Here is a 113,584-nt window from a genome sequence, read left to right as displayed (position 1 = left end):
GCCGTACCAGGACACCATCTCGAAACCGGGCAAGCCGGACTCCGCCACGGTCGGCACCTCGGGCATGGAGGGCAGGCGTTGCCGCGTCGTTACCGCCAGCGGCCGCAACTTGCCGCTCGCGATGTTCGGCGCCGACGATGGAATCGCATCGATCAATGCGCTGATCTGGCCGCCCAGCACATCGGTCAACGCTGCGGCCGTCCCCTTGTAGATGATGATGGGCACGTCGAGCTTGGCGCCGCGCTTGATCGCTTCTTGTGCGAGGTGCATCGGGGAACCGGTCGCCGAGGTGCCGAAGGCAAACTTCTCGGGATTGGCGCGCGCCGCGTCGAGAAATTCCCGTAGATTCGTCCCCGGGGTGCCGGGATAGGCGACCACAACCATCGGAACGGACCCCAGCAGCGAGATTGCAGTGAAGTCTTTCTTCACGTCATAGGGCGTCTTCTTCATGATGAGCGGGCTCGCAACGAGCGTTGGAGATTGCAGCAGGAGCGTGTAGCCGTCCGGCGGCGCCTTTGTCACCGCTTCGCTGCCAATCAATCCGCTCGCGCCCGGTCTGTTCTCGACCACGAAAGGCTGCCCCATCTGTTCGCTGAGCTTCTGCGCCAGCACGCGTGCGACGAGATCCACCGTTCCGCCGGCCACATACGGAACGACGATCTTGACCGGGCGCGCGGGGTACGTCTCGGCTCTGGCGAACGTTGGCGCGGCCAGGATAGGCGCCAGGGCCAGCGCTTGAACCAACCGTCTTTTCTTCATGGCTTGTCTCCTTGTTGTTGCTTACCTCAATGCATGACATGGTCAACAGCACTTCATCTTGAGCAGCCGCAATGCGTTGCCGAAATAGATGCCGTCCTGTACCTCCTGCGGCAGGTTGAGTTCATCGATGGCCTGTGGGATCGTGCGTAGGAACATGGGGCCGCCTTCCGGGTCGAAGGGACAGTCGGTAGCGAATAGCACCTGCCTAGCATCGAAGAAGTCAAGGCCGCAACGAATGCCCGACTTGCCGCCCGCGAGCGCAGTGTCTACATAGAAACGCTTGAAATAGTCAATGGGACGATGCGGCATGCTGGCAAGCAGCCCTTCGTAGTCCTCGTCCGATGTGCGCGAGCCGAACTGATCGAGTCCGGGGCCCACTCGCCCATCGAAATAAGGAATCATGGCGCCCATGTGATGGGTGATGACCTTCAGGTCGGGCAGCCGGTCAAAAAAGCGCGAGAACACCATGCGTGCCATGGCTGCGCTGGTCTCATAGGGCCATCCGAAGGTCCACCAGATCTCGAATTTCGACTTCGTCTCGCTGCTGTAGTCGGCCATGCCGGCACCGCGTGCGGGGTGCATCCACACGGGCACGTCGTGCTTCTCGGAGGCGGCCTCGAAGAGGGGCCAGAACTCGGGGTCGTCCAGCGGTCGGCCGTTAACGTTCGTGAAGACCTGGATGCCGCGCGCGCCGAGTTCGGTGATCGCCCTGTCCATCTCGGCCAGCGCCGCGGGCACGTTGTTCATCGGCAGCGAGGCGACGAAGGCGGGGAACTTGTCCGGATGTGCATCGCGGATCTTTGTCATCTCGTCGTTGGCGAGCCGTGCCAGTTCAGGCGAATCCTCCGGGCCGGCAATCATCTCGATCGGCGGGTTCGACAGCGTGAGGATTTGCTGATAACCCGGAAAGCCTTCCATCATGCGCAGACGTGCATCCAGGTCATAAAGCACCGGGATGGTGAGCCAGCGCTTGATGGCTCCTTTGTCCTTGGCAATGGTGGCCATCCGGTCGAAGTAGGCCTTCGGCAGGATGTGGGCGTAGCTGTCGATTTTTCGCATGGTTTCCTAGATGCGTGTGTAGGAGCGCTGACCAAGGTTCGCACACTCGAATCGCTCTTTGTTCACTAATAGTGAATTATTGGCAAAAAAATCGCCTGATGACAAGCAGGCAGTGACTGTGTTTACCCTAGCGAAGCACGTAGGCCGTCACCACTTCTATGATGTGCGTCATCCGCTGGGTCAGCATTTTTTCGCTGGCGAGTTGGGCATTGAATCCCACCGAGAGCGTGTGGATGTTGGAGAGGTAGAAGTAGGCGCAGCCTGCAATGGTGATGTAGAGCTGCATGGGATCGATGCCCGCCCGGAACAGCCCCGCCTGCTGCCCGCGTTCGACGATGTCGGACAGCGTTTTCAGCAGCGGCGAATTCAGCTCGGCGATCCGGGGCATTGCCGCGAGGTGCCGCGCCCGATGCAGGTTTTCGCTGTTGAGGAAGGTGATGAATTCCGGGTGCGCAATGTAGTAGTCCCAAGTGAATTCGACCAGCCGGCGCAGTGCGGCAAGCGGTGGCATGTCCTTGAGGTCGAGGTAAAGCTGCGCGTCTCGAATCTCTTCGTAGACCGATTCCAGAACGGCCGAGAACAGCGTGTCCCGGTCCTTGAAGTAGTAGTAGACGAGACGCTTGTGTACCTCAGCCGTGTCCGCGATGCGCTCGAGCCGCGCGCCGCCCAGGCCGTGCACGGAAAACTCCTTCTTGGCGGCAGCCAGGATGGCCTTGCGCGAACGCTCCGCATCACGCGTCTTGGCCTCCGGTTCGGCTGGCGTTTGCGGGGTCGTCGTGCGCTTGCTCATGGTCTGGACTTCTGCCTTGCTTCATCGGGTAAGTACGGAATTCTGCGCTTTCTAGCCTGTGAATAATTCACTATTGGTGAGTTATAACAATCTGGAGATCCCATGAAAAAACATTCAGTGGCTGCCTGTGCGCTGGCCGCGGTCGGCGGTGCATCCATGGCGCAATCGTCCGTCACGCTCTTCGGTGTCCTGGATACCACCGTTCAGCACGCCAGCCAGGCCGGTGCCAGCGTCAATCGGTTGCTCGGCACGGGTGGCAACCAGATCAGCCGGCTCGGATTCCGAGGCACCGAAGACCTGGGTGGTGGGCTGGCGGCCGGCTTTGTTCTCGACATGGGGCTTAATGTCGACACGGGCGCGGGCTTGCCCACCAGCGAGAACAACCAAGTCAACGCGCCAGTGGCAGGCACGACGTTCAATCGCCGCTCGACGCTCAGCCTTAGCAGCCGACAACTCGGTGAGGTCCGCGTCGGCCGGGATTTCGTTCCGACCTACTGGAACATCACTGTGTTCGATCCGTTTGGCACGGCCGGAGCAGGCTCCGCCGCCAATCTCGCGCAAGGCAGCCTCACGCGCCTTTCGACCGTGGTGACCGGGTTGCGTGCATCGAATTCCGTTGGCTACTTCCTGCCTGCCATGCACGGGTTCTATGGCCAGGCGATGTACGCGGTGGGCGAGAACGTGTCGCCCGCGGCCGCGGGCACGAGGAACGATGGCAACTATGCTGGCGCACGCCTGGGCTATGCGGCCGGGCCGCTCAACGTGGCTGCAGCGTACGGCACGACGTCGCTCGCTTCGGGCGACGTGTCGACCGGGAATCTGGGTGCCAGTTTCACCGCCGGCGCGTTCAAGCTCATGGCGCAGTTCTATCGAGACGCGAAGGAGCAGGTCGCCGCGCCTTCGCGTTCCCGCGGATGGCTCGTGGGCGCGCAGATCGAATGGGGGCAGGGCTATTTCCCCGTGTCCTATTCACAGGTACAGGACAACAGCCCCGGCGAACGAAAAGCCGTGCAGATCGCCCTGGGCTACGTGCACAACTTGTCGAAGCGCACGGCGGTATACACCACCTACTCGCGCATCCAGAACAGGAAGGGCGCGGCTGTGAGCGGTGGCGGTGTGCCAAGCGTGGCCAACGCCACCTGGACCGGCCTGGATCTGGGTATCCGCCATATTTTCTGATGGGGCACGCACGGCGACACTTTGGCAACCGCTCACGCATGCGCGATGGGACGGCTCAGGTCGTTCCCCCATGACGCCATCAGCTCCTCGATGAGGCCTGCAACGCATCGACACGCCGGTGAGAGCTTTCCTTGCTTGGGGAACGACAGCGTCACGTTGCGGGACAGATCGGGCTTCACCAGCTTGCTGGCCTGGAGGCGCCCACTTCGGACGTCGTCCGCGATCGAATAAGGTCCGAGGATCGAATAGAGCCCCGGCGTGTGCGCGACGAGCTCTTTCTGCATCGTGAGCGAGTCAACCTCGATCACCGGCGAGAGCCGAAAGCCCAGGCTGCGTGCGGCCTCGTCCAGTGCGTTGCGCCAGTGGCTGGGGCGGCGGGGTAGCACCAGCCGCCGCTCTGCCAGCCGAGAGAACATGACCGTCGCATCGGCGGTGAGTTCGTCGCCCGGACCGGAGATGAGGTAAGTGTGCGCCACGCCCAGCAGCTTTTCGTCGTTGCCGCCTGGCCGGGTGAAGCGAAAGAGGATCGCCATGTCGACCGTGGCGCTGTCCAGCATGGCATTGAGCTCGGTGCCCTGCGCTTCGGTGACGTTGAGGCGGATGCCGGGCTGCTCGGCCTGCAGCCTGGCGAAGACATGGGTCATCAGCGGATGGGCGGCCGACGGAATGATGCCCACGCGCACCTCGCCGAGCAGCGTTCCTGACTCCTCGCGCAGTTCTTCGGTCAGGCGCTCCGTTTCCTGGACCCACAGTCGAAGTCTGGCGGCCGAGCGCTGCCCCAGTTCGGTCGGCACCACGCCTCGGCCGGTGCGCCGCAACAGCGGGCCGCCGAAGCCCGACTCGAACTCGCTGATCTGACGGCTGATGTGCGACTGCACCGTCTGCCGACGGGCCGCGACTTTGCTGATGCTGCCGGCTTCGAGCACCTCGAGAAACAGCCGGACCGCGGCGATGTTCATAGGGATTTCCCGCATTCGTCATGCCATTGTTGGCATGCCTGAAAGCTCTGAATTCTATCTAGGCAGTGAGCTCGCGGATTTCTAAAGTTCACCGATTCGCTTGCCGTACGCCTCATGTCGAGACCCTGCGCCAGCGACGCATTCCAAGGAGAACACCGTGAAAATCGCCAGCTTCATTCATGCAGGCCAGCCCACCTACGGCGTCGTGCAGGACACGCGCTATCTGCTGCCCACGCCGGATTTCCTCGCCCGCCATCCCGACCTCGTCTCGGTGCTGCGCGCCGACGCGTTGCCAGAGCTCGAGCGCAGCGCTGCAGCCAGCGGCATCGCCGTGGCCGCCAGCGATGTCCGTGCACTGCCGGTGATTCCGAATCCAACCAAGCTGATCTGCGTGGGCCTCAACTACAAGAGCCACGTTGCCGAGACCAAGCGCGCGGACAGCGACTATCCCTCGCTCTTCCTGCGCTTCAACGACACGCTGGCGGCGAACGGGGATACGGTACTGCGCCCTGCCTTCTCCGAGCGCTTCGACTGGGAAGGTGAACTGGCCTTCGTGATCGGCAAGGGCGGACGCCACATTTCTAAGGCGCAGGCCTTCGAGCACATCGCCGGCTATGCCTGCCTGAACGACATCAGCGTGCGCGACTGGCAGCGCCACACGCACCAGTTCACGCCGGGCAAGAACTTTCCCGGGACCGCTCCATTCGGCCCGTATCTGGCAACGCGCGACGAGGTGCCCGATGTCCGCCAGTTGACCGTGGAGACCCGCGTCAACGGCGAGGTCATGCAGCACGCGAGCGTCGGCGACCTGATCTTCGACATCCCCACGATCATCGAATACATCTCGCGCTTCACGCCGCTGTCGCCCGGCGACGTGATCGCCACCGGCACGCCCGGCGGCGTTGGCGACCGCCGGGAGCCGCCGCGCTACATGAAGGACGGCGACGTGGTCGAGGTCGAGGTCACCGGCCTGGGCATTCTGCGCAACCGCATCGGAACGGACGCCTGAGGCGACGCGACACCATGACCACACGATCCTCCCCCAACCTGCGTATCGCCGTCGACATCGGCGGTACCTTCACCGACATGGCCGCCTTCGACGAGGCGACCGGCGAACTGCTGTTCGGCAAGGCGCTGTCAACCCACGGCCAGTTGGTCAACGGCATTCAGGCCACGCTCGACAGCGCCGACATCGACCTGCGCGACGGACAGCTCTTCCTGCATGGCTCGACCATCGCCATCAATACACTGCTCGAGCGCAACGGTGCACGCACGGCACTGCTGATCACCGAAGGCTTCCGCGACATCTACGAGATCGGTCGCGTCAACCGCCCGGACGCCTACAACCTCTTCTTCAACAAGCACCAGCCGCTTGTCAAGCGCTCGCTGCGCTTCGAGGTCGCGGAGCGTCTTCGCGCCGACGGCAGCACGCATAAGCCGTTGGACGAGGCGGCGGTGCGCGAACTGGCGCGCGAGCTGCGCGGCCATGACGTGGAAGCGGTGGCCGTGCTGCTGCTGCATTCCTACCGCAATCCGGCGCACGAGCAGCGCGTCAAGCAGATCCTGCAGGAAGAACTGCCTGGCGCCTTCGTTTGCGCCTCGCACGAGCTGTCGCAGGAGTACCGCGAATTCGAGCGCGTCTCGACTGCGGTAGCGAATGCCTATGTGGGCCCGCGCGTGTCGGCCTATCTCGGCGAACTGGAAACGCACCTGGCCAAGAAAGGCTTTGGCGGAGACTTCTATGTCGTGCAGTCCACCGGCGGCCTGTTCCCGAGCGAGCACGCGCGGCGCGACTGCGTGCGCATGCTGGAGTCCGGCCCCGCCGCAGGCGTGATCGGCGCACAGGCGATCTGCGCCCAGCTTGGCATGGGCGACGCGATCGCCTTCGACATGGGCGGCACCACCGCCAAGGCCGGCGTGATCAGCGAAGGCCGGCCGCTGACCACCGGCTCGGCGCTCATCGGCGGCTACGAGCGCGCGCTGCCGATCCAGATCCCGATGATGGACATCCACGAGGTCGGCACCGGCGGCGGCTCGATCGCCCGCATCGAGACCGGCAACGCGCTGCGTGTCGGCCCGCAGAGCGCGGGCTCCATCCCGGGCCCGGTGGCCTACGGGCGCGGCGGCACGGAGCCGACGGTGACCGACGCCAACCTGCTGCTCGGGCGGCTCGACGCCGAGCACTTCCTCGGCGGCGAACTCAAACTCGATCTTCCGGCCTGCGAACGACAGATGCGCGTACGCGTGGCCGACTCGCTGGGGCTCGATCCGACCGCGGCTGCCGACGGCATCCTGCGCATCGCGGTGACGCAGATGTCGCATGCGGTGAAGGCCGTGACCACCGAGCGCGGCCTGGACGCCGGCAGCTTCACGATGGTGGTGTACGGCGGCGCCGGGCCGCTGCATGCGTCAGCCATCGCCCGCGAGATCGGTGTGCGCAAGGTGCTGATCCCGTTCGCGCCGGGCTACTTCTCGGCCTACGGCATGCTCTTCTCGGACCTGCGCTACGACTACGTGCGCTCGGTGTTCCGCAAACTCAACGACCTGTCCTTCGAGGAAATCGAGGCGGCCTACCAGGCGATGGAAGAAGAGGGCCGCGCCTCGTTGGCGCAGTCGGGCGTCAAGGCCGACGGCGTGGTCATCGAACGCGCGGCCGACATGCGTTACGTCGGCCAAGAGCACGCCGTCACGGTCGACCTGCCGATGGCCTTCTTCGAGGGGCGTGACCGCGCGGCGATCAAGCAACAGTTCGACGACCTGCACAAGGTGCGCTACGGCACCTCGGCGCCCACGGAACCCGCCGACCTCGTGAGTCTGCGCGTGACGGTGCTGGGCACCATGAAGAAGCCGCCGAAGCACCATGTGGAGGCCGGCTCGGCGCAGCCCGAGAAGGCATCGCTTCGCACGGTCAAGCCGGTGTACTTCCGCCAGGGCGGATGGGCCGACACCCCCGTCTACACACGCGACCTGCTGCGCGCGGGCAACACGATCGACGGCCCTGCGCTGATCGAGGAGCACGCGTCGACCACCGTCGTCCAGCCTGGCGATGCGCTGCGCGTCGACGAGCTCGGCAACCTGCAAATCACCATCGGGAGCGACCGCTCATGAACACCCCCACCCTCAACGCCAGCGCTGCGGCGATCGATCCGGTCACCGTCGAGATCATCCGCAACGGTCTCTACGCCGTCACGGAAGAGATGAAGACCAACCTGACGCGCACGGCCTACAACCTCATCATCTACGAGGCGCTGGACTTCACCGTCGGCCTGTTCACGAAGGAAGGCGACACCGTCTCCATCGGCCTGGGCCTGCCGATGTTCATCCGCGGCATGTCTGAGACCGTCAAGGCCAAGATCCGGCACTTCGGCTACGAGAACATCCTGCCCGGCGACATCCTGGTGACCAACGACGCTTACACCACCGGCAGCCACCTGAACCACTTCACGTTCACCATGCCGGTGTTCCATGAGGGCAAGCTCGAAGGCTTCACCTGCTGCATGGCGCACTGGCTGGACGTGGGCGGCACGCTGGGCAATGTCACCACCGACATCTTCAGCGAGGGGATCCAGATCCCCATCATCAAGTACCAGCGCGAAGGCGTGGTCAACCAGGACCTGATCGACATCATCGCGATGAACGTGCGCCTGGCCGAACGGGCGCTGGGCGACCTGCGCGCGCAGATCACGGCCATCACCACCGGCGAGCGACGCTATGTCGAGCTGCTGCAGCGCTACGGCGCCGATGCGGTCAACGGCTCGATACGCCAGATCATGGATTCGTCCGAGGCGGTGGCGCGCAAGAACACGCTGTCGATCCCCGACGGTGTGTACGAGGCCGAGTCCTTCATGGACGACGACGGCCTGGAGATCGGCAAGCGCATCCCGATCCGGGTCAAGGTGACGGTGACCGGCGACGAAATGACGGTGGACCTGTCGGACGTCAGCAAGCAGGTGCGCGGCTTCTACAACTCGGGCTTCACGACCGGCATCGCCTGCGCGCAGGTGGCCTACAAGTGCCTGACCACGCCGACCGACTACCCGGTCAACGACGGCAGCTTCCGGCCGCTGAAGGTGATCATGCCCATGGGCACGGTGATCAGCGCCGAGCGGCCGTACCCGATGCGGGTGTGGATGACCTTCCCGATGACCGTGATCGACACCATCTTCAAGGCGCTGGCACCGGCCATCCCCGACCGCTCCATCGCCGGCCACCATGCCGACCTCGTGTTCCCGAACATCCACGGCATCTCGCCCGAGGACGGGCGGCTGTTCATCGTCGGCATCGGCCCACTGGGCGGCGGCTGGGGTGCGAAGTCGACCGAGGATGGCGTGTCGGTGACCGTCTGCATCAACGACGGCGACACCCACAACAGCCCCACCGAGCAGCTCGAGGCCAAGTACCCGGTGCTGGTCGAGAAGTATGAGATCCGTCAGGACTCCGCCGGTGCCGGCAAGTACCGCGGCGGCCTTGGTGCCGAGATGGTGGTGCAGGCGCTGTCGCCCTTCACCGTGACCACCCGCATCGACCGCGTGCACTGCAAGCCGTGGGGCCTCGAGGGTGGCGGCGACGCCATGGGCAACGGCATCGCGGTGCGCCACAAGGGCGAGTGGAAGACCGATCACCTCAACGCGAAGATCTTCAACGTGCGCCTTGAGCGCGGCGACGCATACAAGATGCTTTCGGGCGGCGGCGGCGGTTTCGGCAGTCCGCTGGAGCGCGAGCTCGACCTGGTCGCCGAGGACGTGCGCGAAGGCTATGTCAGCGCGGAGGTAGCGCGCGAGGTCTACCGCGTGGCGCTCGATGCCCGCGGCCAGGTCGACCATGCTGGCACGCAGACCCTGCGCAAGGCGCCGGCCAAGGGCAGCGCCAGCACGTCGTCGACGGTGGCCTGGGACGGCCAGTGACCATCGCCATGGCCAACGAGTCCGCGCTGCGCGCCGACCGCCTGCTGGCGCTGTGGAGCGACCTGTCGATGCGGCACGTCGCCCTGAGCGGCGCCTGCGCCTGCGGCACCGGTGGCATCAGCCTGCGGCTGGACGACTTCGAGCTCGACATCGTCGGCTACCTCGAAGACGGCGCGCTGCGTTCGGGCGTGCCGGCGTTGGTGGCATTCTTCAGCGACCTCCAGCAGGCCGAAGCGCGGCCGCAGCCCTTGCGGCAGATATTGGAGGACGCCAGCGACGGCCGCCTTCCCGATGCGGTCGCCGACTGGCTGCTGCCGAAAGTCGAGAAGACGCTGCGCTCCTTCGCGGAACTGCACGGGCCGCGAGGTGGCGAATGACGAACCCCGGTGGCCATTTCTCCTCGCTGGTCGCGCAGCCTGCCCTCGCGGGCAGGCGCGTGCCGGTCACGGTGCTCACCGGCTTTCTCGGCAGCGGCAAGACCACGCTGCTCAACCAGCTGCTGTGCGAGCCGTCGCTCGACGGCGTCGCCGTCATCGTCAACGAATTCGGCGCGGTGGGCATCGACCATGACCTGATCGCCGAGACGCACGACGACACCGTGCTGCTGGCCAACGGCTGCCTATGCTGTGCGGTGCGGGGCGACCTGGTCGAGGCGCTCAACCGCCTGGCGGCCCGGCAGGACCGGCCGCTGCGGCATGTGCTGATCGAGACGAGCGGCCTGGCCGACCCGGGGCCGATCGTGCGCACGCTGATGGGCGATGCCGCGGTGCGCGCGCAGTTCGTGCTCGCCGGCGTGCTTTGCACCGCCGACGCCGTGCTGGCCATGGGCACGCTCGACCGGCATCCGGAAGCGGTTCGGCAGTTGGCCTTCGCCGACCACCTGCTGCTGACCAAGACCGACCTGCTCGACGGCGCACCGCCGTCGCCGGCCCTGCTGCAGCGGTTGCGGGATATCAACGCTACCGCGCCGCTGCATGACGACCGTGGCGACCAGTTGCGGCTGCTCTCGACGCTGGTGCGCCGCGCCGCGGATACCGGCGCGGACGCAGGCGTCGTCGAGGCACCGTTCTACCGCGGGCCGGCCGCGTCGGATACAGGCTCGGGCATGGGCACGGCAGATGAAGCATCGCACCGCGACGGCATCCGATCCTTCGTCATCGTGCGCGACACGCCGCTGCCGCGCGACGCCTTCGCCGCCTGGCTCGACATGGTGATCGCGATGCGCGGCGAAGACCTGCTGCGCGTCAAAGGCCTGGTGCAGCTGGCCGATGCGCCCGACCGCCCCATGGTCATCCACGGCGTGCAGCACCTGTTTGCGCCGCCGACCTTGCTGCCCGCCTGGCCAGGGCCGGACCGGCGCACGCGCATCGTGTTCATCACGCGCGGCGTCGATGCCCAAGCGCTGGAGGACACGCTCGACGTGCTCTTGCGCCGGCACATGCGTCGCCCCGCGGCCACTGCGGCACCTCCAACGGAAGCTGCGCCCTGAACGCCATCCACCAGTCCATCGCCCCAGACGGCTCGGAGACAAGACAAGAATGACAGCCAACCCATCCCTCGCCAGTCCGTTACCTTCCAGCCCACCGCAGGCTGCCTTCCAGCGCGCAGCGGGACTGCTCTTCCGTATCGAGAACGTCCCCTTCAGCCGCTGGCACACCAAGGCCCGCATCGTCATGGGCAGCGCGACCTTCTTCGATGCCTTCGATGCGCTGGCGCTGGCCTTTGTGCTGCCGGTGCTGATCGCGCTCTGGCATCTGTCGCCCTTGCAGATCGGCGCGCTGATCGCATCGGGCTACGCAGGCCAGGTCATCGGTGCGCTGCTGTTCGGCTGGCTGGCCGAGCGCTACGGCCGCGTGCCGAGCGTGACCGCGGCGGTGGCGCTCATGTCGGTGATGAGCATCGCCTGTGCCTTCGCCGGCAGCTTCCATGCGCTGTTTGCGCTGCGCTTCGTGCAGGGCATCGGCGTCGGGGGCGAGGTGCCGATCGCCGCGGCCTACATCAACGAGCTGTCGCAGGCCAAGGGCCGGGGACGTTTCTTCCTGCTCTACGAACTCATTTTTCCGCTCGGCCTGCTTGCTGCCGCACAGGTAGGTGCCTTCGTGGTGCCGCGCTTCGGTTGGGAGTTCATGTTCCTGGTGGGGGGCATTCCGGGCCTGGTGATCCTGTTCTTCATGGTGCGTCTGCCGGAGTCGCCGCGCTGGTTGACGTCCAAGCGGCGCTTCGACCAGGCGGAGCGGGTGATCGCGCAGCTCGAAGCCAGCACGCCGGCACGCAGCTTGGACCCGGTTCAGGACAAGGCGCGCATCGCGATGCGGGTCAACACCCTGGCGACCGGCCTTGCCACCACCCGGCCGGCCTCGTGGCGCGAACTGTTCTCGCCGATGTACCGGCCGCGCACGCTGGCGGTGTGGGTGCTCTGGGCGTCGTCGTACTTCGTCGCCAACGGCATCAACAACTGGCTGCCCACGCTCTATCGCACCGTCTACCACCTGCCGCTGCAACAGGCCCTTCGGATGGCGTCGCTGACCAACGTCCTCAGCACCTGCGCGGTGCTCGCCTGCGCGCTGCTGGTGGACCGCGTGGGCCGCCGACGCTGGGCCACAGCGAGCTTCGTGGTCAGCGGCGCCTTGCTGGGCCTGCTGGCCGCGTTCGGCACCGGCAGCGCGTGGTCGGTAGTGGCGCTGGCATCCACAGCCTATGCGGTGATGGGCACGACCACCGTGCTGCTCTACCTCTACACGCCCGAGATCTACCCGACGCGCATGCGTGCGATCGGCACCGGGCTGGCGACCTCCTGGCTGCGCATGGCCTCGGCGGCGGCGCCCGCGCTGGTCGGCGTCGTGCTGTCCGCGCACGGTATCGCAGCGGTGTTCCTGATGTTCGCGCTGGCCAACGTCGTCGGCTTCATCGCGGCACGAAGGATGGTCGAGACGGCCAACCGCGCACTCGAAGAGATCTCGCCCTGATTCACCGGAAAGCCATTGGAGACACCATGAAAAAGACATTCCTGAGTCTGGTCGCCGCGACCACGGTCGTGGTCGGACCGGCGTGGGCGCAGGCACCCGCGTTCCCGGATCGGCTGATCCGCATCGTCGTGCCGTTCGCTGCCGGCGGCGGTGTCGATGCCACGGCGCGGCTGCTGGCCCAGCAACTCGGCACGCGACTGAGCGTGCCTGTGATCGTGGAGAACCGCGCAGGCGCCAACGGGGTGCTCGGCGGCAAGGCGGTGCAGACCGCGCCTGGCGACGGCTACACCTTGCTCTTCTCCGCGGCGACCCATGTGCTGGCCAAGCAGGTGATGAACAACGCGCCCTACGACCCGCAGGCGGACTTCGCGCCGGTGGCGCGTGTGGCCGAAGCGCCGCTGATGCTGGTGATCGCGCCCAAACACGAAGCGACCAAGCTCTCGGAACTGCTCGCGGCGATGAAGCAGACCCCATGGACCGCTGCCATTCCCGCGGCCGGGGCGCCGAGTCACCTCGCCACGCTGCTTCTGGCCCAGCAGGGCAAGGTCTCGTTCAGCTTCGTGCCCTACAAGGGCACGCAGCCCGCGCTGGTGGATGTCGCTGGCGGCCACGTCGACCTGCTGCTGGATTCGATGATCTCCGTGCTGCCGCTGGCCAAGGCCGGCCGGGTGAAGCCGATCGCGATCACCTCGGCGCGCCGCAGCCCGCTCGCGCCGGACGTGCCGACCGCCCAGGAGAGCGGGCTGCCGAACCTGAGTTACGCCTCCTGGTACGGCGTGTGGGCGCCCAAGGGCACGCCGCCAGAGCGGGTGCAGCGCCTCAACTTGGCCATCAACGACGCGGTGCGCGAGCTCGGCAAGTCGGGCGCCTTCTCGGGCCTGGGCATCGAGCCAGTGACGCAGGACGTCGTGCAGTTCTCCCGCTACATCGACGGCTACGTGACGCAGAGCGCCACGTTGCTCAAGGACGCCGGCTTCAAGCCCGAGTGATCCGGCGCATCGCTTTCCATCCCACCAGAAAAACGGAGACATCCCATGAAAAATTTGATCGCAGCGGCCGCGCTGCTGTGCGGCAGTGCGGCCGCCACTGCGCAGAGTTCTGTCACGGTGTTCGGCGTGCTCGATGCCGGCGTGAGCTACTACACGGCCAAGAGCAGCTTCTACAACAACACCAGCCAGCCAGTCTCACTACCGCAGACGCCCCCTGCGGGCGTGAGTCGCAGCCAGACGGTGATGTCTAACAGCGGCACGTCCAACAGCCGGCTCGGCTTTCGCGGCGTCGAGGATCTGGGCGGCGGCTGGGCCGCCGGTTTCTGGCTCGAGGCGGCGTTGGCCAATGACACCGGTGGCGCGACGCTCTTTTCGCGTCGCTCCACGGTCAGCCTGTCGGGTCCGATCGGCGAGATTCGGGTCGGCCGCGACTTCACGCCGACCTTCTGGAATGACTCCGTGTTCAGCCCGTTCAGCACGATCGGCGTGGGCGCCAATGTGATCTCCACGGTGAGCACCAACCTCGCCGTGGCCAGGGGCCCCGGGTCGGCCACGGCCGCTTCGGACAACTACCTGCGCACCAATAACAGCATCGGCTACTTCCTGCCGCCGAACCTCGGTGGCATCTACGGCCAGTTGCAGTACGCGCTGCACGAGAACGTCTCGCAGAGCGGGCAGGCAGGCAGCCCATCACACAGGGGCCAGTTCGCCGGCGGCCGGCTTGGCTATGCGGCTGGTGCGTTCGACATCGCGCTGGCCTACGGCGAGAGCGTCGCGGCGGACACCACGGGGCTCGGCGCCACCGGGCAGCCGAACGGCGTCAATCTCGACGAGAAGCTCAAGACGCTCAACCTCGGTGCTTCGTACAACCTCGGATTCATGAAGCTGTTCGGTGAGCTCTCGCGCGTGAAGGACCAGCGCACCTCCACCGCGCCCGGAGCGACGGGCCTGCTGCTCACGCGAGACGACGACACGTACAACGGCGCACTGTTGGGCGTGACGGTGCCAGTGGGTGCCGGCTTGATCAAGGCGGCGTACTCGAGGGTGAAGTTCGACAACGACCTGGGCTCTGCAGCGGGCCCGTCACGCGATGCCTCGGTCGACAAGATCGCCATCGGCTATGAGCACAATCTGTCGAAGCGCACCGCGCTGTACGTGACCGCCGCACGCATCCGCGCCAGGAATGCGCAGAACAATCCGGCCGTGATGGGCGCCGCCGTCGGAACCGCGACCTACCTGTCGACGGGCACCGGCACGACAGGCTACGCGCCGGCGCGCTCGACCGGCTACGACGTCGGGATTCGCCACGCGTTCTAGACGGGGCCCATCGTCGTATCAACGCTTCTCGGATTCCTGTCTGCGCGCGTGGCTTGGCATGGGTCGTGTCATTCTTCGATGTAGCAGTTCAAGCGGGTGAGGGTCGCGTCGACCCACGAGCGGTCGAAGGTGCCGGCCTGGATGTCGGCCACCATCTTGTTCTCGATCACCTGCTTTTGATGCGCTGCGGCCAGCAGGCGCTCCGCGTCGTCGAAGGGCACGCACAGGAGGCCGTCTTCGTCGCCGATGACCAGGTCGCCCGGTTCGATGACCATGCCGTCGATCGAGATCGGCACGTTGATTTCACCGGGGCCGTCCTTGTAAGGGCCGCGGTGCGTGACGCCTGCGGCAAAGACGGGAAACGAGCCCTCGCGGATCGCGCCTGCATCGCGGATGGCACCGTTCATCACGAAGCCGCCCAGCTTCTGGTTGACGGCGTCACCGACCATGATTTCACCGATGAGGGCGTTGGTCAGATCGCCTCCGGCGTCCACCACGATGACATCGCCAGGCTTGGCCAACTGGAGCGCCTTGTGGATCATCAGGTTGTCACCGGGGCGCGCCTTGATCGTCAGCGCCGGGCCGGCCATGCGTCCGCCCGCGTGCATGGGGCGAAGGCGCGCGCCGCCGGCCGTCATGCGTGCCATGCAGTCGCTGACGTTCGCGACCGGCACGTCGAGGTATTGGCGCGCCAGTGCGAGATCGACAGCGCGGCGCCGTTTGAGAATGCGTAGTCCGTTGTTCATGGGATGGCTTGAGCTGGGAGTGGTAGAAACGGTCAATCGAGCTTGATGCCCGCGTCGTGAACAACAGGCGCGAGGCGCGCGCGCTCCGCCGCATTCATGTCCGCGAGCGCTTTCGGCGAGCCGCCAATCAGGTCGGCCCCTGTCGCAATGATCTTGTCGTGCACGTCCGGTTGCTTGAGCACCGCGTTGACCTCGGTGTTCCAGCGATCCACGATCGCCTTCGGCGTGCCCGCCGGTGCCAACAGACCCCAGACGCTGGCGAGTTCGACGCCCCTGATGCCCGATTCGCTGTACGTGGGCACGTTGGGCAGTACGGGCGAGCGCTTGGCCATCGTCACGCCGAGCGGACGCACCTTGCCGCCTTCGATCTGGGCGAGAAGCGTGGGGATCGAGCCCATGTACATGTCGACCTGGCCGCCGATCAGGTCGGGGATGGCTTGCGCCATGCCGCGGTAGGGCACATGCGTGAACTTGACCCCTGAGGCGTTCTGCCAGATCTGATTGACCAGGTGCGCGATGGTCCCGGTGCCGGGCGTCGCGATCGTCAGCTGTCCTGGCTTGGCCTTGGCTGCGGCCACCACGTCCGCGAGGGTCTTGTAGGGGGAGTCGGCGCGAACCACCAGCACTGCCGCACCGCTCGCGACGGGCACGACCGCTTCGAGGTCCTTGACCGGGTCGTAGGACAGCTTGGCGTAGAGCAGGGGGTTGAGCACCACGTTGTCCGTCTGCGCCATGACGAAGGTGTAGCCATCGGGCTTGGCCTTCGCGACGTTGTCGAGGGCGAGGTTGCCGCCGGCGCCGGGCTTGTTGTCGACGGTGACGACCCAGTTGAGCTTGCTCGTCAGCGCCGTCGCCAGTTGCCGCGTCAGCGCGTCGGTGCCGCCGCCGGCAGGAAACGGCACGACGATCTTGATGGGGCGGTCGGGGTAGGTCTCGGCGTGGGCCGTTGCAAGGCCCACAAGGGCGAGGGCGATGGCAGAAATTCGAACGAGGGTGCGCAAGGGATGTCTCCTGGGTGTGGAAGGGGAAAAAGCGGTGGAGCGTGCCTCTGGCGGGCTTTGTCAGGCTCAGCGGCCGTTGGCCAAGAGCCAATCGAGCGCCTGATGGATGTCCGGCTCGGGAAGCGACAGCGGATGTGCCTCCAGCGCGCGGGCCGTCTTGTGGAAGCGTTCTTCGACGCCCGGGAGGACCGTGGAGGGCATGCCCTGCGCCGTCAGTTCCCCCTGCGCGTCGTTCACCTCATGGGCCCGGCGCCTGGCGTGGACCACATGCGTGCGCACCAGCATCTCGATGAAGTCGCGCAGCGGCGTCTGGTCGATGTCGAGAAGCTGCTCGTACAGCTTTTCACGCACGCCCTGCTTCTGCGCGCTCATGAGCAGTTCGACGGCGAGCGCTTCCATGCCCTTGGTGAAGACGCTGCGCAGGATCTTCAGGGACATGGCATCGCCTGCGGCGCCGCCCTCGATCGTCTTTACGCGACCGCCGGCTTTTTCCATGACAGCTTTGAAATCGTCGATGCCCTCACCGGCGACCAGGAGGGGCGTGCGTTCGCGGTTGATGAGGATGCCGCCCATGATCGCGACGTCGACGTAGCGAACGAAACTCTTGGCAGCAACCTCGGCACCTTCGCGCTTGACGGCGGGGCTCGCCGTTGTGAAGTCCGCAATGGCGGCGCCTTTGCGCATGTACCCGGCCACCTGCTTCGTCACGGCCAGTGAGACTGCTCCGGTCACGCAACTGAACACCCAGTTCGCCTCCCTGAGCCAATCGCCAGCGCCGGAATGGATCGGGAGGTCGAGCTTCGCGGCCAGATCGAGGGCGGCAGGCGATGGCTTCGCCTCGCAAAGGCTGACCTGGTAGCCGGCGCGCAGAAGAGGCTCGACGAAGCAACGACCGACTTCGCCCAGACCTATGAGAGCAACATTCATTCTGAATCCTTGGTAGGCCATCAGAATACAAAAAAAGAACAAAAATGGGAATGCGACGAAGGGTATTCACCTATAAATACCCTTTGAGGACGATGGATGTGAACGTTTTACGAACAAATACTGAGAAGACACTTCTCCCACATCGTTGAATCAGCAGCAAATGCCCGCGCGCAGCGCCCCCTACAATGAAAAGTCACAGACGCAGCGAACAGATGCAAAACGGACGCGATCGGGCCTACGAGGTCCTCAGACAGCGGTTGGTGGGAGGGCACTACGGGCCCGGAACCCAGCTGAAGGAAGAGCCGATAGCGCGCGAGCTGGGCCTGAGCCGCACGCCGGTGCGCACAGCACTGCGTCGCCTGGTCGAAGACGGCCTGGCCACCGACGGGCTGGGCCAAGGGATTCACGTCTCACCGTGGACGGAGGTCGACGTCGAGGAGACGTTTCAGCTGCGCATGCTCCTTGAGCCTTACGCCTCATTCCTGGCGGCCCGCCGAGCCGGCCCGGACTTGGTCGACGTGTTGTTGGCCAGCAATGACGACATGCGCAGGGGCATCGACGCCGGTCCGGAGGGCATCGCCGACGTCCAGAAGGCCAACAGCACTTTTCATCGTGCATTGCTCGACGCGGCCGGGTCCCCTCGGCTGCGTTCGATGCTTGGCACGATCATCGACATGCCGATCATCGTGCGGTCCTTTTTCCTGTACTCGCGCGATGAGCTCGAGCAGAGCCTCCATCATCACAAGGACCTGACACTCGCTGCGCAAGCACGCGATGGCGAATTGGCTCGGCAAGTGATGCAGCTGCACTTGCGGATGTCCTATCACCGCTTCATGAAACACCGCAGCCTGGTTGCGGCTAAGACGTCATCAGCCCCTCCCGCTTCGACGTGAAAGTGTTCGGGGATGCTTTCCCGGGGCGCCGTCTGCAGCAGCCTTGCGACTGCAGTCCGGCGCCAGCTCTACCGGATGCTGGGAGCGCTTGCCACCGGCTGCCTCAGGGTGAGGGAAGAAAACGCAGCAGCGTTCTATAGAACGCTGCTTCATCCTCAATGAACTGGGCAAAGACCGTGCTGGGCGCAGGTGGCTCCAGGATGTCACCTGCCTCGAGCCGTGCGGCTCCGAACTTGGGGTCGGCCAAGACGTCACCGATGACCTTGTTGATTTGGGTCACCACGGCAGGCGGCAGCTTGGGTGGGCCCGCCATGCCCACCCAGACGAGCATCGATATGCCCCCGATGGTGTAACTTTCAGACAGCGTGGGAACTTCGGGGGCCATGGCCACCCGGTTCGGTGTCATCAGGCCGATGATGCGAATCTTGCCAGTCCGTGCCTGACGCAGGACGCTGGGCAACGTGAGCACCGCGAGGTCGAGGCGGCCCTGCGACAGGTCTTCCAGAATGGGGGCACCACCCCGGTAGCGAACCAGCGCCATTTCAACCTTGGCGGTGCGCATGAACGCCGAGGCAGCGAGGGATTGCACCGAACGCTCGTAGGTTGTGCCCATGCTCAGCTTTTGCGGATGGCCTCGTGCAACCTCAATGATCTCATGCACGGTTCGGCTGGACAGATTAGGCCGGGCGACCAGCACCATCGGTGAACTGCTGATCTTCGCGATCGCCGTGAAGTCGCTCGGCTGATAGCCTGCCTGGCGGGTGGTCAATGGCAGCACCACCAGGTCGCTGGTGCTGCCGAAGAGAAGGGTCTGACCATCGGGCTCGGCCGCCAAGACCTTTTGTGCAGCCTGGGCACCATGCGCGCCACTGACGTTTTCCACGATCACGGGATGGTCCAGTTTCCGGCTCATCTCCAGTGCCAGCGCGCGCGCCAGATTGTCAGAGGCGCCCCCTGGCGCATTGCCAACCAAAATCTTGACGGCGGTGTTGCCCGGCCATTTCGTCTGCGCGCAGGTCGGGCCGCAAAGCGCCAATGCAATCAGGCCAAGACCCAGTGGCCGAAAATTCCATGCTGTCCGCTTTAATGAATTCGTATGCATGTGGCCTTTGCGCTCGATTGTCGATACAGGGATTCTGTGCGTGCAGGGTGGCTTTCGCAATGTGGGTCATTGTTCCAGATCAACTCAATCCAAAATTATGACGACTTGCATGCGAAAGTATGCGTTGCCGCTTGGTCAGGCGATAGTGAGAGGTTCAGCAGCGGACGTCTGGTGCTCGGTCGGCGGCCCTAATGTATTCGTTTGTTTCAAATGACAATAAGAGACCAATCTTGGTGTCAATCATCCACTGGGCAGGCGAAGGTGAAAGCCATCTTGTTGATCAATATTTTGAAATAATTCACGAGTTGGTAACACCATTCCTGTGCATCGCAACTATTCTCTATCGATGGCGGTGTATTTAGGGGAGAATTATGACTCCGATATCGGAGGGTAGACAATTAAAATTTATAAAGTGACCACCTCGACTGAAAAATATGTCTGATCGAAGCACATCGAATGGTCTCGGACAATAAAGAAAGTTCTCTGAAATCCGTGTCAATAATTAAATTGCACGGTATAAATTGAGCGCCAAGCGCACCCTCGGTTAAAATCAAAGCTGACCTATAGTCAGTGTGACGACCTGTTCGCACTCACAACGAGACTTCCTCCATGCAGTCAGCCGTCCTTCGCGAAGATGAACACTCCAGCCTCTTGGCGCTGCATTCACTGGAGGTTCTCGACAGTGAGCCAGAAGCTGAATTCGACGCACTCGTCCACGCTGCGTCTGTCATCTGCGATGTGCCTATTTCGCTGATCACGCTCATCGACCAGGACCGACAGTGGTTCAAGGCCAATCTGGGTTTGTCGGGAGTGACCGAAACACCGCGTGATGCGGCCTTCTGCGCGCACGCCGTGCTCGGTGACGACTTTATGGAGGTGCCCGACGCCAAGCTCGACATGCGCTTTGTCGACAACCCGCTGGTGATCTCGAGCCCGCACATTCGCTTCTATGCCGGTGCGCCCATCAAGCTGCACAGCGGTGTCCGTGTGGGGACGCTGTGCGTGATCGACCGTGAACCACGCAGCCGGCTCAAGGAAAACCAGGTCATGGCGTTGCGCAGCCTGGCGTCGGCTGCGGCTGCGGGGCTGGAGCGGCGCGCCGCCATTCGCCGGGCGCGCAGGGAATTGCATCAGGCGGAGCGCGCAAGCATGATGCTCTTTCGCCATGCGGAGGCGGTGATTGGCGTCACCCCTGCAGGCAACATCGAATCCTGGAACCTGGCGGCGCAGGCCATGCTGGGTTATTGCGCCGACGATGTGATCGGCAAACCCTTGCAGCACATCGTGCCGCTGGAATGCGTGGCGCAGGAGATGCTGTCTTTTTCAGCACTTTCCACGGGGCGGGCGCGGTGCTATGAGTCCATCCGATTGAGCCTGGCCCAATCTTTGGTGCAGGTGGCGGTGACTTTTGTGCCGGTGATCGACAGTGCGGGCAGGCTGATTTCGGCGACCCAGTTTCTGCGTGCGTTGAATGGGCACAAAAGCTAATTTCGCCTGACCCACCTGACGTTCCCCGCGTCGTTCCCGCATTCACCATGCCGACGCCTGCAAGCTCGCTCGACGTCTGGGGCGCTGGCGCGTGCGCTACGGCAGCACCGACAGGGCGCGCAGCGCGTCCACGTCGAGCAGCGTGACGCCGCCGTACTCGGTGCGCACCAGCGACCGCGCCTTGAACTGACTCAGCGCCTGGTTGCAGCGCTGGCGCGACAGGCCCACGAGGTTGGCCAGTTCCTCCTGGGAAATCTGCAGATGCCGGTCGCCGCCCGGATGCAGCCACGGGTGCAGAAGCCCGACCAGGGCGCGCGCCAACTGCGCTTCCACGCCGAGCACACGGTGCGCCACGAAATCGCCCATGAACCAATGCAGGCGCTCGTTGATCTGCTGCAGCAGGAAGCGTCCGAACGAGGGCTCGGTGGCGTGGAGCCACTCGAAGGTCTCCTTCGGCAGCAGCGCGACCCGGCTGAAGCGCAGGGCCACGATGTCGGCCTCGACCGGCTTCTCGCGCAGCAGGCTGCCTTCGCCGAACCAACTGCCGACAGTGAGGCCGCCCAGGGTCACGGCGCGACCGTCGCTGGTGCCGGTGCACCACTTCATCACGCCTTCGAGCATACCGGTCCACCACAGCGCCGTCTGGCCATGGCGGATCAGCGCATCGCCAGCGGCCACGCTCTGCTCGACCACGTCGGCCAGTACCTGGTCTCTGGCTCGCGGCGTGAGCTGCGCAAACCAGTGCGAGCCTTCCAGCAATTGGCGAATGGACAGTCCGGTGGAACTCATGTCTTAGAGATGGGCGCAGGACGCGGTGAAAGAAGCTGTGGTTTTCCCAGGGGTCGATTGTCATTCAGACGACTGTGGCGTCGCCTGGCACGCTGAACAATCCAGTCGCTGCCTGCGCAACCCGACGTGCCCGCAGGCGGCTCGCCGATCTTGCTACCGGGAACCTCATGACCTCACCCACCCTTCAACGTGTCGCCATCGTGGCCACCGGCGTCATCGGCGCGAGCTGGGCCGCGCACTTCCTGGCCCACGGCCTGGAGGTGACAGCCACCGACCCGTCCCCAGACGCCGAAGCGCGGTTGCGCGCAAGCGTGACGAAACAGTGGCCGACACTCGAACGACTGGGCTTGTCACCCGGCGCCTCGCCGGACCGCCTGCATTTCTGTGCAGATCTGGAGCAGGCCCTGGAAGGCGCCGAGTTCGTTCAGGAGAACGGGCCCGAGCGCCTGGACTTCAAGATCGATCTCTTCCGCCGTATGGACGCCATCGCCCCGCCCGAGGTGATCCTCGCCTCGAGCTCGTCCGGTCTGTCGACCTCGGCGATCCAGACCGAATGCCGTCATGCAGCGCGCGTCGTGCTGGGCCATCCGTTCAACCCGCCCCATCTCATTCCGCTGGTGGAGGTCATCGGCGGCGAGCGCACCTCGGCGCGAATCATCGAGCGGGCCATGGCCTTCTACGCGTCGGTCGGCAAACGGCCGATCCATGGCCGGCGGGAGATCAAGGGGCACATCGCCAACCGCCTGCAGGCAGCGCTCTGGCGCGAGGCCTTTCACCTGGTCGAGCAGGGAGTCGCGTCCGTCGAGGACATCGACACGGCGATCGCCTTCGGGCCCGGCCTGCGGTGGGGCGTGCTGGGTCCCTTCCTCAACCTGCATCTCTCCGGCGGCGCCGGAGGCATCACCCACGTCCTCAACCATCTGGGCGGGCCCATCGAGGAATGGTGGAACGACCTGGGAACGCCGGCCATGACGCCGGCACTCCAGGCCCTCATCGCGCAGGGTGTCGCGCACTCGCTGGAAGGCCGGCAGCTGTCGGCCATCGAGGCGATGCGCGACGACCTGCTCATCGCGCTGATCAAGGCGAAGGGCTCGCAAGGCGCGGCACGCCCATGATGGCCTTCCACGAGAACCCCGCGTTCGTCGCGCCCGCACGGACCGAACGGCATCTGCAGCCGGACGGCAGCATCGTCCTGCGCTCGCCCGAGGCGCTTGGCCCCTATGCGCGTTGCATCGGCGAGTGGATCGAGCGTTGGTCCGCGGAGACACCCGACGCTCTGGCGCTGGCCGAACGCGTCGGAGCCGAGCGGTGGCGGCGCGTGCGCTGGGGCGAACTGCGCCACGCCGTCGGCGCCATCGGCCAGCGGCTGATCGACCTGGGATTGCCGCGCGACCAGCCGATCGTGATCCTCTCCGACAACGCAATCGACAATGCGATGCTGATGTTCGCTGCCATGCATGTCGGACTGCCGGTCTGCACGGTCTCGAGCGCGTATTGTCGGCTCACGCAGGACCACACGAAAGTGCGCGGCATCCTGGACACGCTCCGTCCGTCGCTCGTCTACGCATCGAACGCGAAGGTCTACGGCGCAGCGATGACCGCCAGCGCCGGCATGGCGATCAAGGTGCTGAGCGAAGGCGCCGCCGAGCTGCCGGGAGCGCTCGACTTTGCATCCTTCCTCGCGACCCGCGAAACCGCTGCGGTGGCCGATGCCTTTGAACGCATCGCTGCTGACGACGTCGCCAAGTATTTGCTGACCTCCGGATCGACGGGGCAGCCCAAGGTGGTGATCAACACGCACCGCATGCTGTGCGCCAACCAGCAGTCGCTTGCGCAGACCTGGCCGTTCCTCGAAAAAATGAAGCCGGTGCTGCTCGATTGGCTACCGTGGAGCCACACCTTCGGCGGGAACCACAACCTGAACCTCGTCCTGCGCAACGGGGGCGCGCTGTACATCGATGACGGGCGTCCTGTGCCAGGCCTGATCGAATCGACGGTGCGCAATCTGCGGGACGTCCGGCCCAACCTTCACTTCAACGTGCCACGCGGCCTGGAGATGCTGCTGCCTTTTCTGGAGGTGGATGCGGAACTCGCCCGCGAGATTCTGTCGCCGTTGCTGCTGGTCTTCTACGCAGCCGCCGCGCTGCCGTCAGCGACCTGGGAACGCCTGCAGCGGCTCGCCACGCAGGTGCGCAGCGAGCCGCTCTGGTTGACCACCTCCTGGGGGTCCACCGAGACCTCGCCCCTGGTGACGAGTGCGCACTTCGGCCTCGACGGCCCTGGATGCATCGGCGTTCCCGTGCCCGGGCTGGAACTCAAGCTGGTGAAGGTCGGCGAAAAGCAGGAGATGCGGGTGCGCGGCGTTTCGGTTTTCCCTGGCTACCGCAACGCACCCGCGCTGACCGAAGCGGCGTTCGACGAGGAAGGTTTCTACAAGATCGGCGACGCTGGCTACCTGGTCGACCCCGACGATCCCGCGCGCGGCGTGGTCTTCGATGGCCGCGTGGCCGAAGACTTCAAGCTCACGACCGGCACCTGGGTGTCCGTCGGGCCGTTGCGGCTGGCGGTGGTTTCAGCGCTGTCGCCCTTCGCGCAAGACGTGGTCATCACCGGGCACGACCGCAACGAGATCGGTCTGCTGATCTTTCCCAGTGCCGCGGCGGTGAAGGCGCCGCCGGATGTGGTGGGCGAGAAGATCCGGCAGGCGCTGGGGGTTTTCCAGCAGCGCGGCGCGGGCTCGTCCCAGGCGCCGCGCCGCGCCATGCTCCTGATGGAGCCTCCGAATGCGGACGCCGGAGAAATCACCGACAAGGGCTACCTGAACCAGCGCGCGGTGCTTGCCCGCCGGGCCGACCTGGTGTCGTGCCTGTATGCCGATGACGACGACGCACTCGTGATTCGTGTCTGATCGGCGAAGAGAGCAATGCCCAAGACCAATGGGTGCGTGCCTTTCTCGACAAGAAGACCGGCAAGGTCGGCAAGCCGTAGTGCCCGGCCGTCTTCGTGAACGTGCCACACGTCGCGCCACGTAAACCCTGACGCCAAATGTCGTTGCGACGACTGACCGCCCCGGCGGCAGCTTCAACAATCCGTCTCTTCCGATCCTCCCGGCAAAGACATCACCGTCGAGCGTCGGGATCCACCGACAAGGCGACCTTCATGTCCAAGCGCAAAGTGATCCTGACCATCGCTCCCACCGGGGGGATGGCGCATAAATCCCAGAACCCGCACCTGCCCACCCAGCCCGGCGAGATCGCCGATGACGTGATCCGCTGCTGGAATGCCGGCGCGAGCGTCGTCGCGATCCATGCCCGCCGCCCCGACGACGGCGCGACCTGCAACCCGGACATCTACCGCGACATCAATGCGCGCATCCGCAAGCACAGCGACATCGTCATCAACAACTCGACCGGCGGTGGTGTTCATGGCGACATGGTCCATCCCCTGGCCGGTGACCGCTGGGAGATCCTCTGGGAAGAACGGCTCAAGGGCATGGATGCCGGGGCGGAGATGTGCACGCTCGATGCGACCACGCTGAACCTGAGCTTCGAGGGCAAGGAGATCCTGATGGACACGTCCCTGACGCGTGGCCGCGCGCTGGCTGCAGGCATGAAGGCCCGGGGCATCAAGCCGGAATGGGAGGTCTTCAGCCCGACGCACATCCTGCAGGACACCACCACGCTGATCAACGAAGGGCTGGACGACGCGCCCCACTTCGTCAATCTGGTGATGAACGTGCATCGCAACTTCCAGAACGCGATGCCGTACTCGCCGCGCTTCCTGCAGATGATGGTCGACACGCTGCCGAAAAACAGCATCTTCTGCGTCAGCGGCATCGGCCCTTCGCAGCTGGAAGCCAATGTGGCGTCGTTGCTGCTGGGCGGTCATGCGCGCGTGGGGCTCGAAGACAACCTCTACCTTCGTCAAGGCGAACTCGCCACCAACATCCAGTTGACCGAACGCATCGTGCGGATCATCCGGGAGCTCGACATGGAACCGGCGACGCCGGCCGAGGCCCGCGAGATGATGGGACTGCCCCGTGCGGGCGCCGCACGGCCCGAGTTCGCCATCTGACCTGCTGACCAACGAGAAAAAGAGACAAGCATGAACAAGGTCTGGTCGGTCTGCGCGCTCGGGGCGATGGCATTATCGGGAGCGGCTTGGTCGCAGGTGTCGGAGGACGTGATCCGCATCGGCTTCATCAGCGACATGTCGGGCATCTATCGCGACTACGACGGCCCGGCCGGTGCCGATGCCATCCGCATGGCCATCGCCGATGTCGGCGGCGCGGTCAACGGCAAGAAGATCGAGCTGCTCATCATGGACCACCAGAACAAGCCCGACATCGCCGCAGCCAAGGCGCGCGAGTGGTTCGACGTGAACAAGGTGGACATGCTCATTGGCGGTGTGAATTCCGGCGCCGCCATCGCGATGGCCGGCGTCGCCGCGGAAAAGAAGAAGCCGTATTTCGTCGTCGGCTCGGGGGCTTCGAGCCTCACGAACGAGTTCTGCTCTCCCTACACCGTGCACTATGCCTACGACACGGTCGCGTTGGCGCGCGGCACGGCGGGCGCGGTCGTGAAGGGCGGGGGAAATCCTGGTACTTCGTGTCGGCCGACTACGCCTTCGGTGCCGCGCTGCAGAACGATGCGACCAAGGTCATCCTGGCCAACGGCGGCACCGTCGCCGGTGCGGTCAAGCATCCACTGGGTGCCAGCGACTTCTCGTCCTTCATGCTGCAGGCCCAGAGCTCGAAGGCGCAGGTGCTCGCGCTGGCCAATGCGGGCGGCGACACCGTGAACGCCTTGAAGTCCGCAGCGGAATTCGGCATCAGCAGGAACATGAAGCTCGCGGGCATGATCATCACGATCAACGACGTCCATGCGCTGGGCCTGAAGACCGCGCAGAACATGTACCTGACCGACAGCTGGTACTGGGACCAGTCGCCGGAAGCCCGGGACTGGGCTCGGCGTTTCTTCGAGAAGCACAAGCGCATGCCCTCATCCTTTCACGCAGGCGACTACTCCGCGACGCTCCAGTACCTGAAAGCCGTGAAGGCAGCCGGCACCGACGACGGCGATCAGGTGATGGCGCAGCTGCGGCGAACGAAGTTCGACGACATGTTCGTCAAGGGTGGCTGGTTGCGCCCCGACGGCCTCATGGTTCACGACATGCAACTGCTCCGGGTCAAAACCCCTGCCGAATCGAAGGAGCCTTGGGACTATTACAAAGTCGTCGAATCCATCCGCGGCGAGGAGCCATGGACGACGAAGGCCGAGAGCCGCTGCGCGCGCTGGAAGGCGAGCTAGATGTGAAGTGTCAACACGTTCTGCAGCGCGCGCCGCTTGAAGCCCTGCGGCTCTCGCCGATGCGAAACACGCCCGCTGAGCGTCGCCCCGTCAGCCCCAGCGTGCGGCCAATCGAGGCACCGCTGAAACGAGCAGGGTGACGCCTGACAAGGTCAGCAGTCCCAGCACGATCTGTCGGAATCTTGCTTCACTGAGACCGGTGTAGAGCCTGGCTCCCAGCCAGGTAGGCACGAGCATGGCGAGCGCCACGATGGCGAACAGCGGCAGCATCGGTGCTGTGACGAGGCCGGTGGCGAGGTAGCCGCCCATCGTTACCGTCAGCATCGCCAGGTTGAAATTCTGGACGACCGCGCGCTGCGCGTCCTTCTCGAAGCCCCGCAACGTGCACCACAAGGTGGGCACCGTGCCGGTAAAGCCGCCGATACCGCCCATGACACCGCCGGCGAAGCCGACCGTCCCATCGGCCAGCCGGCCACCCCATGCAATGCGCGGAAGGTTCCGAGCTGACAGCATGGCCGGGCACCACAGCACCAGAAGCGTTCCGAGCACAGTTTTGAATCCGTCGGCATCCAGGTGCGGGAGCAACAGGACGCCCAGGGGGACCCCCGCCAGGCCGCCGAACACGAAAGGGAGCAGTTGCCTGGCATTGAAGCCACGCCGCACCGAGACCACCGCGATGATCTGTCCGGTGAGTGCGCCGAACACCGCGAGCACCGCGGCCACGCGCGGTTCCAGGGCCCAGGCCCAAAAGGACATGGCCACCATGCCGAAGGCAAAGCCAGAGAGTCCTTGCACAAAGCCGGCCACCACCGCGCCGAGCGCCACGACGAAAACGATCGAATGCATGCCTGTACCCCTTCACTGCGGATTGTCGTGAGGAGGCATAACGCAATGATTTGGAATTAATATGGAAGCATCATGCTTTTCTTATGGTGGCCGTGACTGCGTTGAATGTGATTCAAGGCCGGCTCGCATCCCGGCTGAAGATGCGCCACCTGACGCTGCTGCGGCTGATTCAGGCGCATGGCTCGCTCACGCGCGTGGCCGAACGCATGGCCACCAGCCAGCCCGCAGTGACGCAAGCACTGGCCGAACTGGAGGCCATGTTCGGTGCGCCGCTGTTCCAGCGAACAGCGCGCGGCATGATCCCCACGGCCGTGGGCGAGGTGGCACTCCAGCGTGCCCAGGCGATGCTGCAGGATCTCGGCCATTGGGTGCGCGACATGGAGGCGGCGACGCTTGGTCGTGCGGCCCATCTGCACGTGGGTGTGATCCCCTTCATTCCAGGGCGGCTGCTTGCGGCCGCCATCGTGCGCACGCGCCAGCAAGTGGGTGGCATCACCGTAACGATTCACGAAAGCACCACCAATCTCTTGCTCGAGCGCTTGCGCGCGCATGAGTTGGACTGCGTGATCGGGCGGACCTCAGCCATCCTGTCGATGGATGGACTGGTGCACGAAGTGCTCTACGAGCAGGAGCCTCGACTGGTCGCACACCGCCGCCTGGCAACGCGGCTGGGCCGCAAGCCCTTGTCATGGGAGGAACTGGCGCAGCTCGATTGGGTGCTCGGACAGCGCCATACACCCATGCGCGAACAGATCATTGATTTCTTCCTCCGCGCAGGCGTGGCACCGCCATCGCCCGTGGTGGAAAGCCTCGCGGCCAAGGTGATCGGTGAGCTGTTGGCGGCGAATGATCGGGCTGTGTCGATCGTGCCGGCAGACATTGCCGAAGAACTCACCCGCATTGCCGGTGTGGGCGTGGTGGCCCACCGCTTTGGCTGGACGCTGCCGCCGGTCACGCTGTTCAGGCGGGCAGAGGAATCGCTGCGTGCGCCCGATGGGCTGTTCGTTCAGGCCTTGCGCGAGGTTTGCCAGCAGGGCGTCTGATGGCGGTCAGGAAGATGGGCTTCCAAACTGACGTCACCTGCGAGAGGTGACGCCGATCCTGTTTACTTGCCGCTGTCCAGGCGCTTTTGCATGTTGGCAGCGCGATCGGTCGACGGCGGATGCGAACTCAGCAGGGAACCGCCGGACGACGTGCCCTCGCTCAACTTGGCGAGCTTCTGGAAGCTGGTGACCAGGCCCTTGCGTTCGAGCTTGCGTTCGGTGAGCAGATCGAACGAATAATTGTCGGCGGCGCTTTCCTGCGATTGCGAGAATTGAGCGTTCAGGAACTTCTCTGCAAGGTCACCGGCCTGCGACTGGGACAGCTGACCCACCACCCCACCCGCTGCACTGGCCAGACCCCGTGCCGCCGATGCGGCGTACGCCGTCTGCATGCGCGACTTGGAATGGCCCAATGCCACGTGGCCGATTTCGTGACCGATCACGCCGCGCAACTCGTCGTCGTTCATCAGGTCCATCAGGCCGCTGTAGACGCGGATGCAGCCATTGGCCATGGCCCAGGCATTCACGTCCGGCGTCATATAAACCTTGTAATTGGCCGTCTTGCCGTTGACCGTGGTGGGCATCTGCCGAACGACCTGGTTCAGACGCACGGTGTACTTGCTGTTGGCCGGTGCAATCTTGTTCTTTTGGTCCATGGCTGCACACGACTGGTCCGACATCGTGGCGATGTCGGCGTCGCTCAACGACATGGCTTTCATGGCGGTGCCGCCGACATCCGTGAGCTTCGTGACGTCCATCGTCTTCATGGTTTCACAGCCGACAAGCGAAAGGGTGACGGCAATGGCTGCCAATGGGAAAAATGAACGCATTGTGAGATTGGGAGTAAGGTGAATTGAACGAAATGAACCAAGGTGAATCGACGGGCGACCGTGTGCCAATCTACCAGCCCGAAGTGAGTCACCTCGTAGGACTTCACCCGATCATGCAACCGAGCTGAAAGGCCGCAGGCTTGCGCGAATGCAATCCAATAGCCTTACTCACGCGAGTCAAAAGCAGTGCATGCACGGCGATGTCCGATCGCAAATCCTACGCAAAAGAAGTCTGTATTCTCAGCTCGCGCGGGGCAAAAGAAGTCCTATCCATGCCTTGGATCACGGCAAGGCAGACTGAAGGATCGGCGCCGTCGGCGCGCACTTGCTTGTGCTCAGACGACGTCCTCTGGGGTTGCAATCAATCGCGCGTACCGGCCCATGGCTTCGGGCTCGATGCCCAGCCAGCGGGCGACCTGTTCGGGCGATGTGCCGCGCCGCAGCTGGCGCAACACGAAGGTGTGGCGCAACCGGTAGGAGCCGCCGTCGCGGCTGTCGACGCCCGCCTCTTCAAGCACACCCTTGGCCGCAAGATACTGCGCGTTCTTGCTCCATGGCTTGCCTGTGCGCGTCGACGGGAACAGGTGCGGCCCCGGAATCTTCACATCGCTGCGCACCTGCAGCCAGTGATGCAGCAGTTCCCCCGCCCAGGGCGCGATCGGTGTCTCCCGCCCTGGTGAATTGCCGTTGCCCGGCACATCGAGTTTCCAGGGCCGATCGCGCACCCGGCCGCCATGGACCGTGGGCGAAGACAAGGTCAGCGCGCGCACATCGGCAGGCGTGAGACCGCCACCCAACTGGAGCGCCACCGACGCCCGATTGCGCAGCATCTGCCAACTCAACGATGCACCTGCATCCCGCGGCACACCGGACGCCGACGGACGCGGGCGCGCTTGCGACACAAAAGCAATGAGCTGGCGCGCTTCGGACACTGAAAGGAAATCGGGCATGGGGTCGGCATCGGCCGCCTCGGCGAATCGCACCTCCGGCTGCGCGGCAATGCAGTCCGCTGCGGCGGTGTTGGGCGGCTCGCCCTGTTGCGCCGCCATGTGGTTGAGCACCCGGTCGATCAGCCGCAACAGGCGCAGTGCGTGTCGCGGCGACAGCGAAAGGTCGGCGCTCTTTTTCCCCATGCGCGCAGCCTGAAAGGCCTGGAGATCGTTGACCGTGAGATCGGTCAGCCTGACAACGGGCGACTGCCCGAGGCACCATGCCGTGAACCCACCCCACATGTCGCGATAGACCTGGATGGAGCCGGTGCGTTGCAGAAGGCCCATCGCGCGCTGGTCTTCGAGCCAGGCCTCGAAGGCGGCGCCATGGGCATCGGGTCGGGGGGCGTCAAAGAGAGGCAGCGTGTGCATGAGAAGATGCTAACGCCAATCGAATTCAAGCGAATACCTTCATCGACGGACGCCCCCCATGGATCTGAACTTTCTGCCACTGAACTTCAGGCACCGCATCAGCGCAATGGTCTATGCCCGCTGGGGCGTGATGCCGCTGTCGCTGTGGGCGACCTATGTGATCGCCAACGCATGGCAGCCGCTGGCTTCCGAGATCGGGCTGTGGACGGCGGTCGGACTGTTGCTTGCCGCGCTGGTCATGGCCTGGATGCTCGCATTCGTGCTCAAGATCGTCGAGGTGAGCTTGCGGCGCCAGTTCATCCGAGAGGCGCGTTTGCCGCCCTTTCTCATCGGCAAGCTGCGCGCCGCTCATCCGCAGCTGACCCACAAAGATGCCGATCTGGTCTTGCACGGCCTGCGTCAGTTCTTCATGGGGCACCTGCGCAGCGGCAGGAATTTTGTCGCGATGCCGTCGCGCGTGGTCGACACGGCGTGGCACGAATTCATCCTCGACACCCATGGTTACCAGGCGTGGTGCCACGCGGCTTTCGGCGGCATGCTCCATCACACGCCAGCGGAAGTGCTCGGGCGCAATGCCAAGCGCAACGATGGGCTGCGGCGCAGTTGGTACTACGCCTGCCGGGACGAAGGCATCGACCCGCGCTCACCGGTGCGACTGCCGCTGCTGTTCGCGCTGGACACGAAGTTCTCCATTGAGGACGGCTTTCACTACATTCCGGACTGCAGGGCCGTTGAGCGGCACACCGGTTCCGATGCCCACTGCGGCACCAGCTTCAGCGACTCTGGCTCGGGCAGCGCAAGTCCAGGCGATGCGGACAGCTTCGGCGGCTGTGAGTCGAGCGACAGCGGTGGCAGCAGTGATTCGGGCGACAGCAGCTCCAGTTCATCGGGCTGCGGCGGTGGTTGCGGCGGGGGCAGCAGCGACTGAGGGGGCGCGTCCTCAGCGTTCTGCGATGTAGTGCTGCGGGCTTGCGGTTTCTCCGTCGCGCAGGAAGTCGCGCACGCGCTTCTCGATGGCCTCGTCGGCTACCGTGGTCCGGGAACGCTGATGGAGGAACTCGGCCCAGGACGCGACGATGAAGCGCTCGACGTAGCGGGTGGGATCCTGCAGGTCGCGGTACACCCGCCAGAAACTCGCGCCGTCGCGGCGACGCATCGCGCGCAGCAAGCTGACGGCGTCCAGGAAGTCCTTCGATTCGCCCTCCCTAATCCGGTAGCTGATCTCGACGGCGATGGGTCCTTCTCCGGGGAGCGGCTGGTCCTTGAGAAGAAGCTCCCCCCACAGGGTGCCCGGCGTCACCTCTGGCAGCGCACCTACGCGCAGGGGAAGCCATCGGCCCAGAAACATGCCCGAGGCCATCACGATGGCTGCCGCACTCAACGCCGCCGGCAGCCCGGCGATGCCCGACACAGCACCCCAGAAGGCGGAGCCGATGGCAAATGACCCGAGGGCGCTGACGGTGTGCAGCGCCACGGCGCGGGAGCGCACCCAAGGCGGCGCGCTGGTCTGGGTCGCCGTGTTGAACGTGGCCATCACCGCCATCCATGCGGCGCCGCCGACCGCCAACCCCAGAAAGACGATCGCCGGATGGCGCACATGCGCCGCGACGAGCATGACGGCGGCAAAGATCACGCAGCCTGCGCCGACCAACCGCTCCAGGCCCAGCCTGGCACGCAGCCCGCCCAGCACCAGGCCGATGGCGACCGCGCCGGCGCCCAGGCAGCCCATCAGGTTGCCGAAACCCGTGGCACCCAGTTGGAGCTGCTGGGCCGCGATGGCGGGCAGCAGCGCCCACAGCGCCGACCCCGAGCCGCTGTAGGCGACGGTCCGCAAAAGCTGCGCCAGGATGAGCGGCGAGTGCCGTGCATAGCGAAGACCGGCCACGGTGCCGCTCCACAGCCGCTCCGGCGGAAGCGGGGACGCTGCCGGCGCCGAAGGCGGCCAGCGCCGTACCACGTACATCAACGCGACCGCGCTCAAGACCGCCGTGGCGAACACGCTGCCGGCGCCCAGCCAGGCGAACAGCAGCCCGGCCAGGGCCGGCCCCAAGGCCCGCGCACTGTTCCAGGCGATCGACATGGCGGTGATCGCCTGCGGCATGTCCTCGCGTGGCACCGCGTCGGCCACGCTCGTGTTCCATGCGGGCGAGAGCAGGGCCGTGCAGCAGCCCGCTGCGAAGGTGAAAGTGAGCAGTGCCACCGGCCCCGCCCACCCGGCCATTGCCAGCAAGGACAGGATCACGACGATGCCGACCTGCACGGCGAGTGCAACGAGGATCAACCGCCGCCGGTCCGTCGTGTCGGCCAGCACCCCCGCCGGCAGCGCGAGCAGGAACATCGGCAGGAAGACGGCGGTCTGGACCAGCGCCGCGAGAAACGAAGAGCCGGTCAACTCCACCATCAGCCACGATGCGGCCATGACCTGCATGGCATTGCCGATGAAGTAGATCGCGCTGCCCAGCCACCGGGCCCGGAAGACCGGCAGGCGCAGGGGCGACCAAAGGGAGTGGGACGCTGAAGACATGGGACTTGAGGCTCTCGATCGTTCTCAGCTGGTAGAAGGATGCAGTGGCAAGCAGGGATTCTGACGGGGTCTGTCACGCCCCCCGGTCGCCAACGTGCGCTCGCTGCCAAGGTGGGGCGATTGTTCCCGCCTTCGAAACGCAGTGGTGCGGCGACACGCCCAGCCGTGGTGCCGAAAGCTCGATAATTTGGAATACCTTTGTTTCGGAACCTACCATGTCCAGCACGACCACCTCGCCCAACGCCCCCGCTTCCGCAGATTCGCAAGCGCCGGGGCACGAGACCAACGCACAAGGCCTCCTGGCGCGCCTGAAATGGCGCTATGCGACCAAGAAGATGGACGCCACGCGCAAGGTCGCAGCCGACAAGGTGCAACGCATCGTCGAAGCAGCGCGTCTGGCGCCTACATCGAGCGGGTTGCAGCCCTTCGAGATCTTTGTCGTCACCAACGACGCGGTGCGCGAGAAGATCAAGGCCATCGCCTGGAACCAGGCGCAGGTGACTGACGGCTCGCATCTGCTGGTCTTTGCCGCCTGGGACAACTACACGGCCGACCGCATCAACGCGATGTTCGACCTGACCAACAAGGTCCGCGGTTTCAAGAACGAAGGTTGGGAAAACTACCGCGCCATGTTGCTCAACAGCTATCCGCAGCGTGACGCCGAGGTCAATTTTGCGCACGCGGCCAGGCAGGCGTACATCGGCTTGGGCGCCGCCCTGGTCGCCGCAGCGTACGAAGAGGTCGACAGCGTGCCCATGGAAGGCTTCGATCCGGCCGCGCTCGACCAGATCCTCGACCTGCGGGCGCGTGGCCTGCGCAGCGTGGCCATCCTGCCGCTGGGCTACCGGGACGCCAGCGGCGATTGGCTGGTTCACCTGGAGAAGGTCCGCCGTCCGATCGATCAGTTCGTCACTGAAGTCTGAGGGGGCAACAGGGCGGGCCTGGCCCCTCGCTAGCTGGCACGCAGCTTCAGCACCTCCATCAGCAGCATCAATGCCGGGCTTTTCGGCGCGCCCTTTCTCATCACCAGCTCGTAAGGCTCGCTGCGTGACTTGAGCGTGAGGGCAAGGATTCCGACGAGGCCATTGCGTGAAAAGTAGTTGGCCACGTCATCGGAGACCAATGCCACCAAATTGGTGTTGCGTCTGAGCATGGCGAGCGTGGTCAGTGCCGACGTCGTTTCGATGAGGTGCTGCGGAAAGCGGAGTTGCGCTTCGTGGAACTCGCGCTCCAGCAGCCTGCGCATCGGCATCTGTGCGCGGTAGACCACCCAGCGGCTGTCCTGCAGCGCCCGAAGTTCCACCGCCTTGGCGGACATGGCCGGGTGACCCACGTTGGCGATCGCCGCAAGCGTCTCGTCCTTTACGAACAGGGATTCATAGACGCCCGGGTTGCGGCCCACGGACGAGCGGCAGATCGCCGCGTCGAGCCTTCCGCGCTCAATCAGGCCGAGCAGCGTTTCGCTCGTGTCTTCCACGATTTCCACCGACATGTGCGGTTGCCGCTCGAGCAGACTGGACACCGCATCGGACAGCAGCGGCGCGGCGCCCATGATGGTGCCGAGCGCCAGATGTCCACCCGCGCCGCTGGCAATGGCTTCGAGCTCGAAGCGCAGGTTGTCGATGTCCGACTGGATGAGCCGGGCAAACCGCAATGCGCAGTAGCCGGCCTCGGTCGGGATCAACCCGCGGTTGGTGCGCTTGAACAGCGCCACCTTCAAGGTCACCTCGAGTTCGCGCAGCGCCTTGCTGGCGCCCGGCTGCGTCAAGCCCACCTTGTCGGCGGCACCCAGCAGGGAGCCGCTCTCTTCGATCGCGATGAGCAATCGAAGCTGCTTGGCGTGCAGGCGCGACATCACGGAATTCAGACTGAGAGTGTCGCTCACTATGAATAAAGGCTATATCAGTATGGAAAGCCGTCAGTGTACACAGGCGCCTTCCGTTCCTAGACTTGCGGCCTGCTCACGCAAGTGAGGTGCTCGCAAAAAAGGCAAAAATGGCATTGATCAATTACGTGACCGAGATCCGCTTCGGCGCGGGCTCGCTGAGGGAGCTGAAAGAAGTTTGCGGCAATCTGGGTATTACAAAACCTTTGATCGTGACCGACAAGGGTGTGAGAGCCGTCGGCATCATCGATCAGGTGGTGACGGCGCTCGAACGCCCAGGATTGGATGTGTTCGACGGAACGCCACCCAATCCGTCCGAATCGGCAGTGCGCGCCGGCGTCCAAACCCTGCAGGCCGCAGGCTGCGATGGCATTGTGGCCGTCGGCGGCGGTTCGTCGCTGGACCTTGCCAAGGCCGTGGCCGTGGCTGCGCGCCACGAAGGCCCGCTGCGTCAGTTCGCCCTGATCGAAGGCGGCGCACTCAAGATCACCGCCGCGACGCTTCCCATCATCGCCGTCCCGACCACGGCTGGCACGGGCAGCGAAGTCGGGCGAGGCGCGATCATCATCCTCGACGATGGGCGCAAGGTCGGCATCATCTCGCCGCATGTGATCCCCAAGGTCGCCATCTGTGACCCGGAGCTCACGCTGGGTCTTCCGGCCGGGTTGACTGCCGCCACGGGCATGGATGCAGTCGCGCATTGCATCGAGACCTTCCTGGCACCGGCGTTCAATCCGCCCGCGGACGGCATCGCGCTCGATGGTTTGTGGCGCGCATGGCGTCACATCGAAGTGGCCGTCGCCCACCCGTCCGATATGGAAGCGCGCCTGAACATGATGAGCGCGTCACTGCAGGGCGCATTGGCATTCCAGAAGGGGTTGGGTTGCGTGCACAGCCTGAGCCATTCGCTGGGCGGCATCAATCCCAGGCTGCATCACGGCACGCTGAACGCGATCCTGCTGCCGGCGGTGATCCGCTTCAACCGCGGCGCGGCGTCCGTCGCGGGCGAAAACAAGATTGCACGCTTGTCCCAGGCAATGGGGCTGGCCGAAGACGTCTCGCTGGAGGAGGCGCTGGTTGCCAAATCGCGTGCCCTCAACCTGCCGACGGGCCTGCGCGAATTGGGCGTGTCCGAGGACATGTCCGAGCGCGTCGTCCAAGGCGCACTGGCCGATCACAGCCACCGCACCAACCCGCGTGAAGCCAGCGCCGCAGACTACATGGAGATGTTGCGGCAGTCCATGTGACCGAGACCGCGATCCACACGGGTGACAGCACCTGCGTGCCCACCGATGCATTCGGCGGGCTTTTTTTCGACTGATGAACAGCAGCAACCCAAAACAACGGCGGAGACATGAGCAGTACTTTTCTCAACCATCCAGGCGCAGCAGCCGACAAGGACATCCTGGTCCCCGACGCCGAGCGCAGGCGTGCGCTGATCGGCAGTGCCGTCGGTAGCACCATCGAGTGGTATGACTATTTCCTCTATGGGACGATGTCATCCATCATCTTTGCGAAACAGTTCTTCCCCAGCGGCAACGCGCTGATGAGTCAGATGATGGCCTTGGCCACGTTTGCGCTGGCATTCCTGATCCGGCCGATCGGCGGCGTCATCTTCTCGCACATCGGAGACCGCATCGGGCGCAAGAAGACGCTGGCCATGACGCTTTCGATGATGGGCGTGTCGACTGTGCTGATGGGGCTGCTGCCCAACTATGCGCAGATCGGTATGTTCGCCCCCCTCCTGCTGATCGGGCTGCGCCTGATGCAGGGTCTGGCACTGGGTGGCGAATGGGGCGGCGGCGTGCTGCTGGCGGTGGAGTACTCGCCGCGCCACAAGCGCGGCTTCTACGGCGCCGTACCGCAGACTGGGGCCGTGCTGGGCCTTGCGCTGGGCAACATCATCACCTCGCTGCTGAGCGCGAGCATGAGCGAGGAAGTGTTCCTCTCGTGGGGATGGCGCATCCCGTTCGTGGGTTCGATTGTGCTGGTCATGGTCGGCATGTGGATCCGCAATGCCGTGGGCGAGACGCCTTCGTTCAAGAAGATCCAGGCCACGCGCAGCAGTGCCCCCATTCCGCTCAAGGAAACGCTGCAGCATCACTGGCGCGAAGTGCTGATCGCCATCGGCGCCAAGGCCGTCGAGACCTCGACCTTCTTCCTCTATGCCACATTTACCGTCTCCTACATGATGGACCACGGATTCGCGCGCTCGACGATTCTCAACATCGTGCTTGCGTGTGCGCTCCTCGCCTTCCCGTGCATGCTGTTCTTCGGGTATTTATCGGACCGGATCGGGCGCAAGAACGTGTTCATCGGCGGCAGCGTGGCCTTCCTGCTGTGGATCTTCCCGTATTTCTGGCTGCTGGATCAGAAGTCCGTCTGGGCCGCGGCACTGGCGGTGGGTGTGGGCCTGGGCGTCATCTGGGCCAGCTACGGCGCCATGATCGGCACGCTGCTGGCCGAGGCATTCCCGCCGGCCATCCGCTACACCGGCATGTCGCTGGGCTACCAGATCGGCGCGGCGCTGGTCGGCGGCCCGATGCCATTGATCGCCACGGCGCTGATCGCCTACTTCAGCGGCAGCTATGTGCCCGTGGTGATCTTCCTCGGTGCGTGCGCGCTGGTGTCCATCGTGGCCGTCGGCGTGGCGAAGGATCGCAGCGGCCTGCCGCTGGACGATTGATACGCCGCTGCACCGAATGCGCGGTCTCGCTTATCCCTGACATCGCGATCCGCTGCCCGCCATGCCCATGCGGCGCGGATTGTGTTTCCCAACTTGTTTTCATCCAACGGAGCTTCCCATGCAGATCACCGGAGAAATGCTCATCGGTCAGGCCGCCGTGCGTGGCCTTGCCGGCGCGCAGCAAGCCTTCAACCCGGCGTCGAACGCCGACATCGCCGAACCGACATTCGGCTTCGGCAGCCGCGCGGATGTCGATCGCGCAGCCGCCTTGGCGGCCAGCGCGTTCGACACCTATCGGGGGCTGCCGCTGGAACGTCGTGCAGCCTTCCTCGAAGCGATTGCCGACGAGATCATGGCGCTGGGCGATGCGTTGCTGGAACGCGCCCATGCAGAAAGCGGCCTGCCCATCGCGCGGCTGACGGGCGAGCGTGGCCGCACCACGGGACAATTGCGCCTGTTTGCGCAGGTCGTTCGCGACGGTCATTTCCTGCGCGCCACCATCGACCCGGCGCAGCCCCAACGCCAGCCACTGCCGCGTTCCGACCTGCGCCTGGCCAAGATTCCGCTTGGGCCGGTCGCGGTGTTCGGTGCGAGCAACTTTCCTCTGGCCTTCTCCGTGGCTGGAGGCGATACGGCGGCGGCGCTTGCGGCGGGTGCGCCGGTCATCGTCAAGGCGCACAGCGCGCATCTGGGCACTTCCGAGATGGTGGGGCGCGCCATTCAGAAGGCCGCTAAGCAGCAGGGCATGCCCGAAGGTGTGTTCTCGCTTCTGATCGGCGCCGGCCGCGATATCGGCGAAGCACTGGTGGCGCACCCCGAGATCAAGGCGGTGGGTTTCACCGGCTCGCGCCAGGGCGGCCTTGCACTGCTGCGTATCGCCAACGCCCGCCGCGAGCCGATACCGGTCTACGCAGAGATGAGCAGCATCAATCCGGTGTTCGTGTTGCCGCATGCGCTCGCATCGCGCGCGCCAGCGCTGGCGCAAGGCTTCGTCGATTCACTGGCGCTGGGTGCTGGACAGTTCTGCACGAACCCCGGGCTGGTGCTCGCCATCGACGGCCCGGACCTGGAGCGCTTCGTGAGCGCTGCGGCCAAGGCCTTGAGCGCCAAGCCCGCACAGACGATGCTGACCGCCGGCATCCATGCAGCCTATGAGAGTGCGCGTGCACGGGTGCATGCTGAAGCGGGGCCGCCCGTGGGCCTGGGAGAGGAAGCGGGCGATCAGGTCAATGCCGCGCAGGCCGCGCTCTACGTCACCGACGCGCAGCATCTGCTACAGAGTGAGGCACTGCAGTCGGAGATGTTCGGCCCTGCATCCGTCGTCGTGAAGGCGCGCAGCATCGACGAACTGGCAGAGGTTGCCAATATGCTCGAAGGCCAGCTTACCGCGACCCTGTTGCTGGACGAAGCGGATCACGACGCGGCACGTGCGCTGCTGCCCGTGCTTGAGCGCAAATGCGGACGTATCCTCGCCAACGGATTTCCGACCGGCGTCGAGGTGTGCCATGCCATGGTGCATGGCGGCCCCTTTCCTGCGACCTCGAACGCCATGTACACCTCGGTGGGCGCCAGCGCCATCGACCGCTTCTTGCGTCCGGTCTGCTATCAGGACATTCCTGATGCGCTGCGTCCCGAGGCCGTGCAGAGCGCCAACCCGCTGAAGCTATGGCGACTGATCGACGGTGCGCTGAGCCAGGCCGCCGTGACTTGATGTGCAGGCGATGGGCGTCGCTGTCGTCCATGCACTGACTGTCTCATATCCATTGGTCGATGGTCGATGGTTCAAGCCCATCACAGCCTACCTCTTTAAGCCCCGTCAATCACTATTTGTTTGCTATAAAAATAGCAGCGTAAGATTTTCAGTTTCTGACCGTTGCCAGATGGTTGCCAGAATCTCGTCTCGTGACCAGATTGACCGGTATGAGGATGTGTTTGAAACTCCTTCAGGGCACAGGGCAACTTCGAAAGTTTTTCAATACTGCCGCTTTTGGACTACTTGCATGGGGTGCAACGGGTCGAAGGTTCGAATCCTTTCACACGCCGTGGCCGAACTCGCCGAGCAGGGCTCACCGGCGTTCGAAGCCGCACAGCCAATGCTCTGGCAGTTGCTCAAGGCCGAGACGGCTGAACGCGAGGTGCGCTCGGTGGCGTACCAGTTGAAGCTCGCACGCTTCCCGGTCTACCGGGACCTCACAGGCTTCGACTTCGCGCACAGCGAGGTCAACGAAGCCTTGGTGCGGCAGCTGCACCGATGCGGGTTCATGGAGGACGCCCAGAACGTGGTGTTCGTCGGTGGCCCGGGTACGGGCAAGACCCACATCGCCACGGCACTGGGTGTGCAGGCCATCGAGCATCACCACCGGCGTGTGAGGTTCTTCTCCACGGTCGAACTGGTCGGCGCCGTCGAGCAGGAGAAGGCCAGCGGCAACCAGGGGCACATCGCGCATCGGCTGATGTACGCGGACATGGTGATCCTCGACGAGCTCGTCTACCACAGGCACGACCGCGCGCGAGAATGCCATCGTGCGGTTCTCGGCCGAACTCACGCTTCGGCCCGATTCGCTGTCGCCCGAGCATGTGCAGGCGCTCAAGGCGGTCGGCCTGACGGACATCGAGGTGCTCGACCTGGCCCATTTCGTCGAGCTGTTCGCCTGGGCGTATTACCTGGGCTCAATCTCGGTGAAACGATCTTCTCCGCACCCGCCGCTGCGTAAGGGGCCGTCGATGCGACTGCCCGGCGGCCGGTAGCATCGGCGCATGCACTTCCTTCGACACCGCCGAGCAGCAGCCACTCCGTTCGGATTCTTCGCGTGGCTGCTGTGCCTGTCTTTCTGCCTGGGATCGAGCGCCTCCGCTGCACCCGCGTCGACATCGAGCCCGCTGATCGCCGTGCCCCCGATGCGCTCGCTGGTGACCGATACCAGCGGCGCCCTGACGCCCGCGCAACAGGCGGCACTGCGTGAAAAGCTCGACGACCTGCAGGCGCGCTTGGGGCCACAAGTGGCCGTGCTGGTCGTTCCCACCACGAGTGGCGAGGACATCGCGGGCTATGCCACGCGCGCGTTCGCGCAGTGGCAACTGGGCACGAAGAAGGACAACGACGGCCTGCTGATCCTGGTCGCGCTGAAAGACCGGCGCATGCGCATCGAAGTCGGCCAGGGCCTCGAAAGCCGCGTGCCCGACATCGTTGCTGGCCGCATCATCGACGAGCAGATGGCGCCGCGCTTCCGGCAGTCGGATGTCTACGGAGGCATCGACGCAGCGGTCGATGCGCTGATCGGCCGGCTGGGTGGCAGCACGGTGGTGGGCGGAGCCGAGGTCGGTGACGAATCGCCTGTCATCTCCACCGGAACGCCGACGCAGGATGCGCCGCAGGAACGGCACTTGACACCGTTCGGTTGGGCTGTCCTGGCCGCGTTGGTCGCCGTGCTCGGCTGCAGCAGCTACCGCTGGCGAGCCATGCGCTTCGTGACGGCCGGCCTGGCGGTCATCGTCGCGGCGATCTGGGGCGTGTCGCGCCTCGTTGGCGACGGCGAAAGCGCATTCCTGATTGTGATTGGCGGTAGCTTTGCTGCTGTCTTGGGTTCGTTGATCCTGGGTGTCACCGGCGTCGGCATGCGCGCGGCCTATCGCCGAAGCCGGATCGGCTTCATGGTGCAGTGGCTGATCGTGCTCGGCATCACGGGCTATGTCGCTTACGCCACCGGAGGCGAATTGATACCGATCGCCATTGCGGGGGCGATGTCGATGCTGTTCGTTTTCGCCGCCTCGCTGGGTGGCAATGGCGGTGGCGACAGCAGCGACGACGACGATGACTCGTCGAGCAGTTCATCGAGCAGCAGTTCGTCGTCCAGCAGCAGCGACTCGTCCGGCGGTGGTGGGTCGAGCAGCGGCGGCGGTGCATCGGGAAGCTGGTAGAGCGGTTGCGAAGACGCTCGCGCCGAGCGCTAGATCAGCGCCAGATCCTTGGGCGCGACACCGCATAAGACATGGTCCAGCTGCGCCGGCGACAGCCCGTACATCCGCGTGAACAGGCCGCCGAGCACTGCTGCCAGCTCGCCGGGGCATCGGCTCGATGGGCTGAGTTCTGGTAGGTCCAGCCGTAGGCCCATTCGCGCAACGCCGACTGGATGAATCTCTCGGCCTTGCCGTTGGTCTGCGGTTGACAGGGCCGCATGAAGCTCCCGTGCGCGGCTGCGGCTTGCACGGCATCCAAGCCTTCCAGAATCATCTGCTTGACCATTTCGAGTCGGCGGGCAAAGGTAAGTCGGGCATGCTTGTGGATGCTCATCCCGTTGGGCGTCCTGAGTGGATTGGGTGTTTGGCAACTTCCAGGCTCTCAAACCCAATCCGGATGAACACCGGATACAACCTATTGGAGCTTCACAGCTGGCACTGCGACCGCATCGAACTGCACGATCGCCCGCAATGCAGGATCGATTCGCTCGATGCTTTCGACGAAGTACCTTCACGTCAACGGCACCGCACGGTGCGTGCTCCGACCTGCGTGGCCGGGTGTCGCACGGTCCAGCCACACAGCGGTTCGTCGTTCAGGCTGGCCGCGCGAACAAGGCGGCCAGCGCCGGAGACACGCCATGCACCACCCGGCCGCCCGTGGCGCCCAAGCTGCCGCGGCGTGCGCGCGGCAACTGCAGCGAGGCCATGGCCTGCGCCAGCACAATGGCACAGCCGATGCCGTCGAGCAGCGGCACCGGGACCTGCGGTTGCAGCAGGTCGGCCATCGACGCCATCGCCGCGCCGGCCAGCAGCACGGCCTCGGCTCCGTCGCGTTCGACCAGGCGATGCACGCCGGCCAGCACGGCTGCCCGGACCTGTTCAGGCGTCTCGAAGGTTTGCTGCGGTGTCACGTCCAGCGCTTCGACGCCGGCCAGGCGCGTGCCCAGCCCGTGTGACTCGATCAGTTCGCGGTACAGCGGCCCCATGCGCGCGCCGTAGGTGAGCACGCCAATGCGCGTGGCCACTGTCGCTCCGCACAGCAGGCCCGCCTCGGTCATGCCGACCACTGGCATTGCGAGCAGTTCTCGGCAGGCCCAGAGTGCGGTGTCGAGCGAAACACCGAGCACGACCGCATCGCAGCCGTCGGCGTGGCGCGCCACCAGCTCCAGCACGCCGTGCTGTGCCAGCGCATTCTCCGCGCGCGAACCGATCACCTGCGGGCCGAAGTCGCCGGTGACAGCGACCAGCTCGGTACCCGGTCGCGCCCGCATGCGCGCAGCGGCCAGGACGGCATCGGTCACGGCCTGCGTCATGTTCGGATTGACAAGCAGGAGTTTCATGCGCGGGTCTGCGTGGGTACGTGGGCGATCCAGTGCCGCGCGATCTGCTCCCGCGTCGCGCACCACGCACCCTGCCGCTGCGCGATGTGCGCCAGCAACTGGGCCAGGCCGTTGATGCGGCCGGGCCGACCGATGATGCGCGTGTGCAGGCCGATGGACATCATCCTCGGCGCGTGGCGCGACTCTGCCAGCAGGCATTCGAAGGCGTCGATCGCGTAATCGGCGAACTCGCTGCCGCGCACGTAGGCAAAGCTGTCAAAGAAGCGCATGTCGTTGGTGTCGAAGGCATAGGGCAGTACCAGGCGCGGTGCGCCGCCGACATCGACGTAGTAGGGAAGGTCGTCGTTGTAGGCGTCGCTGTCATAGAGAAAGCCGCCGTGCTCGGCCAGCAGCCTCCGCGTGTTCACCGAGGCCGACGATTTGGTGTGCCAGCCGACTGGCGCGCGGCCGTGCAGGCGGCGGATGGTGTTGACGCTGCGGGCGATGACTGCGCGCTCTTCGTCCTCTGTCATCCCCGCATGCGATTCCCAGCGCCAGCCGTGGCAGCAGACCTCGAAGCCCTGTGCGGCCGCGTCCTCGGCGATCCACGGCGTGGCCTCCAGCGCACGGGCGCAGGCGTTGAGCGTGAGCGGCACGCCGGCGTCCATCAGCATGCGGGTGATGCGCCAATAGCCGACGCGCGCGCCGTACTCGAAGTTGCTTTCCATGCAAAGGTCGGGCGCGCCGACCACCTCGTGGTTGACCTCGTGCCGGCTTTCGTTGCGGGCGTCGCCGGCGCTCAGCGCGAGCTCGGCGCCTTCCTCCACGTTCAGAACGAAGGACACAGCCAGGCCGGCATCACCGGGCCAGCGCAGGGCAGGGTACTTCCAGCGGTAGCCGGAGAAGTCGCGAGCGTACGGGTTCGTCATGGGAGTCGAGATGCGTAAGTGTCAGGCGCCACCAACGTCGCCAGGCCTTCGCGGTGGATCTTCTCCACCGCATCCAGCATCGGGCCCATCTCGGCCTCGGCCGCTGCATAGAGCGGGCGAAGCTCGGTGAAGTCGTGCTCGATCTCGCGAAGCAACGCCGCCTCGTCGATGCGCGTGAGCGCGCCGCCCTCGATCACGACCTTCCCGGCCACCATCGACAAACTCAACCCCGCACCGCGCTCGGCATACACGAGCTGGCGCACGGGATCGTTGAACGGCGTGAAGGTCACGGTGCCGGTGCGGTAGGCCACCAGATCGGCGATGGCGCCGACGCGCACCGAACCGAGTTGTTCGCCAAAGCCCAGCGCGCGCCCGCCGGCCAGCGTGCCCGCGTGCAGCGCCTCGTGCGCGGAGAGCCACCGTGTGTGTTCATCGCCGCGCAGTTTCGACACGGCAGCCGCGCTGCCCAGCACGTTGAGCATGTTGACGGTCACGGTCGAGCAGGTGCCGTCGGAGCCCAGGCTCACGTTGACGCCCGCGTCGAGCAACTCGCGCACGGGCTGCACGCCGGAGCCCAGCAGCAGGTTGCTCCACGGGTTGTGCTGCGCGGTGGCGCCGGTGCGCGCCAGCGCGTCGATCTCGCGCGGGTTGAGCCACACGGCGTGGATCAGGCTGGTGGCCGGCTTCAGGAAGCCGATGCGGTCAAGGTACTCGACCATCGGGCAGCCGAAGAAGAGCTGCCCGGTCACGACCTGCAGCCGTGTCTCCTGCACATGCGTGATCACCGGCAGCGCCAGGTCGTCGGCCAGCCCGCGCACAGCCTGCAGGAAGGGCTCAGTGCAGCGCTGCGGCGCCGAGGCCGACACCAGCACGCCGACGCGGTTGGACTGCGGGTGGCGTTCGCGCGCCAGGTCGCGCACCAGGGCCAGCTGGGCCTCGGGTGCCGGTCGGGACGCGGCGCGCAGTTCGACCGCCAGTGCGGCTGGCACATGCTTTTCGACGAAGGGAAAGTTGTCGACGATGGGCTTGTCCATCATCGCGAAGCCGACCAGCGCGCGGATGCCCACGTCATCGTAGGCCTGCAAGGCCGCGTCGATGCGCTCGCGGTCGATGGCCGCACCCAGGGCGGTGTCGTCGACCAGCGTGGTGCAGCCGGTGCGCAGCGACTCGATGGCGCCGATCATCGTGCGCAGGTAGACCTGGCGCGGCGTCAGCTTCACCGGCGTGCGGGTGCGCACCAGGTGCATCCACAGTTCGAGCGGCAGGTTTTCCGTACGCCCGCGCTGGAAATGCTCGTGCGAATGCTGGTGCCCGTTCACGAGGCCGGGAACCAGCAGGTGGTCGCGCAGGTCGATCACCTGGTCCGCCGCGCCCAGCGTGCCGACGGCCTCGATGGCAGCGATGCGGTCGCCTTCGATTAGCACGTCGCGCAGTTGCCCGTCGAAAGTCAATGTGTCGCCGAGCAGCGCGCGTGCGTTGCGCAGCAGGGTTCGCTTCTTGCTGTTCTTGTTCATCTCATTGCTCCTGAATCCACGAAAGGACGACCCCCATGACCTGCTCCGATGGCCCCGAAGACGATGCGCGCTGGATGCAGCTCGCACTGGCCGAGGCGCGCGACGCCCACGCCCGCGGCGACTGGCCGACCGGTGCGGTGCTGGTGAAGAATGGGCAATTGCTCGGCCGAGGGCAGAACCGCCAGGTCACGCGCGGCGATGTCACGGCGCATGCCGAACCGGAGGCGTTGCGCGATGCCTTCGCGCAGCACGGGCCCGATGCGGCCCGCGGCGCCACGCTCTATTGCACGATGGAACCATGCCCGATGTGCGCCGGTGCGCTCAAGCTCGGCGGCATCCGCAGCCTGGTGCTGGGCCTGCGCCATGCGCGGCTGCGGCGCACCGACCTCGGCGACTACAGCATCGAGGCCTTCTGCCACATGACCGGCTTCGACCTCGAACTGCGCGACGGCGTGCGCGAGGACGAGTACCTCGCGCTGCGCCTGCGCTGGGGCGGCGACGCCGTGCGACCGGCCTGACGCCATCGCGTGCATCAGCGGAAGTGGCGCGAGATGCCGGCCACGCGCTCCATCACCACCATCAGCACCAGCGTCGCGGCGATCAGCACGCCCGACACCGCCGCGGCGCGCACGTCGAGGTTGGATTCGATGATGTGCCACATGCGGATCGGCAGCACTTCGCTGCGTGCGTCCGACAGGAAGAGCGACACCGCCACGTTGTCGAAGGAATACATGAAGCCGATGAAGGCGCCGGCCGCGATGCCGCGCGCGATCAGCGGCAGCGTGATGGTGCGGAACACGTAGAAGGGCCGGGCGCCGAGCGAGCGTGCGCTCTCCAGCAGGCTGCCGTCCATCTGCAGCAGGCTCGCCGCAGTGGTGCGCAAAACGTAAGGGGTGGTGATGGCCACGTGGCCGATTACCAGCGTGCCGAAGGACAGGCCCGTGCCCGCCAGGTTGAACAGCATCAGCAGCGACAGGCCGATGGCCAGCGCAGGCAGCATCAGCGGCGACAGCAGCACCGATTCGGCGACACGTGCCCAGGCCTCGCGCCGCCGCGCCAGTGCCAGCGCGGCGGCCACGGCCAGCACGATCGAGATGCCAGTCGCGATGGCGGCCAGCTGGATCGACAGCACGAAGGCATCGATGAGCTCGGGCGACTCGTGCCACAGCGCCTGGTACCAGCGGCTCGAATAACCGGGCGGCGGGAACTTCAGCGAATAGCCGCTGGTGAAGGAGGTGATGATCACGACAACCGTGGGCGCCAGCAGCAGCACGCCGGCGAACAGGCCGAGCAGGCCGAACACCCACCAGAACGATCGGCGCTCGATGACGCCGCGCAGCGACTCCGCCGCGCGCGGGTGGTTGCCAATGCGATCGCGCAGCGACCCCGAGACGAATTCTTCAGGCATGCACAAACCCCTTGCTGCGGCGCCCCAGCGCGTTGATGGCCACGACCACGGCCAGCACGCACACCAGCAGCAGCATCGCGATGGCGGCGGCGAAGGGGTAGTTGTTGGCCTGGATGGCCTGCTGGTACATGTAGAAGGGCATGAACATCTGCTGCCCGCCGCCCACCAGCGTCTGCGTGACGAAGGCGCTCACGCTGGACGCGAAGACCAGCAGCGAACCCGCCAGCAGGCCCGGCATCGACAGCGGCAGCGTCACTTGCCAGAAGGTGCGCCAGTGGCCCGCGCCGAGCGCGAGCGAGGCCTGGCGCAGGTTGGGGTCGAGGTTCATCAGCGCGGTAATGAGCGGCAGCACCATCAGCGGCAGCTCGATCTGCGCGAGCGCGATGGCCACCGCACCGGGCGTGTAGAGCAGCTTGATCGGCTCCGCGATCAGTCCGAGGTCGAGCAGGGCGGTGTTGATGATCCCCTGGCGGCCGAGGATCACCACCCACGCGAAGGTGCGAACCACCGAACTGGTGAGCAGCGGCAGGATGATCAGCAGCATGAGCGGCCCCTGCCAGCGGCCCGGCGCCTGCGTGTACAGGTAGGCCAGCGGAAAGCCGATCAGGATCGTCAGCACCGTGACCTTCAGCCCGAGCCACAGCGTGTTGCCGAGCACGGCCAGGTTGAAGCCGTCGGTGAGGAACTTGGCGTACTGGCCGACGCCGGCCTGCGTCATGCCCGCGTCGTCGTGCAGGCTGACCCACGCCAGCAGCAGCATCGGCGCCAGCACGAAGGCAACGAAGAAGAGACCGAGCGGCAGCGCCAGCGGCAGGGCAGAGCCGTTGCGCGACGAGGCGGTGGAGGGGGCCATGGCGCTCATGTGTCAGCCCGCGAAGACACCGGCCGGCGAACCCGGGCGCAGGCGTACGCCGACCCGGTCGCCGGCCGCGTAGCGGTGCAGTTCGGCATTGCGCGGCTGCGTCACCTTGACCGTGCTGCCGTTGGCCATCGACAGCTCGTACACCAGCGACGGCCCGAGCGGCAGCACCATCTCGACGGTGGCGGGCAGGGCATCGTCCGCGGGGGCGCCGAGTGCGAGGTGTTCGGGCCGCGCCGCGACCACGACGTTGCCCACCCGCGAACAGGGCGCGGGGCGTGCCAGGGCGAGCGAGCCGCCGCCATCGCAGGCCACCGCGAAGCCGCGCTCGCCGATGAGCGAGAGCCGGCCGTTCAGCATGTTGGCGGTCCCGATGAAGGTGGCGACGAAGAGGGTCGCCGGGCGGTCGTAGATGGCTTCGGGCGTGTCGAACTGCTCCACGCGTCCGGCATTCATCACGGCGATGCGGTCGGCCATCGACATGGCCTCGTCCTGGTCGTGCGTGACGAGCAGGGTGGTGATGCCCAGCTCGCGCTGGATGCGCTTGATCTCGATCTGCATGTCCAGACGCAGGTTCTTGTCGAGCGCGGCGAAGGGTTCGTCGAGCAGCAGCACGCGCGGCCGAACGGCCAGCGTGCGGGCCAGCGCCACGCGCTGCTGCTGGCCGCCAGAGAGCTCGCGCGGGTAGCGCTTGCCGAAGGCGTCCATGCGGACCATCGCCAGCATCTCGGCGGCCGTGCGGCGCACCTCGCCTGCCGCCACGCCGCGTGCGCGCAGGCCGTAGCCCACGTTGGCCTCGACCGTCATGTGGGGAAAGAGCGCGTAGTTCTGGAACACGATGCCCGCGCCGCGCTCGTTGGTGGGCAGCGCATCGACCACTTCGGCGCCGATGCGCACGGCGCCGCCGGTCTGGCGCAGCAGGCCGGCCACGATGCGCAGCAGCGTGGTTTTGCCGCAGCCGCTGGGGCCGAGCAAGGCGACCAGTTCGCCGGCCGGGATGTCGAGCGACACCGACTCGACCGCGGTGGCGCCGGCATAGCGGTGATGGATCTCGTCGAGAACGACGTCGACGCCGGGCGCGCGAACGGGAGCTTGCATGCGTGAACAACCTGCTGGCGCAGCGCCGGGATGGGCCGCGATGCCTTCCACAACTCAAGAAGCGTGCCACACAGGGATCGATCTGGTTGCAGCTCTCCGTGGGCACAAACCGCCATCAAATTGGACACAATCACACGATGGGTTGTGCACAAATGGTGCGAGCCGTGTCAAATTAGCGCATGGGTGCGCACCGTCGTGGTGGTCGTTCTCCCGTCGAACAGGGCCTCACGGGCGAGCGCTTCCGTGGCACGAAGATTGCGCACAGCCGACGTGCCTGGACCCCAGGTTTTGTTGCACAAAGGATTTCCATGAGCACGTCACTGTCCCGCCGCCAACTGCTGCAGAGGGCCGCCGGCATCGGCGCCGCCCACTTGGCGCTGCACGCCGGCCTCTCGCATGCGCAGGCCAAGTCGATCTCCGCGACCACCTACCCGGGCGCCTGGGAATCGGCGCACCGCGCCATCCTGCTGCCGGCCTTCGCCAAAGCCACCGGCGCATCGACCAACCTCGTGTCTTCGCTGGCGGTTGACACCGTGTCGAAGGTGGTGGCGTCCAAGGCCAATCCGCCCTTCGACGTCATCATCCTGGACGAAGGCCCCTACCTGGCTGCACTGTCGCAGGACATCTTCGAGAAGATCCCGGCCGACAAGATGCCCTACCTGAAGGACGTGCCGAGCAAGCTGGTCGACCCGCGCGGCCTCGGCGTCTTCGTCTCGGGCCAGATCATCGGCATCGCCTACAACACCGAGAAGATCAAGAACCCGCCGCGCTCCTGGAACGACCTGCTCAAGCCCGAGTACAAGGGCCGCGTCGGCTTGGCGGGCATGGGCTCGACGCTGATGTCAGCGTGGATGGTCGAGATCGCGCGCCTCAACGGCGGCAGCGAGGAAAACCTCGAGCCGGCCTTCGCCTTCGTGAAGAAGCTGATGCCCAACGTGAGCGCAGTGGCCAGCAACCCGGGCTCGCTGGCCACGCTGTTCCAGCAGGGGCAGATCGACATCTCGGTCCACTACAACAACAACGTGGGCGACCTGCAGGGCAAGGGCGTGCCTGTCGCGCTGGCCAAGCCGGACACCGGCTGGATCCACATCAAGAGCGTGATGCACATCGTGAAGAACACGAAGAACCCCGACCTCGCCGCGGCCTACATCAACGCGGCGCTCAGCCCCGAGGTGCAGACGCAGATGGCCGCCGCGCCGTACTTCGTCGCGCCGGTGAGCACCAAGGCGGTCTTCAGCCCCGGTCTGCAGGCCTATGCCAAGAACATGGCCGACATCGAGGCCATGAACGGCGTCGACTGGGCCAAGCTCAACCCGCGCCGCGCGGAATACATCGACCGCTTCAACCGGGAAGTCAAAGTCTGAGGGTGAGCGGAGAGTCCACGTGCTGCGCCAGGTGCTGACGCGCGCGTCGGCCTTTTGAGACGCGTTGTGTAGAGTGGGGTGCACCGGATCATTCGATCCGTTCTCGAGAGGAAACCCATGCACCTCGAAGGCTCCTGCCATTGCCGCGCCGTCCGCTTCTCGCTCGACGCCGACAGCCCGGTCCCGTTCATGCACTGCCATTGCTCGATCTGCCGCAAGACGGCCGGCGGTGGCGGCTATGCGATCAACCTGGGCGGCGACGCCCGCACCCTGAAGGTCAAGGGGGAAAAGCACCTGGGCACCTACCACGCGGTGATGCGCGAGGAGGGAAAGCGTGCCACCCGCTCGAAGGCCGAGCGCCGCTTCTGCCTGAAATGCGGCAGCGCGCTGTGGCTGTGGGACCCGCGCTGGCCCGAGCTGATCCATCCACATGCCTCGGCCATCGACACGCCGCTGCCCAAGCCGCCCGAGGTGGTCGAGGCGGCGCTCGACTTTGCCGCCGATTGGGAGGACGTGCCCAAGGGCCGGGGCCACAAGCACTTCGCACGCTTTCCATCCGAATCGCTGGCGGAGTGGCACCAGCGGCACGGGCTGGAGGGCCAGGGGTGAAGCGGCAAGAGGTTGTTTCTTGACGAGTTGAGTCTGGACATGGCGCGATGCCGCTGTGCGGGCGATCCACAGGCGCAGGCCGCGAGGCACATGCACAGCCCGCTTGGCATTTCGAACCAGGGGCGGCGTCAGAACCTGCCCTGGCCGTCGCCTGTGCGGTCGTGCACCCACCGTACCGCCTGTTGTTCAGCATGGCGAAGGGCCTCGTCAGCGGAAAGGTAGGGCGCGGTATCCACAGGCAGGGCCATCTGCTCGAGCCCCGGCAGGCCATGCTCGTAACGGACATGGGGGGTGAAAAGGTTGGTTGCGGTCTGGACTGCGCTGCAGGTGAATGTGCAACCGTGGTAGAGGAAGGGGCGGTCGGTAGAGGTCATGGACGTGCCTCTGCGGGCGGAGCGCCCAGATGAATGCCGATCTTTTCTGCAGAGACGCCCACGTCGGCCACCGCCGAGCGAAGTTCCGCTTCCGTCACTCCCCACTTGGCGGTCCAGTAGGCGACCTCGTGCGCTTCGTTGATGTTCACCCGGCTCCTGTCCTGCGGTCCGGCGTTCTTCAAATCATCGGTCATGGCATACCTTTTCATGGAGAAGCACCCAGCGTGGCAGCTTTCCCTCGCCGATCCACCAGAGAACGGAGCGTGGGAGTGAAGGACGTGACGCATCCGGAATAACCGGCGTGCGTGGACAAAGCCCGGGAACGGTCCGGCGCTGCGGCGAGTAAGCTGCGCCGATGGACAGCCTGATCTCCGTGCTTGCGATCTTGTTGATGGCGGTGGCCGTCGGCCCGCTGTTGCTGCTCGGGCTCTACATGCTGGCGGATTTGCTGGGACTGAAGATCGCCGATCGGATCCTGGAGGGGGTCCTGGCACTTCTGACGTTGCAGTGGCGCACCGGCAGCGTTCTGAACCTGCTGGGTGGGCTTGCCATTGCAGCACTGGGCGCCTGGATGGCCTGGCGCTTGGGCACGCCTGCGACCCGGTTCGCTGGTGCGCTTCTGGTGCCTTTCGGGCTGTGGCGGGCCTACAGAGGGGGCGGGATGTTGACCCGTCCGTGCGCACGCAGCGAGTCTTTTCGGTCCAAGCAAGAAGGGCGCTGATTTCCACGCAGTCCTGCTCCTGCGGGTGGCGCAGGCCTCAGGCTCCGAAAGCGCCGTCGATCGTGTGCATGGCGCCGGTGACGAAGCTGGCTTCCGAACCGGCCAGCCAAGCCACCATTCCCGCCACCTCTTCGGCACGGCCATGGCGCTTGATGGCCATGAAACTGTGCATCAGGTCCTTCATGGGCCCGTTCTCCGGATTCGCATCGGTATCGATGGGCCCCGGCTGCACGATGTTGATCGTGATACCGCGCGGCCCGAAATCCCGCGCGAGGCCTCGCGCCATTCCTTGCAGCGCGGATTTGCTCAGCGCATAGGACGCCATGCCGGGGATGGGCATGCGGTCACCGTTGACCGATCCGATCACGATGATCCTGCCTCCTGTCGGCATCTGCCGGGCCGCCTCCACCGAGGCGTGGTACGGCGCATGGACGTTGATGCGAAACAGACGATCGACCGCGTCGGGGTCCTGGTCCAGGGCATCGCCGAAGAGGGCGACGCCGGAATTCACGACCAGCACGTCCAGGGGGCCGCTGTCGCGGACCCGGGCGATGACAGCGTCCCGATCGGCACTGTCCGTCGAGAATGCGGTGCTGCCCGTCTCGCTGGCCAGGCGCTTTGCCGCTTCCGGCGAGCCAGCGTAGGTGAACGCCACCTGGGCGCCGTCCGCCACGAAGCGCCTTACGATGGCTGCCCCGATTCCCCGGCTACCGCCGATCACTAAAACCGACTTGTCCTTGAACGCTTTCATGATCACTCCTTCATATTAATGTAGTGAATGATACATAATTCAGTCTGTCCGTTGTCAAGAGTTTTGTAATCATGGCTACAGATATTTTGCGCACCCGCGGCCGGCCCCGCGGATTCGACCCGGACGAAGCGGTCGCGACCGCTCAGCGCCTCTTCCACGAGCGCGGTTACGACGCGGTCAGCGTTGCGGACCTCACCAAAGCGCTCGGCATCAATCCACCCAGCTTTTATGCGGCGTTCGGCAGCAAGGCCGGCCTGTATGCGCGAATCCTCGATCGTTATGCCGAGACCGGCGCCATTCCGCTTTTGGAGATCCTGGGTGCCGATCGGCCACTCGCAGAGTCGCTTGCGGAGGTCTTGACGCAGGCTGCGCGTTGCTATGCCGCTGACGCCACTGCGACGGGTTGTCTGGTGCTCGAGGGCACACGCTGCAATGACCCCCAGGCGCGTGACGCGGCCTGCGGTTTCCATGTTGCTGCACAGGACGTGATTCGCCGCCGCATCGCCGAGCAGTACCCGCAGCAAGCGGATCGGCTGGCGGATTTCGTCGGCACCACCATGGCCGGGCTCTCGGCCAGCGCCCGCCACGGACAAGGCCTGGACCGCCTGCTGGCCACCGCGCAGCTTGCGGGCCTTGCGCTCAGGCAGGCTCTTGCGGGTTGAAACCCGCTTGCAATGGCGGCATACATATTGCATTGGTGACGCGACCCGGAAAGTCCCGGGGCCGTCATCATGCAAACCTGGACCACTGACCATCTGGCCGAAAAGGACAAGTTCAGCTACTGGCGCGACGTCCTGTGCCAAGCCTATGTAGCGCTTGATCCTCGTACCGCAGACGACCACAACTTCGGTGGTCGGGTGTCCGCGCATCTGCTGTCGACCATCAATGTGACGACCATCGCGTCATCGCGTCAGGAGATCTATCGCGGTGCGGCCGAGATCCGGAAGATGCCGGTCGAGGTCTACTTCCTGAACCTGCAGGTGCGAGGGCAGTGCCGGATGAACCAAGGTGGGCGCTCCGTGCTGCTGCAGCCCGGCGAGTTCTCTCTCGTCGATTCGACGCAACCCTACCTGAACGATTACTGCAGCGATGACTGGGAGCAGTATTCCTTTCGGATCCCGCACCATCTGCTGCGCCCGCTCCTGCAGGACCCTGAACAGAAGACGGCGCAGCGGGTCCATGACGATGGCGGGCTGGGGACGATCGCGATCGACTTCCTCAAGTCGATCGCTCAACGTGCTTCCGTGTTTCCGGAAGCGGCCGCCGCGAAGCTCGGCGAGAGCCTGATCGACCTGGTCGCGCTCTCGCTCGGCGGCACGGCCGCGGCGCAGGAGTCCGGTCAGCAGAACGTGAAGCGCAACTTCTGCGTGACCTTGGCCAAGCACATTGAACTGAACGCCGCGGACGCGACCTTGTCGCCCGCCAAGGTCGCGCAACACTTCCATATCTCACCGCGGTATCTCCACAAGATCCTGGAAGAGGGCGGCCGATCCTTCGGCCGAATCCTGCTCGAGAGTCGCCTGGAGCATTGCGCCAAGGACCTGCGCCAGAGCGGCGCGACAGGCTCGATCTCGCAGATCGCCTACCGCTGGGGTTTCAACGACCTGTCCCATTTCAGCCGGACCTTCCGCGCGCGGTTCGGTCACAGCCCGCGAGAGTTTCGCCTCTGCGCCATCGGCTGATCGTTGAGTCTGCCGGATGCCGGTCCGCAGGGTCGGCAGCTCAGTGAGTCGAGCGCGGCCGTGGGCGCTCGCCATGCTGGCCACGCACTGTCTTCGCGCTTGCCCCATCGCGGGGCCGCGCTCGCTGCGCCGGCTTGCCTCCCTTCTCGCCACCGTTCCCGCAGAGAACAAAAGTCGTGCGCCTGAAGACGAGACCGGAATGTCCCGCATTCCTAGACTGGACGCTCCAAACGCCACTCCCTTCCATCTCGTCTCACTTCCCTGAAAGGCACACCATGCGTCAACGTCTGATCTTCAATTGCTTCTCGATGAACGTCGTGTCCCACATCTATCACGGCACGTGGCGCCACCCCGACACGACCCAGATGAACTTCGACAGTCTGGACACCTGGAAAGAACTGGCCATGCTGCTCGAGAAAGGCAAGTTCGATGCGCTGTTCCTCGCCGATGTGCTGGGCATCGACCCTGCCTACAACGGGTCGTGGGACACCTACATCAAGGAAGGGATGCAGATCCCGTGCAACGACACCGGTGCGTTGTGCGCTGCGCTCATCGGCGTCACGGAAAATCTCGGGCTGACCTTCACCAGCTCCATCATGTCGGAGCATCCGTTCAGCTTCGCGCGACGGATCTCGACGCTCGATCACCTGAGCAAGGGCCGCATCGGCTGGAACATCGTGACGAGCGCCACGCACAACGCGGCGCAGAACTTTGGCTTCGACCAGATCGTCGAACACGACGAGCGCTATCGCTGGGCCGAGGAGTACATGCACGTCGTCTACAAGCTGTGGGAGGGCTCCTGGGACGAAGGCGCGGTGCTCGCCGACCGGAAGAACGGCGTCTATGCCGATGCCGACAAGATCCACCGCATCTATCACAACAGCGAGCGCTACCGCGTGCTGGGGCCGCACATGTGTTCGCCGTCGGCGCAGCGCGTACCCGTTCTGTACCAGGCCGGCTCGTCGAAGGTCGGACGCGAATTTGCGGCGAAGCACGCCGAAGGCACCTTCGTTCTCTACCCGACGATCGAAGGCGCACGCAAGGCGATCGCCGAGCAACGCGAGCTTGCCGTGTCGGTGGGTCGCAGGGCCGATGACATCAAGTTCATCCAGGGCTTTTCCTTCGTGGTCGGCAGCACGATGGAAGAGGCCTGGCGCAAGTCCGAAGAGATCGACAAGTGGGTCAGCTACGACGGCATGGCCGCGCACATCAGCCGCGACATGGGCATCGACCTCGGCGGCATGGATCCCGACATGACGCTGGAGCAGTCGAACATGTCCGGCGTGCAGGGCTATGCGCGGATGTACGAGGACTCGCACAACGGCAAGAAGGCCAAGGTGTCCGATCTGGTGAAAGCGCTGTCGTACAGCGGCCGCATGGTCGGCACGCCCGAGAGCATTGCCGACGAACTCGAGAAGTGGCAAGACGCCGGGATCGATGGCGTCAACATGATCGCGCAGTTCTTCCCGGGCTCGTACCGCGACTTCATCGAACACGTGATTCCGGTCCTGCAGGAGCGAGGGCTGGCGCAGCGCGAATACGCGCCCGGGTCGCTTCGCCAGAAGATGTTCCCTGAATCGGGCGGGCGCCTGCCGGATCGCCATGCAGCAGCGGCTTACCGCGGCGCCTTCAAGGGGCACGCAGCGGCAGAGAAGACCGCCGGCGGCACCAGTGTCCGCTGGGAGAAGGACAAGCAAAAGGAAAAGGCAGCAGCCTGAGCGTTGCGGACGACCCATGAGCACAGCAGAACTACAGGTTTCGAACGCCTACAAAGCGGGGATGCGCCGTTTGGCTGCCGGCGTGTCGATCGTCACGAGCCGTCTCGGCGACCAACGCGCTGGCTTGATCGCCACGGCGGTGAGCTCGGTGATCGCAGACCCTCCCACCTTGCTCGTCTGCGTCAACCGGAGCGCGTCGGCCCACGACACCATCGACGCCGCCGGGATCCTGGCCGTCAACGTCCTGGCGATCGACGACCATGATCTCGCCCGGTCCTTCAGCGATCCCTCCCGTCGCCATGAGCGATTCCTGGCGGGCGAGTGGGACAGCGCGGCCACGGGGTCGCCCGTGCTGAAGTCGGCCGTGGTCGCCTTCGACTGCGCGATCGTCCAGCGGATTCCCTACAACACGCACACGATTTTCCTGGGCGAGGTTCGGGCCGTGCGAGTGGGGGAGGCCGGGTGTCACCCCCTGGTCTACCTCGATCAGCAGTTCCAGCGCCTCGGCGCTCTGTAGAGGACACGCGCGTGGGTGCGCGACATCATCGGGCGTCGGCCCGACGGCCAGGGCGCGCACGCCAAGGGCTTGTGCTCCTACAACGACAGTGGGGCGCGCGACCTAAGTTGCCTTTCTTCGCCTGCTCACACCCCAAGCACGTTGCACCATGAAAGCCCTTACCTACCAGTCTTCCAGGAACGTCAGCGTCGAGACCGTGCCTGATCCCGTGCTGCAGCAGGAAGACGATGTGCTGCTGCGCGTGACCGCCACGGCCATCTGCGGCTCGGACCTGCACATCTTCCGCGGCAAGATTCCGGACATGGAGTCCGGCGACATTCTGGGCCACGAATTCATGGGCATCGTGGAGGAGACCGGCAAGGGCGTGACTCGGCTCAAGAAGGGCGACCGTGTGGTCGTGCCTTTCACGATTGCCTGCGGCCAGTGCTTCTTTTGCAACAAGACCTTGTTCGCCGCCTGCGAGACCACCAACCCGGGGCGCGGCGCCATCATGAACAAGAAAAACGTGCGTTCCGGCGCGGGACTCTTCGGCTACTCGCATCTGTATGGCGGCTATCCCGGAGGACAGGCCGAGTTCGTGCGCGTACCCAAGGCGAACGTGGGCCCGCTCGTGATTCCGCCGGGGCTGGCCGACGAGCAGGTGCTGTTCCTGTCGGACATCCTGCCCACGGGCTACCAAGCTGCCGTGAACGGCGAGGTGGGGCCGGGCTCGACGGTGGCCATCTTCGGCGCGGGGCCGGTGGGTCTGATGGCCGCGGCTTCAGCCCGACTGCTGGGTGCAGAGCGCATCTTCATGGTCGACGAGCACGCCTATCGCCTGGATTTCGCTCAGGCGACCTACGGCGTGGAGCCGATCAACTTCAAGGACATCGACGACCCGGCCGGCGCCATCATCGAGCGCACCGATTTCCGGGGCGTCGATGCCTCCATCGACGCGGTGGGCTTCGAAGCCAAGGGCAGCACGTTGGAGACAGTCCTGACCGATCTGAAGCTCGAAGGGTCCAGCGGCAAGGCGCTGCGCCAGGCCATTGCGGCCACGCGGCGCGGCGGCGTGGTGAGCGTGCCCGGCGTGTACGCGGGCTTCATCCACGGCTTTCTGTTCGGCGACGCCTTTGAGAAGGGACTGACCTTCAAGATGGGCCAGACGCATGCGCAGCAGCACATGCCCAAGCTGCTCAAACACATTCAGGCGGGCGACCTCAAGCCCGAGGTGATCATCACGCACCACATGGCGCTGGAAGACGCTGCGCGCGGCTACGACATCTTCGAGAAGGCCGAGGAGGCCTGTCGCAAGGTCGTGTTGACGCCTTCCAGACCGCCGCCCGTGGCGCCTGTCGCCCTGGAAGCGGATCGCACGTTGCCGCTCTGAACCGAACTCTTTCAACCCATCAGCGACAGGAGAACGCATGACGAACCCCAGCAATTCAACCATTCCCCGTATCGACGAGAGCGATGCGGCGCAGGTCACGCGCTGGACGCGCGAATTCGATGTCACCGATGAACAGCTGTCTCAGGCCATCGCCAAGGTCGGCGACAAGGCAGCGGATGTGGAGATGTACCTCAAGGGCAGCCGCAGCTCGACCAACGCAGACGCCGCGCAAGACGCCGAGAAGGCGAAATAGCGCGCAGGTGCCGCCGCGAGGCGATCCGCCCTTGAATGTGATCGCGTCGTTCCAGAGGGAATGTCGCCAATGGAGGCGTCGATGCGGATTCACGCGCAAGGCCGCGGGGGAACGGTTGGGCTGCCAACCCTGGATGCGCCACTTGCACGACCCGTCAGTCGCCGCTCGTCAGCAACGTCTTGAACGTCAACCAGCCTTTGATCGTCGTTGCGGCGATCAGCCACTCCGGGGCCCACTTTCTTGGCGGCCGTTGGCGCCATTCCGAACTGGACGCTGCGCAAGGGTCTCTGCCCCTCTGGATCGACGATTCCATTGCGCGAGGAAATCCGTCGCAGCGAGTTGCCTTCGACACCCGTGCGAGACCCACGAATTTCGCGTTTCTCGCGCCATGCCCCAGCCATGGCAAGCACGACGCCTGAAATTTGTCGCAACAACTCCGGCTTCGCGTTGCTTTGCACACGGAATTCAATGCGGATGTACTTGCATTCTTCCAGCGCCACCTCACGCGGCCAGCGTGGGAAGACCGGCTTGGCGCAAGGCGTCTCCCGGCAAGAACAGCTACGCGACCTCGGGCGTCGGAACGGTGCTGCATTTGGCGATGGAACTGCTCAAGCAGCGAAGCGGCATCTTCGCGCCTGCAGTCCGCGCCAAGCTGCAGGATCAAGGTAGGCTGCGAGGCAACGGTTCGGCCGAAGACTTGGGGCGTTTTGCGCAGGCCGAGTACGCACGCAACCAGAAGATCGTCCAGGGCGTCCACTTCAAGGAATAGTGGCAGCGTTGCCGGGCAACGCGGTCAACCGCGCGTTGCCGCAGTGGCCATACCGTCCCAGCATGGGGCGAGGCCAGCAGGTAATATGCTTTCATGCGAGTCGTCCGAGCCGTTGAATTGCCCTTGGAAAGCCGCGTCGCCGGACTGTTCGAGAGCTCTCATTTCGCCGATGCTTTCGCGGTGCCCCTGCCGACTGGCACCCAGTTGACGATTGAGTTGTTGGCGCAAGCGGTCTTTGGTGACCCGTCCTGGTGGTTTCGTTTGCTGCTGAAGTTCCGCGACGTACTGGTGGCGCCCTTTGGGGTCAAGTCGTCGGATACGCTCCGCGCCGAAATGCAGACGAGCGGCAAAGCGCACATCGATTTCTTCCCTGTCCTGTCGAGGTCTGAAAATGAGCTCGTCCTGGGGGAAAACGACCGGCATCTCAACTTCAAGGCCTCGGTTCTTGTGCGAGCTTTGGCCAACGGAAAGGGACGCGAGCTTGTCGCAACGACGGTCGTCCACTGCAACAACAGCTTCGGACACTTCTATCTCTTCGTGATTGGCCCCTTCCACAGGCTTGTGGTGCGTTCCAACTTGGCTCGGGCCGTGCGCAAATTGGGAAGCCTCGTGCGCTGAGTCGACCAGCGGCTTCGGACGCTGTGGCCGCGTGATCTGCATTCACCTTTAAGACGAGATCGTGAGGGTGAGCCCCGATCTTGTTTGAGATGCGGTGATGCGCGTCATTGCAACCCGCTTACCCAACGGCGTCATCAACTCATGGAACAAATCTCTGCCACCCCCCCCAAATGCGGTAGTTGGCGGGTTATTTTGCGCTAAAAATTTTAGTATGAAAGTGCTAGGTAATATGTCGTTACCATTTGTAAAAATTTAATTACAAATCTCCTTTTTTCTACGATGTCGATGTCAGGTGCAGATCAATTAGATTTGCACCGACGTCATACATGACTAAAAGCGGGATCGCTATGAAGTCGTTGAGATCGTGGGTAAGAGCCGTTGGCTCTGCATCGCTGTTTGCGGGATTGGCCGCTTGCGGCGGCGGCGGGGGTACCAAAAAATATTTCGCCATCCACAGTGGAAAGCTCACCGCCGTAGTTAGCGCGCGGGGCCCTATCGCCGGCTACCTGCAGCTCGGTTTGGTAGATTGACTTTGGAGTATTGCCGTTGCCCTCGCCTTCGAGCGACGGGCGGCTGTCCAGAAACTCCGCTCTGGCCGCGCTGGGGAAGGGGTTTCGATCTCGTAGATTGAAGGATAACCGCACCTTACGCGCTGACTGAAGGCTTCGCTGGAAAAGAGCCTGTCGACGGCGGCGATCCAATTTGGATTAAATCCAAAAGTACTAGTTTAAAAATAGAAGCAACTATTTTGTTGCAGGCATTGATTTTATTATCCAGTCGTACCAGAATGGCCGCCAGGAACATGCCGCACCCCTCGATGCGGCAGTCGAGATGTTGCCTTTCAACTCAAATCAACGCAAAAAATCTCAAGATCAGGACGGGTTCTAATTGAATCAATATCCGGAGCTGTTGGAATTAAAAATTGTAGAAAAATTGAATCCTTGGCCGTGGATAATGAATTTTTATCTAAATAATTAGATGCGTGAATTAAAAAATGAATTCCCACGGCAGCTGTCACGACCTGATTACCAACTCTGCATACATCGCGATCTTGTGCGGTGTGATGGCTTGGCTGGTATTTTGGTTTGCCGGTGCTGAAGGAGAATTTAGAGAATATTCCTGCAAGAAGGGCGCTTCGTGCATGAGCGGCCCAAGGACCAAAGCATCGCCTTCATTTTTGAAGCAGTCATTTGATCCCCAAATGGCGCACTGCCGCAAGGGCCATGAGATGAGCTCGCCCAGCTTGCAAACGCATCACCGCGACCCATGGTCATGCGATCTGCTTCGTGGAGGATCGCGACCCTTTGCTCCCCTGAAAATCGACTTTTCTTCATAGGCTCCTCTTTGCGGACGAGCCTTCTTTTGCCCGCGAGCAACTGAGGGTCTAGGTGGATCGCTGCAGTCGCATCGACACCGAGAAGCGATCCGCCGGATGGGTCGATACCGAGACCTCGAATGCTTGGCCCGTGATGTCCAAGTAACGGCGGACGATCTTCAGCGCCGCTGCCCCCTCGTCAAGCTTCAGGGCCTTCGCCATCGCCGGATCGCACACCGTCGCCGCCCGGACGTCCTGGTGGATCTCGGCGATCTGCCGGCCATAGTGAGACTCGATCAGCGCGCTGATGAGCGCATCGGGTGAGGCGCGCACCAGGTCGCCGATCTCCGCGTAGGCCGGGTCGATGTAAACGTCGGTCCAACCGATGGGGCCGGCCGTCGCATCGCCGCGCAGCCGCAGGCTCGAGATGCGGAGCCAGCGCGTGCCGTCGGCGCAACCCAGGTCGGCGGCAATGGCACCGCTTACCGCCACCGCTTCGATCGACTGCACCTGGCGCAGATGCGCCGCGCCGAACTGCACCAGGTCGTCGACCGACGCCAGTGATGGCCGGAACGTGTTCCGCGGTCGCGCGGCCTCGACGCGCGTGCCGACGTTCTTGCGGCGGGAGACCAGCCCGAGCTGTTGCAGTTCGGCCAACGCCGCGCGCACGGTGTGGCGGCTGGTCTTGTAGTGATCGACGAGTTCCAGTTCGGTGGGCAGCAGGGTCCCCACCACAAAGTGGCCGCTGGTGATGGCGTCTGTGAGGTGGCGTGCGATGTCGCTGTAGCGCGGCTTGGTGGGCTGAGACATGGTGACCTGAGCATCGCACTTATCGGACTAAGGGTAAACCCAGGATTGCCCAGTATGTTCGGACATATTAGAGTTCATATGTCCGAACATATCGATGTCGTTCGTTCCCAATTTCCGAAGCCCGCCCTATGCACACCCCCTCGTCCTCGCTCCCGATGGCCAGTACCGTCGTCGACTCGATCCTGTTCCGCGATGCCTTCGGCACGCAGAAGATGCGCCAGCTCTTTTCCGATGGCGCGCTGATCCAGCGCTACATCGATGCCGAGATCGCCCTCGCGAAGGCCGAAGCGCGCTGCGGCGTCATCCCGGCGGAAGCGGCCGAGGTGATCGCTCGCGAATCGAAGATCGAGCGCATCGACTTCGACCACATGCGCGAAGAGACCGACATCGTCGGCTACCCGATCCTGCCGCTCGTGCACCAGCTCGTCGCCATGTGCGGCGAGGCCGGTCGCTACGTGCACTGGGGCGCCACCACGCAGGACATCATGGACACCGCCGTCGCCCTGCAGGTGCGCGATGCACTCGACAGCATCGACGCCGACATCCGCGCGCTGCGCAGCATCCTCGCGTCGCTCGCGAAGAAGCACCGCGACACCCCCATGGCCGGCCGCACCCACCTGCAGCAGGCGCTGCCAGTGACCTTCGGCTACAAGGTCGCGATCTGGTTGGCGATGTTCGATCGGCACCAGGAGCGGCTGGCGCAACTGCGCCCGCGCGTGGCGGTGGTCGAGTTCGCCGGTGCGGCCGGCACGCTGGCGTCGCTGGGCGACAAGGGCTTCGACGTGCAGAAGGCCATGGCGGAGGAACTGAAGCTGGGCGTGCCCGCCACGACCTGGCACGTGGCGCGCGACGGCTTCGCCGAAGCAGTGAACCTGCTCGCGCTGGTCACAGGCTCGCTCGGCAAGATCGCACTGGACATCATGATCATGGCGTCGACCGAGTTCGCCGAGGTGTACGAGCCCTTCGTGAAGGGCCGCGGCGCGTCGAGCACGATGCCGCAGAAGCGCAACCCGATCTCCAGCGAACTCATGCTGGCCGCATCGAAAGCAGTACGCCAGCACGCCGGCCTGATGGTCGACGCGATGGTGCAGGACTTCGAGCGCGCGACCGGCCCGTGGCATGCCGAATGGATCGCGATTCCCGAGAGCTTCATCCTCACCTCGGGCGCCCTGCACCAGGCCAAGTTTGCGCTCGGTGGGCTGATCGTCGACGAGGCGCGCATGGCGCACAACCTGGGCATCACCAAGGGCCTGATCGTGGCCGAGGCGGTGATGATGGGCATGGCACCGCACATAGGCCGCCAGCAGGCGCACGACGTGGTGTACGACGCGTGCCGCACGGTCAACGAAAAGGGCGGCACGCTGGCCGAAGCACTGGCCGCGCTGCCGGAGGTCACGAAGCATTTCGACCGCGCCACGATCGATCGGTTGACCGACCCCGCCAACTACCTCGGCTTGGCACCGCAAATGGTGGACCGCGCGCTGGCGCTGTCGGCCGAAGTGAACGCCTGACGGCCGGAGCGACGCGATGACCGATCTCTCATCCAGCCGCCCCCCGGTGGCGGCGCTCGCGACACTGAAGTCGCTGCCCTGGTACCGGAAGCTCGGCATGCAGGTGCTGCTGTCGCTGGTGCTCGGCATCGCCGTCGGCTTCCTCTTTCCGAAGTTCGCCTCGCAGCTCAAGCTGCTGGGCGACATGTTCCTGTCGCTCATCAAGGCCGGCGTCGCGCCGCTGGTGTTCCTCACCATCGTGCACGGCATCGCGTCGGCCGGTGACGTGAAGAGCGCGGGCCGCGTGGGCTGGCGCGCCATCCTGTACTTCGAGGTGATCTCGACGATCGCACTGGTGGTCGGCCTGCTCGCGGGCAACCTGCTGGGTATCGGAAAAGGCATGAGCACGGTCGCAGGTGGTGCGGCTGCGCCCGCCGCGACCAAGGCTGCGGCACCACAGGGCTTCCTCGAATTCATGGCGCACATCGTCCCCGACAACTTCGTCGGTGCCTTTGCCAAGGGCGAACTGCTGCAGGTGGTGGTGCTGGCGGTGATGGTCGGCATCGGCATCCTGGCGATTCCCGACGCGCGCCGCGCCAGGATCAACGAAGGTCTCGACAGCATCTCCGAGGTGCTGTTCTCCTTCATCAACCTGGTGATGAAGCTGGCGCCCATTGGCACCTTCGGCGCGGTGGCCTACTCTGTCGGCAGCAATGGCACGGCGGTGCTGGTTGCTCTGGCGCAGTTGGTGTTCAGCTTCTATGCGGTGGTGCTGCTCTTCATCGCGGTGGTGATGGGCCTCGTGGCGAAGCTGGCCGGCTTCAGCCTGTGGCGCTTCCTGCGCTTCATCAAGGACGAGATCCTCATCGTGCTCGGCACCGCGTCGTCGGAAAGCGCGTTGCCGCGGCTGCTCATCAAGCTCGAACGCATGGGCTGCGCGAAGCAGACCGTCGGGCTGGTGCTGCCCACCGGCTACGCCTTCAACCTCGATGGCACGTCGCTGTTCATGGCGATGGGCGTGATGTTCATCTCGCATGCCTACGGCGTGCCCCTCACCCTCGACCACCAGATCGGCATCCTGCTGCTGATGCTGCTCACCTCGAAAGGCGCAGCGACGGTGTCGGGCGGCTCCTTCGTCGTGTTCGCCGCCACCGTGACCTCCACCGGCATGCTGCCCGTCGAAGGTCTGGCCGTGATCTTCGGCGTCTACCGCTTCCTGTCGATGGCCATCGCCACCTGCAACACCATCGGCAACAGCGTTGCGACGGTCGTGGTTGCGAAGTGGTCGGGCACCTTCGATGCCGCCACCGCCGAGCGTCACCTCTATCCGGAACGCTTTCCGGCCGAGGCGGCCGCCGATGCCGCGCTGGACGACGGCAACCTGCTCGGCGAAGACGGCAACGCGGCCACCCCGCATCCAAGAGGCATTCAGACCTCCAGGCCCCACCCGATCTGAAACGACCACCACCCGAGGAGACAACATGAAGAAGATCAAGACATTCGCGACCCGCAGCCTGCTGGCGGCTGCGCTCGTGACCAGCACGTTCGGCGCGCTAGCCCAGGCCTATCCGACCAAACCCGTGACCTGGATCGTGCCTTTCGCGGCCGGTGGCCCGACCGATGCGCTGGCGCGCTCCATCGCCGAGCGCGTGGCCCGTGAGATCGGCCAGCCGATCGTGATCGACAACGCGCCGGGTGCCGGCGGCACCGTGGGCGCTGCGAAGGCCGCGCGCGCCACGCCCGACGGCTACACGATGCTGGTCGGCCACATGGGCTACATGGGCGCAGCGCCGGCGCTGTACAAGAAGCTCGCCTACGACCCGGTGGCGGATTTCGCGCCGGTGTTCCGCTTTCCCGACACGCCGTTGGTGCTGATGGTGCGCAAGGAGCATCCCGCCAAGGATGTGAATGCACTGGTCGACTACGCCAAGGCCAATCCGGACAAGGTCTTCATCAGCAATGCCGGTGTCGGCTCCAGTTCACACCTCATTGCCGCGCTGTGGGCCGCGTCGGCAGGCATCAAGATCTCGCAGGTGCCGTATAAGGGCGCCGGCCCGGCCTTGATCGACGTGATCGGCGGCCAGGTCGACGGCATCTTCGACCAGACCAACACGGCCCTGCCGCAGATCAAGGAAGCCAAGGTGCGCGCGCTGGCCGTCACGTCGAAGGTGCGCCTGCCGCAACTCAAGGACGTGCCGACCCTGAACGAGACCGTGCTGCCGAACTTCGAGGCCTCGACCTGGTACGGCATCTACGCGCCCAAGGGCACGCCGCCGGCGGTGCTCGACAAGGTGCAGCAGGCCTACCTCAAGGTCATGACCGACAGGGCGTTCACCGACAAGATGGCCGAGCAGGCGATCCAGATGCTGCCGACGGACCAGTACACCGGTGCGGCGCTGGGCAAGCACACCGCGGCCGAAGTGGCGCGCTGGAAGTCGGTGGCGGCGAAGAGCAACATCTCGCTGGACTGAGGCGATGAGCGCGACGCGCACCGAGCACGACGCCTTCGGGCCGGTCGAGATCCCGGCCGAACGCTACTGGGGCGCGCAGACGCAGCGGGCGCTCGGCGTCTTCGATGTCGGCACCGAACGCTTCGCACCCTGCCTGCTGCGCGCTTTCGGGCTGCAGAAGATCGCTGCGGCACGCGCCAACGTGCGTTGCGGTGTGCTCGACCCGGCGCTGGCCGACGCCATCGTCGCGGCGGCGCAAGAGCTGCGCGATGGCCTGCTGGACGACCACTTCCCGCTCACGGTCTGGCAGACGGGTTCCGGCACGCAGACCAACATGAACGCGAACGAGGTGATCGCGAACCGCGCGAACCTGCGTCTCGGGCAGCCGCTGGGCGCCAATTCGCCGGTCCATCCGAACGACCACGTCAACGCATCGCAGTCGTCCAACGACAGCTTTCCGACGGTGATGCACATCGCCGCTGCGCTGGAAGTCCGCGACCGGCTGGTGCCGTCGCTGGCCGGCCTGCAGCGGGCGCTCGACGACCGCGCCCAGGCATTCGCGGCCGACATCAAGGTCGCGCGCACCCACCTCATGGATGCCGTTCCGATGACCATGGGCCAGGCCTTCGACGCCTTCGGCTGGCAGGTGCGCAACGCGCTCGCGCGGCTGGACGACGCGATGCCGCGCCTGCGCGTGCTGGCGCAAGGCGGCACCGCCGCAGGCACCGGGCTCAATGCGCCCGCCGGCTTCGACGTGCTCTTCTGCGAAGAGGCGAGTGCGCTGGCCGGCATGCCGTTCACCCCGAACTCGTGCAAGTTCGAGGGCATGGGCGGGCACGACGCGCTGCTCGAACTCTCGGGCGTGCTGAACGTCATCGCCGCATCGCTGATGAAGATGGCCAACGACATCCGCTGGATGGGCTCGGGCCCGCGCTGCGGCATCGGTGAACTGGTGGTGCCGGACGACGGCCTGACATCGTCGATCATGCCGGGCAAGCGCAACCCGACCATCGCCGAAGTCCTGGTGCAGGCCTGCATGCAGGTCATGGGCAACCACGTCACGGTGACGATGGCGGGCGCCTCCGGCAATTTCGAACTCAACGTCGCCAAGCCGCTGCTGATCCACAATCTGCTGCAATCGATCCGCGTGCTGTCGGACGGCACGCGAGTGTTCGCGGACAAGCTGGTCGCGGGCCTGGCGGTCGACGGCGAACGCCTGGCTGCCAACGTCGGCAATGCACTGCTGGCGGTGACCGCCCTGAACCCTATCCTCGGCTACGACAAGGTCGCGCGCATCACCCGGACGGCCATGGAACGGCGGATCACGCCGCGCGAGGCTGCCGTCGATCTGGGGCTGCTCAGCGGCGAGGACTACGACCGATGGGTCGATCCCGCACGCATGGCGTGTTCCTCTCGCAAGTGAGGGTCTACAACGTACCCAGAGGTGCTGACCTCGCCCACGCCTCATCAATCGGCGCCTGCAGATAGGCGCGCACTTGCGCGCCGAACCTCTTCACATCGATGGGCTTGGACAGATACCCGTCGCATCCGGCGGCGCGCATCCTCGCCTCGTCGCCTTGCATCGCAAAGGCGGTGAAAGCGACGATGCGGATGTGTCGGGTGGCGGGGTCGGCCTTCAGGTCCCGGGTCACTTCAAGCCCGTCCTTGCCGGGCATCTGGATGTCCAGCAGGATCAGGTCCGGCCCGAACGACGCCACCTTCAGCATCGCCTGCAGGCCATCGTCGGCCGTGTCCACTTCGAAGTGCTCGGCCAGCAACACGACCTCGGCGATGGCGATGTTCATCGCGTTGTCGTCCACGATCAGCACCCGCGGCGCGCTCACGACTTTGCCCCGGTACTGGACACAACAGGCTTGCGCCAGCGGCGCACGCTTTCCAGCACGGTTTCCATGGCGCCGCCGCCCTTGATCAGGATGGCTCGTGCCGATCGCGCCAGCGTGGCGTATTCCTCTTCGGTCAGCAGCATGCTGGTCCAGATGAAGACCGGCACGTCGCGCCAAGCTGGCAGCTGATGCAAGGCGTCGAGCACCTGGAAGCCGTCGAACGCCGGCATCATCAGGTCGAGAACGATGGCATCGGGCCGGTGATGATCAATCTCCTGCAGCGCGACGCGGCCATCCTGGAAGCAGACGGCGTCGATGCCGATGCTCATCAGGGCCGCACGCATCAGGTCGAGCGATACCGTTTCGTCGTCGATGACCATGACATTGGCACGCCGCTCACCCGGCAGCCTGAAGCGGGCCATTGCCGACGATATTTCGTCCATGCGGATGGGCTTGCACAACACGTTGGCGATGTCGAATGTGGTGCTCGTTTCCAGGCCGGGCGTCGGTGCCGGATGCGTGGTTTCGCGGGCGCGCGGCAATGCGTGCTTGCCATCGGCGGTCGCCTCGACCTCGAAGCCGGCTTGCGAAAGCGCTCCGAAAAGCAGCGCCTGCTCGCGCTGAGCATCTTCGATCACCTCGGCTTCGCGTTCGAGCACGCCCAGCGTCGTGGCCTCGGCCCGCTGCGTGTCCGGGCCATTCTTGCGGTTCAGCACGACCCAGAACACACTGCCCACGCCCATGGTGCTGCGAACGCCGACCTGGCCGCCCTGTGCCTGCACCAGCCGGCGTGTCAGCGCCAGGCCCAGGCCGGTGCCTTGGTGCCGCTTGCTGTAACCCGCATCGAGCTGCTGGAACTCCGTGAACAGCTGCGGCAGGTCGATGGCCAGGATGCCGACTCCCGTGTCTTCCACTTCGATACGGAAGTGCTCAGGCTCCTCGGCGCTGGCCCGCACGGTGACGTGCCCGCCCGCCGACGTGAACTTGATGGCGTTCGACAGGTAGTTGTAAAGCACCTGCTTGAGCCGTGCCGGGTCAAGCCTCAGGTCGGTGAGATCGGCATCGATGTCCGTTGTGATGCGGATGTCCTTGCTGCTGAAAGCCGTATGCAGGACGTCCAGCGCTTCCTTCACCACTTCGTTCAGGTCGATGTGCTCGGGAAAGAAATCGAACTTGCCAGACTCGACCTTGGACAGGTCGAGCAGGTCATTGATCAGCTGCAGCAAGTGCCGTCCGCTGGTGCCGATGTGTCCGAGGAATTCCTGATGCTTGGGCGAGTCCGGCTTGACGAAGCCCGAGTGCAGCAGGTCGGCGAAACCGATCACCGCGGTCAGCGGCGTGCGCAGCTCGTGCGACATGTTGGCCAGGAACTGGCTTTTGAGCCGGCTCGCCTGCTGGATTTGCTGATTCTCGACCTCCAGTCGTTGTACCGCCAGGCGGGTGTTCTCTGCCTGCCGCTGCTGCGTGATTTCGCTGACGATGCCGAGCATGCAGGTGGCCTTGCCGCTTTTGAACTGAACGCTGCCGTGCTTGCTGATCCAGTGGAGGGATCCGTTTGGCCAGACCACCCGGCACTCGACGCGCCAGTCGTGCAGTTCGGTGACGGCCGAGTCCAGGGTTTGCTTGACGTGAGACCGATCTTCAGGATGAACATGCTGGATGAATTTGTCGAAATTCCAGTCGGCTTGTGGTTCGGCATATCCGAAGCATTGGTCATGTCGCGCGGAGTGCCGCATGACGCCGGTGTCGAGGTCGAGATCCCAGTCACCGATGTGTGCAGCTTCCAGCGTGAACCGGAGTCGCTCCTCGCTGTTGCGAAGGGCGGTTTCGGCGCGCCGCTGCGCAGAGACATCCCGGGCAATCTTGGAGGCACCGACCACGCGACCTTCGCCGTCTCTGATCGGCGAAACGGTGATCGACACATCGATTGGCTCCCCATCGCGACGCAGCCGCACTGTGTCGAAAGCGGGCACGGATTTGCCAGCGGCCACCTCACCCAGGATGCGCGTTTCCTCGCTCTGACGCTCAGGCGGAATCAGCATCTGGACGTACTTCCCGATGGCTTCGTCGGCGGTGTAGCCGAAGATGGTTTGTGCTGCCGCATTCCAGCTCGTGATACATCCGTCGAGTGTCTTGCCGACGATCGCATCGTTGGATGATTCGACGATCGCAGCAAGCCGTTGAATGCCTACTTCGGCTTGCTTTCGATCCGTCATGTCCAGCACGTAGGCGGTGCCCTCGCGCAGGTCGTTGTCGAGTCTGGCCGAGCCTATCAGCACTGGAATGCGGGTGCCGTCCTTACGAATGAACTCCTTCTCGTACGGATTGCCCACCCCCTCGCTGTTGAGCTGGGCCAGCGCCTCCTCGTCGAGTGATCGGTATGCCAGCGGCGTCAATGCGCTCCAACTTACCTGGCCAGCCAGCAGTTCGTCGCGTGTGTAGCCGACCATCCGCAGGAATCTGTCGTTGGCCTCGGTAATCAGGCCCCCGATTTCCCAGTAGATCGACCCCATCATCTCGGAATGGAAGAATTTGCCGAGGCGTTGGTTGCTGATTCGCAGAGCCTCGGCGGCTCGCATCTGCGGCGTGATGTCTCGGATGGTGATGAAACAGCCAGTCACCCGCCCTTCTGCATCATAGAGATTGGAGCCGTTGTAGCTCGCCCAGAATTCCTGACCCGTGTCGCGACGCAGCGCACGCAACACCTGATCCTGAACCAACTCGCCGCGCAACACACGAGTTGCAGGCCAGTCGCCGACTTCCAGCCGTTCCCCCGCGCTGTCCCAGCCCTCCCACAGTACCGGTAGCGCGTCGCGTTCGATCTCACCGCGCTCGTGATCCTCGAATCCGTGAATGCGCAAGGAGGCACGGTTCTGGAAGGCGACGTTGCCGTCGTTGTCGAAGATCATCAAACCCTCGGACATTTTTTCCACAACCTGGCGAAGCTGGGGCTCATGGTCGCGTAGCAGCTCGACCAGTCCACCGTCCTGCAGACCACGTTGGATTTCCGCGATGCGAGCTCGAAGGGTGGACAGCTCGCTCTGCGCAGTGACCTGGGCGACAGGGTTTGGATTCAGGTTAGGCATTGAGGCCTCGCAAACTTCAACTGCATTTCGCGTGTCGCGCGCTCGAAGGTGCAGCCGCACCTGGAACCTTTATACGCCGCCGCGGAGACCTGTCAGGATTCTTTGAGGCGCGAGCGGAACAAAAATGTTCAGTCCAATCGTTGCTTGCGGCAGTGGTGGCTCACAGGCGTGCCTGCCACGGGGCTGGGCCAGATCGTGCTTGGTTTTCAGTAATTACTGAAAATTCAAGCGAAAAAATGGGATACTTTCCCTATGGCAAACCATGACCTCATTCCACCGCTCAACCTGAGATCCCTCTCCCACTTTGGCGAGATGGGCGGCCGCTGGGATTGAATGCTGCTCACGTTAGATACGTGTCATGTAATAGCCTGGAAATACTGAAATCATGGATTGGTTCCCTGTAGTCTTCATTACGTTCAAGGTGCTTGTGCTCGGCATTGGCATGTTCTTCGCCGTCAAGTGGCATTACGATCAAGGGAAGAAGAAGGGGACGCAGCGCGCGGTGCTGCGCGCGGGCGGCAAGATGGCCGCAGTCTTCTTGCTATTGCTCTTGGGCCTCTCGCTCCTGACCGTCGGCCTGGCCAGGATGCTCGGTTTGGACTTGACCTTCCCCTGATGGCAAAGAGCAGTCGGTCCATACCCCGTGATTCGGCCGCAAGTCCCCGATGCGGCCATGGGGCGCCAGCAGTTTGATCGGCCCAATACGCTCTACGTCATCCCACGCGGGGCGATTGACCATGGTCTATGTTGGACAGCAGGGCCACCGTGCTCGACGGCAACTGAGTCGGGCCGATGAGGCCGAAGATCGGCGTCGCGTCGACGCTCGGCATGCCGGCCTCCTGCATAGTCGGGACCTTGGGCAACTGGGGGCGCGCAGCACGCCCGTGACCGCGAGCGCGCGCACCGTAGCCGCCCGGATGTGGTCGACCATGGTCGCAATCGTGGTGAATCCGAACTGGATGTGTCCCGCCAGCAGGTCGTTCAACACCGTGCCGCGGCCGCGGTACGGAACATGGTGGATGTCGATCGAGGCGGCTTTGCGCAGTTGTTCGCCGGCCAGGTGCGGCGCACTGCCCACCCCGGCTGAGCCGTAGCTGAGCCCACCGGGTTTCGTCTTCGACAGCGCCACGAATTCGGCGACAGTGGCTGCGGGCACCGCGCTGTGCACGATGAGGACCAACGGCGCAGATGCCACGAGCGAGATTGGGGCGAAGTCCTTTTCGGTGTCGTAAGGCAGCGCAGCGCTAGCAGCCCGGTGTTGATCACGAAGGCTGTGTCGATGAAGCCGAGCGGCTGGCCGTCCGGCGGCGCGGTGGCGATGGCGCGCGTACCGATCTGCGTCCCGGCGCCGCCGCGGTTGCCTACGATCACCGGTGCCTTGGTGGCGGGTGCCAGCGCACTCGCGCGACAGCCGGAGCAGCGTGGTGACGCCGCCCGACTTGATCGCGCTGGGCTGCAGGAAATCGGCGGCGCCCGTCCGGGCGATGAGGCTCAACTCAAGAACCCTGCCCCAGATGCCGATGGCCGCGCCCGATCAGGAAAGACGCCACGGAGGCCGCAATGGCTTCGTGCGAAAAGCCGACCAGCATGTCGATCGGGTCGGCCACCATGTCCCATGTCTCCACCACCGGGATGCCGGATGCCACCAGGCGCCGTCGACCGGCGGTGGACGGAACCACGATGCCGTCCGGGCGGCGGCCGATGATGGCCTCGAGCAGCGCACTTCTTCCTGCATGCCATAGCCGCTCTGACGAGCATCAACTGATGGCCGTGCGCCGCGAGTTCGGCGATGAGCGACTGGACCATGCCCTGGAACACTAGTCGCCGCAATCGAGGGAACGACTGCGGCGACCAAGCGGCTGCGTTTGGACGCCAGGCTTCCAGCGACCCGGTTGGCGAAATAGCCTGTCGCGTCGACCGCGGCGTGGACCTTGGCGAGGATGCTCGGTGACACCTGGTTCGGGGCGTTCAGTGCTCGGGACGCGCTCATTGCGGAAACCCCCACCAAGCGTGCGACTTCCAGGAGCGTGGTGTCACCGGAGGAGCGCCCACGACGCGTGGGCGACGCCGCGCGATCAGGGAGCGTGGGGCTGGAGGGCAGTTTTTTGAAGGGGCCGGCATGCGAAAGGGGCGGGGAGGGGCAAGAAAAGCTGACTCGGTTCCGGCGGCGCACCTCGATCCAGGTGAGGAGTGTCGGCCCGGCAGTTATAGTCCGCTCCCAACCACCATGACAGATCGCCCCCTGCAGCCTAGCCATCTGAGCGTCACCGTGATGGACGTCGCCAAGCTGGCCGGAGTGTCCGCGATGACGGTCTCCCGGGTCTTCAACGCGCCGCACTCGGTCCATGCGACGACGCTGGCCAAGGTGCAGGCTGCTGTCGTGTCGACCGGCTACGTGCCCAACCGGGGGGCCGGCGGGCTGCGCTCGAGCAAGACACGCCTGGTGTCGGCGGTGGTGCCGACCCTCTCGGGCCCTGTCTTCCTGGACACGGTCGAGGCGCTCAACTCGCGCCTGCAGCAGCACGGCTATCAGCTCATGGTCGGGCAGAGCGGGTACAACAGTTCCACCGAAGACGAGTTGGTGCGCGACATCATCGGGCGTCGGCCCGACGGGATCGTGCTCATGGGGGTCCTGCACAGCGATTTGGGCCGCCAGCGGCTTCTGGCGGCAGGCATTCCCCTGGTCGAGACCTGGGATGTGGCGCTCGACCCGATCGACATGCTGGTTGGTTTTTCGCACGAGGCGGTCGGACGCAGCGTGGCGGATTTTCTTCTGCAAAAGGGTCGAAAGCGGCTCGCGCTGATCGGTGGCGACGACCCCCGCTCGGTTCGCCGCGCCGAAGCGTTCAAGGCGGCGGTCCAGGCGCAGGGCGCTGCGGCACCGATAACGCACCTCGTTCCCGCGCCCACCAAGCTCAGTGATGGCCGGCGCGCCTTGCGCTCGATCCTTCAATCGAACCTCGCGATCGATGGTGTCTTCTGCAGTTCCGACATGCTGGCGCTGGGCGTCCTCACCGAGGCGCGTGTGGCCGGCATGGACGTTCCTGCCGACCTGGCCGTCGTCGGCTTCGGCGACCTGAACTTCGCGGCCGACCTCGATCCTGCGTTGACCACCGTGCGCATCGACGGGCGCCGCATCGGGCAGATCGCCGCCGATTGCATCGTCGAGCGGGCCGCGGGCCGGCGTCCGGCGGAGATGGTCGTGGACGTTGGCTTCACGATCGTCCGACGCGCCAGCGCCTGAGGCAGGGGCTGCCGTAAGCGGCCGAGCCAGCCTGCACGGCGAGCGCGAGCATCCCCTGCGATCGGCTTCAACGCTGCGATTGACGTTAGGCCGACGGCCAGGGCGCGCACGCCAAGCCTGCCAACACCTTTGGCCGAGGCCGCGTCGCAGCCGCGATGGCTGTCCATCTGTGCTACATCGAACGCGATGGCGTCACGCGCGACGGCCAGAAGGGCCAGGCCTGCGGGCAAGACACCGACACAGCCGACCTGAAGGCTTTTCAGGAACGCGGGCAGCGCGACCGCGACCAGTTCCGCTTCATCGTGTCGGCTGAGGATGAATGCTGTCGTCGAGGCCAAGCCGCCGGGTCAGGGAAAGGCCGTGGATCGCAACGTCTTTGCCTCTTCAGACGGCATCTACAGCACTGCAATCCATCGGGCACAGCTCAAGCAGACTGGGCATCGCGATCCGCAGGCCACCGTCGATATGCACGTGCGACGGTCCGAAGCGCTAAGGCGCAACGGTGTGGTGGAGCGCCTGGCCGATGGCGTCTGGAGAATCCCGTAAGACATGGTGCAGAAGGTGCAGCAGCGCGATGCCCAGAAAAGGGGGCTGTGGGCAGTCGAGCTGCGCTCGCACCTGCCCATCGCGCAGCAGGAGCGCGCCATGGGGGTAACCTGGCTGGATCGGAATTTGGCCGCTGATGGCCGCTTGGCACATCAAAGTTTTGGCGCTCAAGTGCGCGACGCGATGCAGGCTCGGGTGGATTTAATGTGGAAGATGAAACCGGAGGTGGTTCATGGGAACGAGAAGGCAGTTCAGCCGAGAGTTCAAGCTTGAAGCGGTCAAGCTGGTGAAGGAGCGAGGCGTGGCGGTGGCGCAGGCTGCACGCGACTTTGATGTGCACGAGAACGTGCTGCGCAAGTGGATACGCGATGCGGCGGTCGACCAGCAGCATGCATTCCCCGGGCAAGGGGTCATGAGGCCCGAGCAGGCGGAACTGGAGCGTTTGAGGAAAGAGAACGCCAAGCTCAGGATGGAGCGCGACCTGCTGAACACCGAGGGACATGGCCGTTGGCAATGATGTGCGAGGCGCTCGGTGTCTCGCGAAGCGCGCTTCTACGCGTGGCTCAGCAGGTCCATGAGCCAACGCAGTCTGGTCGACGAGGTGCTCGGCAGCCAGGTGCGCCAGAGCTTTCTTGGCAGCGACCGCACCTAGACCGGATCAAGATCTCGCTGGGAGCCCGCAGCCCATCGAATACCGGCGCAATAGTAGTCCTTCCGGCAAGTACCCACGATCACCGATCCGCACGGGCAATGCGGTACACACAGCGGGCGGCACCCGCCAGCACATGCTGTTCACGGTTGACGGTGGCATCCGCGCCGACGACCTCCTGGAACAGCTGCAGTTCGGAGCGGCAGAAGCCCTGGCAGGTTCGGGCGGCAATGCAGATTGGGCAGTGGTCCTCGATCAATAGCCAGTCGGCTGCGTCGCGTTCAACCCGCGCCATGTAGCCCTCTTGGGTGCGAATAGCCGCGAGTTGTTCTAGCCGTTCCTGCAGTGTCGGCCCCCGACAGATCTGAAGATAGGTCGCGCGTGCATCGGCCTCGCGTTGCGCGATCAGTCGGTCCATGCCTTCTTCGCCGAACAGCTTGCGCACCGATCCGATCATCTGCACGGTGAGCTGCGCATGCGTATCCGGGAAGCGGCCATTTCCGGCTTCGGTCAGCACCCAGTTCTGGCGCGGGCGGCCCACGCCCGGCAGCGCCTCCTGCCGCCCTGCGATCAGCCCTGAAGTCAACAGTTTTTGCACCTGCTGGCGTGCCGCTTCGGGGGTCATCTCCAGCGTTTTCGCCAATGAGGCGGTCGATGCATGGCCCTTGGTCTTGATGAAGTAAAGGATGCGGTCGCCCGTTGACCTATCTTCTGATTTATCAAAGTTTTTACTTGTGTAATTCATCATGCCGGCCTATTATCCAAGTCATTGCTTTGATTTTAAGTCAACCATGCCTTCCTGTCTGCAATGTCCATGAGTGACCGTTCCCATCCGTCTCTGCTGGCCAGCTGGCGCGACCTGTTCGCCATCTTCGCGCTGGCGCCTGCAGCGGCCGCCCTGCTGGCGCGCCGCATCGCCCATCGACAAGGACGTCGATCATGAGTTTGAGCACCTCACTTTGGTTGTTCCTGGCGGTCCAGGCGCTCGGCCTGGCCGTCTGGCTGACCATCAGCGTCGTCAACAACTGCCACGGCTTTGGCGGCTCGGCGGGCGCTGTGGGGGCAACGATGTCCATGGCACCACTGAAGCAACCACCTGCCATCCACACGCCGCTGCTTTCTCGGGCGATCGGTTCGCAGACGCTTCATCGCACAGCGCTGCTGGTGGTGCTGGCGCTGCAGATCCTGGCGGCAGCCGCGTGTTGGACGGGCTGCTGGCAACTGCTCGTTGTGGGCGACCTGGGGGCGTCGCGGCTCTGGCTGAACCTGGGCCTGAGCGCCTTCACGGCCTTCCTGCTTGCCATGCACCTCGGCGGCCTGTGGTTCGGCTACTGGATTCGGCAAGAGGGCCTGCAGCTGACCCACATCGCCCTGCTGGTCTGGGCGGTCGCGGCTTTCTTTCTTTTCAATACCGCGTGGACATGACCGGGCAAGGTCCTGGCTCTGCAGTGCGAACCTCCATCAACATGCGCAATAAAACACTTCTGGTCGTCACGCTTGCCCTGTCGGCCATCGCTGCTGTCGGCACTGTCGTTTACAGCACCGCCACGGTCGCCAAGCCGGCGGCCGTCGCACCGCCTGCCACTAAGGTGGCGTTGGCCAGTGTGCGTCGCGACACGCTACCGCAGGTGTTCGCCGGCGTCGGCGAGTTGGAGTCGGCGCGCCAGGTTCAAGTGGCCGCCGAAGTCGGCGGCCGGGTGACGCGGATCGCGTTCTTGTCCGGCCAGGCCGTGAAGGCCGGGCAACTGCTGGTCCAGCTCAACGACGCCCCCGAGCAGGCCGAGCGCCAGCGCCTGCAGGCCCAGTGGCGCAATGCCGAAACGCTGCATGCCCGCGCACGGAAGCTGCTGGCCGATGACGCCGCCACGCAGGAGCAGGTCGACAACGCCGGGTCGGTGCGCGACATGGCGCTGGGCGAACTTCGGCACGTCGAGGCCGTCATTGCGCAGAAAGCCATCCGTGCGCCTTATGCCGGTGTGCTCGGCATCCGCCGTGTGCACGAAGGCCAGTACCTGAACGCCACCGACGCGATCGTCAGCCTGGTCGACGCTCGCACGCTGTATGCCAACTTCTCGCTGGACGAGCAGGCGAGTCCCCAGCTGAAGACCGGTCAGGCGGTCGAGGTGCGGGTCGACGCGTACCCCGACCGCCGTTTCAGCGCCCGGGTCACGGCCGTCGATCCGATGATCGCCCGGTCGCGCACGGTGCAGCTGCAGGCCACGCTGACTAACGCGGACGGTGCGCTGCGGCCCGGCATGTACGCCAGCGTCCGGGTGGCGCGGCAGGACGCTGCGCAGGCGCTCACCGTTCCGGAAACCGCAGTGACCTACACCGCCTATGGCGAGACGGTGTTCGTCGCACATGCCCGAGACGGGCAGGCACTCACGGTTAAGCGCGTCGCGGTCAAGGCAGGCGAGCGGCTGAACGGCCGCGTGCAGATCGACAACGGGCTGAGCGAAGGCGACCGGGTGGTCACTTCGGGGCAGCTCAAGCTGATCGACGGCATGGCCGTCGAAGCCGTCGAGGCGGACACGCTCGAGGTGCGCTCGTGAGGTTCACCGACCTGTTCGTTCGCCGTCCGGTGTTGGCCCTGGTGGTGAGCGCGCTGATCCTGCTGTTGGGCCTGCTGTCGCTCGAGCGCCTGCCGATCCGCCAGTATCCGATGCTGGAGAGCTCGACCATCACGGTGTCTACCGAGTACCCGGGGGCTTCGTCGGAGCTGATGCAGGGCTTCGTGACCCAGTCGATCGCGCAGGCGGTCTCGTCGGTCGAAGGCATCGACTACCTGTCGTCGTCTTCGGTGCAGGGGCGCAGCGTGGTCACCGCGCGCATGGAACTCAACCGCGATTCGACCCAGGCGCTGACCGAAGTGATGGCCAAGGTGAACCAGGTCCGCTACAAGCTGCCGGAACAGGCCTATGACCCGGTCATCGAACGTTCTTCGGGTGAGTCCACCGCTGTCGCCTACGTGGGCTTTGCCAGCGACACCTTGTCCACACCGGCCCTCACCGACTACCTGGCGAGGGTGGTGGAGCCGATGTTCGCCACCATCGAGGGCGTGGCCAAGGTCGAGGTCTTCGGTGGACAGCGGCTGTCCATGCGGCTGTGGCTGGACCCCGACCGCTTGGCCGGGCGCGGCCTGACCGCGGCCGACGTGGCCGATGCGGTGCGCCGCAACAATTACCAGGCGGCGCCCGGCAAGGTCAAAGGCCAGTACGTGGTGTCGAACGTGCGGGTCGACACCGACCTGGACAGCGTCGAGGGCTTTCGCGAACTGGTCGTGCGCAACGATGGCGCCGGCCTCGTGCGACTGAAGGATGTGGGCACGGTCGAGCTCGGCGCTGCCAACCGCGAAACCAGCGCGCTGATGGATGGCGTGCCCGCCGTTCACCTGGGCCTGCAGCCCACGCCGGCAGGCAATCCGCTGGTCATCGTGGCCGGCATCCGGAAGCTGCTGCCGGAGATCCGCAAGACCCTGCCGCCTGGCGTGCACGTCGAACTGGCGTTCGAGACGGCGCGGTTCATCGAGGCCTCCATTGTCGAAGTCGTGCACACGCTGATCGAGGCCCTGTTGATCGTGGTGGTGGTGATCTACCTGTGCCTCGGGTCGTTGCGCACGGTGCTGATTCCGGTGGCGACGATTCCCTTGTCGATGCTGGGCGCCGCGGGCCTGATGCTGGCATTCGGGTTCAGCATCAACCTGTTGACCTTGCTGGCGATGGTGCTGGCCATCGGACTGGTCGTGGACGACGCCATTGTTGTCGTGGAGAACGTACATCGGCATATCGCAGCGGGCCGCTCGCCGGTAGCGGCGGCCCTGATCGGCGCGCGCGAGGTGGCCGGGCCGGTCATTGCCATGACGATCACGCTGGCTGCCGTCTATGCGCCCATCGGCCTGATGGGCGGCCTGACCGGTGCGCTGTTCAAGGAGTTCGCGTTGACGCTGGCGGGCGCCGTCGTGGTGTCGGGCATGGTCGCGCTGACCTTGTCGCCGGTGATGGGTTCATTCCTCCTGCCACCTGCGCAGCAGGAAGGACGCATGGCGCATGCCGCCGAACGTTTCTTCGGTGGCCTGACGCGGCGGTATGGCGCGGCGCTGGCGTTCTCGCTGCGGCACCGCTGGATGACCGGGGGCCTGGCGTTGCTGGTCTTCGCAAGCCTGCCGTATCTCTACCAGTTGCCGCAACGCGAACTGGCACCGGCGGAAGACCAAGCCAACGTGCTGACGGCCATCAAGGCGCCGCAGCATGCGAACCTCGATTACGTCGAGCGGTTCGGGCGCAAGCTCGACGAGGTCTACACCCGCCTGCCGGAGACCGTGGGCCGGTGGGTCATCAACGGCAGCGACGGCCCGGCGTCGAGCATTGGCGGCATCAACCTGTCGCCCTGGGGCGAGCGAGCGCGATCCGCCGCCGCCGTCCAGGCCGAACTGCAGAGTGTGGTCAACGACGTAGAAGGCACCAGCATCTTCGTGTTCCAGCTGGCCGCGCTGCCGGGCTCCACCGGCGGCCTTCCGGTGCAGATGGTGCTGCGCAGCGCGCAGGGCTACCAGGTGCTGTTCCAGGCCATGGAGGACGTCAAGCGACGTGCGCGAGAGAGCGGCCTGTTCGCCGTGGTCGACAGCGACCTCGACTACAACAACCCGGTCGTGCAGGTGCGCATCGACCGCGCCAAGGCCGCCAGCCTGGGCATCCGCATGCAGGACATCGGTGAATCCCTGGCGGTGCTGGTGGGCGAGAACTACCTCAACCGCTTCGGCATGGACGGCCGCGCCTACGACGTGATCCCGCAAAGCCAGCGTGACCAGCGCCTGACGCCACAGGCGCTGGCCCGCCAGTTCGTGCGGACGCAGGACCAGACGCTGGTGCCGCTGTCCACGGTGGTGCAGGTTTCGATGCAGGTCGAGCCCAACCGGCTCACGCAGTTCAACCAGCAGAATGCGGCGACCTTCCAGGCCATCCCCGCGCCCGGTGTGTCGCTGGGCCAGGCCGTGGCGTTCCTGGAAGGGATGGCGGGCGACCTGCCCGCCGGCTTCAGCCACGACTGGCAATCCGATGCGCGGCAATACACCCAGGAGGGCAGCGCGCTGGTCTTCGCGTTCCTGGCTGCGCTGGTCATCATCTATTTGGTGCTGGCCGCGCAGTACGAAAGCCTGGTCGATCCGTTGATCATCCTCATCACGGTGCCCCTGTCTATCTGCGGCGCGCTGATACCGCTGGCACTGGGGTTGGCGACCGTCAACATCTACACCCAGATCGGCTTGGTGACCCTCATCGGCCTTATCAGCAAACACGGCATCCTGATGGTGGAGTTCGCCAACGAATTGCAGGCGCACGAGGGGCTCGACCGGCATGCCGCCATTCGGCGCGCCGCGCAGATCCGGCTGCGGCCCATCCTGATGACCACCGCGGCCATGGTGTTCGGGCTGGTGCCGCTACTCTTCGCATCCGGCGCGGGTGCCAACAGCCGCTTCGGCCTGGGCGTGGTGATCGTCTGCGGCATGCTCGTCGGCACGGCGTTCACCCTGTTCGTGCTGCCCACCGTGTATTCGTTGCTGGCTCGCGACCATGCCGCCCGGGCCACCACGAAACGCAATTTGCAATTGGCCGATGCCGACCTGCCTGCACCCCAGGCGCCCTGAGAAAGCCATCATGAAAAAGAACTTCCAGCTGCCCGGCCTGTTGGTCGCTGTCGGAATGCTGACCGGTTGCGCGGTAGGACCCCGGTACGAGACGCCCGCCGTGCCCACGATCACGCTGGCAAGCCCGCAGCAGAACCAGTTCAGTGGCGCTGCCGATCAGGCGCCGTGGTGGACCTTCCTCGAAGAGGAACACCTGACACTGCTGGTCGACGCCGCTCTCGCGCACAACCACGACATCCGCCGGGCGCAGGCCAGCTTGCTGGCTTCCCGTGCCGTGTTCGATCAGCAGCAGCTCGACCGCTACCCCGCCGTCACCGCGCAGGGCGGCTACCAGCGCAGCATCGAGCAGCGGGTCGGCGTCACCGGCGAGCCGGTGCGCAGCCTGGCCGAGAGCTGGCGAGCCGGTTTCGACGTGCAGTGGGAGATCGACCTCTTCGGCCGCCTGAATCGCCTGAGCCGATCCGCCAACGCCCGCGCCGATGCGGCGCAGGCCGACCTGGCGCTGGTGCGGCTCACGGTGGCCGCCGATGTCGCCCGTTACTACTACGAGGGACAGGGTCTGCAGCGCCGGCTGGACCTGGCGCAGGTGCAGGTCGAGAACTGGCGCGGCACGCTGGCCCTGCTGCAGTCCCGCGTGCGGGCCGGCAACGGGCCGCTCGACGAACTGGAGAATGCACGGGCCCAGTTGGCGCTGAGCGAAGCGACTATCGCGCCGCTGGTTGCGGCACGCGACCAGGCTCAATACCGACTCGATGTGTTGATCGGCCAGCGGCCCGGTCAGAATCCGGTCGCGGCGTCGATGCTCAAGCCGGCGCCGCTGGCCAGGGAACTGCCGCTTGGTGATGTCGATGAGCTCATCCGGCAACGGCCCGACGTGGTGCGTGCCGAGCGCCTCCTGGCGGCCAGCACCGAAGATGTGGGGGCCGCCACCGCCGAGCTCTACCCACGCCTCGACCTGGGCGGATTTATCGGCTTCTTCGCTTTGCGCGGGGCGGACGCAGGCATTGGTTCCCGGGCTTTCGAGATCGCCCCGAGCCTCACTTGGCCGGCCATGCGCATGGGCGGCGCCCGTGCCCGGCTGCGGGGAGCCAGGGCGCTGACGGAAGGCGCCCTGGCCCGCTACGAGCAAGCGTTGCTGCAAGCCCAGGAAGACGTGGAAAACGCGGTGACGCAGCTTGCCCGGCACCAGCAGCGGCTGTTGGCGCTGCTGCAGTCCGCCTCGCACAGCGAACGCGCGTTGGATATCGCCATGAGCCGTTACCATGCGGGCGCCGGTAGCTATCTGGCGGTGCTGGAGAATCAGCGCGGCCTGTCGGCGGTGCAGCAGGAGGCGACCCAGGCCGAGACGGCGTCGTACCTGCACGTCATCGCGCTGTATAAGGCGCTGGGCTGGGGCGTGGGTATGAGGACTCAGTCCATCGGTGTTGTAGACGCACCTACCTAGCTAATGGAAAATACAAATGGACGATTGGCTGAGTCTGATTCAGTGGCCCGCCTTCCTGGCCTCGATCACCGCTGCGTGGCTTGTCGCCTCGAAGGAGAGGCAACGACGCAATGCGGGCTTCTGGGTTTTCTTGCTGAGCAACGTGCTGTGGCTCATCTGGGGCTTTCATACCTCAGCCTGGGGCTTGGTCGCGTTGCAGTTCAGTTTGGGCGCGCTGAACATCCGGGGACTGTTCAAGACCGAGGGTGCGGCGGGCGCCGATGCCTGAGTGGGGCGCCGCGGGAGCTCGCAATGCGTATCAACGCGGCATCGCCGACCGGAGGTACCGCCCCGTGACGCTGGCCTCGTTGGCACACAAATCGGCGGGTGCTCCGCAGGCGATCACACTGCCGCCCTCGTCACCGGCACCCGGTCCGACGTCGATCACCCAGTCGCAGCGGGCCACGACGGTCATCTCGTGCTCGACGATCACGACGGTGTGGCCGGCATCGACCAGTTCGTTGAGCTGGACCAACAGCTTGTCGACATCCGCGGGATGCAGGCCGGTCGTCGGCTCGTCGAGCACATAGAGCGCGCGTGACCTGCTCCCTCCCAGCCGTACCAGCGTAATGGCAGCGAAGTCCGTCAACCTGGAGAATGACGGACATGAGAAAGAGCAGATTTACCGAGGAGCAGATCATCGGTTTCATCAAGCAGGCCGAGGCCGGTTTGCCGATCAAGGATCTGTGCCGCAAAGGCGGCTTCAGCGACGCGACCTTCTACAAATGGCGCGCCAAGTACGGCGGGATGGACGTGCCCGACGCGCGGCGGCTGCGTGAACTGGAGGCGGAGAACAACAAACTCAAGAAGCTGCTGGCCGAGGCGCAGCTGGACATCCACGCACTGAATACGGCCTTCGGGGTAAAGCGCTAGCCCCACAGGCCAAACGCGCGGCCATCGCCACCATGATCGAGCAATGCGATCTGAGCGAGCGGCGCGCCTGCAGGCTTGTGGGGCTCTCCCGCGACAACTACCGCAACCCACCCGAAGCCGATGCCATGACGCAAGAGCTCAGCAGCAAGATCGTCGAGATCGCGCACGCGCGCCGGCGCTTCGGCTATCGGCGCATCCACGACATGGTGCGCTCGCACTTCCCCGGTGTGAACCATAAGAAGGTCTACCGGCTCTACAGCGCCGCCAACTTGGCAGTGCGCAAGCGCAAGAAGGTCAAGCGCCCGACCAGTGAACGCGTGCCGCTGCGATTGGCCACGACGGCAAATGAGGTGTGGAGCATGGACTTCGTCAGCGACAGCCTGAGTACGGGGCGGCGCATCAAGTGCTTGACGGTCGCTGATGACTTCAGCCACGAGTGCGTGAGCATCGCGGTGGACTGGGGCATCTCGGGCCAGTACGTCACACGGCTGCTCGATCAGACCGCTGTCTTCCGAGGTTACCCGCGGGCCGTGCGCACCGACAACGGCCCGGAGTTCACCAGCCGGGCCTTCATGGCCTGGGCCAGCACGCATGGCATCCGCCACATCCTGATCGAGCCGGGACGGCCCATGCAGAACGGCTACATCGAGAGCTTCAACGGCAAGTTCAGGGACGAGTGCCTGAACGAGCAATGGTTCGAGACGTTGCAGCAGGCCAGATCGGCGATTGCTGTCTGGAGGCAGGACTACAACGAGGTCAGGCCACACAGCAGTTGCGGGCGAATGCCACCGGCGAAGTTCGCCGAGCTGCATCGCCAGCGCGCTGGCGATGCAGCTCGGTCTACCTCAACAACCGCCGAGATCGAGATCAATTAATCTTGCAACCCCGGACTTCCTCGTTATGAATGGCACGGCAAGAGGGGGGCAGGTCACTTCCATGGTAAGGTATCACCTAGTGATACCAAAAGGAACGCGCTATGGCTGCCACGTCTATTCGCCCCGTAGCAATCAAACTCAACGATGACGTCAAGGCACGAGTCAAACGTCTGGCCGAAGCGCGTCATCGCACTCCGCACTGGTTGATGCGAGAAGCCATCAGCCAGTATGTCGATCGCGAAGAAAAGCGAGAGACGTTCCGCCAGGACACGCTCAAGGCTTGGGATGACTACCGCGCGACGGGTCTGCATGTCACCGCCACAGAGGCTGACGCCTGGCTCGCGCAGCTCGAGCAGCTCGAGCAGGGTAACGACATCGAGCCGCCCGAATGCCACGTCTGAGCTGGTCGCCGCAGGCGCTGCTCGATGTGCAGCGCCTCTATCGCTTCCTGGCCAGCAAGAACATCGACGCCGCAAAGCGAGCGGTCAAAGCGATCCGGCAAGAGGTCAAGGTTCTTGAGGACCAGCCCGGAATGGGGCGCCTCATCGAGGACATGCCAGACGATTTTCGGGAGTGGGTGATCGACTTCGGCGAGAGCGGCTACGTCGCGCGCTATCGACTCGACGCTGACCGCGTGGTGATTCTGGCTGTGAGACATCAGCGCGAAGCCGGGTATTCCTGACTGGGTCTTCCGGCCTGGCCGAATCCAGGTATTTATCCATCGCCTATGCAGACCGCTGACACATCACTTCTTCAAGTGTTGAAGTTACTTGAGATTGAATTGCACAAGCCAGCGGCGCGCAGTGACGCCAAAAGGCTCGATGCGCTCTTACATGACGATTTTCGGGAATTTGGGCTCTCGGGGACGGTTTATGAGAAGGTAGACATCACGTTGCGACTGCCTGCAGAGGCGCAACACGCAGTCGTTGTTGCGGATCGTTTCGAGCTGAGACGCCTCGGCGAATTTGTCGTTTTGATCACGTACCGCTCAGCGCGTCAACTGCAGGACGGAAGCTTTGACAGGTTTGCCCTGCGCTCGTCGATCTGGAAACACTCGTCGCTGGGCTGGCAGATGAGCTTCCACCAAGGAACACCCACAGCCGCCTACGAACCCGGCGCTGGGATTCTGGTGGCAGAAAACGAGCATCGCGATAAGCAATTCTTTCTCTAAACCGGCGTGTCGGTACTGGTGATCCTTGTCATGTATACGCAAACAGCCTGGACGAATCAACAGTATCCAGATAAACTGAGCACGTCGGAGTTAGAGCACTTTGGTTTTTTCTTCCGACTGGATGCAGGTAGACCGCTCGAAAGGCCGCCGTAACTGCATTGAGAGGCAATGGGGGACCCTTCCCAAGCCAAGCCCACAAAAGTGACCGCAAGGTCTGACGGAACGGGCAGAAGGAACGCTCACAGGCGTGTAATCCGTCAAGCCTGCCAATGTGTGAAGGCAGGCCCGGTCTATGTCCCATGCTCGTCCGAATACGGTGAGAGACAGTCCGGCAATCACTTGACCCGCTTTATGCGGGTTAGGGAGAGTTTTGCCGGTACAACAGAACCCTGCTGAACCGATCCGGTTTCTCTTAATGCCCGTACTTCTCTAAAGCTGGAGAGAAAAATAAGTCGAAAAAGGGGCACAAAAGCGACGTGGGCAATTTTTTTTGGTCAAAAAAACGCCAAAAATTGCCGTCGGGCCGCCGGCGCAAAAAAATTCTCCCGGTAGGTTGATGCCAACCTGCCAACCTGCCAACCTGCCAACCCGATCAGGCGCTCAGAAATTCAGCTTCGCGCGAATGCCAAGAGTGGGGCAATATTGCCCCGATCAGCTGCTCGCAGTGCTTCCGGGTACTGCTGGCGTGCGATACGAGGCTTAAACAGGTCGACGCCGGCGCCCCAGGTGAAGGCGGGACATCCCAGTCGCTGGCCAAGGATGTCGGCCATCAGCCGGGAGTGGCGCCCGTTGCCGTTGGCAAACGGGTGAATGAACACGAGCTGGTGATGGAACCGAATCACCAATTCGTCGGGCGGGAAAGCCGCATGGTCTCGCTGGTAGCGAGTGTTTTCCAGCAGCTGGGTCAGGCGCATGGCAACTTGCTCGGACGGCACACCGATGCTCTTGTCGGTCTGGCGAAATGTGCCTGCCCAGGTCCAGGTGTCGCCGAACATCTTCAGGTGTAGCCGGCGGATGAAGTTTTCCTCAAGTACCGCTGCTTTCTTCTGCCGGAAGGCCCAGACACGTCCGGCCAGGATGTTCACCTGCTCCCAAGCGTTGAGTTGCTCTTGGGTGGTGATGTGTCTGGGCTTCAGCCCGCCGATCTCGTCGAGATCCAGCGGCGTTTGGCCTGGCGCGTAAACAAATTCCATCACCACAGTGAGCGGGGTGAGCGGCGGATCAACGAGCGGGCGGCCGATTCCAGATACTTGTCCATCGACTCTTTGTCCTCGACCTTCTGATCCTCCAGCGCCATCGAGTGCGCCACGGGGCCCAATTGCGCGGCCAGGACGCTCTTGGCACGGGCCATGAGCTTCTCGTCAAGCGGTTGGCGTGGCACCAGGGCGTAGCGCAGGTCGCAGTCCAGTGCATCGGCCACCTTGCGCAGCGTGGCGAGGGTGACGCGCTCATGTGCTTCAGAGGCCTCGATCTTGCGCAGTCCGACGCCGGTCATGCCCAGTTGCTGGGCCAGGGCGGTCGCGGTCATCCCCAAGGCTTCGCGGATGGTCTGAATCCACCCGGCAGGAGGCGGGGAGGGCAAAGCGGCGCGGCGCCACTTCGCAAGTTCGCCTTCGACTTGGCGCAGCTGCAGCTCTAGCAACTCAGGTTGGTTTTTCATACTCATGGGTTCGATTCTATAACAAAATAACAAACCTATGGGTTTATATTATTTTTATAAAAGTAACCTGTAGGTTTTCAGATGGAGCGCTGAAGCGGCTCAAAGGAATAACTTCAAACCCGGCACATGGTCTGCGAGAAAATCCTATACGGAGAAGTTGCTGCACTGGCAAGCATTTTTTGGGAAAACGAGCCGGGATTCCGGCGCGAGTCCTTCCTAGCATGGGTGCATTGGTGGCGTCGTGACGCAGCCATCGAATGCATTCCACAAGGAGGTTCCCGTGAAGCGTTCTCTCAAGCCAGTTGAGTCGAAGAGTTTGGCAACTCAGATCATTGATGCCTATGTTGTGACCATTCAAGAGATCCGCTTGATGGTCCAAGCCATTGCCGCAAGTCGACCTCTCTGCATGGTGCTTAGTGCCCTGTTGGGCGCTCAAGGCTTGCGCCATTTCTTATGATCGTTAGCAACGCTGGTGCTCTTCTGTCCTAGATGTGGTCGCCGAATCGACCGATTGCGTATGTTGGCCTCACGTGACCGCCTGTTTCGCATCGTGATCGGGGAGTTATGTCACTATGGCTGACGGGACATCAAAAAATGTTTCAGCAGTTGTCTAAAGATTATGAATATGAAAAACGATCCTTCAGAGATGCCAGACGAGGAGTTGGACGAATTGAGCTAGGAATGGCTGGACGCGTTATGCCATCAGGCCCAACACGATGAAAAACTTCGCAGTGCAATAGAGATGGTGGCGACGCTTTATCGGGTGCTATGCGAAGGGCAGCCAGTTCCAGAAACACACATGCCGATGCTTCGACAAATGCTAGCAGCGTTTGGAGTAATCAAAATTCAGGAAATTGGTTGGGCTGTTGCTATTCAATACCGAAAAACCAAGATGACAAAAATAATGAAAAATGAATTTGAGATTTTTAAATGTATGGATGCCTGAAATTTTCAATTGAGCGAGTGACACCGCGTTGCTCTTGATCTTTTCGTGGAGGTCGGCGAGAGAGTTGGCCATTTGAAGCTCGGGATGAAAAACGCTATAATCCAAATAATTGATCTGCGGGTCAAGTAGGGGAGGGCTGACTCTTAAAATAATTCTTCGAGAGTTGTTTTGAAAAGCGCTTAAGCGCACTTGGTGCCTGCTTGCGCAGGCGTGCAAAACAATCCCGCGTCAATTGTCGCGGGCTCGAAAGGATTTATTGTGAAAGTGTTTTTTGTTCGCCACGGCGAGAGCACCGGCAACGCCGGAATTCCCAGCTTCGATCTTTCGAAACTCGAACTGACGCCGCTGGGCCACGCCCAAGCTAAAAGCACCGCGCTCGGCTGGCCGCAACGCCCCACGCTCATTGCGATGTCGCCGTACCTGCGAACGCATCTCACAGCCCAGCCGACGATCGACCGGTTTCCGGACGTGCCGGTCGAGATTCTTCCCATGGAGGAGTTCACCTACCTGGAGCCAAGTCGATGGAATGGAACATCACGCCAGGTACGCCTTCCCCATATCGAGTCGTATTGGGGGAGTGCCGATCCAGAGTTCTGCGATGGCCCCGGGGCAGAGAGCTTCCAGACCTTGCTGGATCGCGTGGGTCGTACGCTGGCCCGCTTCGAAGGCTTACCGTCGGACGCACTGGTCTATGCCTTCAGCCACGGCCAGTCATTCAGGCGGTTCGTCAGAGCTTGCTGCATCCGAGCTGGACAGCGCAGCAGAAGATGGCCCACTTCTGGGCCTTCAACACCAGGCATCCCATCTTGAATGCGGACGAGGTGGAGGCCCGTTTCGAAGCGGGGCGGTGGACAACAGCCGTCGTTTAGTGGGCCAAGGGGGCGCCTGCAGGGGCGCCTCGCGATATCACCGATTATCACGTTTTATCACTTGGCATCACTCGTTCTCACTTTCGATCTGACGCAGCCAAATCGCGTGGGTGCTTAGAAATCGCAAATAGGCACGTTGGGTATGTTTACAGCGGCTACGCCGCTGAAAAATACCGTGTGCCTAAGGCGTGCCGCCTTAGAAACCGCGGGAAGTCCCAGTGGGCCGGTTTTACAGCGGCTACGCCTTGGGAATCATTTCATCCAGGGACGAATGAAGTCGGGCCTGAAGAGAGAAGCGCACACTAACTTGAAGGATCAAGTGGCTGTCGTCATGGCGATAGCGCGAAGGTTCGGTTGTCACAAGGGCTTCGTCCTGAGGTCTTCATCTGGCGACACGAGACGTCAGAGTTGGTCCTCGTCGCTGACAACTTCGCTGGGGGGTGCGGCGGATTTCTTGGACTACCGTTGGAGGTAGTTCATGTATTCATACGAAGATCGAGTTCGCGCAGTGCAGCTGTACATTAAGTTGGGCAAGCGTCCTGGGGCGACCATTTGCCAGTTGGGCTACCCGACGAAGAATTCCTTGAAGAACTGGCATGAGGAGTACGAGCGAAGCCACGATCTGTCGCGCGGCTACGTGCGCTCCAAGCCGAAGTACTCTCATGCCCAGAAGGAACGGGCCGTCGAACACTATCTCGAGCACGGGCGCTGCATTGCCTTCACCATCAAGGCGATGGGCTATCCGGGCCGGGATTCGCTGCGGACCTGGATCCGCGAATCCCGCCCCGAATTGCACGCACGTGCCGTCAATCGATCGGCCGGATCAGCGCGGCCACCGGCGTTGAAGAAGGCTGCGGTCATCGCACTGTGCATGCGCCAGGACAGCGCCCAAGCCGTGGCGCAAGAGCTCGGGGTGTCCAGGCCGACCCTGTACCACTGGAAGAATCAACTGCTCGGTTCCGAGAAGCCCTCATCCATGAAACGCCGGCACAAACCCCCACCGTCACCTGAGCGAGAGGAACTGGAGCGCCAGCTCGAATCTCTTCGACGCGACGTCCACCGTCTACAGCTTGAGCACGACCTGTTGAAGAAGGCGAATGAACTCATAAAAAAAGACACGGGCATCGACCTGCAAGTCCTGAGCAATCGGGAAAAGACGATGCTGGTCGATGCCCTGAGACAGCAATACCCCTTGCCGGAGTTGCTCGTAGCGCTGGACTTGGCAAGAAGTTCCTACTTCTACCAGCGAGCGCAACTGCAGGGCGCGGAGAAATACGTCAAGGTGCGGCATGTCATGGCAGAGATCTTCGAGGGCAATCACGGCTGCTATGGGTACCGCCGGATGCGCGCGGCGCTGAGCAGGCAGTGCCTGCGCCTGTCGGAGAAGGTGGTCAGGCGCCTGATGAAGCAGGAGGGACTGGTCGTGGCCAAACCCAAGCGCCGCCGGTACGGCTCCTACCTGGGGGAGATCAGTCCGGCGCCGGAAAACCTCCTCGAGCGTGACTTCACGGCTGCCGCCCCCAATGAGAAATGGCTCACCGACATCTCGGAGTTCCAGATTGCCGCCGGCAAGGTGTACCTGTCGCCCACTATCCCTGGCCGGGCTGGCTCTCGCGAATCGCTGATGCCAAACTGATTCGTTCGATGTCGCGCAAAGGGTGCTCGCCTGACAACGCCGCCTGCGAGGGCTTCTTCGGCAGGCTGAAGACGGAAATGTTCTACCCTCGGGACTGGAAAGCCGTGAGCATCAAGCAGTTCACCCAATCCCTGGACGCATACATCCGCTGGTACAACGAGAAACGGATCAAGATCTCTCTGGGCGCTCTCAGCCCTGTTGAATATCGCAAGAGCCTTGGGCTCATGGCATAACCAGTCCAAGAAATCCGCCGCACCCCCAGCTGAACTGACCCCCAGAAGTTGGACGGTTGGAAGCTAGCAGCTCGATGCCTGAGTTCGGTACTGCACCGGGCTCAGGCCTGACCCTTGTACGTTGGCTCGTGGCCTAGGCTGTGTGAAAACTCCCTCGAGCCATGTTTTTAGGGGTCTTTGACGCCTTGGCGCATTCGAGAAAACGCAGCCTGAGCCCATCTGAGAGGTCGAGTTTCGGAGTGATGCCCAGCGAATCGGGTTTTCACGCAGCCTCGGCCGTGACCGGCCTCCAGACGCGCACGTCGTTTCGCTCACTGCCCACTCATCGAAGTGTGGGACTGCTGAAAATTCACCCCCAACTGGGGCTGTGCTGGGTCGGAGGATATTCCGACCCAATACGGTTGCCAGGCAGTGACAGCTTCGCAAGCATGGTGATGTATTTAGTATTAATATAATACAAATTATGGCAGGACGAAGTCCATCAGATCGGCGACGAGCGGACCATAGTCGGTGCGCGACGAGCGAAGTGCAGCCTGGATTGTCGGTCGATCGGAGCGCTTGTTCTGACTGAGCTTTTGCATGCAGTCGAGCGTTTCGACCTTGATCTCAAAGCCAGTGACGCCCTGAATCAGCCGGTCGACATGTGCAGACGGCGCTTCGTCGAGCACCCAGTCGCCGTCGGTCGTGGCTTCGAACGCCGCGATAGAGCGACGCATCAGGTCGAGCAGGTTCTCGCGGTCTTCGATCAACTTCAGCCTTCCACGGATCTGAAGGCCGACATAGTCCCAGGTCGGTACGTTGGCAGGGTTTTCGTACCAGCGCGGCGAAACATAAGCGTTGGGTCCATTGACCACGAGCAATGCAGACTGACCGCTTGCAAGCGCACCTGCATGTGGATTGCGGCGCGCCATGTGGGAAATGATCCTGATCGACCCGGTGCCGTCGTCTTCGGCGACCAGCGGCAGCGACGTCACGACGGGCTGGCCATCGCGACCGGCCGTCACCAGCGAGCCAAAGGGGTAGCGCGTGAGCCAGGCGAGGGCTGCTGTCATATCGGTGCAGCGGTAGTGGTCGGGTATGAACATGGAGAGCCTCTTCGTAAATCAGATTATTTTATGTTTCATGGATATATAAAATACAATAAAATTCACTGGACGTGATTGAAGAGGATTTCGCATGAAAAATGACAAGCTCGATCCTGAACTCAAAGCCATGCTCGCCGCCGCGGCGGCAGCAACAGGCGGCCCCAGCATTCGCGACCTGCCAGTTCCCTTGGCGCGGCAGGCGTATCGGGAGCGTTACCTGGCCCGCGGCCTGCGCGCGCCTGAGAGAGACGTCGTGGTGCAGGAGCGGATGTTCGACCTGCCCGGCCGACAGATTTCTGCTCGCCTGTATCGACCGAATGCGGTGACGGCCGACGAGGCGTTGCCGCTGATCATCTATTTCCATGGCGGCGGCTTCGTGGTCGGCGACTCTGCCGCCTACCACCACCAGTCCCTCTGGCTCGCCGACCGACTGGGTGCCGCCGTGCTCACGCCCGACTATCGCCTGGCGCCGGAACACCCCTTCCCCGCGGCTGCCGAGGATGCATGGGAGGTGTTCCTGGCCGTCTCTGCAGATCCGCTCGCCTGGGGCGCCGACCCCTTGCGCATTGCGCTCGCGGGCGACAGCGCAGGTGGCTGTCTCGGGCTCGTCTGTGCGCTCGCCGCCCGCGACAGGCCGCAGGGCCCCCAGCCTGCGGCGTGCCTGTCCCTGTACCCGGTGACCGACTACCGTTCCTATCGTGGCGGCCCGAGCTGGCCGTCGATCGAGGCCTTCGGCAAGGGCTACTTCCTTGACACGAGCACGCTCGACTGGTTCTGCGATCTCTATTTCAAAAGCGACGGCGATGCTGCCGACCCGCGTGCATCGCCGCTCTTCTGGCCCGACGTGACCGGGCTGCCACCGGTAGTTCTGGTTACCGCGGGGTACGATCCCCTGCGAGATCAGGGCAACGCCATGGCCGAGCGTCTGATCGCCGCGGGCGGTGTCGTCGAGCACCTACAGTTCCCCGACATGATCCACAACTTTCCGGGATACGCGGGTCTTTCGGCCGGTGCGGCAGAGGCTTTCGCGCAAGCTGCCGATCGGCTTGCGGTTCATCTGAAGCGTTGACCCGGGCGATTGGGCCGCGATGACGGTCCGACACAGCGCCCGACCGCAGGCTTGGCCGGCCCGGCGCTCAGAAGGCCGTGTTGTGCGCGCTCAGCTTGGTGACGAGCCAGGCTTCCATTGCCTCCGTGCCGCCTTCCGAGCCATGTCCGGACTCCTTGACCCCGCCGAAGGGAACTTCCGGCAAACCGATTGGCGCCTGGTTGAACGAGACCATGCCCGATTCGATGTCGGCCGAAACGGCGGCCGCGATCTTTGCCGATGCGGTGTAGGCATACGCCGCCAGTCCCCAGGGCAGCCGGTTGGCTTCGGCGATCACGGCGTCGTAGTCGCGGAAGGTCGTGATCGGCACCAGCGGCCCGAAAGGCTCCTCGTTCATGAGGCGCGCCGTCAGGGGCACGTCGGTCAGCACCGTCGGCTCAAAGAAGTAACCGACGTTGCCGATGCGCTTGCCGCCAATTCGCACCTTCCCCCCGCATGCCACCGCGTCGGCGACCAGCGCCTCCATCGCATCGACTCTGCGCGCATGGGCCAGCGGGCCCATGTGAACACCCTCGCTCAGCCCACTACCGACCTGCATCGCGGCGGTGGCTTCGGTGAAGTGGTCGATGAAGGCCGATGCAATGTCTTCATGGACGAGAAAGCGCGTCGGCGAGATGCAGACCTGGCCCGCATTGCGGAACTTCTGCAGGGCCAGCGCCGCAGCCGCCTTCATCGGATCGGCATCGCCAAAAACGATCGCCGGCGCATGGCCACCGAGTTCCATGGTGGCGCGCTTCATGTGCTGTCCAGCCAGCGCAGCCAGGTGCTTGCCGACCTGCGTGGAGCCGGTGAACGAGATTTTTCGGATGACGGGATGTGGAATCAGGTACGCGGATATTTCTGCCGGCACACCGAAGACCAGTTGCAGCACGCCCGCCGGCACGCCTGCGTCCGCAAAGGCTTGAAAGAGCGCGGCGCAACTCGCTGGCGTCTCCTCAGGTCCTTTGACAATGATCGTGCAGCCGGCTGCCAATGCGGCCGACACCTTGCGCACCACTTGGTTGATCGGGAAGTTCCAAGGCGTGAAGGCTGCCACAGGCCCGACGGGCTCGCGCGTGACCAATTGGACATGACCTTGCATGCGCGAGGGGACGATCCGGCCGTAGGTGCGCCTGGCCTCCTCGGCGAACCAGTCGATCGTGTCGCCGGAACCCAGGGCCTCGGCACGTGATTCGGAAAGCGGCTTGCCCTGTTCGAGGGTCATGGCGCGTGCGATGCCGTCGGCGCGTTCGCGCATCAACTGGGCCGCGGCGCGCATCAGCTTCGAGCGCTCGAAGGCCGATACCTTGCGCCAGGTCTTGAATGCCCTGTCGGCGGCTTCGAGGGCGCGGTCGAGGTCCGATGTCGAGGCATGGGCGACGCGGCCGATCTCGGCGGCAGTCGCCGGATTCAGAACCGGCTCGGTCCGTCCGGTCGAGCCTGGAGTCCAGCTGCCGTCGATGAAAAGAAGGGTGTCGGGGTAGTGCGTTGTGTATGGCATGCGCGAGATCAATCCTTCGTGAAGCAAAGAGGGGCGATAGATGTCAGGCGCGGGCTTGGCGCACGGCGTGGTCGTGCAGCGCTTCGTGGCGCCAGCGCAGGCGCACGCCGCCGGTGGGCGTCGGCTCCAGCGCAGGGATCGCCTGCAATAGGCGGCGGGTATAGGGGGCGGCCGGATGGTCGAAGATGCGATCTCGCGGGCCTTGCTCCACGATCTGGCCCTGGTCCATGACGATGACGCGGTTGGCGAGTTGCTCGACCACGGCAAGGTCATGGCTGATGAACAGGCAGGCGAAGCCGTGACGGCTCTGCAACTCGGCGAACAGGTCGAGGATCTGGGCGCGTACCGTTGTGTCGAGCGCAGAGACCGGCTCGTCGGCGATCACAAGGCGCGGTCGACGCACCACTGCGCGTGCGATGGCGACGCGCTGGCGCTGACCGCCCGAGAGTTCGTGCGGATAGCGGTTGGCATAGGCTGCTTCGAGGCCGACTTCTTCCAGCATCTCCAGCACTCGGTTGCGCACCGCAGCCCGGTCGAGGCCGCAGCCGTACAGCGCCTCGCCGATGCCCTGCCCAACAGTCATGCGCGGGTCGAGCGAGGAATAAGGGTCCTGGAACACCATCTGACAATTGCGGCGGTAGTCGTTCCAGACCGCACCGCGCGCCTCATCGACCGGCTGACCGTCGAACAACAACTGTCCCGCGCTTGGCTTCAGCAGCCTGGCGATGACCCTGCCGAGCGTGGTCTTGCCCGAGCCTGAACCGCCGACGACCGCGACCACTTCTCGCGGGCGGATGGCGAGATCGATGCCGTGCAGCGCGCGCTTGGCCATGCCGCGGCGAAACAGGCCGACGCGGGCACCAAAGTCCACCACGAGACCGCGCACCTCGACCAGTGGCGCCGCTGCCTGGTCGACCGCCGGTACTAAGCGGCGACGTGGCATCGCCCCCAACAGCGTGCGCGTATAGGCATGCGCCGGGGCGCGCAGGATCTGCTGGGTCGGCCCTTGTTCGACGATCTCGCCACGGCACATCACAATCACTCGATGTGAGTAGCGAGCGACCATGGCCAGGTCGTGGCTGATCATCAGCACGGCTGTGCCATGCTCGGCGGTCAGAGAAACCATAAGCTCCAGCACATCCCGCTGCACCATCGCGTCGAGCGCTGTGGTCGGCTCGTCGGCCACCAGCAGCGACGGTCGGGGCAGCATCACGGCGGCGAGCATGATCCGTTGCCGCATGCCGCCCGAGAACTCATGCGGCCAGGCATGGAGCACTCGTTCGGGGTTGTCGAGTCCAACGCGTGCGAGCATGGACAGAATTGCGGTGCGGCGTTCGGTGCCGCCCAGGCCGGAATGCAGCGCCAGCGCTTCTTCCAATTGGCGGCCGATGGTCATCGACGGGTTGAGCGAAGTCATGGGTTCCTGGAACACCATGCCCACGCGTGCGCCGCGCATGGCGCGTAGTTCGCGCGGCGACAGACTGTCGAGGTCGCGTCCGTCGATCTGGACGCTGCCGTTGCGGCGCCGGATGGCTGGATGCGTCAGACCCAACAAGGCGCGCGCGGCGATGGTTTTGCCGCTGCCGCTTTCACCGACCACCGCGACGATTTCGCCTGGATGTACCTGGAAGCTCACTCGGTCGACCACGAGTCGGCCGGTGGTGCCGATGCCCAGCGACAGCTCGCGGACGTCGACCAGAGGGCATACCGGATCGGTCGTCATGCGATATTCCTCATCCGCGGATCGAGGCGGTCGCGCAATGCGTCGCCAAGCAGGTTGATGCCCAGGAGGGTGAATGAGATGCAAAGGCCTGGAAAAACGCCGAGCCAGGGTGCTTGCCCCATGAAGGCGCGTCCGCCCGAAAGCATGTTGCCCCAGCTGGGGGCAGGTGGCGGCGCACCCAGCCCCAGGAAGGACAGGGCGCTCTCCGAAAGCAGGACCCAACCGAACATCGACGTCGCCAGCACCGTCAGTGGCGCTATGCAGTTGGGCAGGACATGCCGGAACATCGTGTAGATCTCGCCATGCCCCATGACGCGCGAGGCTTCGATGAACGCGTTTTCGCGTAAGGACAAGACGGCTCCACGCAGGACGCGGGCCACCGAAGGTGTGTAGGCCAGACCCAGTGCCAGCACCAGGCCGGTGCGTCCGCCGCCCAGCACCACGAGCAGTGCGAGGGCCAGCAATATGCCGGGGAAAGCCAGCAGTGCATCGTTGAAAGTCATGATGATGCGGTCGACCCAGCCGCGAAAGTAGCCCGAGAGGGCGCCGATCGTGCCGCCCACGAGGATCGCAAAGACCACTGTGGTGAACGCGATCGTCATGCTAGATGCTGCGCCGGCCATCAGACGGCTTAGCACGTCACGGCCGAACTCGTCGGTACCGAGCAGATGAGCAGCACCGGGCGCGGTCAGCCTGGCGCGCAGGTTGAGCGCGAGCGGGTTGGATGGTGTCCAAAGCATAGCCAGGATGGCACTGCCGACCATGAAGCCAACGAGGGTCAGGCCGATGAGGCCGCGAAGGGAGCGGAAGATCATGTCGCCTCTTGCTCAGTTCAGCGTCACACGGGGATCGAAGACCGGATAACACAAGTCGACGATCAAATTCACGAGCACGTAGCTCGTGGCGATGAACAGCAGACAGCCTTGGATGACCGGGTAGTCGCGCGCGAAGATGGCGTCCACCAGCAATCGACCGAGCCCCGGGATGGTGAACACCACCTCGACCACGGCGATGCCGCCGAGCAGGTTGCCCAAAATCAGCCCGAGCAGCGTCCATGTGGGCGCGAAGGCGTTGCGGAATGCATGACGCCATAGCACCACCGGCTCCGACAGCCCTTTCGCGCGGGCATGGGTGATGTAGTCCAGCCGTTGCACTTCGAGCATGCTCGAGCGCGCCATGCGTACAATGACCCCGACCTCATGGAGCACCAGTGTCATGACCGGTAGGGCCAGATAGGCAAGCCCCGCGTGGGCGCTTTCCCAGATCGAGACGTAGCCGATCACCGGCAGCCAGCCAAGCTCGAGGCCGAAGAGAAGCAGCAGCAGCAGCCCAAGCCAAAATGTGGGGACCGACAGCAATAGGGTCGCGATCGTGACGATCCCAAGGTCCAGTGCGCTGTTCTGTCGCCAGGCGGCGACCATGCCTGCGGGCACGGCAATCAGCGCGGCCAGGGCCACGGCGACGCCGACGATGGTGCCGCTGATCGCGAAGCGATCGAGGATGAGCGGCAGCACCGCTTGGCCGGTGGTGATCGAGCGGCCGAAGTCGCCGCGCAGTATCTGTCCTATCCAGTGCATGAATTGCAACGGCAGGGGCCTGTCCAGGCCCAGATCCCTGTGCAGTGCGGCCAACGTCTCCGGCGTGGCCATGTCGCCCAGCATCAGGGAGGCCGGGTCGCCCGGGATCAGCCGGATCAGAAAGAAAACCGCCGCCGCCACGATCAGCAATGTCGGCAGCCCCATGGCGATGCGTGTGAGGATGAAGCGCCCCATCGTGTGTGCCTCGCGCTTTTGCTTTGGCCGGGATCAGGCCGCGCCGTGCGCCGCCATGGGCTCACCCGTGAGCGCATAGCGGGTGAACGACCGCTGCATCGCCGGCATCGGCAGCACGTCCATGAAGCCGCTGGCCGGCTCCATCGCGATCATGGCCACCGTCGCAGAGAGATCGCCGACGGCATTGGGCCTTGGTGGGCGGCAGACCGAGAACGGTGTGCCGAAGTCGTCGAAGAAGGCGCGCTTCATGTCGTCCAGATCGAGCTGATCGCCACCTTGCTCGAGCAGCCGCTCCACCCGCCAGTCGCGGTAGTAGCTCTCTGGCATGTTGTAGACCCCCATGTCCTTGAGCTTGGCACGCGCCGCCGGGCTGATCCAGTGGTTGGCGTGGACGATCAGATCGTTCCAGGGCAGGACGGGAAAGGCCTCGTCGGGCGCGCATTCAAAGTCGATCGCAAAGCCTTCAGCCGTACTGAGCATGATGTTGTTGGCGCAGGATTTCGGTGTCGAGACGACGGTCCGAACGGCCTCCGCGAATTGGTTTTGCTCCAGCACCTTGCGGCGGATCAGCGCCAGAGGCACGCCCGTGGAGCGAAAGTCGCGCTCGCATTCCAGGTAGTTCGCGGTGATGGCGATGCCCGCGCCGTTCAGCCCCGAGCGGGCCAGGCCGCCGGCCTCGGTGAAGGTCAGGATGTCAGGGCCATCGTCGCGGCACACGCGCAGCACGACGCCGGTATCGATGCATTCGGAGCGCCAGTCCCAGTTCTGGCCGTGGAGCAGCCGACCATTGCGGCTGCGGCCCGGGAGGATCACTGCGCCCGTGCAGCCATCCTCGGGTTCGGCCGGCGCTGACGTCACCGCCGCGTCGGCTTGTGCACCCGCGACCAGACGGCGTGCTCGTGACACGATCTCGGTGCGTGCGTTGATCATGACCACGTCTTCGAACGGAACCTCTGCGCCGTCGGCGATGCCGCGGATCTCCTGCAGGTAGTGGGCGCCGAAGGCCTCGATGCGCATGGCAAATTCGTCGATGAGCTTGTGGCGAAAGTCGCTGCCTGTACCCAGCCCATCGAGCGCTCGGCCATAGATCTCGGCGCTACGCGCTACGCGCTCGGGTACGGCGGCGCCATAGGCCCGGCCGCGCTCGTAGGGCGTGCCGTCGACCGACACGAAGGGAAACTGAAAAGGCACGGACATGGGGCTGGATCTCGTCGCAAACGATGGAGGGCAAGGTGAACAGGGCCTCCGAAAAGGTCTTCCGACCGGAGGCGGGGCCTGCGAGTGCAGGCCGGGCTGCTGCTGGCGCGTCAGGCGACCTGCTGGAGCGCCGAGTGAATAGCTTCCGTCACACGGGTCATCTGCTCGGGCGTGATGATCAAGGGTGGTGACAGCACCAGGCTGTCGCCGGCCACGCGGACCAGCACCCCCTGCTCGAAGCAAAGTTCCGCTGCCTCGGCGGCCCGTGCTCCCACGGCCCCTTCGCGGGATGTCAGCTCAATGGCGGCCAGCAGCCCAATGCTGCGGATGTCGCAGATATGAGGTGCCCCCTTCAACTGGTGAATGATGTTTTCCCAGGTGGCACAGATCTCGGGGCCGCGCTCGAAGAGGCCGTCCTGCTCATACGTCTCGATGGCGGCCAGACTGGCGGCGCAGGCCAGAGGATGGCCCGAATAGGTGTAGCCGTGCATCAGTTCCACGGTGGTCTCTGGCCCGTGCATGAAGGCGTCGTAGACCGCGCGCGATGCAATCACCCCGCCCATCGGCACTGCGCCGTTCGTCATGCCCTTTGCGCAGGTGATCAGGTCGGGTGTGACACCGAGTGCGGTCGAACCAAAGGGCGCACCCAGACGGCCAAAGCCGGAGATGACCTCGTCGAAGATCAGCAGAATGCCGTGGCGCGTGCAGAGCTCGCGCAGCCGTTCGAGGTAGCCCACCGGCGGCGGCAGTACGCCACCGGAGCCCGTGACGGGTTCCACTATCACGGCGGCGATGGTCGACGCATCGTGGATCTGCACGATCGACTCGAGTTCGTCTGCCAGATGCGCGCCCCAGGCCGGTTGGCCGCGCGAGAAGGCGTTGCGCGCCAGGTCATGCGTATGCGGCAGATGGTCGACATCGCCAAGGAGGGGGCCGAAATCGCGTCGGTGCCGCGGAATGCCCGCCACCGACAGGCCACCGAAGCCCATGCCGTGGTACCCGCGTGCGCGGCCGATCAGCTTCACCCGATTCGCGTGACCGCGTACCTTGTGATAAGCACGTGCAATCTTGAGCGCCGTGTCGACCGCCTCCGAGCCCGAGTTGGTGAAGAACACGCGGTCCATGCCGGCAGGTGCGAGGTCCGCGATCCGTTCGGCCAGCAGGAACCCCAGCGGATGGCTCATCTGGAAAGACGAGACGAAGTCCATGCGTGCGGCCTGATCCTGGATGGCCTTGACGATGCGGGGCGGGTTGTGCCCCGCATTCACGCACCACAGCCCTGCCATCGCATCGAGGATCAGACGGCCATCCGATGTGCGGTAGTGCATGCCCTCCGCTGCAACGAACATGCGCGGATTGGACTTGAACAGCCGGTTGGCGGTGAACGGCAGCCAGTAGGACTGCAGATCGTTGGGAAGGGTTTGCGGGGTCGTCATGTCACATCGCTCCTTGTGTCTTATATGAATTTTGATTCAACAAAAAACAAAAAGCAAGTAAACGCTTCAACTGGCCTCGGTGGGTCGCGTCAAGAGGGAGGCCTCTTCGAGGTGCCGCCGGATGAGGGCGGCTGCCACCTCACGCTGGCCCCGCTCCAAACGGTCGAGGATCTCCAGATGCTCGATGCAAGAAACGCGCACGCGTTCCTGTCCGTAAGTCCAGTCGTAGTTGGAGAAGCGCCGCATGCGGCTCTGCTGACGAATGGCATTCAGGATGAACCGGTTGCCCGACGCCAGGGCCAGGCCCTCGTGAAAGGCGGCATTCATCTCGAACAGTTCGATGCTGGACGTTTCGCTCCATGGTGCCTCGAGGAAGGCCTGATGCCGGCGGCGCATCTCCGTGACCCAGGCCATGTCCAGTTGGAAGCCCTCCGCTATCACCCCGGCGGGCTCGACCAGCAGCCTGAATTCATAGCTTTCACGGCGCGCTCGCTCGTCCAGGATGGGCGGAAAGGCCCAGCCGTGGCCGGGCTTGCGTTCCGCCATGCCGATCTCCGAGAGTTGACCCAGCACGCGCAGCAGCAGGGGACGGCTCACGCCGTAGCGTCGCATCAGGTCGGCCTCTGACACTTCGGCAGGCAGTCGCTCGCGATGTCGGTCGCCTGCGAGGCGGAAGCAGAGCTGGTCGACCTCTCCGGGTTGGGTGGCCTCGCTCGATGTGGTCTCCGGCACGGCTCGCACGGTGAAGCCGCGGCGTGGCTGGCGATCGAGCACCCCTTGGCGTGCGAGCTCTTCCAGGACCGCACGTACCGGTGTGCGCGACACCTGCAGATGCTGGGCCAGTGCGAGTTCGGTGGTGCGGTCGCCGGGCTTGAGGCCGGCGCTGCGCAGGTAGTCGAGGGCGCGAGGCAGCAGATCACGCTGGAGTCGGCTGGGGCCCTGCGTTTCGGAAGTTGCCTCTTGCGGCTTGTTTTGTTGTTTCATAGAATCTCAAAATACAATTTTACATTGTCTCTCGACATCACCACAGGAAGCCGACATCCATGTCCGACCGGTCTATTACAAGCTTTGCCGAAGAGTCGTTGCAGGGTCAAGCGGTCAACGGTACGCCGCCGCTGCATGCGCTCGACGCGGCGACCATGGCACGTATGGTCGCATCCGGCGCGCTCACGGCGCGCGCGCTGATCGAAGCCACCTTGGCCCGGATGGACGCTGTGAATCCCGCGGTAAATGCCGTCGTCCGCCGCATGGACGATGAGGCGCTCGAAGCAGCAGAGGCTGCCGACCGCATGGTGGACAGGGGCCAGCCCCTAGGCGCTCTGCATGGCGTCCCGGTGACGATCAAGATCAATATCGACCAGCGCGAGCATCCCACCGACAATGGCACCGAACTCCATCGCACGCTGATGGCGCAGGAGGACAACCCGGTGGTCGCTAATCTGCGTCGCGCCGGCGCGATCGTGGTGGGCCGGACCAACGCGCCCGTGTATTCGATGCGTTGGTTCACTGACAACACCCTCCATGGTGCAACCTACAACGCTTGGCATCGTGATCACACGGTAGGCGGCTCCTCCGGTGGGGCGGCCGCTTCAGTGGCGACTGGCATGGTGCCGATCGCGCACGGCAACGACATCGGCGGTTCGGTGCGCTATCCCGCAGTCTGCAATGGATTGGTCGGGCTGCGTCCCTCCTATGGCCGCGTACCTTCCTTCAATGCGACGGCCAAGGGGCAGGGTTCGATCGCCTCGCAGCTCATGGCAGTGCAGGGGCCGATCGCTCGCACGGTGCGCGACGCGGAACTCGCCTTCCGCGCGATGGCGATCCCCCACATCGACGATCCGCGCACACATGCTCTGGCCGGTGCGTGGCCACCCTTACCGCGGCGAGCCGCGGTGTTCGCCGCTTCGGCCTGGCCGGATTGCCATCCGGTGGTGGTGCGTGCAGTCGAGCGGGCCGCCGCCGCGTTGGCGGCTGCGGGCTGGGAAGTCGCCGATGTCGTGCCGCCGGGCCTCGACGAGCTTCACAAGATGTGGGCGGAGATCGCCATTCCCGACATCATGACGGTGCTCGAGCCCGCCATCGCGGCAGCGGGCGACGCCAACATCCGGACTGCAGTCGCTTACTGGCGCGCGGCCCTGGGGTCCTTCGAGCCCGCCGATGCGTTGTCCGCCATCGGTCGGCGGCACGGCCTGCTGCGCCTGTGGCAGCGCTTCTTCGAGGAATGGCCGGTGATTGTGATGCCAGTGTCGCTGGAGCCGCCCTTCACCCGGCTGGCGGACGTCGAGTCGCCGGACATGGCCAGCCGGATCATGCGGGCGCAGGGGCCGATGCTTGCGATCTCTGCACTGGGGCTTCCCGGCCTGTCGGTGCCGACGGGACTGGCCGACATCGAGGTGGTCGGTGGCTGCGTGCGCCTGCCGACCGGTGTGCAGATCGTCGCGGGGCCGAATCGCGAGGATCTCTGCTTCGCAGCGGGTACGGTCATCGAAGCGGCTTCGCCGCGGCTGTGCCCGATCGATCCGCGCTGAACCCGCCACGCTTACAAAGAAGAAAAGGCCTGTCCGACATGCGCAACCAGCCTGGGCATGGTGATGTCCTGTCCTTCTACGACTTTGGCCGCACCACCGTGCAGGCCTGCGCGGCGGATCCGCGCTTCTCCTACTGTGCCTATGTGCCGGAGAGCTACGACGAGCATGGCACCCAAGTCTACCGGCTGCTGGTCGCGGTGCATGGCACTCAGCGAGACAACACCGGCTGCCGAGACGCCTTCATCGACCTGGCCGAGCGGCATCAGGTCATCGTTCTGGCGCCGCTCTTTCCCGGTGGCATGGCTGCACCACGGGAACTGTCGTCCTATAAGCGCCTGCGTAGCTCCGACGGCAGCGGTCCTGCCTACGACCAGGTCCTGCTGGCCATGATCGAGGAAATCTCGGCCGTCTACCGTATCGATGCGCGACGCTTCTTGCTCTACGGCTTCTCGGGTGGCGCTCACTTCGCCCACCGCTTCCTGTACGTGCATCCTGAGCGCCTGGAGGCCGTGTCGATCGCCGCGCCCGGCATCGTCACCGTGCTGGACAACCAGGCCGACTGGCTGGCGGGCGTGCGCAACTTCGAGGCCGTGTTCGGCAAGCCGCTGGACCTGGAGGCCATGCGCCGCGTAGCCATCCACATGGTCGTGGGGGGCGACGACAGCGCGACCTGGGAGGTCGCACTTTCATCCGGTCATCCGTGGTGGCAGCCGGCCTTTGATTCACATGGCGCCACCCGTATCGAACGCATGGAGACATTGAAAGCGAGTTACCTGGCGCAGGGCATCGGTGTCGTTCACGACGTTGTTCCGGGCGTCGATCACCGACAAGCGCCTCTGCTGCCGGCAGTGAAGTCGTTCCTGTCCGCAGCGATCACGCGGCTCCCGGTGCAAGACCGATGCTGACGGCCCAGCCAGCACAGCGGGACTTCGGACGTCATCCGGTCGCGCGGCATTCCATTTAACAGGAAAGAGAGCCAGTTCATGAATTCATCTGCCTTCAAGAGACTTTTTGGCATGCTGCTCAGCAGCACATTCTTCGTTTTTGCCGTCATGCCTTCTCTGGCAGCCGACGTCCCCAAACGGGGTGGCACGCTGGTGGTGGCAATCAACGCCGATGTCCGCAGCCTGGAGCCCGGGATCAACCGCGACTCCAACTCCGACACCGTTGTTCACCATATCTTCGAAGGGCTGGTCGGTTATCGCAGCGACCTGAGCGTGGGCCCCGCGCTGGCGCGAAGCTGGTCGATGTCGAGCGATGGCCGAAGCTATACCTTCAAATTGAGGGAAGGCGTTACCTTCCACAATGGCGAGAGGCTGACGGCTGAGACGGTGAAGTGGAGCTGGGACCGAAAGATGGGACAGAGCGGCTGGCTGTGTGCGCGCTTCTTCAACGGTCAGGCCGGGTTGAAGGTCGATGCGGTCGAGGCACCGGATCCCTCGACCGTCGTGTTCCGTCTGGCCAGTCCTTCAGGCCTCTTTCTGACCCAGCTGGCCAACGTGCAATGCGGCGTGCTGGTTGCCCATCCAGCCAGCGTCGGCACCGATGGCAACTGGACGCCAATCGGCACCGGTCCGTTCAAGCTGGGCACCTGGAAGCGCGGCGAGGCACTCACGCTCAATCGCTATGAGGGTTACGTGGCGTCCAAGGAGCCAGCAAGCGGCTATGCCGGCGCACGTCTGGCCCATGTGGACGCGGTCCGGTTCCAGGTCATCCCCGACGCCGACGCGGCGGTGGCGGCGCTCAAGACCGGCGCGATCGATATCATCCCGGAACTCGACTCGATCAAGATGGAGGAGCTGAAGGCGGCAGTGGGCGTGCGCGTCCTTTCGGCGCCGGGGCTGACATGGTCGACGCTTTTGATCCAGACCGAAGACCCGCTGTTGAAGAACCCGGACCTGCGCAAGGCGATCGCGCACGGCATCGACATGGAGCAACTGGCTGCGGTCCGCACCAACGGGCTGGCCAAGCCGAACCCATCGGGCGTGGCAGACAGCATGCGTGCCTTCTCTCCCGAGTTCCTCATGTGGCCGGCCTACGATCCCAAACTTTCGGCGGCAGCGATGAAGAAGGCCGGATACAAGGGAGAGCCGATCAAGCTACAGACCAACCGGCGTGTAATCGGCATGTACGACAACGCAGTGATGATCCAGGCGATGCTGTCCGCGGTGGGCCTCAACGTGCAACTGGAGGTGCTGGACTGGTCGGCGCAACTCGACAACTACCTGAACGGCCGTTTCCAGCTGTCGTCCTTTGCATTCTCGCCGCGCTTTGATCCCAGCCTGATGTATGCGGCCTTCGTGGCTGACAAGGCGACGGCCAAGTGGGCGCAGTGGGGCAGCCCGGAGGCTCGCAAGATGCTGGAGGAAAGCTCGGCCGCGGTCGACCCGGCGGAGCGGGCGACCCTCTTCCACCGCATGCATACCCTGATGCGGGAAGAAGTGCCGATCATCGGTTTGTACTACTCGCCCACCGTCGAGGCTGTGGGCCGTGCGGTGCGCGGATATCAGCCTTGGGCCTCGGGTCGGCCGATCGCATGGGGTGCCTGGAAAGAGTAGTTGGGGGCGTTGATCTGCGCCGCCATCGAGCGCGTTCTCGGGAGGAGGTGCCCTCTGATAGCGCCGCTGCAGGCCGTACCGCTAGCTTCGGCGACTCTCGTCCACACCTTGTTGATCTTGAATTGGCCGCTGGCCAAGCGCAGCTCGTAGCTGGGCGTGGCGCGTGACATACCGATGAGCCCGCAGGCAAGGCGCAGACTCAAGAAAGAAGGCCTGATGTGGGAGCGCTGGAGAGCTGATTGGACCCTTCACCAGATTGGCCTGCTGTTCGACTGACCTCACACTTCAATCCATAGCATCTTGTCCAAGACCGGTGGCATTCGACCACTGCAGCGACGACGTAGCGCCATGCGTTGACCCTGGCAGAGCGAGAAGAGATCTCTCGTGCTCTGATGGTCGGTGAATCGATGCGCTTGGTGGCCGCCCGACTTGCCAGGGCGCCGTCGACCATCAGCCGTGAGATCAAGCGCAACGCAGGACAAGATGGCCATCGGGCGAGCGTCGCCCACAATGCTGCGTGGAACCGTTCCCTACGACCGAAGCGCTGCGAGTTGGTCGAGAACCGAGCGTTGGCTGGCGTGGCGGACATGCTTCGAATGTTGTGGTCGCCCGAGAAGATCGCCGGCTGGCTTAAGCACACTTAGCCGCGTTGCGTGCGACACGTTTCCGTTGCCAGATCACGATGCCCGTGACGCACAACAGCGCGACGACCACCCCGGCGAGGCTAAGCAGGAGTTTGCCCACCGCACCACCGACACTTGCCATGTGTAAGCGTGTGAGCCAGGAGCGCAGGGTGTCAGCCGATGCGGCGCCGGCAGGCAACCAGGTTCCTCGCAACTCACCGGTGTAGCCATCGAGAAAAACAAGCGTGCGTGTGTAGCGTTGGCCTACGTCGCGGTCACTGCGAACGGCGTAACGGAAGACGCCGCGCGAGGCATCGAAGAACATCCAGTCTTCGCGACGCACCGTGAAGCCCTGCACCGCGGCCTGCTCATGCATGAGACGTCGCCCGCTCTCCCGCGCCGAGATCCAATCCATCGCGACGGTTCGCCGCGCATCGACAAGCGGCAATGAGAGCTCGTCGGGCTGGTGCGCGAGCAGGCTGCGCGTCACTGAGTCGTACACCGATGGCAGGGTCAGCGCCACGCTGCTGACAGCCAGCATCAGCAGGAGGCCCCAAGTCCACAGTCCACCCGCGCGATGCAGGTCGACATGAAGCTTGTAGGCGCCGGCGCTCCATCGAAATCGCCATGACTGCGCCCAGCGCGACAGCCATGAACGGTGCGAACGACGCCCCGGTGTGGCGCGCATCGGCAGCGTGAGCCAGAGTCCGATGAAGCAGTCGAAGGTCCAAAGCAGCGCTACGGCACCCAGCACCAGCGCCCCCGCGTTGCCAGCGGCGAGCGAGCGATGCAGGAGGTAGACGACGGGCATGACGCTGCGCAGACCTCCGGTGGCCCTCCCGTTGTGGCGTTCGCCGCGGATCTGTCCGGTGTACGGATCGATGAAGACCTGGTTGGCCCGCAGCGTGGGCGCCACGCCGGTCGCAGGATTACGCCGGGGTACGAGAAAAAACACGACGGTACGACCTGGATCCATCGCCAGCGGCTGGTACGGCGCCTGGGCCTCGGGGTGCGCGCGCAGGACGGCCTCACGCAACACCAGCGGGTCGATGGGAGGCCCTGATGGCGAGGCCACAAAAAGCTCGGGTGCCAACCAGGCCTCGAGCTCGTCGTTCCACGCCAGCAGCGAACCTGTGAGGGCGGTGATCAGCAGGAAGCCCGCCATTGCGAGGCCGAGCCAGCGGTGCAGCCGCACCAGCGCATCGCGCCGCATGCCGGCGTCAGAACTCGAACTGGGCGCCTAGCTTCACGGTGCGCGGCGCGCCCTGGACCAGGCGGTTGGAGCCCGCCATCAGCCAGTACGCCTTGTCGCCCACGTTGTCGAGGTTGAGCCGAAAGGTGGTGCGCAAGCCGGCCATGCGGGTGACGTAGCGCGCCCCCAGGTCGAAAGTGGCATAACCCGGCAGCGACCAGTTGTTGGCCATGTCGAGTGGTCGCGCGCTCACGTACCGCCAGCCACCTGTGAGAGTCAGCGGCATGGTGGGCAACGCGTACTCCACATAGGCAGCGAACTGCCGTTTGGAAGCTCCCGGCGTGCGCAGGCCGTCGTATTGGCCGAGCGAGGTCTTGGTGTTCTCGGCATCGAGGAAGACCGCGCTGGTGAGCAAGGTCCAGGGACGGCCCAGCTTGGCCTTGCCCGCCAATTCCATACCCTGGTAGCGAGCCTCACCATCCTGCGAATAGCGGCCCGTCTCCGTCGTGTAAGTGAGTCCCTGCGTGGTGCGGAAGACGGCGGCCGAGGCCGACCAGTCCGCCTGCTCGGTCTTCAGGCCGAACTCGAGCTGCTTGCTCTTAATGGGCGGAAACACCTCGTTCGCGTTGGTCGCGGTACGCGGCGCGGTCGACCCCTGTTCGAGCGCTTCGACGTAGCTGCCATAGGTCGATAACCAGGGCACCGGCCGGAACACCGCGGCGAGCGTCGGCGTGACAGCGCTCTTGTCGTAGCTGTTCGACGTGAAGCGGTTGTGGCGCGCGCCCAGGATCAGATCCCAGCGATCACCCAGATGCAGGGTGTCCGATGCGAAGAGACTGCGCTGGCGCTCAGGGAATGCCCAGCCACCGTCGATCCACGTCGTCGAGAGCCCCGGGTCGGCAAATCCGCCCGGCGAGGCGAGCGTCGCTGTGCCCAACACCTTCGACTGGTAGTCGTTCGATTCCTGCGCGCGGATGTCGTTCGCCGAGATGCCCAGCACCAGGTCGTGCCTGACGTTGCCGGTGTCGAAGCCGCCCGTGACGAGCAACTGTGCCTGCTCGGACTTCACCCGTGCCGGCAGCGAGATCTGCTGCTCGGAGTAGGCGCCCGCCGCGTTTGCGAACAGGAAGCTGTGGTTGCTCTGCATGTCCTGCTTCCACTGCCTGTACGACAGCCGAGCGTCCCAACGCGGTGCAATGTGCCAAGCCAGCGACGTGCCGAACGTCGTGCTGCGCGCGTCGCTGTAGGTGAAGGGCGAGGCTAGGCGTGTGCTGCCGTCGAGGGCAGCCGGCGCGGCGGCGATGGCGTAGTTGGATGCACGACCATCGGCATTGGGCACCAGCTGGTAGTAGACGGCGTCGATCCGGCGCTCCTGCTGCAGCGCGTCGACGCTCCACACCAGGTCAGGCGTGATGCGCCAGTCGAGTGCCACCGAGCCGGAACGGCGCTTGATGTGGCCGCCGTCCTTCACGTATGTGTCGCCCTCCTCATCGACCGCGTTGATGCGGTAGCCGAAACGGTCGTTCTCGCCGAAGCGCCCCCCGAGGTCGGCATGCACGAGCGCCGTGCCACTGCCCGTGCCTTCGATGGCAATGCTGCGCACAGGGGTCTCCGTGGGACGCTTGCTCACCATGTTGACGATGCCGCCCGGCGTGCCGAAGCCGTAGAGGAATCCACCCGCGCCGCGGAGGATCTCGATGCTCTCCAGGTGCTCGACCGGCATCTGCGGCGCCCCCAGGAAGCCGATCAGGTCCTGGCCATCGAGCTTGTAGTTGTTGCGATAGCTCAGCAACACGCCCCGCACCGACAGCACTTCGCCCGTGCCGTTGGTGTAGTTGCTACCCGGTGCAATGGCCGCATCGCTCTTGACGGCATCGACCAGCGAGTGGGCCTGTTGGTTGTCGAGCAGGTCGCGCGTGATCACGTTGATGCTGAAAGGCGTGTCGAGCAGCGACTTCGTGCCCAGCGCGCCGAGGCTGCTGCTGGCCGCGCGATAGGCGTTGGCCGCCGAGCCCTCGGGCGCGCCGTCGGCCGTGACCGTCACAGTCGGCAGTGTGGCGCCGTCGCTCCCCGCGTCCCTACGGCGGATCGACGCACCGCCGGTACCCACCGGCGCTTCCAGGCCACTGCCGTCGAGGGCGCGTGCCAAAGCCTGCCGAAGGGTCATGGTGCCCTGCATCGCAGGGGCCGTCTTGCCAACGGCGAGGCTGGCATCGAAGCCGATGCCCACGCCGGCCTGGCGCGCCAGCGCATCCACCGTCAAGGCCAGCGGCTGTGCCGGGATCGACAGCTGCAGCGGGCGTTCGACCGCGGCCTGCGAGGGCTGGGCGACGGCCATACCTGGCACGGCGAATGCGGGCAGTGCCGCGGCGCAAGCCAGCACGAGTGTGCGGGGGCGGCGAAAGGAGGGGAGAGAGAAGGTCGGTGTCGGATGGCGCATGGGTGGTTTCGGGAGAGTTCGCAATGAAGACGCGCTCGCCTCCTCGGCACCCACAATTATTTTTCGATCGTCCGCGTCAACGCGCCGAGCGGGACCCGACCACCCATGCGTCGCCCCGGCGCTCGACCGTCACCGCCAGCATGTCGGGCAGGTGGCGAAGGAAGGCATCCGGCGCGCGGACCGGGAAAGTGCCACTCAGGCGCTGCGAAGCCAACACTGCCGCGTCCTGCAGGCGGATCGGCTGCGGCAGGTAGTCGTTCCACTGCGCGATCGCATCGGGCAGCGGCGTTCCCTCGAACACGAGCCAACCGTCTCGCCATGCACCGACGCTGTCAGGACGCGTCACCGAAGGCGCATGCAGACCGTCGCGGTCGATGACCACGGCCTGACCCATGCCGAGCACCACATCGCCATCTCCGGTGGCGCCATGAGCGGCCGTGAACACCGCGACGCGTCCTTGCGCCACGGCAACCCGCATGCCGCCTGCGCGGGATGAGACGCTGAACACAGTGCCCAGCACCTCGACACGGCCCCATTCGGTCGAGACCACGAAGGGACGGGATGTGTCGCGCTGCACGTCGAACCGCATCTCACCATGCGCGAGCGCCACTTCGCGCCGATCACGGAAGTAGCGCACCACACCCTGCGTGTTGGCCGCGAGGCTGACACTGCTGCCGTCCGGCAAGTCGCGGCTGAGCAATCGGCCGCGCTCGGTGCGCAAGGCGATCTCGTCGGTCGGCAGGCGCCAGGCCCAGCGTGCACCGGCGCCCAGCAACACGACAGCGCCCCCCAAGCCGAGCACTTTCAACGCACGCCGGCGCGCCTGAACCGCTGATGTCACGCCGCGCTCGGGTATGTCGATGCGGCCTTGGAGTTCTTCCGCAGCCGTTGCGCGCCAATAGTCGAGTGCGGTGCGCGCGGCGCTTTCATGGCGCGCATCGCTCTGTCGCCAGCGCGCGAACTCGTCGCGTGCTGCCAACGCGTCGTGCGGCTCGCCATGGTGCTGACGACCAATCAGCGACAGCGCGAGGGCGATCATCTTCTGCGACGGTGGGCCGTGGGCTGTGTGCGGGTTCGGCGGCATGTGCTCAGCCCCTGAACCGCGCGCAGTCCATCACGGCGCGCACGACGTGGCGGTCGATGGCATCGGTGCTGACGCCCATGTGCACCGCTGCCTCGGCGTAGCTATGGCCGTAGATGCGCACCAGGATGAAAGCCTCGCGCCGCTTGCGTGGCATGGCGCCGAGGCGCGCCAGCAGGCGTTCGAGCCGCAGGCGTGCATCCACGTGTTGCTCGACCGAGGGTGTCGAATCGTCGCGCACCAACGCCAGCGTTCGCAGCATGCGGGCTTCTGCTTCACGGTGCCGGAACCCACTGATCGCGAGGTTCTTGCCGGTGCGGTAGAGCAACGCGCGGGGGTCAAGCAGTTCGGTGCCGCGCAGGTGCAGCGCGAGCACCCGTGCATAGGCTTCCTGAACGAGGTCGCGAGCCGCGTCGCGATCGTTGAGCGAGCGGCTGAAGAAGCTGACGAGTTCGGAGTAATAGCGCGCGACCACAGTGTTTGCCTCGGCCAGAAGATGGACCAAGCGCGTCGGGCAAAAGCTGCGATGTGGCGGCGGCTGAATCGGGGAGCGTAGCGACGAGCAGCGGAATTATAGGAAATGTGTCGCAAGTTTTTTAGGCGAGGGCGCGTCGTCACTCAGCCAGGACTCGCGATGTGTCCCAAACGAGCAATCGAGAGGCTGTTTGTGAACCGCCTCAGCAAGAGGACTAATCACTAGGGCATATCGAAAATCGTGGACGTGAAAGTCTGCTTACGAGAGATTGCTACAGCCGCTTTGGGCGGCCATACCAGCTGTACAACTTTCTCCGGAGCGGACCCTCAACTGTCGTTTACAGCAGGGGTTGGTTGTGGGGTGATTCTCTGACGGCGGGCAGGGGTTGAAGTTGCGTTCGCAGCTTGTCAACAAACTTCACTGACAAGTTGGCGTCATCAGTGAAAACGCTCGTGTCTTCATCAAAAGTAGTTACATAAAATAACTATGTGTTTTACATTTAAGACGGAAGCACGGCACCTGAGCGCCTGTCTGTCGCCGCCCGGACGTCGGTACCGCAGCACCGAATTCATCTCTCCATTCGCACATCAAGATGTTCTCCATGAACCCTTTCTTTCGCGCTCTTCTGGTTGCCTTGGCTTTGTTTTTCACCGGTTGGACTTACGCCGACGATGGAGAGATAAAAGTCACCCTGCTCGGCACCGGCTCGCCCAACCCCAGCCCCGAGCGCTTTTCCATGAGCACGCTGGTCACCGCCGGTGGGCAGAACCTGCTGTTTGACGCCGGTCGCGGCTCGGCGATCCGCCTGTGGCAGGCCGGTATACCCGTTGGCAAGCTCGATGCGGTCTTCATCACTCACTACCACTCAGACCATACCGTTGGCCTGCCAGACATCTGGCTCACCGGTTGGATAGACACACCCTATGGGCGGCGCAAGCAGCCTCTGAAGCTGATCGGCCCGAGCGGCGTGCTGCCGCTGGCCCGGGGCTTGGAGGCCGCCTACGCCAGCGACGTGACCACTCGGGTCGCCGACGAACATCTCTCGGCGGACGCTGCGCGTATCGATGCCCGCGAGTTCAGCGGCAACGGCGTCGCGGTATTCGAGCATGGCGGAGTTAAGGTCACGGCCTTCGAGGTTGACCATGGAGACAAGATCAAGCCGGCCTATGGCTACCGAGTCGACTACAAAGGCCACTCCGTCCTGATCTCAGGCGACACGCGCCGCAGCGACAATCTCGTGAAGTTCGCCACTGGCGTGGATCTGCTGATTCACGAGGTGTGTATGGTCAACGAGGAAGCCCTCGCTGCAAACCCAGGCTTCCAGGCCATTGTGGCCCACCACGTCACACCAGCCGACGCGGGTGAGGTCTTCACCGGAGCGAAGCCCAAGCTGGCGGTCTACAGCCACCTGGTTTTCCTGTCCGACACCAAGTTCCCTCGTCCTACTGTGGATGCGCTGATCGAGCAGACGCGCAAGACGTACAGTGGGCCGCTCGTCGTCGGCCAGGACCTGATGGCTTTTAGCGTTGGCGAAGAAGTAAAGCAACTGCCTTTGGCTGCTCGATGAGTCGCGGCATTCTTTGCGCGGCAGGCATCGTCGAAGCCCTTGTATGAAATGAGACGTTGGTATCCGTCAATGGCAGCTATCGCAATGGTCTTCATGGCCCCGTCGGACCTCCGTGTTGAATGTCTGGTCCTGGCCGATTCAGTTGAAAAATCGATTGCTCACCGCCCGTGACAACGAAGTCAAAATCGACCTCTCAGAATCGCCTTAGCAGGCTGCTGAAATAGGCTGCTGAAATACCTCGCCCTGGAAAGCCGAACTCGGTCCCAGAGGGTGTGTCCGCAGGACAATGCGGCATGCGCGGATCCGACACCTTCACC

100 protein-coding genes and 9 pseudogenes (1 of these 109 cut by a window edge) are annotated in these 113,584 nt (G+C 64.4%); 64 read left to right on the top strand and 45 right to left on the bottom strand.

Translation table 11 applies throughout. The annotated features are described in order from the left end of the window. The 3 genes from J2W36_RS15285 to J2W36_RS15275 form a co-directional block, all read right to left on the bottom strand. Positions 1–759, bottom strand: the 5' portion of a protein-coding gene (locus J2W36_RS15285; protein ID WP_307690601.1) for a tripartite tricarboxylate transporter substrate binding protein. Its footprint begins 213 nt before the window's first position; only the first 759 of its 972 coding nucleotides appear in the window; its start codon is at positions 757–759; the stop codon falls past the left edge of the window. Between the two features lie 42 nt (positions 760–801). Further along, positions 802–1,818, bottom strand: a complete 1,017-nt coding sequence (locus tag J2W36_RS15280) for an amidohydrolase family protein (RefSeq protein ID WP_307690600.1) — start codon at positions 1,816–1,818, stop codon at positions 802–804. Positions 1,819–1,945: 127 nt separating this feature from the next. After that, on the bottom strand, positions 1,946–2,608 hold the full coding sequence (locus J2W36_RS15275; RefSeq protein ID WP_307690599.1) for a TetR/AcrR family transcriptional regulator: 663 nt from the start codon (positions 2,606–2,608) through the stop codon (positions 1,946–1,948). Between the two features lie 102 nt (positions 2,609–2,710). Here J2W36_RS15275 and J2W36_RS15270 point away from each other — a divergent pair, with 102 nt between their 5' ends. Further along, positions 2,711–3,787 (top strand): porin, encoded by a 1,077-nt coding sequence (locus J2W36_RS15270; protein ID WP_307690598.1) that lies wholly within the window; start codon positions 2,711–2,713, stop codon positions 3,785–3,787. A gap of 32 nt (positions 3,788–3,819) precedes the next feature. On the opposite strand, the gene J2W36_RS15265 is transcribed toward J2W36_RS15270, so the two are convergent. Further along, positions 3,820–4,746 carry a LysR family transcriptional regulator gene (locus J2W36_RS15265; RefSeq protein WP_307690597.1) on the bottom strand — a complete coding sequence of 309 codons (927 nt, stop codon included), beginning with the start codon at positions 4,744–4,746 and terminating at the stop codon, positions 3,820–3,822. 157 nt (positions 4,747–4,903) lie between these two features. On the opposite strand from J2W36_RS15265, the gene J2W36_RS15260 reads away from it, so the two are divergent. The 8 genes from J2W36_RS15260 to J2W36_RS15225 are packed head-to-tail and all read left to right on the top strand — an operon-like array spanning position 4,904 to position 14,922. Then, on the top strand, positions 4,904–5,755 hold the full coding sequence (locus J2W36_RS15260) for a fumarylacetoacetate hydrolase family protein (protein ID WP_307690596.1): 852 nt from the start codon (positions 4,904–4,906) through the stop codon (positions 5,753–5,755). A gap of 14 nt (positions 5,756–5,769) precedes the next feature. After that, positions 5,770–7,854 (top strand): hydantoinase/oxoprolinase family protein, encoded by a 2,085-nt coding sequence (locus tag J2W36_RS15255; protein ID WP_307690595.1) that lies wholly within the window; start codon positions 5,770–5,772, stop codon positions 7,852–7,854. Then, the gene (locus J2W36_RS15250) at positions 7,851–9,650 is read left to right on the top strand and encodes a hydantoinase B/oxoprolinase family protein (protein WP_307690594.1); all 1,800 of its coding nucleotides are present in this window, start codon (positions 7,851–7,853) and stop codon (positions 9,648–9,650) included. The genes J2W36_RS15255 and J2W36_RS15250 overlap by 4 nt, the downstream gene beginning before the upstream one ends. A gap of 8 nt (positions 9,651–9,658) precedes the next feature. Continuing rightward, positions 9,659–10,027 carry a hypothetical protein gene (locus J2W36_RS15245; RefSeq protein ID WP_307690593.1) on the top strand — a complete coding sequence of 123 codons (369 nt, stop codon included), beginning with the start codon at positions 9,659–9,661 and terminating at the stop codon, positions 10,025–10,027. Then, positions 10,024–11,139 (top strand): CobW family GTP-binding protein, encoded by a 1,116-nt coding sequence (locus J2W36_RS15240; RefSeq protein ID WP_307690592.1) that lies wholly within the window; start codon positions 10,024–10,026, stop codon positions 11,137–11,139. Before J2W36_RS15245 ends, J2W36_RS15240 begins: the two co-directional genes overlap by 4 nt. Positions 11,140–11,188: 49 nt before the next feature. Continuing rightward, positions 11,189–12,616 (top strand): MFS transporter, encoded by a 1,428-nt coding sequence (locus tag J2W36_RS15235; RefSeq protein ID WP_307690591.1) that lies wholly within the window; start codon positions 11,189–11,191, stop codon positions 12,614–12,616. A 26-nt stretch (positions 12,617–12,642) separates the two neighbouring features. Then, positions 12,643–13,605 (top strand): Bug family tripartite tricarboxylate transporter substrate binding protein, encoded by a 963-nt coding sequence (locus tag J2W36_RS15230; protein ID WP_307690590.1) that lies wholly within the window; start codon positions 12,643–12,645, stop codon positions 13,603–13,605. Between the two features lie 45 nt (positions 13,606–13,650). Further along, positions 13,651–14,922: a porin gene (locus J2W36_RS15225; RefSeq protein ID WP_307690589.1), complete on the top strand. Its 1,272-nt coding sequence runs from the start codon at positions 13,651–13,653 to the stop codon at positions 14,920–14,922. Positions 14,923–14,990: 68 nt separating this feature from the next. Here the strand turns inward: J2W36_RS15225 and J2W36_RS15220 are convergent, their stop codons facing one another. The 3 genes from J2W36_RS15220 to J2W36_RS15210 all read right to left on the bottom strand — a co-directional run bounded on the left by J2W36_RS15220 (position 14,991) and on the right by J2W36_RS15210 (position 17,617). Beyond that, positions 14,991–15,668: an RraA family protein gene (locus J2W36_RS15220; protein ID WP_307690588.1), complete on the bottom strand. Its 678-nt coding sequence runs from the start codon at positions 15,666–15,668 to the stop codon at positions 14,991–14,993. Positions 15,669–15,700: 32 nt separating this feature from the next. After that, positions 15,701–16,669, bottom strand: coding sequence for a Bug family tripartite tricarboxylate transporter substrate binding protein (locus tag J2W36_RS15215; RefSeq protein ID WP_307690587.1), 969 nt, complete (start codon positions 16,667–16,669; stop codon positions 15,701–15,703). A gap of 66 nt (positions 16,670–16,735) precedes the next feature. After that, positions 16,736–17,617: an NAD(P)-dependent oxidoreductase gene (locus J2W36_RS15210; protein ID WP_307690586.1), complete on the bottom strand. Its 882-nt coding sequence runs from the start codon at positions 17,615–17,617 to the stop codon at positions 16,736–16,738. A gap of 191 nt (positions 17,618–17,808) precedes the next feature. Here J2W36_RS15210 and J2W36_RS15205 point away from each other — a divergent pair, with 191 nt between their 5' ends. After that, positions 17,809–18,489 (top strand): GntR family transcriptional regulator, encoded by a 681-nt coding sequence (locus tag J2W36_RS15205; RefSeq protein WP_307690585.1) that lies wholly within the window; start codon positions 17,809–17,811, stop codon positions 18,487–18,489. A 103-nt stretch (positions 18,490–18,592) separates the two neighbouring features. Here the strand turns inward: J2W36_RS15205 and J2W36_RS15200 are convergent, their stop codons facing one another. Continuing rightward, on the bottom strand, positions 18,593–19,591 hold the full coding sequence (locus tag J2W36_RS15200) for a Bug family tripartite tricarboxylate transporter substrate binding protein (protein ID WP_307690584.1): 999 nt from the start codon (positions 19,589–19,591) through the stop codon (positions 18,593–18,595). A gap of 609 nt (positions 19,592–20,200) precedes the next feature. On the opposite strand from J2W36_RS15200, the gene J2W36_RS15195 reads away from it, so the two are divergent. After that, on the top strand, positions 20,201–21,079 hold the full coding sequence (locus J2W36_RS15195; RefSeq protein ID WP_307690583.1) for a GAF domain-containing protein: 879 nt from the start codon (positions 20,201–20,203) through the stop codon (positions 21,077–21,079). 96 nt (positions 21,080–21,175) lie between these two features. Here J2W36_RS15195 and J2W36_RS15190 read toward each other — a convergent pair whose 3' ends face one another. After that, on the bottom strand, positions 21,176–21,868 hold the full coding sequence (locus J2W36_RS15190) for a Crp/Fnr family transcriptional regulator (protein ID WP_307690582.1): 693 nt from the start codon (positions 21,866–21,868) through the stop codon (positions 21,176–21,178). 167 nt (positions 21,869–22,035) lie between these two features. Between J2W36_RS15190 and J2W36_RS15185 the strand changes: the two genes are divergently transcribed. The 4 genes and pseudogenes from J2W36_RS15185 (at position 22,036) to J2W36_RS15170 (ending at position 27,177) form a co-directional block, all read left to right on the top strand. Continuing rightward, positions 22,036–22,983: a 3-hydroxyacyl-CoA dehydrogenase NAD-binding domain-containing protein gene (locus tag J2W36_RS15185; RefSeq protein ID WP_307690581.1), complete on the top strand. Its 948-nt coding sequence runs from the start codon at positions 22,036–22,038 to the stop codon at positions 22,981–22,983. Continuing rightward, complete coding sequence (locus tag J2W36_RS15180; RefSeq protein WP_307690580.1) at positions 22,980–24,776, top strand: feruloyl-CoA synthase; 1,797 nt, start codon at positions 22,980–22,982, stop codon at positions 24,774–24,776. The genes J2W36_RS15185 and J2W36_RS15180 overlap by 4 nt, the downstream gene beginning before the upstream one ends. Positions 24,777–25,027: 251 nt before the next feature. Continuing rightward, on the top strand, positions 25,028–25,942 hold the full coding sequence (locus tag J2W36_RS15175; RefSeq protein ID WP_307690579.1) for a beta-keto acid cleavage family enzyme: 915 nt from the start codon (positions 25,028–25,030) through the stop codon (positions 25,940–25,942). A 30-nt stretch (positions 25,943–25,972) separates the two neighbouring features. Further along, positions 25,973–27,177: pseudogene (locus J2W36_RS15170) on the top strand (ABC transporter substrate-binding protein). A gap of 90 nt (positions 27,178–27,267) precedes the next feature. On the opposite strand, the gene J2W36_RS15165 reads toward J2W36_RS15170, so the two are convergent. Beyond that, positions 27,268–28,023 (bottom strand): sulfite exporter TauE/SafE family protein, encoded by a 756-nt coding sequence (locus tag J2W36_RS15165; protein ID WP_307690578.1) that lies wholly within the window; start codon positions 28,021–28,023, stop codon positions 27,268–27,270. 83 nt (positions 28,024–28,106) lie between these two features. Here J2W36_RS15165 and J2W36_RS15160 point away from each other — a divergent pair, with 83 nt between their 5' ends. Next, positions 28,107–29,066 carry a LysR substrate-binding domain-containing protein gene (locus J2W36_RS15160; RefSeq protein WP_307690577.1) on the top strand — a complete coding sequence of 320 codons (960 nt, stop codon included), beginning with the start codon at positions 28,107–28,109 and terminating at the stop codon, positions 29,064–29,066. 62 nt (positions 29,067–29,128) lie between these two features. On the opposite strand, the gene loiP is transcribed toward J2W36_RS15160, so the two are convergent. Together loiP and J2W36_RS15150 are read right to left on the bottom strand one after the other, a co-directional pair. Next, positions 29,129–29,896, bottom strand: a complete 768-nt coding sequence (gene loiP / locus J2W36_RS15155; RefSeq protein WP_307690576.1) for a metalloprotease LoiP — start codon at positions 29,894–29,896, stop codon at positions 29,129–29,131. 335 nt (positions 29,897–30,231) lie between these two features. Beyond that, positions 30,232–31,257 carry a tyrosine-type recombinase/integrase gene (locus J2W36_RS15150; protein ID WP_307690575.1) on the bottom strand — a complete coding sequence of 342 codons (1,026 nt, stop codon included), beginning with the start codon at positions 31,255–31,257 and terminating at the stop codon, positions 30,232–30,234. A 58-nt stretch (positions 31,258–31,315) separates the two neighbouring features. On the opposite strand from J2W36_RS15150, the gene J2W36_RS15145 reads away from it, so the two are divergent. After that, the gene (locus J2W36_RS15145) at positions 31,316–32,185 is read left to right on the top strand and encodes a glycine-rich domain-containing protein (RefSeq protein ID WP_307690574.1); all 870 of its coding nucleotides are present in this window, start codon (positions 31,316–31,318) and stop codon (positions 32,183–32,185) included. 12 nt (positions 32,186–32,197) lie between these two features. Here J2W36_RS15145 and J2W36_RS15140 read toward each other — a convergent pair whose 3' ends face one another. Beyond that, a complete protein-coding gene (locus J2W36_RS15140) occupies positions 32,198–33,781 on the bottom strand; it encodes an MFS transporter (protein ID WP_307690573.1) in 1,584 nt (527 codons plus the stop codon). 215 nt (positions 33,782–33,996) lie between these two features. Between J2W36_RS15140 and J2W36_RS15135 the strand changes: the two genes are divergently transcribed. Beyond that, positions 33,997–34,704, top strand: coding sequence for a nitroreductase family protein (locus J2W36_RS15135; RefSeq protein WP_307690572.1), 708 nt, complete (start codon positions 33,997–33,999; stop codon positions 34,702–34,704). Positions 34,705–34,733: 29 nt separating this feature from the next. Here J2W36_RS15135 and J2W36_RS15130 read toward each other — a convergent pair whose 3' ends face one another. Then, complete coding sequence (locus J2W36_RS15130) at positions 34,734–35,636, bottom strand: LysR family transcriptional regulator (RefSeq protein WP_307690571.1); 903 nt, start codon at positions 35,634–35,636, stop codon at positions 34,734–34,736. Between the two features lie 140 nt (positions 35,637–35,776). Between J2W36_RS15130 and gbd the strand changes: the two genes are divergently transcribed. From gbd to J2W36_RS15100, 6 genes and pseudogenes are all read left to right on the top strand, one after another. Beyond that, entirely contained in the window at positions 35,777–36,913 is a 1,137-nt protein-coding gene (gene gbd, locus J2W36_RS15125) for a 4-hydroxybutyrate dehydrogenase (RefSeq protein ID WP_307690737.1), read from the top strand. A gap of 107 nt (positions 36,914–37,020) precedes the next feature. Beyond that, positions 37,021–38,352, top strand: coding sequence for an MFS transporter (locus J2W36_RS15120; protein ID WP_307690570.1), 1,332 nt, complete (start codon positions 37,021–37,023; stop codon positions 38,350–38,352). A 118-nt stretch (positions 38,353–38,470) separates the two neighbouring features. Beyond that, complete coding sequence (locus J2W36_RS15115) at positions 38,471–40,063, top strand: aldehyde dehydrogenase (NADP(+)) (RefSeq protein ID WP_307690569.1); 1,593 nt, start codon at positions 38,471–38,473, stop codon at positions 40,061–40,063. A 289-nt stretch (positions 40,064–40,352) separates the two neighbouring features. Continuing rightward, positions 40,353–40,844 (top strand): annotated as a pseudogene (locus J2W36_RS15110) (ATP-binding protein); the annotation flags it as partial. 31 nt (positions 40,845–40,875) lie between these two features. Continuing rightward, positions 40,876–41,100: a carboxymuconolactone decarboxylase family protein gene (locus tag J2W36_RS15105; RefSeq protein WP_307690743.1), complete on the top strand. Its 225-nt coding sequence runs from the start codon at positions 40,876–40,878 to the stop codon at positions 41,098–41,100. Between the two features lie 9 nt (positions 41,101–41,109). Then, a complete protein-coding gene (locus J2W36_RS15100) occupies positions 41,110–42,270 on the top strand; it encodes a TPM domain-containing protein (RefSeq protein WP_307690568.1) in 1,161 nt (386 codons plus the stop codon). A 133-nt stretch (positions 42,271–42,403) separates the two neighbouring features. On the opposite strand, the pseudogene J2W36_RS15095 reads toward J2W36_RS15100, so the two are convergent. The 4 genes and pseudogenes from J2W36_RS15095 to J2W36_RS15080 form a co-directional block, all read right to left on the bottom strand. Next, positions 42,404–42,526 (bottom strand): annotated as a pseudogene (locus J2W36_RS15095) (IS481 family transposase); the annotation flags it as partial. Positions 42,527–42,902: 376 nt separating this feature from the next. Continuing rightward, on the bottom strand, positions 42,903–43,649 hold the full coding sequence (locus J2W36_RS15090) for an aspartate/glutamate racemase family protein (RefSeq protein ID WP_307690567.1): 747 nt from the start codon (positions 43,647–43,649) through the stop codon (positions 42,903–42,905). Next, the gene (locus tag J2W36_RS15085) at positions 43,646–44,557 is read right to left on the bottom strand and encodes a polysaccharide deacetylase family protein (protein WP_307690566.1); all 912 of its coding nucleotides are present in this window, start codon (positions 44,555–44,557) and stop codon (positions 43,646–43,648) included. The genes J2W36_RS15090 and J2W36_RS15085 overlap by 4 nt, the downstream gene beginning before the upstream one ends. Next, a complete protein-coding gene (locus tag J2W36_RS15080; RefSeq protein WP_307690565.1) occupies positions 44,554–46,071 on the bottom strand; it encodes an amidohydrolase family protein in 1,518 nt (505 codons plus the stop codon). Before J2W36_RS15080 ends, J2W36_RS15085 begins: the two co-directional genes overlap by 4 nt. 35 nt (positions 46,072–46,106) lie before the next feature. Here J2W36_RS15080 and J2W36_RS15075 point away from each other — a divergent pair, with 35 nt between their 5' ends. Then, complete coding sequence (locus J2W36_RS15075; protein WP_307690564.1) at positions 46,107–46,589, top strand: nucleoside deaminase; 483 nt, start codon at positions 46,107–46,109, stop codon at positions 46,587–46,589. 14 nt (positions 46,590–46,603) lie between these two features. On the opposite strand, the gene J2W36_RS15070 is transcribed toward J2W36_RS15075, so the two are convergent. The 3 genes from J2W36_RS15070 to J2W36_RS15060 are packed head-to-tail and all read right to left on the bottom strand — an operon-like array spanning position 46,604 to position 49,436. Further along, on the bottom strand, positions 46,604–47,479 hold the full coding sequence (locus J2W36_RS15070) for an ABC transporter permease (protein ID WP_307690563.1): 876 nt from the start codon (positions 47,477–47,479) through the stop codon (positions 46,604–46,606). Further along, positions 47,472–48,332: an ABC transporter permease gene (locus tag J2W36_RS15065; protein ID WP_307690562.1), complete on the bottom strand. Its 861-nt coding sequence runs from the start codon at positions 48,330–48,332 to the stop codon at positions 47,472–47,474. Before J2W36_RS15065 ends, J2W36_RS15070 begins: the two co-directional genes overlap by 8 nt. A gap of 12 nt (positions 48,333–48,344) precedes the next feature. Next, on the bottom strand, positions 48,345–49,436 hold the full coding sequence (locus tag J2W36_RS15060; protein WP_307690561.1) for an ABC transporter ATP-binding protein: 1,092 nt from the start codon (positions 49,434–49,436) through the stop codon (positions 48,345–48,347). A gap of 308 nt (positions 49,437–49,744) precedes the next feature. Between J2W36_RS15060 and J2W36_RS15055 the strand changes: the two genes are divergently transcribed. Both J2W36_RS15055 and J2W36_RS15050 read left to right on the top strand, forming a co-directional pair. Next, positions 49,745–50,800 (top strand): ABC transporter substrate-binding protein, encoded by a 1,056-nt coding sequence (locus tag J2W36_RS15055; RefSeq protein ID WP_307690560.1) that lies wholly within the window; start codon positions 49,745–49,747, stop codon positions 50,798–50,800. 117 nt (positions 50,801–50,917) lie between these two features. After that, positions 50,918–51,409: a GFA family protein gene (locus J2W36_RS15050; protein WP_307690559.1), complete on the top strand. Its 492-nt coding sequence runs from the start codon at positions 50,918–50,920 to the stop codon at positions 51,407–51,409. Between the two features lie 128 nt (positions 51,410–51,537). Here the strand turns inward: J2W36_RS15050 and J2W36_RS15045 are convergent, their stop codons facing one another. Next, positions 51,538–51,783, bottom strand: a complete 246-nt coding sequence (locus tag J2W36_RS15045) for a hypothetical protein (RefSeq protein ID WP_307690558.1) — start codon at positions 51,781–51,783, stop codon at positions 51,538–51,540. Continuing rightward, positions 51,780–51,977 (bottom strand): DUF3606 domain-containing protein, encoded by a 198-nt coding sequence (locus J2W36_RS15040; protein ID WP_307690557.1) that lies wholly within the window; start codon positions 51,975–51,977, stop codon positions 51,780–51,782. The genes J2W36_RS15045 and J2W36_RS15040 overlap by 4 nt, the downstream gene beginning before the upstream one ends. Before the next feature lie 161 nt (positions 51,978–52,138). Between J2W36_RS15040 and J2W36_RS15035 the strand changes: the two genes are divergently transcribed. Next, positions 52,139–52,504, top strand: a complete 366-nt coding sequence (locus J2W36_RS15035) for a hypothetical protein (protein WP_307690556.1) — start codon at positions 52,139–52,141, stop codon at positions 52,502–52,504. A 37-nt stretch (positions 52,505–52,541) separates the two neighbouring features. Here the strand turns inward: J2W36_RS15035 and bdcA are convergent, their stop codons facing one another. After that, on the bottom strand, positions 52,542–53,255 hold the full coding sequence (bdcA, locus tag J2W36_RS15030; RefSeq protein ID WP_307690555.1) for an SDR family oxidoreductase: 714 nt from the start codon (positions 53,253–53,255) through the stop codon (positions 52,542–52,544). 86 nt (positions 53,256–53,341) lie between these two features. On the opposite strand from bdcA, the gene J2W36_RS15025 reads away from it, so the two are divergent. The 8 genes from J2W36_RS15025 to J2W36_RS14990 all read left to right on the top strand — a co-directional run bounded on the left by J2W36_RS15025 (position 53,342) and on the right by J2W36_RS14990 (position 60,181). Further along, a complete protein-coding gene (locus J2W36_RS15025) occupies positions 53,342–53,917 on the top strand; it encodes a TetR/AcrR family transcriptional regulator (protein ID WP_307690554.1) in 576 nt (191 codons plus the stop codon). A gap of 69 nt (positions 53,918–53,986) precedes the next feature. Then, positions 53,987–54,937, top strand: coding sequence for an AraC-like ligand-binding domain-containing protein (locus J2W36_RS15020; RefSeq protein ID WP_307690553.1), 951 nt, complete (start codon positions 53,987–53,989; stop codon positions 54,935–54,937). 275 nt (positions 54,938–55,212) lie between these two features. Beyond that, a complete protein-coding gene (locus J2W36_RS15015; RefSeq protein WP_307690552.1) occupies positions 55,213–56,655 on the top strand; it encodes an NtaA/DmoA family FMN-dependent monooxygenase in 1,443 nt (480 codons plus the stop codon). Between the two features lie 16 nt (positions 56,656–56,671). After that, positions 56,672–57,172 (top strand): flavin reductase family protein, encoded by a 501-nt coding sequence (locus tag J2W36_RS15010; protein WP_307690551.1) that lies wholly within the window; start codon positions 56,672–56,674, stop codon positions 57,170–57,172. A gap of 148 nt (positions 57,173–57,320) precedes the next feature. Next, positions 57,321–58,541: a zinc-dependent alcohol dehydrogenase gene (locus J2W36_RS15005; RefSeq protein ID WP_307690550.1), complete on the top strand. Its 1,221-nt coding sequence runs from the start codon at positions 57,321–57,323 to the stop codon at positions 58,539–58,541. 37 nt (positions 58,542–58,578) lie between these two features. Beyond that, positions 58,579–58,794 (top strand): DUF3606 domain-containing protein, encoded by a 216-nt coding sequence (locus tag J2W36_RS15000; RefSeq protein WP_307690549.1) that lies wholly within the window; start codon positions 58,579–58,581, stop codon positions 58,792–58,794. Positions 58,795–59,308: 514 nt separating this feature from the next. Then, positions 59,309–59,563, top strand: a complete 255-nt coding sequence (locus J2W36_RS14995; RefSeq protein ID WP_370869331.1) for a hypothetical protein — start codon at positions 59,309–59,311, stop codon at positions 59,561–59,563. Positions 59,564–59,686: 123 nt separating this feature from the next. Further along, complete coding sequence (locus J2W36_RS14990) at positions 59,687–60,181, top strand: DUF2867 domain-containing protein (RefSeq protein ID WP_307690548.1); 495 nt, start codon at positions 59,687–59,689, stop codon at positions 60,179–60,181. Between the two features lie 1,384 nt (positions 60,182–61,565). Here the strand turns inward: J2W36_RS14990 and J2W36_RS14985 are convergent. Further along, a complete protein-coding gene (locus tag J2W36_RS14985; protein WP_307690547.1) occupies positions 61,566–62,306 on the bottom strand; it encodes a GntR family transcriptional regulator in 741 nt (246 codons plus the stop codon). 155 nt (positions 62,307–62,461) lie between these two features. On the opposite strand from J2W36_RS14985, the gene J2W36_RS14980 reads away from it, so the two are divergent. The 4 genes from J2W36_RS14980 to J2W36_RS14965 are packed head-to-tail and all read left to right on the top strand — an operon-like array spanning position 62,462 to position 67,669. Next, the gene (locus J2W36_RS14980) at positions 62,462–63,817 is read left to right on the top strand and encodes a class-II fumarase/aspartase family protein (protein WP_307690546.1); all 1,356 of its coding nucleotides are present in this window, start codon (positions 62,462–62,464) and stop codon (positions 63,815–63,817) included. A gap of 16 nt (positions 63,818–63,833) precedes the next feature. Continuing rightward, complete coding sequence (locus tag J2W36_RS14975) at positions 63,834–65,252, top strand: cation:dicarboxylate symporter family transporter (RefSeq protein WP_307690545.1); 1,419 nt, start codon at positions 63,834–63,836, stop codon at positions 65,250–65,252. 25 nt (positions 65,253–65,277) lie between these two features. Next, positions 65,278–66,267, top strand: coding sequence for a tripartite tricarboxylate transporter substrate binding protein BugD (locus J2W36_RS14970; protein ID WP_307690544.1), 990 nt, complete (start codon positions 65,278–65,280; stop codon positions 66,265–66,267). 4 nt (positions 66,268–66,271) lie between these two features. After that, positions 66,272–67,669, top strand: coding sequence for a class II fumarate hydratase (locus J2W36_RS14965; RefSeq protein ID WP_307690543.1), 1,398 nt, complete (start codon positions 66,272–66,274; stop codon positions 67,667–67,669). Between the two features lie 4 nt (positions 67,670–67,673). Here J2W36_RS14965 and J2W36_RS14960 read toward each other — a convergent pair whose 3' ends face one another. Together J2W36_RS14960 and J2W36_RS14955 are read right to left on the bottom strand one after the other, a co-directional pair. After that, complete coding sequence (locus J2W36_RS14960) at positions 67,674–68,066, bottom strand: response regulator (RefSeq protein ID WP_307690736.1); 393 nt, start codon at positions 68,064–68,066, stop codon at positions 67,674–67,676. 20 nt (positions 68,067–68,086) lie between these two features. Then, complete coding sequence (locus J2W36_RS14955; RefSeq protein ID WP_307690542.1) at positions 68,087–71,176, bottom strand: PAS domain S-box protein; 3,090 nt, start codon at positions 71,174–71,176, stop codon at positions 68,087–68,089. 382 nt (positions 71,177–71,558) lie between these two features. Here J2W36_RS14955 and J2W36_RS14950 point away from each other — a divergent pair, with 382 nt between their 5' ends. Next, entirely contained in the window at positions 71,559–71,792 is a 234-nt protein-coding gene (locus tag J2W36_RS14950) for a hypothetical protein (RefSeq protein WP_307690735.1), read from the top strand. Between the two features lie 252 nt (positions 71,793–72,044). On the opposite strand, the pseudogene J2W36_RS26565 reads toward J2W36_RS14950, so the two are convergent. Together J2W36_RS26565 and J2W36_RS14945 are read right to left on the bottom strand one after the other, a co-directional pair. After that, positions 72,045–72,671: pseudogene (locus J2W36_RS26565) on the bottom strand (tripartite tricarboxylate transporter substrate-binding protein); the annotation flags it as partial. Position 72,672: 1 nt separating this feature from the next. After that, complete coding sequence (locus J2W36_RS14945) at positions 72,673–72,855, bottom strand: type 1 periplasmic-binding domain-containing protein (RefSeq protein WP_307690742.1); 183 nt, start codon at positions 72,853–72,855, stop codon at positions 72,673–72,675. Positions 72,856–73,403: 548 nt separating this feature from the next. On the opposite strand from J2W36_RS14945, the gene J2W36_RS14940 reads away from it, so the two are divergent. From J2W36_RS14940 to J2W36_RS14930, 3 genes and pseudogenes are all read left to right on the top strand, one after another. Further along, positions 73,404–74,420 carry a LacI family DNA-binding transcriptional regulator gene (locus J2W36_RS14940; protein ID WP_307690541.1) on the top strand — a complete coding sequence of 339 codons (1,017 nt, stop codon included), beginning with the start codon at positions 73,404–73,406 and terminating at the stop codon, positions 74,418–74,420. A 315-nt stretch (positions 74,421–74,735) separates the two neighbouring features. After that, a pseudogene (locus J2W36_RS14935) lies at positions 74,736–75,239 on the top strand (DUF3363 domain-containing protein). Then, positions 75,199–75,615: pseudogene (locus tag J2W36_RS14930) on the top strand (transposase); the annotation flags it as partial. The pseudogenes J2W36_RS14935 and J2W36_RS14930, both read left to right, overlap by 41 nt. 82 nt (positions 75,616–75,697) lie before the next feature. On the opposite strand, the gene J2W36_RS14925 reads toward J2W36_RS14930, so the two are convergent. Beyond that, on the bottom strand, positions 75,698–76,360 hold the full coding sequence (locus J2W36_RS14925) for a helix-turn-helix transcriptional regulator (protein WP_307690734.1): 663 nt from the start codon (positions 76,358–76,360) through the stop codon (positions 75,698–75,700). Between the two features lie 69 nt (positions 76,361–76,429). Between J2W36_RS14925 and J2W36_RS14920 the strand changes: the two genes are divergently transcribed. From J2W36_RS14920 to J2W36_RS14895, 6 genes are read left to right on the top strand one after another with little or no spacing between them, the layout of a single operon-like run. Further along, the gene (locus J2W36_RS14920; protein ID WP_307690540.1) at positions 76,430–76,558 is read left to right on the top strand and encodes a hypothetical protein; all 129 of its coding nucleotides are present in this window, start codon (positions 76,430–76,432) and stop codon (positions 76,556–76,558) included. Then, positions 76,555–77,040, top strand: coding sequence for a DUF2165 family protein (locus J2W36_RS14915; RefSeq protein WP_307690539.1), 486 nt, complete (start codon positions 76,555–76,557; stop codon positions 77,038–77,040). The genes J2W36_RS14920 and J2W36_RS14915 overlap by 4 nt, the downstream gene beginning before the upstream one ends. Before the next feature lie 23 nt (positions 77,041–77,063). Then, a complete protein-coding gene (locus tag J2W36_RS14910) occupies positions 77,064–78,167 on the top strand; it encodes an efflux RND transporter periplasmic adaptor subunit (RefSeq protein WP_307690538.1) in 1,104 nt (367 codons plus the stop codon). Further along, complete coding sequence (locus tag J2W36_RS14905; protein ID WP_307690537.1) at positions 78,164–81,256, top strand: MexW/MexI family multidrug efflux RND transporter permease subunit; 3,093 nt, start codon at positions 78,164–78,166, stop codon at positions 81,254–81,256. Before J2W36_RS14910 ends, J2W36_RS14905 begins: the two co-directional genes overlap by 4 nt. 10 nt (positions 81,257–81,266) lie before the next feature. Further along, positions 81,267–82,700, top strand: a complete 1,434-nt coding sequence (locus J2W36_RS14900; RefSeq protein ID WP_307690536.1) for an efflux transporter outer membrane subunit — start codon at positions 81,267–81,269, stop codon at positions 82,698–82,700. A 16-nt stretch (positions 82,701–82,716) separates the two neighbouring features. Continuing rightward, entirely contained in the window at positions 82,717–82,968 is a 252-nt protein-coding gene (locus J2W36_RS14895; RefSeq protein ID WP_307690535.1) for a hypothetical protein, read from the top strand. Positions 82,969–82,998: 30 nt separating this feature from the next. Here the strand turns inward: J2W36_RS14895 and J2W36_RS14890 are convergent. Beyond that, a pseudogene (locus J2W36_RS14890) lies at positions 82,999–83,283 on the bottom strand (excinuclease ABC subunit A); the annotation flags it as partial. Between the two features lie 62 nt (positions 83,284–83,345). Here J2W36_RS14890 and J2W36_RS14885 point away from each other — a divergent pair. The 4 genes from J2W36_RS14885 (at position 83,346) to J2W36_RS14870 (ending at position 85,658) form a co-directional block, all read left to right on the top strand. Beyond that, positions 83,346–84,487 (top strand): IS3 family transposase gene (locus J2W36_RS14885; RefSeq protein ID WP_370869330.1). Its coding sequence is split into 2 segments (ribosomal slippage): positions 83,346–83,601 and positions 83,601–84,487, totalling 1,143 coding nucleotides; the frame shifts between segments, so codons are not numbered across the junction. Between the two features lie 101 nt (positions 84,488–84,588). Next, positions 84,589–84,888: a CopG family ribbon-helix-helix protein gene (locus J2W36_RS14880; protein WP_307690533.1), complete on the top strand. Its 300-nt coding sequence runs from the start codon at positions 84,589–84,591 to the stop codon at positions 84,886–84,888. Further along, on the top strand, positions 84,876–85,169 hold the full coding sequence (locus J2W36_RS14875) for a type II toxin-antitoxin system RelE/ParE family toxin (RefSeq protein ID WP_307690532.1): 294 nt from the start codon (positions 84,876–84,878) through the stop codon (positions 85,167–85,169). Before J2W36_RS14880 ends, J2W36_RS14875 begins: the two co-directional genes overlap by 13 nt. A 45-nt stretch (positions 85,170–85,214) precedes the next feature. Continuing rightward, on the top strand, positions 85,215–85,658 hold the full coding sequence (locus tag J2W36_RS14870; RefSeq protein WP_307690531.1) for a nuclear transport factor 2 family protein: 444 nt from the start codon (positions 85,215–85,217) through the stop codon (positions 85,656–85,658). A 608-nt stretch (positions 85,659–86,266) separates the two neighbouring features. Here J2W36_RS14870 and J2W36_RS14865 read toward each other — a convergent pair. Together J2W36_RS14865 and J2W36_RS14860 are read right to left on the bottom strand one after the other, a co-directional pair. Beyond that, complete coding sequence (locus tag J2W36_RS14865; protein ID WP_307690530.1) at positions 86,267–86,851, bottom strand: mobile mystery protein B; 585 nt, start codon at positions 86,849–86,851, stop codon at positions 86,267–86,269. After that, positions 86,851–87,324, bottom strand: a complete 474-nt coding sequence (locus tag J2W36_RS14860; RefSeq protein ID WP_307690529.1) for a mobile mystery protein A — start codon at positions 87,322–87,324, stop codon at positions 86,851–86,853. The genes J2W36_RS14865 and J2W36_RS14860 overlap by 1 nt, the downstream gene beginning before the upstream one ends. A 274-nt stretch (positions 87,325–87,598) precedes the next feature. Here J2W36_RS14860 and J2W36_RS14855 point away from each other — a divergent pair, with 274 nt between their 5' ends. From J2W36_RS14855 to J2W36_RS14840, 4 genes and pseudogenes are all read left to right on the top strand, one after another. Further along, entirely contained in the window at positions 87,599–87,775 is a 177-nt protein-coding gene (locus J2W36_RS14855; protein ID WP_307690528.1) for a hypothetical protein, read from the top strand. A gap of 285 nt (positions 87,776–88,060) precedes the next feature. Beyond that, entirely contained in the window at positions 88,061–88,264 is a 204-nt protein-coding gene (locus tag J2W36_RS14850) for a hypothetical protein (RefSeq protein ID WP_307690527.1), read from the top strand. A 210-nt stretch (positions 88,265–88,474) separates the two neighbouring features. Beyond that, on the top strand, positions 88,475–89,074 hold the full coding sequence (locus J2W36_RS14845; protein ID WP_307690526.1) for a histidine phosphatase family protein: 600 nt from the start codon (positions 88,475–88,477) through the stop codon (positions 89,072–89,074). A 537-nt stretch (positions 89,075–89,611) separates the two neighbouring features. After that, positions 89,612–91,002, top strand: a pseudogene (locus tag J2W36_RS14840) (IS3 family transposase). Positions 91,003–91,463: 461 nt separating this feature from the next. Here J2W36_RS14840 and J2W36_RS14835 read toward each other — a convergent pair. After that, entirely contained in the window at positions 91,464–92,087 is a 624-nt protein-coding gene (locus J2W36_RS14835) for an FMN-binding negative transcriptional regulator (protein WP_307690525.1), read from the bottom strand. A gap of 91 nt (positions 92,088–92,178) precedes the next feature. Here J2W36_RS14835 and J2W36_RS14830 point away from each other — a divergent pair, with 91 nt between their 5' ends. Further along, positions 92,179–93,156 (top strand): alpha/beta hydrolase, encoded by a 978-nt coding sequence (locus tag J2W36_RS14830; protein ID WP_307690524.1) that lies wholly within the window; start codon positions 92,179–92,181, stop codon positions 93,154–93,156. 67 nt (positions 93,157–93,223) lie between these two features. On the opposite strand, the gene J2W36_RS14825 is transcribed toward J2W36_RS14830, so the two are convergent. The 7 genes from J2W36_RS14825 to J2W36_RS14795 all read right to left on the bottom strand — a co-directional run bounded on the left by J2W36_RS14825 (position 93,224) and on the right by J2W36_RS14795 (position 101,787). Continuing rightward, the gene (locus J2W36_RS14825) at positions 93,224–94,675 is read right to left on the bottom strand and encodes an NAD-dependent succinate-semialdehyde dehydrogenase (RefSeq protein ID WP_307690523.1); all 1,452 of its coding nucleotides are present in this window, start codon (positions 94,673–94,675) and stop codon (positions 93,224–93,226) included. Between the two features lie 43 nt (positions 94,676–94,718). Continuing rightward, positions 94,719–96,398, bottom strand: a complete 1,680-nt coding sequence (locus J2W36_RS14820; RefSeq protein WP_307690522.1) for an ABC transporter ATP-binding protein — start codon at positions 96,396–96,398, stop codon at positions 94,719–94,721. Beyond that, positions 96,395–97,213 carry an ABC transporter permease gene (locus tag J2W36_RS14815; RefSeq protein ID WP_307690521.1) on the bottom strand — a complete coding sequence of 273 codons (819 nt, stop codon included), beginning with the start codon at positions 97,211–97,213 and terminating at the stop codon, positions 96,395–96,397. Before J2W36_RS14815 ends, J2W36_RS14820 begins: the two co-directional genes overlap by 4 nt. 12 nt (positions 97,214–97,225) lie before the next feature. Continuing rightward, on the bottom strand, positions 97,226–98,170 hold the full coding sequence (locus J2W36_RS14810; RefSeq protein ID WP_307690520.1) for an ABC transporter permease: 945 nt from the start codon (positions 98,168–98,170) through the stop codon (positions 97,226–97,228). Between the two features lie 33 nt (positions 98,171–98,203). Next, positions 98,204–99,367, bottom strand: a complete 1,164-nt coding sequence (locus tag J2W36_RS14805) for a C45 family autoproteolytic acyltransferase/hydrolase (protein WP_307690519.1) — start codon at positions 99,365–99,367, stop codon at positions 98,204–98,206. Positions 99,368–99,477: 110 nt separating this feature from the next. Beyond that, the gene (aptA, locus tag J2W36_RS14800) at positions 99,478–100,803 is read right to left on the bottom strand and encodes an omega-aminotransferase AptA (RefSeq protein ID WP_307690518.1); all 1,326 of its coding nucleotides are present in this window, start codon (positions 100,801–100,803) and stop codon (positions 99,478–99,480) included. 66 nt (positions 100,804–100,869) lie between these two features. Further along, positions 100,870–101,787, bottom strand: coding sequence for a GntR family transcriptional regulator (locus tag J2W36_RS14795; protein ID WP_307690517.1), 918 nt, complete (start codon positions 101,785–101,787; stop codon positions 100,870–100,872). A 59-nt stretch (positions 101,788–101,846) separates the two neighbouring features. Here J2W36_RS14795 and J2W36_RS14790 point away from each other — a divergent pair, with 59 nt between their 5' ends. The 4 genes and pseudogenes from J2W36_RS14790 to J2W36_RS26630 all read left to right on the top strand — a co-directional run. After that, positions 101,847–103,331, top strand: a complete 1,485-nt coding sequence (locus tag J2W36_RS14790; RefSeq protein WP_307690516.1) for an amidase — start codon at positions 101,847–101,849, stop codon at positions 103,329–103,331. 38 nt (positions 103,332–103,369) lie between these two features. Further along, positions 103,370–104,236, top strand: a complete 867-nt coding sequence (locus tag J2W36_RS14785; RefSeq protein ID WP_307690515.1) for an alpha/beta hydrolase family protein — start codon at positions 103,370–103,372, stop codon at positions 104,234–104,236. Between the two features lie 78 nt (positions 104,237–104,314). Then, a complete protein-coding gene (locus tag J2W36_RS14780) occupies positions 104,315–105,889 on the top strand; it encodes an ABC transporter substrate-binding protein (RefSeq protein ID WP_307690514.1) in 1,575 nt (524 codons plus the stop codon). A gap of 174 nt (positions 105,890–106,063) precedes the next feature. Beyond that, positions 106,064–106,530, top strand: a pseudogene (locus tag J2W36_RS26630) (transposase); the annotation flags it as partial. Here J2W36_RS26630 and J2W36_RS14770 read toward each other — a convergent pair. From J2W36_RS14770 to J2W36_RS14755, 4 genes are all read right to left on the bottom strand, one after another. After that, complete coding sequence (locus tag J2W36_RS14770) at positions 106,520–107,725, bottom strand: PepSY-associated TM helix domain-containing protein (protein ID WP_307690513.1); 1,206 nt, start codon at positions 107,723–107,725, stop codon at positions 106,520–106,522. The pseudogene J2W36_RS26630 and the gene J2W36_RS14770 overlap by 11 nt on opposite strands. Before the next feature lie 7 nt (positions 107,726–107,732). Further along, positions 107,733–110,144 (bottom strand): TonB-dependent siderophore receptor, encoded by a 2,412-nt coding sequence (locus J2W36_RS14765; protein WP_307690512.1) that lies wholly within the window; start codon positions 110,142–110,144, stop codon positions 107,733–107,735. Positions 110,145–110,220: 76 nt separating this feature from the next. Further along, positions 110,221–111,228 carry a FecR family protein gene (locus J2W36_RS14760; protein ID WP_307690511.1) on the bottom strand — a complete coding sequence of 336 codons (1,008 nt, stop codon included), beginning with the start codon at positions 111,226–111,228 and terminating at the stop codon, positions 110,221–110,223. A 4-nt stretch (positions 111,229–111,232) separates the two neighbouring features. Continuing rightward, positions 111,233–111,700: a sigma-70 family RNA polymerase sigma factor gene (locus J2W36_RS14755; RefSeq protein WP_307690510.1), complete on the bottom strand. Its 468-nt coding sequence runs from the start codon at positions 111,698–111,700 to the stop codon at positions 111,233–111,235. A gap of 601 nt (positions 111,701–112,301) precedes the next feature. On the opposite strand from J2W36_RS14755, the gene J2W36_RS14750 reads away from it, so the two are divergent. Further along, positions 112,302–113,267 (top strand): MBL fold metallo-hydrolase, encoded by a 966-nt coding sequence (locus tag J2W36_RS14750; protein WP_307690509.1) that lies wholly within the window; start codon positions 112,302–112,304, stop codon positions 113,265–113,267. Positions 113,268–113,584: the final 317 nt, after the last annotated feature.

The sequence above is a fragment of the Variovorax ginsengisoli genome (assembly GCF_030811835.1).
Lineage (GTDB): Bacteria > Pseudomonadota > Gammaproteobacteria > Burkholderiales > Burkholderiaceae_C > Variovorax > Variovorax ginsengisoli_C.
This window is presented reverse-complemented; position numbering and strand designations above follow the sequence as displayed.

Bases quoted from the DNA above. Each gene is read 5' to 3' on its own strand.
- J2W36_RS14760 (WP_307690511.1), bottom strand. From the start codon at position 111,228: ATGCCGCCGAACCCGCACACAGCCCACGGCCCACCGTCGCAGAAGATG.
- J2W36_RS14820 (WP_307690522.1), bottom strand. From the start codon at position 96,398: ATGACGACCGATCCGGTATGCCCTCTGGTCGACGTCCGCGAGCTGTCG.
- J2W36_RS14985 (WP_307690547.1), bottom strand. From the start codon at position 62,306: ATGTCTCAGCCCACCAAGCCGCGCTACAGCGACATCGCACGCCACCTC.
- J2W36_RS14785 (WP_307690515.1), top strand. From the start codon at position 103,370: ATGCGCAACCAGCCTGGGCATGGTGATGTCCTGTCCTTCTACGACTTT.
- J2W36_RS14790 (WP_307690516.1), top strand. From the start codon at position 101,847: ATGTCCGACCGGTCTATTACAAGCTTTGCCGAAGAGTCGTTGCAGGGT.
- J2W36_RS15165 (WP_307690578.1), bottom strand. From the start codon at position 28,023: ATGCATTCGATCGTTTTCGTCGTGGCGCTCGGCGCGGTGGTGGCCGGC.
- J2W36_RS15205 (WP_307690585.1), top strand. From the start codon at position 17,809: ATGCAAAACGGACGCGATCGGGCCTACGAGGTCCTCAGACAGCGGTTG.
- aptA (WP_307690518.1), bottom strand. From the start codon at position 100,803: ATGACGACCCCGCAAACCCTTCCCAACGATCTGCAGTCCTACTGGCTG.
- J2W36_RS15185 (WP_307690581.1), top strand. From the start codon at position 22,036: ATGACCTCACCCACCCTTCAACGTGTCGCCATCGTGGCCACCGGCGTC.
- J2W36_RS14835 (WP_307690525.1), bottom strand. From the start codon at position 92,087: ATGTTCATACCCGACCACTACCGCTGCACCGATATGACAGCAGCCCTC.
- J2W36_RS15100 (WP_307690568.1), top strand. From the start codon at position 41,110: ATGCACTTCCTTCGACACCGCCGAGCAGCAGCCACTCCGTTCGGATTC.
- J2W36_RS15005 (WP_307690550.1), top strand. From the start codon at position 57,321: ATGAAAGCCCTTACCTACCAGTCTTCCAGGAACGTCAGCGTCGAGACC.
- J2W36_RS15160 (WP_307690577.1), top strand. From the start codon at position 28,107: ATGGTGGCCGTGACTGCGTTGAATGTGATTCAAGGCCGGCTCGCATCC.
- J2W36_RS15050 (WP_307690559.1), top strand. From the start codon at position 50,918: ATGCACCTCGAAGGCTCCTGCCATTGCCGCGCCGTCCGCTTCTCGCTC.
- J2W36_RS15250 (WP_307690594.1), top strand. From the start codon at position 7,851: ATGAACACCCCCACCCTCAACGCCAGCGCTGCGGCGATCGATCCGGTC.
- J2W36_RS14770 (WP_307690513.1), bottom strand. From the start codon at position 107,725: ATGCGGCGCGATGCGCTGGTGCGGCTGCACCGCTGGCTCGGCCTCGCA.
- J2W36_RS15020 (WP_307690553.1), top strand. From the start codon at position 53,987: ATGCAAACCTGGACCACTGACCATCTGGCCGAAAAGGACAAGTTCAGC.
- J2W36_RS14815 (WP_307690521.1), bottom strand. From the start codon at position 97,213: ATGATCTTCCGCTCCCTTCGCGGCCTCATCGGCCTGACCCTCGTTGGC.
- J2W36_RS15245 (WP_307690593.1), top strand. From the start codon at position 9,659: ATGGCCAACGAGTCCGCGCTGCGCGCCGACCGCCTGCTGGCGCTGTGG.
- J2W36_RS15120 (WP_307690570.1), top strand. From the start codon at position 37,021: ATGAGCAGTACTTTTCTCAACCATCCAGGCGCAGCAGCCGACAAGGAC.
- J2W36_RS15255 (WP_307690595.1), top strand. From the start codon at position 5,770: ATGACCACACGATCCTCCCCCAACCTGCGTATCGCCGTCGACATCGGC.
- J2W36_RS15045 (WP_307690558.1), bottom strand. From the start codon at position 51,783: ATGACCTCTACCGACCGCCCCTTCCTCTACCACGGTTGCACATTCACC.
- J2W36_RS15065 (WP_307690562.1), bottom strand. From the start codon at position 48,332: ATGGCCCCCTCCACCGCCTCGTCGCGCAACGGCTCTGCCCTGCCGCTG.
- J2W36_RS14900 (WP_307690536.1), top strand. From the start codon at position 81,267: ATGAAAAAGAACTTCCAGCTGCCCGGCCTGTTGGTCGCTGTCGGAATG.
- J2W36_RS15040 (WP_307690557.1), bottom strand. From the start codon at position 51,977: ATGACCGATGATTTGAAGAACGCCGGACCGCAGGACAGGAGCCGGGTG.
- J2W36_RS14970 (WP_307690544.1), top strand. From the start codon at position 65,278: ATGAAGAAGATCAAGACATTCGCGACCCGCAGCCTGCTGGCGGCTGCG.
- J2W36_RS15060 (WP_307690561.1), bottom strand. From the start codon at position 49,436: ATGCAAGCTCCCGTTCGCGCGCCCGGCGTCGACGTCGTTCTCGACGAG.
- J2W36_RS15200 (WP_307690584.1), bottom strand. From the start codon at position 19,591: ATGCATACGAATTCATTAAAGCGGACAGCATGGAATTTTCGGCCACTG.
- J2W36_RS15235 (WP_307690591.1), top strand. From the start codon at position 11,189: ATGACAGCCAACCCATCCCTCGCCAGTCCGTTACCTTCCAGCCCACCG.
- J2W36_RS14825 (WP_307690523.1), bottom strand. From the start codon at position 94,675: ATGCCATACACAACGCACTACCCCGACACCCTTCTTTTCATCGACGGC.
- J2W36_RS15265 (WP_307690597.1), bottom strand. From the start codon at position 4,746: ATGAACATCGCCGCGGTCCGGCTGTTTCTCGAGGTGCTCGAAGCCGGC.
- J2W36_RS15130 (WP_307690571.1), bottom strand. From the start codon at position 35,636: ATGTCGCGCCTGCACGCCAAGCAGCTTCGATTGCTCATCGCGATCGAA.
- J2W36_RS14750 (WP_307690509.1), top strand. From the start codon at position 112,302: ATGAACCCTTTCTTTCGCGCTCTTCTGGTTGCCTTGGCTTTGTTTTTC.
- J2W36_RS15145 (WP_307690574.1), top strand. From the start codon at position 31,316: ATGGATCTGAACTTTCTGCCACTGAACTTCAGGCACCGCATCAGCGCA.
- J2W36_RS14955 (WP_307690542.1), bottom strand. From the start codon at position 71,176: ATGCCTAACCTGAATCCAAACCCTGTCGCCCAGGTCACTGCGCAGAGC.
- J2W36_RS15140 (WP_307690573.1), bottom strand. From the start codon at position 33,781: ATGTCTTCAGCGTCCCACTCCCTTTGGTCGCCCCTGCGCCTGCCGGTC.
- J2W36_RS15070 (WP_307690563.1), bottom strand. From the start codon at position 47,479: ATGCCTGAAGAATTCGTCTCGGGGTCGCTGCGCGATCGCATTGGCAAC.
- J2W36_RS15150 (WP_307690575.1), bottom strand. From the start codon at position 31,257: ATGCACACGCTGCCTCTCTTTGACGCCCCCCGACCCGATGCCCATGGC.
- loiP (WP_307690576.1), bottom strand. From the start codon at position 29,896: ATGCGTTCATTTTTCCCATTGGCAGCCATTGCCGTCACCCTTTCGCTT.
- J2W36_RS15220 (WP_307690588.1), bottom strand. From the start codon at position 15,668: ATGAACAACGGACTACGCATTCTCAAACGGCGCCGCGCTGTCGATCTC.
- J2W36_RS15225 (WP_307690589.1), top strand. From the start codon at position 13,651: ATGAAAAATTTGATCGCAGCGGCCGCGCTGCTGTGCGGCAGTGCGGCC.
- J2W36_RS14880 (WP_307690533.1), top strand. From the start codon at position 84,589: ATGGCTGCCACGTCTATTCGCCCCGTAGCAATCAAACTCAACGATGAC.
- J2W36_RS15195 (WP_307690583.1), top strand. From the start codon at position 20,201: ATGCAGTCAGCCGTCCTTCGCGAAGATGAACACTCCAGCCTCTTGGCG.
- J2W36_RS15080 (WP_307690565.1), bottom strand. From the start codon at position 46,071: ATGAACAAGAACAGCAAGAAGCGAACCCTGCTGCGCAACGCACGCGCG.
- J2W36_RS14980 (WP_307690546.1), top strand. From the start codon at position 62,462: ATGGCCAGTACCGTCGTCGACTCGATCCTGTTCCGCGATGCCTTCGGC.
- J2W36_RS14810 (WP_307690520.1), bottom strand. From the start codon at position 98,170: ATGGGGCGCTTCATCCTCACACGCATCGCCATGGGGCTGCCGACATTG.
- J2W36_RS15230 (WP_307690590.1), top strand. From the start codon at position 12,643: ATGAAAAAGACATTCCTGAGTCTGGTCGCCGCGACCACGGTCGTGGTC.
- J2W36_RS15090 (WP_307690567.1), bottom strand. From the start codon at position 43,649: ATGAAACTCCTGCTTGTCAATCCGAACATGACGCAGGCCGTGACCGAT.
- J2W36_RS15240 (WP_307690592.1), top strand. From the start codon at position 10,024: ATGACGAACCCCGGTGGCCATTTCTCCTCGCTGGTCGCGCAGCCTGCC.
- J2W36_RS14850 (WP_307690527.1), top strand. From the start codon at position 88,061: ATGGTGGCGACGCTTTATCGGGTGCTATGCGAAGGGCAGCCAGTTCCA.
- J2W36_RS14925 (WP_307690734.1), bottom strand. From the start codon at position 76,360: ATGAATTACACAAGTAAAAACTTTGATAAATCAGAAGATAGGTCAACG.
- J2W36_RS15010 (WP_307690551.1), top strand. From the start codon at position 56,672: ATGAGCACAGCAGAACTACAGGTTTCGAACGCCTACAAAGCGGGGATG.
- gbd (WP_307690737.1), top strand. From the start codon at position 35,777: ATGGCATTGATCAATTACGTGACCGAGATCCGCTTCGGCGCGGGCTCG.
- J2W36_RS15115 (WP_307690569.1), top strand. From the start codon at position 38,471: ATGCAGATCACCGGAGAAATGCTCATCGGTCAGGCCGCCGTGCGTGGC.
- J2W36_RS15270 (WP_307690598.1), top strand. From the start codon at position 2,711: ATGAAAAAACATTCAGTGGCTGCCTGTGCGCTGGCCGCGGTCGGCGGT.
- J2W36_RS14965 (WP_307690543.1), top strand. From the start codon at position 66,272: ATGAGCGCGACGCGCACCGAGCACGACGCCTTCGGGCCGGTCGAGATC.
- J2W36_RS15175 (WP_307690579.1), top strand. From the start codon at position 25,028: ATGTCCAAGCGCAAAGTGATCCTGACCATCGCTCCCACCGGGGGGATG.
- J2W36_RS15190 (WP_307690582.1), bottom strand. From the start codon at position 21,868: ATGAGTTCCACCGGACTGTCCATTCGCCAATTGCTGGAAGGCTCGCAC.
- J2W36_RS15280 (WP_307690600.1), bottom strand. From the start codon at position 1,818: ATGCGAAAAATCGACAGCTACGCCCACATCCTGCCGAAGGCCTACTTC.
- J2W36_RS15275 (WP_307690599.1), bottom strand. From the start codon at position 2,608: ATGAGCAAGCGCACGACGACCCCGCAAACGCCAGCCGAACCGGAGGCC.
- J2W36_RS15000 (WP_307690549.1), top strand. From the start codon at position 58,579: ATGACGAACCCCAGCAATTCAACCATTCCCCGTATCGACGAGAGCGAT.
- J2W36_RS14830 (WP_307690524.1), top strand. From the start codon at position 92,179: ATGAAAAATGACAAGCTCGATCCTGAACTCAAAGCCATGCTCGCCGCC.
- J2W36_RS14860 (WP_307690529.1), bottom strand. From the start codon at position 87,324: ATGAGTATGAAAAACCAACCTGAGTTGCTAGAGCTGCAGCTGCGCCAA.
- J2W36_RS14975 (WP_307690545.1), top strand. From the start codon at position 63,834: ATGACCGATCTCTCATCCAGCCGCCCCCCGGTGGCGGCGCTCGCGACA.
- J2W36_RS14805 (WP_307690519.1), bottom strand. From the start codon at position 99,367: ATGTCCGTGCCTTTTCAGTTTCCCTTCGTGTCGGTCGACGGCACGCCC.
- J2W36_RS14870 (WP_307690531.1), top strand. From the start codon at position 85,215: ATGCAGACCGCTGACACATCACTTCTTCAAGTGTTGAAGTTACTTGAG.
- J2W36_RS14865 (WP_307690530.1), bottom strand. From the start codon at position 86,851: ATGGAATTTGTTTACGCGCCAGGCCAAACGCCGCTGGATCTCGACGAG.
- J2W36_RS14940 (WP_307690541.1), top strand. From the start codon at position 73,404: ATGACAGATCGCCCCCTGCAGCCTAGCCATCTGAGCGTCACCGTGATG.
- J2W36_RS15035 (WP_307690556.1), top strand. From the start codon at position 52,139: ATGGACAGCCTGATCTCCGTGCTTGCGATCTTGTTGATGGCGGTGGCC.
- J2W36_RS15075 (WP_307690564.1), top strand. From the start codon at position 46,107: ATGACCTGCTCCGATGGCCCCGAAGACGATGCGCGCTGGATGCAGCTC.
- J2W36_RS15135 (WP_307690572.1), top strand. From the start codon at position 33,997: ATGTCCAGCACGACCACCTCGCCCAACGCCCCCGCTTCCGCAGATTCG.
- J2W36_RS15180 (WP_307690580.1), top strand. From the start codon at position 22,980: ATGATGGCCTTCCACGAGAACCCCGCGTTCGTCGCGCCCGCACGGACC.
- J2W36_RS15055 (WP_307690560.1), top strand. From the start codon at position 49,745: ATGAGCACGTCACTGTCCCGCCGCCAACTGCTGCAGAGGGCCGCCGGC.
- J2W36_RS14765 (WP_307690512.1), bottom strand. From the start codon at position 110,144: ATGCGCCATCCGACACCGACCTTCTCTCTCCCCTCCTTTCGCCGCCCC.
- J2W36_RS14795 (WP_307690517.1), bottom strand. From the start codon at position 101,787: ATGAAACAACAAAACAAGCCGCAAGAGGCAACTTCCGAAACGCAGGGC.
- J2W36_RS15085 (WP_307690566.1), bottom strand. From the start codon at position 44,557: ATGACGAACCCGTACGCTCGCGACTTCTCCGGCTACCGCTGGAAGTAC.
- bdcA (WP_307690555.1), bottom strand. From the start codon at position 53,255: ATGAAAGCGTTCAAGGACAAGTCGGTTTTAGTGATCGGCGGTAGCCGG.
- J2W36_RS14780 (WP_307690514.1), top strand. From the start codon at position 104,315: ATGAATTCATCTGCCTTCAAGAGACTTTTTGGCATGCTGCTCAGCAGC.
- J2W36_RS14895 (WP_307690535.1), top strand. From the start codon at position 82,717: ATGGACGATTGGCTGAGTCTGATTCAGTGGCCCGCCTTCCTGGCCTCG.
- J2W36_RS14915 (WP_307690539.1), top strand. From the start codon at position 76,555: ATGAGTTTGAGCACCTCACTTTGGTTGTTCCTGGCGGTCCAGGCGCTC.
- J2W36_RS14875 (WP_307690532.1), top strand. From the start codon at position 84,876: ATGCCACGTCTGAGCTGGTCGCCGCAGGCGCTGCTCGATGTGCAGCGC.
- J2W36_RS14920 (WP_307690540.1), top strand. From the start codon at position 76,430: ATGAGTGACCGTTCCCATCCGTCTCTGCTGGCCAGCTGGCGCGACCTG.
- J2W36_RS15015 (WP_307690552.1), top strand. From the start codon at position 55,213: ATGCGTCAACGTCTGATCTTCAATTGCTTCTCGATGAACGTCGTGTCC.
- J2W36_RS15210 (WP_307690586.1), bottom strand. From the start codon at position 17,617: ATGGCCTACCAAGGATTCAGAATGAATGTTGCTCTCATAGGTCTGGGC.